Source organism: Algoriphagus chordae (assembly GCF_003254055.1).
Lineage (GTDB): Bacteria > Bacteroidota > Bacteroidia > Cytophagales > Cyclobacteriaceae > Algoriphagus > Algoriphagus chordae.
In genome coordinates, this window is sequence record NZ_QKZT01000005.1 from 173,015 (window position 1) to 270,828 (window position 97,814).

Genomic DNA, 97,814 nt, shown 5'->3' on the forward strand with positions numbered 1-97,814 from the left:
ATCCTCTACCTCTGCTACTTCTTTCAACTGGATTGGGGATTCATCCTTACGGTAGGCAATCACTAGATTTTCTATATCCTGAATAGACTGAAACTTTCCTGCAAGGCGAATTAAAACCTGCCCTTCATTATCCTTTAATCGGCCTGTTGGGAAATCTAAATTACTCGCATTAATAGTCTGGGCAACAGTGATTGGCGAGATACCGTAGCCATCCAACTTGTTTCTATCCAAGTTTACTTTGATCTCACGCTCTGTACCGCCGAGCATATTCACCTGAGCGACACCTTTGATCTGAGCCAACGAAGGCTGGATCTTATTTTTAATCAAATCATAAAATTCCGAGGGGTTCAGATCTGAATAAACGGCCAACTGCATAATAGGCAAATCGTCCAGATCAAACTTACCCAAACTTGGAGGGTCAGCATCTTCAGGAAGATCTCCCAAGATGGCATTGATTTTACGCTGTGCATCTTGCATGGAATAATCTACATCAGCTCCAGCTTCAAGCTCAATAGTTATAATTGATACACTCTCCTGAGAGATAGAATTCATGGATTTGATGCCTTCGAGAGAAGCTACAGCATCCTCAATCTTTTTCGTCACTGAAGTTTCCACTTCTGAAGGCGCGGCACCAGGATAGATCGTAGAGATGGTCACCACATTGGTTTCCATCTTTGGCAAAAGCTCGTACGAAAGCTGAGAGTAGGAAAATAAGCCCAGCAGTGTCAGTACGGTAAACAGTACGACCACCATGGTCGACCGTTGTATCGATATTTTAGTGATTTGCATAGTTTACTGTACTTTGACTTTGGTTCCTTCTTTCACATTGATCAGACCAGAAGCAATTACTTCGTCACCTGATTTTAGTCCATCTAGGACCTCTACTGTTCCATCGTCAAGTGGATTGATTTTGACTGGCTGATATGTTGCCAGGCCGTCTTTGATCAGGTAAACTCCCGGATCTTTTAAACTTCCAGAAATAGACTTTCTGTTGATTTTCAAAACTTGCTCTTCCTGAGAAAACATAAACTGAGCAGTACCAAACATACCTGGCTTGATCTGATCCTGATTTTTGCTGTTCATGATCAGCTCCACCTCGTATTTGAAAGAAGCATCGGCCTTATCTGAAATGAAATGTACTTTTCCAGTAAAATCCTGATTAGACATCGCGTTTACTCTTACTGCGATCTCATCGCCCTTCTTCACTTTGGAGATTTCGGATTCAGTGACATTCACAGATAATTTCAAAGGATTCTTATTGATGATATCTACCAAAGCCATCCCAGGGCTTACTAAAGTCCCTAATTCATAATAATCCTCATTGATGAAACCAGAAATCGGTGCTGTCACCTGCGTGTCATCCAGTCTTTTCTTCAATGCTCCCAATTGCGCATCAGCTATTTTGAAAGCCTTTTCGTTTTCTTCCAACTGCTTCTTGGTGATTGCGTCAGTTGCTGCAAGATTTTCAAAGCGCTTCAAGTCCTTTTCTGCTTGGTCTCTATTCAATTTTGCAATAGTGTATTCCGAACGGATCAGACGATCATCGATCTGTACGATCAGGTCTCCTCTTTTCACGTAGTCACCTTTTCTTTTTTGGATCTTCACGATCGCTCCAGAAGTCTCAGACATCAGTTTCAATTCCTGAGATGGTTCAAAAATCCCGTTTGATTGAAAATTCCTATTGACAGTCTTTTCTTCTACTTTCTCCACAGTTACGGAGATGTACTCACTAGACTTCATGGCAAGCGTTGCTGCCTCATTCATTTCTGTCTTATTATTATATAGCGTGAAGGCTACTGCACCCACTCCCACCAGAAGTAAGGCTACGATTATTAATTTCTTCATTGTTGGTATGAGTTTTCTATTAGAGTAAAAGGTTTGAGATTTTTCCAGTTGAATTCAGAATCTCCAATTGAGCGATCCGAACTTGGATGATTTGATTGTTATAATTTGCCTGAGCTTCGCGCTGGGTAGTTTCTGAATCCAAAAGGTCAGTCAGTGGACTTAGGCCTTCTTTATACAGTAGGTTCGTATCTTTCAGCACGTCATTTGCCAGTTCCAAATTGCCAGAAAGTGACTCTAGCGTACTCATGGAGCTGAAATACTTATTTACAGCATTTTGATATTCAAGATTTGCGGCATCTTCTGCTTGGATCTTATCTAAGTTCAATTGCTGTGATTTCACCTTAGATTGAGCCGCTTTTGATTTAGTCTGTAAACCATCGAAAATTGGAATCTCTAATTTTAAACCGATCAAAAACCCTTGATACCATACTTTACTCTGACTCATAAAGTCAAAAGTTTCGGAGTAAGCATTCTTGTTGAAATCTGCGAATCCAACCAACTGAGGCAAATGTTCTGCTTTGATGTTTTTATAATCATACTCGTAAAGCTTTTGCTGTATACCGAGTAACTGAATGTCCTTACGATCGAAGGGATTGAAATCTCCAACAGAAAAATTTTCAACTTTTTTGCTTAAATCAGCCACTGTTCTATCCAATATCATCGGAGTATCTACCGGTATTCCCATCAACAATTTCAGATAGCCTTCTCTTTGATAAATCGCGATTTTTAAGTTTTCCAACTCAGACTGAATGGAGGTCAGATTAACTTTCACTCGATTAAGGTCAACTTTACGCGCAAGGTCATTCTCATATTGAGATTCTAGGATTTTCTGCAGAGAAGTCAGCTGGTCGATATTAGCCTGCAAATTTTCCTTTTGCAGTTCTAACTGAATAGCTCCTAGATAATTCATCGAAATATCATGGATCACATCTTCTTCAGATTGCATCGCAAGAACTCGATAAAATTCTTCACCAGTTTTTGCAGCTTTCAAACCGATGAGGTATGAATTGCTAAAAATCAACTGATTAACTCTAGCTCCAGCTTGCAGACTTTGAGGAACACCTAGAGAGATCACTTCAATATCTCCTGGATCTCCTCCGAAAATACCTCCAGGTACTGCCTGAGGATATACATCTATAAAATTATTGTACCCTCCATAGGCTGAAATTTGAGGAAGGCCCGCCCCTCTTATTTCATTTCGCTGATACTTTGCCTTCTCTTCATCCAGAATAGCCTTTTTAAGTGTGCGGTTATTTTGCAAACCTATATTGATACTCTCCTTAAATGTGAGTGTATCTGGAAGACTAAAATCATCCACTTGTTCTTGTGCAATTCCTATCACTGGAGCTAAGAGAAAGAATGCATACGTTAAATACTTCTTTAACATGTTGTTGAATAATAGTTGGTTATAAAATATATAGTTGGTTCTGTATTTACTAAACTAAGTAGTTAAATTTTTTTAAGCTTGCTGTCTTTTAAAACGATCAAACAAGGCTGGAATTTCCTTTTTGAAGAAGCCTAAAAAATTAGAAAAGTCTTTCATATTGCAGTTGAATTCTGGATTCTTATCCGTTCTAATTTCTAATACTTCATCTATGAATTTCTGGATCTCAGAAATGTTTTCTAAATCTTTTTGGAAGTCCTCCCTCCAATCGCTCACCTTCAGAGCAAAATATCTTTTACGATCACCTGGACGTGTAGAATAAACACATCTTCCTTTAGCCTGAAGGAAAGTAAGCGCATTACTCACCGCACTTTTACTAACCCCAAGTTGCTCCACTATTTCATCGAAGGATACTTCACCTTCTTCGTGTACCAAAAGCAATCCGATGATTCTACCTACTAACGGCTGCATTCCTTTGTGCTCATGGAAAACGCCAATTCGCTCGATCAGTTCCTTATGTTTTTCAGTTAATACCATGTTTTTTTATTTGGGTTATGCTCTGATAACGGGACAAAGATAAACAAAGTTCAGTTAGTTCTGCAAATACAGAACAAAGTTTTATGTAATATTTTTTGCAACCTAATTGCCACCTCTTTTTAGAAAGTTCAACCTAAATGATCCTTATTTATTGGTTGCTTCAATAAATCGTCTCCGAAAATCCTTCTTCTATGATTTTCTCCCCACAGATGGAGCGCAGCGATTACATCTTTGAGCGTCTCACCGTATTTGGTCATCGTGTATTCAACAGTCACGGGAAAAGTATCATACACTGACCGCTTCACTAGCTGGTTCAATTCCAAATCCCGAAGTTCTTTCGAAAGCATACGATCAGTAATCCCTGGAACTTGTTTAGAAATTTCCGAAAACCGTTTGTACCCATGCAGTAGTGCGACGATGATTGGCAGCTTCCATTTCCCATTCAATACATCCAAGGCATCCTGAACTGGCCGAATAATTCCTGTGCATTGCGTGTGATTTGACTTATCTAACTTTTCCATAATATCAGTTTACATGTAATTAGGCTATACTATACCGAAGTATAGTGCTATACTTTGGTATAGTACTTACAAATGTATAGCTAATTACCATATGTTTGCAAAAAATATTTCAAGCTTATGACAAACAAAATAATTTATTGGACAGCCACCTCACTGGTTTCATTGATGATGCTTTTCAGCGCCTATGCCTATTTCACCGATCCTAATGTTTCAGCTGGCTTTACTGCTATGGGATTTAAAGATTTCTTCCGAATTGAATTAGGAATTGCCAAAATTCTAGGCGCACTTGTACTACTGATTCCAGTTTCCCCGAAACTCATTAAAGAATGGGCTTATGCCGGATTTGGTATCACTTTCATTTCAGCTTTCATAGCTCATTCAGCAAATGGAGATCCCGTTTCGGCTATGATCATGCCTTTGGTAGCACTTGCTTTATTGGCAGTTTCGAGAATATTCCAAGCAAAAATCAGTTAAAATAAAATATCTCACCATGAAAAGCATCTTAGGATAAATCCAGGATGCTTTTCGTTTTTTTGGCTCCTATCTCTGCAGGATCGTGAGAACTAATAGTGGATTTTAAACATTTATAGTTAAACACACACCACAAGATGCCTGAGCTTTATATCAAAAATATGGTCTGCCCTAGATGCATTGCTTCTGTCAAAGAAGTTATGTACCAGTTAAATCTCCCTTACTCCTCCATCGAACTGGGTAAAATAAAAGTAGATTTTCTCCCAACGAATTCGCAGAAGTCACTACTCGCAGAACAATTGCATTCGAGAGGGTTAAAACTATTGGAAGAAGGAAAAGCCACTCTAATTTCTCAGATCAAAACCATATTGATAGAGCAGATTCAGCATTCTGATGAAAATTTGACTGAAAACTATTCCAGTTATATCTCCGAAAAACTCATGCATGAATATACTTATCTGAGCAGACTGTTTTCTCAGGTGGAAGGTGTAACCATTGAAAAGTATATTACCAAATTGAAAATTGAACGAGTGAAGGAATTGATTTTTTACAATGAGAAAAGCCTGTCAGAAATAGCCGATCTTCTAGGCTATAGCAGTGTAGCATATCTCTCCTCACAATTCAAAAAAGAGACTGGAATGACACCCAGCTTTTTTAAAAAGCATAACGGAAAAAATAGAAAAAGCCTGGATCAAATTTAATCCATCTGATTGAGACTGGAATATCATTTATAGCTTAAGCTATTGGATTAAGCAGAGGATGAGCTTAGATAATTATGTATCAAATGAGTTTTTCTTGCAGAAAGAACTTGAGCGTTTATCTTTGAGCCCGAAAGAAAAATCCTAAAACAGATTACACGAATATATGCCTGAAGCATTATTTCGATTGCGTTCCAATTATTGATGTCCATGCATTGTATTTCGAGAATCTGCATTTTTTCTCTTAAACCTAATTCAATTAATTAACCCCTCAAATTCACATGATTTTGAAAAAACATGTTTGCTTGTTAACTGCTGCTCTGGCTATTCAGATCGGCTCTTTGCAAGCACAGCAAAATCCTGTCAAGCTAAACTTAGACTCCTTCCAAGGAAACAAAGGCAGCTGGTCAGAAGTAGGAAAAGTCTGGGCAGACCCAGCTGTTCTTAATGAACTTCAATCCGATGAAGGCACAGGCATCCTTGCTAATATTCCTACCAAGAAAAAGCATGGAGCAGATATCATTTCTACCGACAAATATGGAGATGTTGATCTTTCGCTAGAATATATGGTGGCTCCAGGTTCTAATTCAGGAGTATATCTTCAGGGTAATTATGAAATCCAAATCCTAGATAGCTGGACAGCGCAGACTACCAAACCTGGTGATAATGGTGGAGTCTATCAACGATGGGACGAGAGCAAGCCTGAGGGCCAAAAAGGTTATCAAGGATATGCTCCTCGTCAGAATGCAAGCAAAGCACCTGGTGTTTGGCAAAAGCTGGATGTTTCTTTTCAAGCTGCGAAATTCGATGCTGCTGGAAAGAAAATCGAGAATGCACGATTCCTTTCAGTTAAACTCAATGGCGTAACTATTCACGAAAACTTAGAAGTTTTCGGCCCTACTCGTGGGGCTTTGACTGGAGAGGACGTAGCAGAAGGTCCACTAAGAATCCAAGGTGATCATGGTGCTGTAGCTTTCAGAAATATTGAAATCACGCCATTCAATGCGAAGACTCCAAGCGTATCCAATGTAAGTTATGAAACCTATCAAGGTTCATTCAATAACTTAGAAGAGTTATCAGGCAAATCAGCTCTAGCTACAGGAACTGTTGCTTCTTTAGTAGAAGTTCCTACTTCTGTATCTGATGTCAATTTGACTAAATACACTGCAAACCTCAATGTAGCCGAAGCCGGTGAATACCAAATCACCCTTCAGGTTCCTGGTGGATTAGCTGGTTTCGCTCTTGGAAGTGAAAGCATATCTGATCTTTCCAATAGAGGAGTTAGAGTTAAAAAGCAATTTAAAGCTGGTGACAATCCTATCCAGATCATTGCTTCAAAAAACAGAAACTGGTCAGTAGATGGTTTCAACTTAGCCATTTCAGGCCCAGGGCTGCGAAATACAAATCTTTTGGTTTCGGAGGCTGGTGCTTCCCAAGATACCGATCCGATTTTAGTAGATGCTGATGAAACTCCAGTTTTGCGAAGCTTCCGTGATTATCCGGGATCGAAAAGATTGAGTCATGTAGTTTCAGTTGCTAGCAAAGAGCAGGTGAACTATGCTTATGATATGGAGACAGGCACTTTGATTCAATTGTGGAGAGGTGAATTCCTAGACGCTACCCCTATGTGGAATAGCCGTGGAAATGGTGTTTCTGTGCCACGCGGTGCTCTGATTAATTTGAGCAATCCAGTAGTAAATGCTGTAAGCAGCGATTACTCTAGTTCGGAAGATTTCAGAACCAAAGGTTACCAGTTAATGAACAGCTCAGAGGACATCATTTTCTCATACCTACTTGCTGGACAAACTGTGAAGGATGAGATCAAAGTATTGGAATCTGGAAAGGGAATCAACAGATCTGTTTCTGGTATAGCCAAAGGCTTTTACAAAGTAGCTGCGGGTGCTGAAATTCAAAAGATCAAAAAAGGCTATTATTTATTGCCTGAAACTGGTGTTTACCTGGAATACGATGAGTCTACTTATGGAGCTCCAGAGACACATTCTACAGATGGCAATGCCGGTATTTACTTGCCTGCAAAGGGAAACATCGTTTACAATCTTCTCTTTTAATCCAAGGACAGCGCAAAGATGAAAACACTATTTAAGAACAAAATCACAAAAATTGCCTTTGGACTAGCAGCTGTAATTCAGCTCATGCCTGGGCAAGTAGATGCACAGGAATCCCCAAAAGAAGAGGATTTCTTTAAAATCATGCGAGTTACTGCTCCAGAAGGCACTCTTTTGGAAGTAGGTGGTATGACCATGTTGCCAAATGGCGATCTAGGTGTAGCTACTCGTAGAGGAGATGTATTTATCGTAGAAAACCCAACTAGCTCTAAGCCTTTCTTCAGAAAGTTTGCTTCTGGTCTTCATGAGATTCTTGGACTTCACTACGAAGACGGTGCATTCTACATGGCTCAGAGAGGCGAGCTAACCAAGCTGGTAGATACAGATCAAGATGGAACGGCTGATTTATATGAGACAGTTTACGCGTGGCCGATTTCTGCTCATTACCACGAATATAGCTTTGGTCCTAAAGTCGGTCCTGATGGATCCTTCTTCGTTTCTGCAAACGTCGCGTTTGGTGACCAGGAATGGTGGAGAGGCGAAAGCCGAGTTCCCATGAGAGGTTGGATCATGAAGATCAACCGTGATGGAACTATGGAGCCTTATGCTACGGGAATGAGATCTCCAGCTGGCTTGGGTATGCTTGGCGATAAGCTAGTCTATACAGAAAACCAAGGTGATTACATGGGTTCTGGTGGACTTTGGTTTATCGACAAAGGTGATTTCACAGGACATCCTGCTGGTTTGGCTTGGACTGGACTTCCAAATTCTCCTTTGAAATTAACAGCTGAGGAATTCAACAAGGTCGTTGATCCTCAAAAGATACCTAATGGAACTGGTGGATTTAAAAAGCCTGAAAACGTAATTGATGTTCCATATATCACCATGGCGCAGGCAAAAGAACAACTTCCTGACTTGAAGCTTCCAGCAGTTTGGTTACCTCATGGTATTCAGGGCATTTCCAACTCTGAACCTATAGTAATACCTGAAGGTTATTTTGGTCCTTTTGAAGGCCAGGTGCTGGTAGGTGATCAGGGTCAAAGTAAGATCATGCGGGTCATCCTTGAAGAAGTAAATGGCGTAATGCAAGGTGCTTCTATCGATTTCAGATCTGGTTTCCAGTCTGGAATTTTGAGAATGGTATGGGCACCAGACAAGTCTTTGTTTATCGGTGAGACCAACCGTGGTTGGGGTTCTGCTGGTGAAGCCAATGAAGGTTTGCAACGTCTAGTTTGGAATCACAATATTCCTTTCGAAATGAGAACTGTCAAAGCACAGCCTGATGGATTTTTGATTGAATTCACCAAGCCAGTTGACAAGGCTTCTGCCGAAGATTTGACTTCATATACTGTGGAAAGTTTCACCTACAAATATTTCCCTGTTTACGGAAGTCCTCCAGTGGACAACAAAACCTTGAAAATACTTGGGGTGGAAGTTGCAGCAGATGGTATGTCAGCGAGAATAGCAGTAGAAGGTCTGCGAGAGGATTATGTTCACAAGCTTAGCGTCAACGGCGTTCGTGCGGTGGAAGGAAGCTTTTCTATTGTACACCCTGATGCTTATTACACCTTGCATAATATTCCTGCTGGTGCCAAAATGGTCATCAAAACTCCTCCAGCTCCAGAGCCTGCAAAGCAAGTAGCGGCGACCAAACTAGTTCCAGCAAAGGTTAAACCTGCAGTGGCGGCAGTTCCAACAGAAGTAGAGATCAAGGCAATCTTGGCCAAAAACACCTGTACTGCTTGTCATCAAACGGATAAAAAATTAATTGGACCAGCCTATACAGATGTGGCGAAAAGAAGATATTCAGATGAGAAAATTGTCGAATTGATCTATAATCCTCAGCCTCAAAACTGGCCTGACTACCCTACCGAAATGCCTCCAATGGCTCAGGTATCAAAAGAAGATGCTATGAAAATCGCGAAGTGGATTAATTCCTTGAGATAAAATAGTCAACAACCTATAGTCCATTGACGGCTGCAGTTAATTATTAAGGCTTAGCGATTCAATTCGCTAAGCCTTTTTTAATTTTTATGTGGCTAGAAAATCACGAACGCCTACCAGAGTGACTCTACATCGGGTTCAGTCTCCAGACCTGTCCGATGCCAGGCGGGCTTGGACTTTACATGCTGCAGTTTTCAAACTGCTACCACCTCCACTCTTCGGAATTTATAATCCCGAAGTCATTTTAGGGGAATTGCAATCCCCATTACCAACTCTCCAGATTCCATAATATTCGTTCCATAGGAACGTCTAATCTGTAGTTTTGATGGGTGTAATGAACCTTGGCGTTCCTTAGGAACGAATCGTGAAAAATCAAGCCATAAACACCCCTCTGGTTCAAATCTCATGAACCTAGGATAATACAGTCTTCAGACTGCTTCCTGCCTATCATAAATACTCTGGGCCAAAAGTTTTTCGCCCCTACCGTGTTTTGAGATAATCAATTTTCAACTGCTATTTTTAAGATTAAAGATTATTAATTGATTGTGTCCAATGCGGCAAAAAATTCGATCACAAAATCTCATAACTTTTCCCCAAAATTCCATAACAGATCCTCCCCACAGTCTTCCTAAGTTTGTACTGTCCAATTAAGACAAAAGAACTCATGGCAGAATCAACCCAACCATTACATAAAGAAACCTTCCCAGTTACCGGTATGACCTGCGCTTCCTGTGCTTCAAGTGTCGAGACCATACTTTCCTATACCGAAGGCGTGAAATCCGCTCAGGTGAATTTTGCTTCCAATACTGTCCTCGTCGAATACGAAGATCAGGTCACACCTGAGGATCTGAACAATGCACTTACAGCCATTGGTTACGGTTTGATCATAGAAACTAAAAATGCAGAAGAAGCCGCAGAAGAGGCGAAATCCCAACATTACGAGGAGGTCAAAAAACAGACAATGGGGGCCGCAATTCTGACCTTGCCCATATTTATTATCGGAATGTTTTTTATGCATTGGGAGCCTGGAAAGTGGATTTCTTTGGCGCTAAGTATTCCAGTGCTATTCGTTTTCGGTAGACATTTCTATGTCTCAGCATGGAAGCAAGCCCGTAACGGACATGTCAACATGGACACCCTAGTTGCTCTGAGTACCGGGATCGCCTTTATCTTCAGTTTGTTCAATACACTTTTTCCAGAATTCTGGATCTCCCGAGGCATAGAGCCTCACGTGTATTACGAGGCTGCCACAGTGATTATCACCTTTATTTCCTTCGGAAAAATGCTTGAGGAAAAAGCCAAGTCAAGTACTTCTTCAGCTCTGAAAAATCTGATGGGGCTACAGCCCAAAACACTAAAAGTGATAAAAGATGGACAGGAGAAAGAAATTCAAATCTCCGAAGTTCAGAAAGGCGATGAGATCATCGTGCGTCCTGGAGAGAAAATCCCCGTAGATGGCAAAGTGATTTCAGGAGAATCTTTCGTAGATGAAAGTATGATCAGTGGCGAACCAATTGCAATTGAAAAGTTGGAGAATGATGCCGTGTTTGCTGGAACTATCAATCAAAAAGGCAGCTTTCATTTCACAGCCGAAAAAGTAGGATCTGAAACTTTGCTATCGCAAATCATCAAGCGGGTTCAGGAAGCGCAGGGAAGCAAAGCGCCAGTTCAGAAATTGGTGGATAAAATCGCATCCATCTTCGTTCCTACAGTGATAGGAATATCAATTTTGACATTTGCAGTTTGGATGATTGCAGGGGGTGAAGATGCTTTCACACATGCCTTACTTACCTCAGTGGCAGTCTTGGTGATCGCCTGCCCTTGTGCGCTTGGTTTGGCTACTCCTACAGCGATTATGGTCGGAATCGGAAAAGGAGCTGAAAATAATATCTTAATTAAAGATGCAGAGAGCCTGGAACTTGCGCACAAAATCGATTCTATCATACTGGATAAAACCGGAACAATAACAGCTGGAAAGCCCTCTGTATCTGATTTGAACTGGGAACCTGAGCAATTCAGAAATCAATTCTCTCCTATTTTGCTAGCGATTGAATCCAAGTCAGAACATCCTTTGGCAGATGCTGTGAGCAGAAAACTGAAAGAAGAAAATGTCAAACCCGAAGCAATTTCTTCCTTCGAGAGTTTGACAGGAGCGGGTGTTCAAGCCCAAAATGAAGCCGATGAAAAATTCTATGTGGGAAATGCCAAGTTGATTGAAAGTAAAAATATACTGCTTTCAGAAGAGATTAAAACTTTGGCAGAAACCTGGAGAAACGAAGCTAAAACTGTGATCTTCTTCGCGAATGAAAAGCAAGTCCTAGCAACACTCGCAATTACCGATGAGATCAAAAGCAGTTCGAGGTCTGCAATTACTGACTTGAAGCAAAGAGGAATTGAAGTCTATATGTTGACAGGTGACAACCAGCAAACAGCTGCGGCAGTAGCGCAACAAGTTGGTGTAACAGATTTCAAGGCTGAAGTGATGCCTTCGGACAAATCGGACTTTGTCAAAGAACTCCAAGCTCATGGTAAAATCGTGGCAATGGTGGGTGATGGAATTAACGATTCTGAAGCTTTGGCGCAAGCCGATGTCAGCATTGCGATGGGGCATGGATCAGACATCGCGATGGACGTGGCGAAAATGACAATCATTTCTTCCGATTTGAGTGTGATTCCAAAAGCCCTAAATTTATCCTCTCAGACAGTTCGTGGGATCAAAGAGAACTTATTTTGGGCCTTTATTTACAACTTGATCGGCATCCCAATCGCGGCTGGAGTCCTCTATCCTATCAATGGATTCCTACTTGACCCTATGATCGCCGGAGCTGCAATGGCCTTTAGTTCGGTGTCTGTGGTATTGAATAGTCTTAGACTTAAAGGAAAGCATATCTAAACTTTAATATTCATCATTTAACATTCATCATTCGATATTAAAACGTTCGTATAAAGTCCAGTGTCCAAAGTATCAAGTAAGTAGTATCAAGAATAGAAGTTCGAAAACTTTACTAGCTTCCATCCTTTTAACTAATATTCCAATCCGCCACGGCGAACAAGTTCTTCAATTTTAAAATCTTCCAATTTCATCAAAATGAAAACTCAAAAATTCAAAACCAATATCGCTTGCGGCAATTGCCTAGCAAAGGTCAGTCCCCTTCTTAATGCTGAACCAAAGATCAATTCTTGGGAAGTAGATTTGCAAAGTGAGGATAGAATTCTGACTGTAGAGTCTGATGATATCACAGCAGACGAAGTTTTCAAAACTGTCTTGAAAGCTGGATTCATCGCAAAGCCAGAGTAGTTAGAAAACTCTTGAAACGGTTAGTAAATTTTGGTTTCACCTACGCATATATTTTTTCTAGTCTTAAGTCTATAATCTTACCTCTCAAGTCTTAAAAACCATGTACTATTTACGTCAAATTCATCTTCCCTCTGGCTCTAATCGCCAATTCCCTTTTTCACTAAAGGCGTTGCAGGACCTGGGGTCGATGGATTTCGACAAGCCTATTACAGTTTTCGTAGGTGAAAATGGTTCTGGAAAATCCACGCTACTTAAAGCCTTGGCGATCAAGCTAAATTTACCTGCTATCGGAAGTACTGATTTGGAAAGTGATGAAACGCTAGCTGGTGTCAAAAGCTATGGCGAGCAGATCATCACTCAATGGAAGGACAGAGCTTTTCGTGGATTCTTTTTCAGAGCCGAAGATTACTTTGGCTTTGTCAAACGACTGCAAAATATGGATTCTGAGATGCAAGGAGATATTGTGGACTTTGAGAAAAGATTGAGCGGAACAGGTCTCAAACTCGCAGTGGGTTCGATTCTAGGGCAAAAAGAAGCCCTGATTCGCAAGTATGGAAATCTTACTGAAGTCTCCCATGGTGAAGGATTCTTAAAGGTATTAGAAGGCAGATTGCAAAATGAAGGCATTTATCTAATTGATGAACCTGAAGCCGCGCTTTCGCCACAGCGGCAATTGGCGCTTTTTTCATTGATAAAGAATCTAGCCGAAAATCACGGTTGCCAGTTTATCATCGCTACGCACTCTCCTATTCTGATGACGCTTCCGAACTCAACGATATTCCAGTTTGGAGATAAAATTGAAGAAGTCAACTACGAGGACACAGAGCATTTTACAATCTTGAAAAACTTCCTTAATAATCCTGATGCATTCTTGAGGCACTTGTAGAAACAAATCTTTTTGAAGAAAGATTTATTACCACATAGAAAAGGGCAATCCTAAGTAGCGCTTATTCTCATTATTAACATTTTATGAGCTTTGTTTCTTTGCGTTAAAATATACTTTCCAAAAAGTATCAAAGGGAACAAAGAGGTACAGATTTTTAATGAAGAGATAGCAAATCGAAACTATAAAAACTATGTGTGGTTCATATTTAGAAACTTCATCCCTCTGAAAAATCATCTGCTATCTTCTTATGCACTTCACTCAATAATTTCATAATCGGAGGAGATGCAATTACTAATGAAAGTTGTCCCAACAGCAGCTTAAATTCTTGATTTAGCATTCTATCCTCTTTTCCATAATCCCAAATCGGATATATGGCACCGATAAATAGCTCATCAAAAGTCAGTTCTTTGCGATAAATTTTATAGGGCAAGTCATCTTTAGAAAGTGTAGTCGGAGGAAAATGTAAGGCTCGAAATCCCAGCAAATCCGCCAGTGCTCTTAAGCTAAGGATTGCAGTTCCAGGATCATTGATTCCTGGGCTTAGCGCCTTTAGCGCAATTTCTGAAAGCTGCCTAAAGCCATATTCATAATTACGGTTGACGAATTCCTGATTACTAAGATTAATTCCCTGCAGAGCATTAGTTATTTGTACTTCATCAAGATTTCGACTACACTTTAAAACTGGCTGACCGCGTAGAATAAAAGTCCCCATGGGATATATTGCGAGCATACTGCATTTATTTTTTGATAAGAAATCCAACATTTCTTTATCATCGAAACCTTCAAAAATTCCAGATCGTGAAGCTCTGATCATTGATAGCGCAGCAAAATCAGAAGCTTCCTTTACCTCCTCAGTTGACGTACAAAAATCTTTCATTCCATCAAAAGTTGAAGATTTGATTCGGTCTATGATCACATTATACTTGACTGACTGAGTGATGTAGTGCAGGAAATAGATGAAAATAAAGATATCTAAGACGGTGATGATCGTAAGTAAAAAAATACTGATAGAGGGAATCTGAAACGCGTCCTCTGTTTCTCGAATCGTGGTGAATAAGAAAAAAGTATACACGATAGTACCGATGTAAATACCCAGCACAGTTTGTTGAAATCGGTTGCCGATAAGTTTGTCCAGCACCCGATTACTCATTTGTGATGCCGCTTGACTCAATACAATCATTACCATCGAAAAGCTGAAAACAGTCAGTGAGATTATCCCTCCAGCTATTGCACCTAGGACACTTCTGGCTGTAGAAGGATCTTTGATTGTAAGCCAAGGGATGTCAGATTTCAGCTGCTGTCCAAAATCCGAAAAGTCAACTAAAAACACCAAAGCGGCCAAGATTAAAAATCCCAAACTGATAAATGCCGGTATAAATGCAATGCTTGATATAATGATCTGATACTTCGCAATCAGCCAAATTCTTATTTTATCCATGAATTTAAATTAGTCATTGTGTTTAATTCTATTTTCGATGTATAGCATTTTGAAGCCGGTCTACTACTTTTGATTGAGCATCATAACTTCGGGATGCTTTCCCTTGGTAGTATCTTCGAATTTACATTTCCAATTCATACCTTCACTAGTCGCCGAACAAATATCATCCTAAAACTACGAATGAAGACCTTTTTATTTTCCTTCTTATTCCTATTCACCACACTAGTCTTTGCTCAGCAAGCCCCACTTTTACCCATCGTGAAATCAAACATCAAAGGTGTCAATATCTATGGGAAAACCGTCGATAATCAAACTCGCTGCCAGCATTGGCATTCGGATTTGGATGTGATTGCGATCAAGTTTAAATGCTGCGAGAAGTATTACCCTTGCTTTTCCTGCCATGAAGAAGAAGCGGATCACCAACCCGAGGTTTGGCCAAAAGCTGAGTTTGATACCAAAGCGATCCTTTGTGGAGTCTGTGGGTCGGAATTAACAATCACAGAATATCAAGCCAGTGGTAACACCTGTCCAAAATGTACCGTAGCTTTCAATCCTGGATGTAGCAAGCATTACCATTTGTATTTTGAAACTGATTCAACTAAACAGTCAAAATTATAACCCTTTTCAATTTTATACCGTACCTTAAAACAGTTGAAAAAGCAAATCTCCATAGCGCTCGCACTTTTGCTGATGCTCTCAAGCATCGGAATGGCGAAAACTACCCATATCTGTATGGGTTCGGAAACTATGGCGGCATTTGGAGTGACTACCAAACATTTGAATTGCGGGATGGAAACCGAACCAAAAGAAAAATCTTCCGACTCGCATCAAAGTATAGATCCTATAGAATGCTGTCAAAACCAATTCGAATTGGTTCAAAATGAAAGCGATCAAAATCTCAAAGTAGTACAAATCGACGCTGCACAGCTTATTTTTATCGCAGCTTTTACACAAAGTTTTATCTTCGGAATAGCTCCAATCTCTTCCACAGAGCAACCTACCCCCCACATTACTCCCCCCTCGATTGAAAAGGACTTTAGCGTCCTGTTCCAATCATTTTTGATTTAATACTTCCTGGTAATAGGTCTTACGAACTCCTTTTTAGCTAATGGCAGCCAGCCATTTAGCCTAGTCCTTTTTTATCCCTCCTTTTACCAGGATTAAATCATTCTTAAAACCACATGAAGAATCTAAGAACACCAATTGCCCTTTCGTTACTAATCGCTCTTTCTCTTGCTTGCTCAAGTAAATCACCTGAAGATCAAACTCAAGTGGTTCAATCCGAAAGCCATAAAATACAGGAAGAAACGCCAGCAATGACAACCACCACAATTGCTTTTAAGGATGAATCAACTACCCAAATTTTCAATTCTTATTTGGCTTTGAAAGACGCTTTGGTAGCTACTGACGGTGAAAAAGCAAGTGCAGAAGCTAATAAACTTAACGCTCTTTTGGCGGATGAAAATTACAATTCAATCAAAGCTGATGTACAGAAAATTGCAGGAAGCACCGATCCTAAAACCCAGCGTGAATCCTTTGATAGTCTTTCTGACCAAATGATAGCCTTAGCAAAAAGCAGTGAGTTGACCTCTGGAAACCTATTCCTTCAGCATTGCCCAATGGCAAATGGAAACGCAGGAGCAAATTGGCTGAGCCTTTCGGAGGAAATCAGAAACCCATATTTTGGAGATAAGATGCTGAAATGTGGTTCAGTGACAGAGAAGATTTGATTTATATAAACATGGTGTCGGGGCGAAAGATTATTCACCCCGACATCACATTACCGCTAATTTCCTTTCATAGCTTTGAAATCCTAAGCTCACCCATCTAAAGGAATATTTTTCCCTTTGTTCTCTTTATGAATTTTGTGATAGAATATTTTTAAACCACAAAAGCAACAAAGAAATCAAAGTCTTTTAATGAGAATCTAACGTAATTAGATCAGTATCGTCGCTATGTTTTACCATGATGCTATTAGGTATAAATAAATTCAATTGTTAAATTTCATAGTGCAGCACAATCACCATAACAACTTAATTATCAATGATTAAGAATTTATAACCAAAGCAAAGTCTAGATTACATCCTCTGCGTCACCCTTAGCGACCACTGCGGTAAAAAGCCCTCACTCTGAAACTGTAAACCTCAGCCCTAAGAATCCTCTTATCCCCTGATTTGGAGCATAAACATAAGTAGGATCAAAGGTTAACGCATGTGGATTGTCTGGTGTGGGAATCACAGAACCATCTGGAGCGAAGGCAACATTTTTATCAAATGGATCAAATGCTCTTGCAATTGAATTGGCTGCAGGAGTGAAATTCAAGAGGTTTTTTACTCCTCCAAAAATTTCCCAGCGATCACCTATCCCTTTGGTCAACTGAATATTCTGCAGACTATACCAAGGCGAATAGCCTGGTCTATCATCCAATGGACCTAACAGTGGCAATCGCATGGGACTATAAACATTACCTGTGTAATCCACTGTCAAGCCAAGATTGAAGAACTCGTATCCTACGGACCAAACTCCAGAAAACTTCTCTGTAAGCAGTTGCCTGGTTTTGATTCCCTCCTCTTCGATACTTACATCCATCAAAGTAGCTCCAGCGGTAACTGTCAAACCTCCAGGCCAGGCTGCATCAAGATTGAGTGAAACTCCTTTGGATATAGCAGATCCATCCAAATTGGCATAGATGATCTGATTAGGATTTGTCTCGTAATCAGGAATTATGCGATTGGTAAAATAAGTGTAGAATGCTGAAGCATCCAGTCCAATAAAAACGCCTCTGTCGGTATAAATTTTCTTCACCAGATTAGCATTTACATTCCAACTCTGCTCAGGTTTTAATTCCTCTGTGAAAACCACTTCACGTGCGCCTGTTAGGGCTGCATGATCTTCAGTGAACACATTGGCCACCCGAAAACCATTTCCAGCAGAAAGTCTGAAAACAGCAGTTTTGTCAGCTGAAGAAAGTTTGTAATTGACACGAGGTGAAAAGATTGACCCGTGAATGGAATTATAATCATAGCGGAGACCAAGCAGTAAACTCTGATTAGCACTCAGCTTGATTTCATCTTGTATAAAAGCTCCTGGTAAATGAATTTGAGATGCTTCGTTTCGTGCTGATTCTATATCAGAAGTAGCAGCGGTATTATCATCATAATAAGTATATCTATAAGCCAATCCCAGTAATAAACCGTGGTTCTCTTGAGTCTTTGCCCAGGTAAGTTGTCCAAAGCCAATGTATTGATCAGCCTGAAATATTGTAGTTCCATAGACTGAATTTTGACTATGTCCATTGACTGAAAACTGGAAATTCATAGTCTCAGATGTTGGCAACTGCCAGGTACCGAAAGTCTCCCAACGACTGGTGTATATACTCTCTCCGTAGACCTCATCTCCTCCCCGATCTTTACTAGTCCAGTTCATCTCACCACCCCAGCGATCTTCATATACATATCGACCTGCCATCGTAAAAAGCCTATTGTCAGGACGAATTACATTGATTTTCTGGAAAAAAGAAATACGTTTAGAAAGCGTCACATCTGTGAAACCATCCGCATTGTTGTCGATAGGATTATCGTAGTAGAAAGCATTGATTCCTGTCAAGGATTGGATTTTCTCAGTCCAATTTGATCTCAAACCTAGATCCAAATTCATTTCCCCCCAGCCTGTCCCAAAGAAATCAGCCGATAGCAATGGCGCATTATCTGGTTTCTTAGTAATCACGTTTATCAGTCCACCCACAGCCTCGGAGCCATATAGGGTGGACGCTGGACCTTTTACTACTTCTATTCTATCGATCAATGCTTGTGGAATTCCTGTCAAGCCATAGACCGTCGCCAGGCCGCTCACAATCGGCATTCCATCTATAAGCACCATAGTATATGGTCCTTCCAAACCATTGATATGGATATCGCCTGTATTACAGACGTTACAATTTATCTGAGGTCGTACTCCATTTACATTCTGTAAAGATTCAAATATCGAAGGGGTAGGATTTGCTCTAAAGAAATTAGCTGAATACACTTCCACAGGCACTGGAGAATCCAATTTGGAAACCTCTTGCATTGTACCACTGACCACTACCTCATCCAATCCAGCGTCCATTTCCTCCAAATTGAAAACCAATTCATCACCGGATTGCGGAATAGACACTTTCAACTGTGAAGATTTGAACCCCACCATAGAAGCCTGAACGGTGTAGGTAGCACTTGTGGAGATCTCAATAGAAAAGCTCCCATTTATGTCAGTTACAGTACCTTTTGATAGGCTTTTCACATAGACATTGGCATATTCAACAGGCTCCCCCTCAAATAAAACCCTGCCTTTGAGCAAGTGATTTTGCGCATAAGTATCAAATGCGAACAGCGAAAAAAGTAAAATAAACAAGTAATTATATCTCATACAGTAGTGATAATTCAGAATTAGATACGACAAATATATTTTGTTAGATCAGTCTAACAAAATTGTTTTCAAAAATTATTTATCATATTTGAATACTAAATCAATAGCACATGGCATCACAAACGGAGGAGAATTATCTGAAATCACTTTTTAACTTGGCAAATGAAAAGAATGAGGTCAATATCTCAGAGCTAGCTACTCAGATGCAAGTAAGTCTTCCCACTGTAAATAGCATGGTGAAAACCTTGCAGAAAAATGGTTGGTTGATTTATGAAAAATATAAGCCTGTCATAATAACTCCAGAAGGAAAAAAAGTAGCGGCTCTCGTGATCCGAAAACACAGACTGACCGAGATGTTTTTGGTGAATAAAATGGGATTCGGCTGGGAAGAAGTACATGAGATTGCGGAGCAGGTAGAGCACATTCATGCTCCCAAATTCTTTGAGCGTATGGATGAGATGATGGGATTTCCTACTATTGATCCACACGGCTCTCCTATTCCTGATGCCCAAGGGAGAATTCAGGAAATAAAATATCTTAATCTATCAGATTGCAAAGCTGGACAGGTTGTCAAACTAGCGGCACTCACCAATTCATCCACCGAATTTCTTGAATTTCTGAATGGCCGAAATCTCCGTTTGGGAACTGAGCTAAGCATACTATCCAAAGAAGCCTACGACCAAAGTATACTTATTTCATATTTAAATCATTCAAGCGAAACACTATCAGAAAAAGTCTCTGAAAAATTACTAGTGAAGTTGTTGGACTAAGTTTGAGTCAGAAAAATTGATTAAATCTACAAATCGAACACCCTATATAAACCACTGATATTCAAATTACTAAAAAACTATTTATCTAATTATATCTTTTCTACTGCCTTCAAATCTCCCCATAGATACATGTCCTTGTTGGGTTACGCCCTTTCCCATAAGTACATTAAATAAGGTTTGAAATAGTATCCTTAGGTCCAGTAAAAAGTTCACATTATCCACATACCATACATCAAGATTAAACTTCTTATCCCAAGAAATAGCATTTCTACCATTTACCTGAGCCCAACCCGTTACACCTGGCCTAACTTCATGCCTTCTAGACTGCTCATCAGAATATAGTTCTAGGTAATCATCTAATAATGGCCTAGGGCCAACGAGACTCATATCTCCTTTCAGCACATTGATCAACTGGGGGATTTCATCCAATGAAGTCTTTCTAACTATACTACCAAAATTGGTAATTCGATCTGAATCCGACAAAAGATCCCCTTGCTCGTTGACCAAATCCGACATGGTTTTAAATTTCAGTATCTGAAACGGAATATTATCTTTTCCTGGACGAGATTGAGAGAAAAATGGAGATCCTTTATGATGGAAGCTTAATACAAGCAACAAAATTAAAAATACAGGTAATAGTATTACAAACATTAAAAAAGCAAGAAGAAAATCAATCCCTCTTTTAAACAAATTACGATAAATCACCTATTTGAATGTTTTACTGAGTTCTTCATGAATTACTTCCACTATCATTTCCTGATTTTGAAGAGTCAAATTTGCAGAACTAGGAAGGCAAAGTCCCTTTGCAAATAGTTTTTCTGACATATTACCACCATAATATGCAGTATTATTGAAAATGGGTTGGGTATGTAGTGGCTTCCATAGGTACCTACTTTCAATCCCCCTATTCGATAAGGCTTGTTTCAATTGTTTATTAGAAAATCCAGTTTTCTCTTGGTCTACCAAGATGGTTGTAAGCCAATAGTTCGATTTAGACTCTATTGATTCAGTTTGAAAGTTTATCCCAGGAAAATCTTTAAGCATTGTTCGATATCGCTGATTTACTGCTCTTCTGCTTTTCACGCAGTTATCTAATTGTTCTAGTTGTGCAAGTCCCACAGCAGCCGAAAGGTTATTCATTTTGTAATTATAGCCGATCTCCAAATGATGATAAAAAGGCAAATCTTCTCTTGCTTGGGTGGACAAATGTCTGGCGTGTTGAATAACAGAGGTATCGTTGGAAATCAAGGCTCCCCCTCCTCCAGCAGTAATAATTTTATTTCCATTGAAGGAATAAACACCAATTTGTCCAAATGTTCCACAATCCCTATCCTGATATTTACTTCCTATAGCTTCGGCCGCATCTTCCAAAACTGGGATATTATACTTCGTGGAGATATCTAAAATCTCTTTCATTTTGGCAGGCATACCAAAGAGGTGCACTAGCACAATTGCTTTTGGTTTTTTACCTTTTGCGATACGACTAAGAATGGTATCTTCAAGCAGATCTGGACAAATATTCCAAGTGTCCTTTTCACTATCTACGAAAATCGGTTTAGCGCCTAAGTATACGATTGGGTTGGCTGAAGCACAAAAAGTGAAAGACTGGCAAATCACTTCATCACCCGGTTCTATTCCAAAAAGGACCATTGCTAGATGCAAAGCAGAAGTGCCAGAATTTAAAGCAACAGATTCATGTGTTTTTAGTCTTTTAGAAAGCTTTACCTCAAAACGATTGATGAATTTACCTGAAGTCGCAATTTGACCTGAGGCTATCGCTTGCTGCGTGTACAGATTTTCGTTGCCATTGAAAACGGGCAACGATAAAGGAGTTTTTGAAACCATTAAAAACTTTAGCTAAGACTGTCGAAAGATACGATACAAACATCAAACCACCATATTGCAGCTATAAGCACTGCTATGGTAAAAGCTTAGAAATAACATAATTAAAGCCCTAATGCACGATGATTTTAACCTATGACCAAGGCACTTCCATATTTAGGAGCCATAATAGATGACAGCAATATACAAAAATGATCATCATAATTATAGTTTTAAAAAGCAATTTTAATAGTTTGAAAAATAATTGTAATTTTGATGAGCCAATCTTTTTAAAAATAAGTAGGGCTGGCACATCAGGTTTCTTTGGCGACTAAATTAGGGAAAACTTTAAGTGATTTGATGAACTAAGAATAATAATAATAATCTTTACCAAGAAATTAAGACCAAAAATCATACGTTTTGAAACTCAAAGCAGACCAATCACAGCATTTATCAAAGGGGAATCTTGTAATTAATACAGGAACTCTTCCAGCTCAAGTTCAGGAGGACATCTTGGTGTCGGAGCAGCTCAACTGGTTTAACCTTAGTATCAAGCGGTTTATTGATCTTTTCTGTTCCATAGGTCTCCTACTTGTCATTGGATGGTGGCTTTTTCCAATTGTTGCTATTTTAATAAAACTCGATTCGCCAGGACCAATATTCTATACCCAAAAGAGAGGTGGAATTTACAATTCAGTTTTCAACTGTTATAAATTCCGATCAATGTCAATCAATGAGGTAGATAATTTCAAGCAAGCAACCAGAAATGATCCTAGGGTCACTAAAATTGGTAGAATCCTTCGGAAAACCAGTATAGATGAATTACCCCAGGTATTCAATGTAATCTATGGAAATATGTCCTTGGTAGGCCCTAGACCCCTGGTATTATCACAAAACGCAGAGAATGCTAAGTTCATTGAGGGTTACAAGAACAGACATTTAGTAAAACCTGGCATTACTGGTTTGGCTCAGGCAAAAGGTTACAGAGGAGAGACCGAGTTGCCCAATTCTATTTATTTTAGATACAAATTGGATATGTATTACATCAGGAATTGGTCTGTAACATTTGATCTCAAGCTAATCTGGATGACTGCCAAAAATATTTTTGCAGGAGATGAAAATGCCTATTAAGTTTTAGCGGTTACATTCATTCTACCTCAATTCCCAAAAACATACTCCGAATTCAGAATCAACTGAATCAAGCATCTATAGGTAGATTATTATACGACTGTTCTATTGCCCCAAACAAAATTCAAAAGTATAAGTACTACAGCCTAAGACGATCAGCAAGAATAGTGTTTTGTAGCAGTCAAAATTCTTTGTTGATCAAAAACAGCAAAGCCAAAGTCTAATTCTACTTTGAGTTTTCATAGTTGACTAAGTACCAAAAAACCTTAACCTTCAATCTCCTCTATCAATTCCGCGTACCAAGCTTCTCCGTATTTGCGGGTAAGTGCATCTTTTAGGAATTTATAGATAGGAACTTTCAGGCTTGACCCCAACTGACAAGCTGGATCGCAAATATGCCAGCGATCGTAATTCAAGGCATCAAATTGGTCATATTTAGTAACACGGATCGGATACATGTGACAACTAATAGGTTTTTTCCATGTGATTTTCCCATCAAGGTATGCTTGCTCTATCCCGCACTTCAGGATACCTCTATCATCAGTTAAAGCATAGGCACACTCTCTGTTGTCCCCTATAGTGGGAGTTCCTTTATCACCATCTTTGTCTATCACCCAGGTTCCTTGCTTGGCAATGGCCTGACGACCTTCCTCTGTGATGTAATCTTTGACAAGAGGATAGATATCCTCGATGATCTTGGTCTCTTCATCTTCCAATGGAGCTCCAGCATCTCCTTCTACGCAGCAAGCACCTTTGCAAGCCTCCAAGTCGCAGACGAAAAAATTCTCCTTAATATCATCCGAAAGCACAGTATCCCCTACTATTATCATGGTCTTCTTTGTTAGCAAGCAAAGTTAAGCAATCGAAGGCTAGGCATTCGACTTCGCATGGTCTTTTCTTCGTACATAAATACCTTTCTGTAGCTTTGCAATGATATTCCCATACGCATCTTTTACTTCACAAGGAAATTCAAACACTCCTTTACCATCCCGATCCACAGCAGTTTTTATCTCAGCGATTTGACTTGGAGAGACCTTAAATTCAGCGTAAACAGTCCCTTTTCCTGGTTTAACAAATTCTATACTTGCCGTCTTATCCCAAACGATATACTCATCTCCCAGCTGAATCAAGACTATAAACATGAAAAACGGATCGCACATCGCATACAACGATCCTCCAAAAGCAGTGCCTATCAAATTCTGATTGTACCAGCGGAGCTTCAGTTGAGTTCGAAACATAGAAAAATCCTCAGCATAATCGATCACCTTAATCCCTGAAAACAGAAAAGGCGGGTACCAATTAATACCGCGTATCAATTTCTTGAACTTTCTTTGTTTGCTATTATCCATCTGAAAAAGATAAGTCAAAAGCCTCAGAAAAAGAACGACTTAGATAATCACATTTTTCATTCGCTAATTCCTACTTCACATTTTTAAAACTGATAGCAAGATTTTACCGTTCTTTGCAAGGTGCAAGTCGTCTTGTCGTCCCGATGTATATCGGGGAGGAAAGTCCGGGCAACATAGAGCGCCATACTTCCTAACGGGAAGGAGGCTGACTGGTGACGGTCAGTTTACAGCTAGTGCAACAGAGAATATACCGCCTTTCGGCTTCGGGGCCTGCCCTGATACCGATAGCTATCGGCACGAAGGGTAAGGGTGAAAAGGTGGAGTAAGAGCCCACCGCTCTGACAGTGATGTCAGGGGCATGGCAAACCTTATGGGTTGAAAGATCAAATAGGTTCCGCGTCGGATTAAGTTTCGAGAAAAGTTGCTCGCTTTTATGCGGAACGGGTAGATCGATGGACCCCGATTGTGAAGTCGGGGCTAGATAAATGACAAGAAACTGATTCTGGAAACAGATGAAGAAACAGGACCCGGCTTATAGACTTGCACTTTTTTATTTTATATTGAAACTATGTCGAAAATACTGATCATCGATGACGAGAAAGTCATCCGCGCTACATTACGCGAAATTTTGGAATACGAGAAATATACAGTTACCGAAGCAAAGGACGGCGAAGAGGGCTTGGCAAAATTGCAGGAAGATGATTACGATCTGGTTCTCTGTGATGTCAAAATGCCAAAAATGGATGGTATAGAAGTCCTAGAGAAAGCTAAGGCTCTGGAGAAATCACCACAATTCATCATGATCTCGGCTCATGGTAGCATAGAAACTGCCGTGGAAGCCACCAAAAAAGGAGCTTTCGACTTTATTCCAAAGCCTCCAGATTTGAATCGCCTTCTTCTTACCGTTCGAAATGCATTGGACAAAAAGAATCTAGTCACAGAGACCAAAGTTTTGAAAAAGAAACTTTCCAAGAAACTGGATATGGTCGGAGAATCCGCTGCTATTCATCAAGTAAAAGACACCATAGAAAAAGTGGCTCCTACCGATGCTCGAGTACTGATCACGGGTCCTAATGGAACTGGTAAGGAACTGGTTGCACACTGGGTTCATGCCAAAAGCAATAGATCCGCTCAGCCATTCGTAGCGGTAAACTGTGCTGCAATTCCATCTGAGCTAATTGAAAGTGAGCTTTTCGGACATGAAAAAGGTGCCTTCACTTCAGCGCATAAGCAGCGCCAGGGAAAGTTTGAGCAAGCTCAAGGAGGAACCTTATTTCTGGATGAAATCGGAGATATGTCACTTTCCGCTCAGTCCAAAGTACTTCGTGCATTGCAGGAAAACTTGATCAACCGTGTCGGCTCGGACAAAGACATCAAAGTAGATGTGCGCGTTTTGGCAGCGACGAATAAAGATCTGAAAAAGGAAATTGAGGAGAATAGATTCCGTGAGGATTTGTATCACAGATTGAGTGTAATCTTGATTCAGGTACCGGCACTGAAAGATAGAAAAGATGATATTCCTTTACTTGTCAATAAGTTTTTGGATGATATCTCTCAGGAAAATGGAGACGCGCCGAAAAGAATGAGCAAAGCTGCTTTGGCAAAATTGCAGGAATATCCTTGGACAGGAAATATCCGAGAACTGCGAAATGTGGTAGAAAGACTGGTGATTCTAGGCGAATCAGAGATTAGCCTAAATGATATAAAAAAATACGCTGACTATTAAGTCAGCGTATTTTTTTTAGCTATTGGCGTCCTGAACTGTAGGAGCCTTTGCGTAAGCTGGGCAAGGTTTACTGGAAGCACAAGCTCCCAAAGCTAAAATTCCAATCAATAATGCTACTGTGGCTAATTTTTTCATATAAATATAATTTGTCATTTAAAGGCTATATGGAATCTCGCAGTTATAATAATCATCCCAGTGGTTCACTTGGGATATGCTCGATTTCATCGTATACGTTTTATGCAGTTCAAATATGTTCAATTATTAATTAGATAGCAATTACTGCACCAAGAGATTACAACCACGGATTTCGCTGTTGTCAAATCTCCCCAACACCTCCAGCATCCCTGTATCATCATACCTTCCCAAATCTTGAGTCTCGATGAAAGCACAGGAATGAAAATTCGCTAGGTCGATCACATTAATTCCTCCCTGTGAGCGTTGGGAAAGTGAAAGTGGATCATTGATATCTCTAAGCATAACGCGCATAGACCTAGGTAGCGTATATTTCCCCTGACCTTTGGAGTAAGCCTGCGACATCAATTCCGTCATCCCATATTCGGAATGTATGGCCTCTACACCGAAAAATGGTTTGAGAATATCATGAACCTCCTCACGGATCATCTCCTTTCTCCTCCCCTTCATCCCCCCTGTTTCCATGACCAGAAGATTTGGAGCTGAATTAAATTTCTTTCCTGATTCAGCCAGATCTAGCAAGGCAAAAGTGACACCCAGCAATAGAACTTTCCGTTTGTCATTTGCCAGCAACTCTATTTTTTCCAGCAATTCATCTTGATTATAAAGATAAAAACCCGAATGTTCAGAATTACTTTCTTTAATAAAATGGTCGGCCATACTCACCAAACTGCTGCCCTTTCTCTCTAAATAGGCAGGCAAAAGTGCAAGCACATGGAATTCATTTAAATCTCCATACTCTGCTTCAAAAATCTGCTGCGCATGTGTTAAATACCAGTTTTCAGACCAGTAATAATGCTTGCTAGTAATCATCCCTGTAGTGCCAGAACTAGAGAAATACCCTTCCATTGTAGCGATTGAGACAGAAATCACGTCATGGTCTTTGAAAAAGCGAATCGGTAAAAAAGGGATTTGATCCAAGCTTTTCACTCTGTTCGTATCTATATTTCTAGCCTCCAGGTATTGCTTATAAATAGGATTAGCCTGCGACTGGAATTCAAAAATATCTAGTGCAAGATTTTCAAATTCTTCCGGTTTCAAATTACTTACTCTACTCGAAAAACTTTTAAATTCCTGCATCGTTTTATATTTTGCATCAATCCAACCAAAGTATTGGTTTAATTTGGTGGTAAATTTACTTTCACCCTATGCGTTTAAAAAGCTATTTAGGAATATTCTTTTTGTTGATCCTCGCCACAGCCTGTATCAATCCACCAGATAACTTCCCTTCAGTACCGAAAATTGACTTTGAATCAATAGAATACGCCCCAACTTCTGGCGCAGATTCCTTGATTATCGGCATTGATTTCCAAGATGCAGAAGGAGATCTTGGATTATCCGGGACAGATGATGATCCACCGTTTAATGATGTGGACTTCCAGCGGGATGCCAATGGGGAATTGATCACCTATAGCACAAGACCTCCAGAGGCACCATCTTACAACCCAATTGACTGGCTTGTAGATCCTATAATAAATAACCAAGAAGTAAAAGATACGGTCTGGGTAAAACAAAATCCTAATCAATACAATATTTTCGTCAAGTTCTTTATTAAGAGAAATGGACAGTTCACAGAGTTCAAGTGGCAAGACCCGCCGTATTACACGACATTCAATGGCCGATTCCCTAGAATTCTGACGACTGAGGAAGGACAGGCTGTCGAAGGCAATATCCGTTACGGAATGCTATCCTCAGGCTGGGAATCTATTTTCAGAACAGATACCATTAGAATAGATGTATCCATTCAGGACAGAGCTCTAAATCGCAGCAACGAGGTATCCAGTCCCGAAGTGACGCTCAAGCAAATCACTAGACCATAGTATAAAAAAAGCCCTTTTGAGGGCTTTTTTTATTAGTAATATGTCTTGTCTTGTTTATATCTCAGGAAAGGTTTTGGGATCTACTTCATTCATCATCGCATATACTTTTTCCACTACATCTTCTACGCTTGGCTTGGAAAAATAATCTCCATCAGATGAATAAGCTGGTCGGTGCGATTTTGCGGTGATCGTCTGTGGCTCAGCATCCAAGTACTTAAAGACATCCTGACCTTCAATCACCTGCTGTAGCATAAATGCAGATCCAGCTCCTGGCACATCTTCATCAGCAAAAATTACGCGATTGGTTTTCTTGACAGAATCACCAATAATCCCATGAACGTCAAATGGCAGTAATGTTTGCACATCTAGCACTTCAATTTCAATACCTAGTTCGGCAAGTTCACTAGCAGCTTCCATCACTACTCGGCACATAGAGCCATAGGTCACTATAGTCAAATCTGCACCTTCACGAAGGAACTCAGGCTTACCCAATGGCACTGTATATTCTCCTAGATTCTCAGGCATTTGCTCCTTCAATCTATAACCGTTTAAGCATTCTATAACGATAGCCGGCTCATCAGATTTCAATAAGGAATTGTACATTCCCGCGGCTTGAGTCATATCTCTAGGCACACAAACAACCATACCACGTAAAGTGGATAAAATCATCCCCATAGGCGAACCTGAGTGCCACACTCCTTCTAGTCTATGACCTCTAGTTCGCACAATTAGCGGAGCTTTTTGGCCTCCTTTGGTGCGGTACTGAAGACAAGCCACATCATCAGCCAGCATCTGCAAACCATAAAGCAAATAATCCAAATACTGAATCTCTGCCAGTGGTCGCAATCCTCGCAAGGAAGTCCCTATCCCCTGTCCTATAATCGTGCATTCTCTGATTCCTGTATCTGAAACTCTTAGCTCGCCATGCTTGGCTTGTAATCCAGCAAAGGCTTGATTCACATCTCCTATTTTACCTACATCTTCACCAAAAGTGAAGAAGCGAGGATCATTTTCTAGGGTGTAGTCAAAATAAGACTGGAGAATCTCTCTTCCGTCCACAAAAGGAGACTTATCATTGAACTTGGCAGGAATCTCCTCCACGTTCAACACATTCCATTCTGAATGGCTATACAAATGGCTATTGTATCTATTAAAATTCAAATCAGTCTGCTTCGCATACCAAGCCTTCAAGTCCGCCTTGGCAGCTGCTGAGTCTAACCTCAAGGTCAATAGTGCTTTTCGAACTGTCACGACCACATCCTTTCTTATTGGATTGATTGTCTTAGACAATTCCTCTGCCAGCTGATTGATGATTACTTTACGTGTACTATGCTGTGCCGCAGCTCTAAGCAGAACTACAGCTTCACTTAATTCTTTTTTGATTTCGCTAGAAAATTGTGACCAAGCGGCTTCCTTTTCTTGCTTTACTTGAGCTTTGGCCTCAGCTTCTATCTTATCTAGAGTATCTGCGTTGGCAATTTCATTGCTCAGAATATACTCTCTGAATTTGGAAATACAATCCCAGTCCTTCTCCCACTGAAGTCGTTTTTTATCTTTGTATCGCTCATGAGAACCTGAAGTAGAATGCCCTTGAGGCTGAGTCATTTCTAGCACATGAATCAAAACTGGTACATGAGATACACGAGCTAACTCACCTGCTTCCACATAAGCATTGAGCAAAGCTTCATAATCCCAGCCATTCACCCTGATGATTTCTATTCCTTTCTGCGAATCTGTCCGTTCAAATCCAGCTAAAGCCTCAGAAATACTCCCTTTTGTCGTATGAAATTCATTAGGAACAGATATGCCATAACCGTCATCCCATACAGAAATCACCATAGGAACCTGCATTACGCCAGCGGCATTGATAGTCTCAAAAAACATCCCTTCAGAAGTAGATGCATTTCCAATTGTCCCCCAAGCGACTTCATTTCCATTTACTGAAAACTTCGTCATTTCCTTCAATCCCTTATTATCTCTATAGAGCTTGGAAGCATAAGCCAGCCCAAGAAGCTTTGGCATTTGAGCTGCTGTAGGGGAAATATCTGCTGCAGAATTATATTTTTTTGTGAGGTCTTTCCAGCTTCCATCTTCATTAAGAGATCGTGTCGCGAAGTGACCATTCATAAGACGGCCAGCACTTGCCGGTTCCGCCTCCACATTAGTATATGCGTATAATTGAGAAAAATATTGCTTTACCGTCAGCTCACCTATTGCCAACATAAATGTCTGATCACGGTAGTAGCCTGAGCGAAAATCCCCCAGTTGAAAAGCTCGCGCCATGGCGATCTGCGCAATCTCCTTGCCATCTCCAAAAATCCCGAACTTCGCTTTCCCCATAAAAACCTCTTTTCTGCCTACCAGAGAAGCATGCCTACTGATCATAGCGACTCGAAAGTCTGCCAAGATTGCCTCTTTAGAAAGATTCGGAGAATTCAGGTTTTTCGGTACTGATTGAACTTCTGACATAAAGCTTAATTTACTAAAGTTATTTGGGTTTTCTCTTTTGATTTTTTGAATCACTCAAAAATAGCCAAATCCATTTTCTATGCAAATTTCGGCATTATAAATTTTCCGTCAAAAATTTTGAAAGACCTATAAATTACAAGACAAAACAAAATTAAATTTTGAGAACATGATAATATCCAATAATAGAAGTATCAAATCCGAAAACCCAGCACACTATAGACCAAGCATTTAGCCAAAATACTATTTCAAAATTATCAATGCTTAAAATTCAAAATTTAAAATTTTCATAATTATTTGATAAAATAAAAGAATAATATTTTGAATTATCTCTATTTTCAAAAGCATACCAAATACTATTCGCTTATGTACGAATAGATAGCAAACCGCATATTATCTTTGCGAACGAATATATCTAAATCCAAATAAATAAGACATGATCATAGGCGTTCCAAAGGAAATCAAAAACAACGAAAACCGTGTAGCCCTTACCCCTGCCGGTGCACAAGAATTGGTAAAAAGAGGTCATAACGTGTACATTCAGCATACTGCGGGTGAAGGTTCAGGCTTCCCTGATGAGATGTACGTAGAAGCTGGTGCTTCTATCCTACCCACGATCGAAGCGACCTACGAAATCGCTGAGATGATTATGAAGGTGAAAGAGCCTATCGAGGCAGAATACAAATTGATCAAAGAAAATCAATTGATGTTCACTTATTTCCACTTTGCTTCTTATGAGCCTTTGACTAAAGCAATGGTAGAAAGCAAGTCTGTATGTCTAGCATATGAGACTGTAGAAAAAGCTGATAAAAGTCTTCCTCTTTTGATCCCTATGTCTGAAGTAGCTGGTAGAATGGCTGTGCAAAAAGGCGCTAATTACTTGGAAAAACCACTTGGAGGAAGAGGTATTCTTCTTGGAGGCGTACCAGGTGTACTTCCTGCCAAAGTATTGATTCTAGGTGGCGGTATCGTTGGTACTCAGGCTGCATGGATGGCTGCAGGACTTGGAGCAGATGTAACGATCATGGATCTCAATCTTCCACGTTTGCGCTACTTGGCGGATGTAATGCCTGCCAATGTAAATACAATGATGTCTAATGAATTCAACATTAGAAAACTGATTCAGAATCACGATTTAATTATTGGTGCCGTGTTGATCCCTGGAGCAAAAGCTCCTAACCTGATCACTCGTGATATGCTAAAAGAAATGCTTCCGGGTACAGTACTAGTGGACGTAGCAGTAGATCAAGGTGGATGTATCGAAACATGTAAGCCAACTACTCACCAAGACCCTACTTTTGTAATTGATGATGTGGTTCACTATTGCGTAGCCAATATGCCAGGAGCGGTACCTTACACTTCTACCTTGGCTCTGACCAATGCTACCCTTCCTTATGCTATTCAATTGGCAAACAAAGGCTGGAAAAAAGCAGCTCAGGATAACCCTGAACTGGCACTAGGCTTAAATATAATCAACGGTGATATTGTATATCAGGCAGTAGCAGAAGCTTTTGACATGGATTATACTCCAGTTGTAAAATACCTTGCTGACTAATCTCAGTAAGTTCTAATACATACAAATCCCTCTGGTGAAACTGGAGGGATTTTTTTTGCGTCGTTTTTTAAGAGTTGGAATGCCTGTTCAAGTTAGGTTGCTTCTGCCAAAGCGGCAATTTTTCATTTGTAATCAGCGATGAATAAATTGGCAAGAATCATCCTTACTACTTACTGAAAGAATGGTAACGAACTAAAAATCTTAGCACTTAAAATAAGCTCTGCGTTTACCTAGGTCTATTGGATTTCCATTGAAATCAGTGCGACATTGCAAACCATACTAAGCGAAGTCCAAAACCTATCATGGCCAAGCCTACTGCCTTGTTTAGCCAAAACATAAACTTAGGAGTAACAAACTGAGCTAGTTTCTTTGCGATATAGGCTTTTGTCAAATCTATGCAGAATACTGTAATTAGAATTCCTGAGTAATAAAGCCATACATCCAGAGATCTAAATGATTCCTTGAGATGCACCAAGCTAGCTATTGAAATCCAAAAGAGTAACACAAATGGATTGATGCCATTGATAGAAAAACCCTTCAAAAAAGCACTTCGTTTCTTAGCTCTACGCTCTCCTTCTACATTAGCTTCAGGTTTAGCGGTTTGCCTTTTCACCAGATAGCTTATCCCAAATCCGATCAAAATAGCCCCACCTACATATCCCAAAACTGATTCAAAATAAGTAGCCTCGGCTAGGAATTTGATTCCGAAAAAAGTAAGCAGTACGTAGAGTGTATCAGAGGTCAAAATCCCCAAAGCAACCATCGCTGCATAGCGAAACCCGTTCTCCAGACTACTTTGGATTAAAGTAAAAAACACTGGGCCAATCATCGCCGAAAGCAATAGGCCCATACTTATACCTTCCAGTAAGGCTTGGCTCACAGCTCTATGCCATTTTTGACCAGAAATTCCTGCCAGCTTGCCGCCTTATCTCCCTTGAGCACTCTTGGGAATTTATTCTGTCCCCCTTCTTTACCTTGCTCTCGCATCCAATCATAAAATAAAGAAGATGGTAAAAGTGTCACTTTCACTTCCTTCAAGGCATGGTTTCGCTCTACAGCATAATCATCATTGGTCACCTTCAAATGTGCATCAATTGATTTTTTCAAAACAGATGGTGAGATGGTATCAGCCGAACCTATAAACCAGTGGTGAGCAAACAAAGTACCATGAGGAACACCTAGCACGGTGAATTCACGGATATTCAGATCATGCTCCTCAGCTGTCAGCTCGATGGCTTTGTTCATATTGTCCACCGAAAGGTGCTCTCCACAAAGACTCAAAAAATGCTTAGTTCTACCGGTAATTATAATTTCTGATTCTTCCTTGGACACAAAGCGAATGACATCCCCTATCAAATACCTCCAGGCTCCTGCGCAGGTACTGATCAGCAACGCATAATCCTTTCCCTCTTCTATCTCATCTATTTTCAGCGTATTTGCATCTGCCCGAATATTTCCTTCTTCATCAAAATTATCATCAGTGAAAGGCACAAACTCATGGAAAATACCATTGTTTAATACCAGACGCATGGATTTACGATTGGGCAAAGCTTGAAATGCCAGAAATCCCTCTGAAGCTAAATAAGTTTCCAAGTACAAAATCGGCTTGCCCAAGAGCTTCTCAAAGCCTTTCCTATAGGGCTCAAAGGAAACTCCTCCATGCACGAAAATCTGAAGGTTTGGCCAGATCTCATGGATATTAGACACCTGATATCTTTCAATGATTTTTTCTATCAAAATCTGAAGCCAAGCAGGAACTCCAACGATAATCCCAATATCCCAAGCCTGAGCATTCTCCACGATCTGATCTAGTTTATCTCCCCAGTTTTTACTTCGAGAAATCTTTTTGCCTGGCTTATAAAAGCGCTGAAACCAAATAGGTAAACGACCTGTAGTAATACCACTCAGATCTCCAGAGAAATAGGTGCCATTAAAATCCAAATCGGTACTACCGCCTAGCATCAAAATCCCTTTGGTCAAAAGCGAGGCAGGCAAGTCATATTTGGATAGCGAAAGAATCTGACGCACACCAGTTTTACGAATGGCTTTCACCATATCATTAGTAATAGGAATGAACTTGGAAGTAGCGCCTGAAGTCCCACTGCTCAGCGCAAAATATCTGACCGGACCCGGCCAGGTGACATTAGGTATTCCTTTTAGTAGTTTGAACCACCATTCTGCATGAATGCTGTCGTAATCGTATATCGGAACCTGATTTTTGTATCGATCATAAAACTCATCTTCTCCCCGCCGAAAACCTTTGAGAATAGCAGGGAAATCATACTTTTTACCAATCTCTGTTCCAGATGCTTGAATCAACAATTTCTTCAATTCCTGACGTTGGAGTTCCAATGGATGAGAGTACTCTTGTTCCAGACTCTCTCTCAGGCGAATGCCTTTTTTTAGCAAAGTACTAATGATCGCCATATCTTTGTTTTAGGCATTTTGGAAAAAGTAAAGCATAAAAATAGAAAATGGACATCAAAGCCAACCTTCAAGAAGTAAAAAAAACATTCTTAAATCAAGATTGCCAACTGGTAGCAGTAAGCAAAACCAAACCACTCGAGGATCTAAAAGTGGCTTACGCGGCAGGAATTCGTGATTTTGGAGAGAACAAAGTACAGGAACTTCAGGCTAAACAACCCGAAATGCCCAGTGATGTCAACTGGCACATGATCGGTCACTTACAAAGCAATAAGGTCAAATACATCGCTCCCTTCGTCTATCTGATCCATGGAGTGGATTCTTTCAAGCTTCTCAGAGAAATCAATAAACAAGGAAAAAAGCTTGATAGAAAGATTAATGTGCTGCTGCAAATGCACATAGCTGAAGAAGAAACCAAGTTCGGTTTTGACCAAAATGAATTGAATGAGATGCTGAACAATACTGACTTTAAGAGCCTAACACATGTAAAGATCAAAGGGCTAATGGGCATGGCTACTTTTACCGAAAATATAGATCAGGTAAGAAAAGAATTCAAAAGCCTCAAAACACTTTTCGATGAACTGAAAGCTCAAGCGCTTCCAGAATTCATCCAATTAACAGATATCTCTATGGGAATGAGTGGTGATTACCTGATCGCTCAGGAAGAAGGAAGTACGATGGTGAGGATTGGCTCGGCTATTTTTGGAGGGAGGAGTTGATAATGGGTGTTGGTTATTCGTTATTCGTTGTTGGTTGTTGGTTATTGGTTATTTAGGAATCTAAATATTTGGGTTTTAGGTATAGCTGTATAGCTAATGAGCTGAGTTGATTGAGCAATTATCACCCAAAAAAGGGCATAAAAAAATCCGGAACTAGGTCCGGATTAAGGTAAGTGCAACTTTTCTACAAATCGTACTGCTTCATTTTATTGAAGAGTGTTTTGCGATCTATGCCTAATTGTTTGGCAGCTTGAGTTCTATTGTATTTGACTTCTTCAAGGACTTTTTTCAATACCTCAGCTTCAGCTTCAGCAGCAGCATTTTTTAGATTCAAAGGCATTTTACTTGCTCTATTTTCTGACTTGTCAGAGTCTGAATCCGTGAAATTAAATTTCTGTGAATAAACGATTTCTGGTGGAAGTGCCGAAACTGACATCTTGCCTCCATCGGTCAGAAGTGTTGCTCTACGGATTACATTGAGCATCTCTCGCAAGTTACCTGGCCATGGATATTCTTTTAGTACATCCATCACCTGCTCCTCAAAGCCAAATACTTTCTTATTCAATTCGGCATTGGAAAGCTCCAAGAAATGGTAAGCAAATGCTTCAATATCCGCCTTTCTATTCCTTAAAGGCGGAACAGTGATACTAAATTCATTGAATCTAAAATACAGATCTTCTCTAAACTTCCCTTCAGAGACAGCCTTTCTCAAGTCTTCATTGGAAGCTACCAGAATTCTCACATCAATGGATTTATCCTTAGTTCCTCCGATTCTTCTTAGCTTTCGCTCCTGAACCAATCTGAGTAGTCCAACCTGAGTTTCGTAAGATAGATTAGAGATTTCATCTAAAAAGATTGTACCTCCATCAGCCAATTCAAATTGCCCAGGCTTCTCTGTCAGAGCTCCGGTAAAAGATCCTTTTTCATGCCCCCAAAGCTCACTTCCTGCTAGCTCTTTAGTCAATGCGCCACAATCCACCGCGATAAATGGTTTTCCTGCACGCTCACTTTGATCATGTATAGTTCGAGCTATATTTTCCTTACCTGCTCCACTTTCTCCGTAGATCACGACGCTTAGGCTAGTCGGTGCTACTAAGGCTACTTCCTTGTACAATTTTTTTGACTCTGCTCCTGTACCTTTTAGGTACTTGGAGTCAGCCTTTTGGCTTTCGGTATCAGTTTCTTTTTTGAGTTGAGTAGCCTTTGTGAAAGTTTGAGATTTGGATTTGCTGGCTTTGGATGCGGCTAATGCCCTTTCTATCAGGTTGATTATTTCATCTGGAATCAGTGGTTTGGTCACATAGTCAAATGCGCCATTTTTTATCACTTCCACTGCAATTTTCACATCGGCATAACCTGTAATTATCGCCACTTGCGTACCAGGAGACATCTCTCTTACCTTCATCAGCACATCTCTACCTTCCATATCCCGCAACTTGAAGTCACAGAAAATAAGGTCGAAAAATGTTTTTTTGACCATATCCAGGCCGTTTTTTCCTGAAATTGTAGTTTCTACATCGTAGCCCTTCTTAGTGAGAAATCGCTCCAGAAGTTGACAGATATCTATATTATCATCAATTACGAGAATCTTAGCCATGATTTACTTGGTGTTGTTTGAGTTTAATAATTGACTCTGGACTACCTGATCCAGTCGCGCAATATTGAATGGTTTACTAAGGAAGTCTAAAGCTCCATTTTGGATTGCTTCCATTTTCACTTCATTATGATCAAAGGCACTCATCATGATCACTTTGGACTTCAGCTTTCCTGAATTGATATACTTGAGTTCGTTCAAGCCATTACCATCAGGAAGGTTTACATCCAAAAAGACTAATTCAGGTTGGGATTCATTGAACATTTTTCTACCCTCTTTCAGTGTGCCTGCTGCCAATACTGAGAAACCAATTCTTCCTAGGAACCTAGATAAAAGTGCTCTGATTTCAGGTTCATCATCTATTACAAGGATTCGATTATTCTTCATCACATGGTTATCTACTCTGGTCAAGACAGGGATACATTTTTCATAAGTTGGGTTATTCAAATATCTGAGGTTATGTAAGAAAAGGTGCAGCTAAAGGCCACACCTTTTCAAAATTCTAAACCTATTTCTATTTCACTTTATCTACTTTTTCTTTGGCAGACTGGAGTGCTGTTTTAGTAGCTTCCAGGCCTTCTGATTTCACTTCCAATAGCTTGGTCTTCAAGTCGCCAATGATAGTTTGGAAATCTCCCAATAAGTTATTCAACTTTTCTTTTTGAGGTCCAAAATCATCCTTGTTCTTATAAAGATATGCTCCTACCATTGCGCCTGTTACTAGTCCGCTGAGCCAAAGGGTTTTGTTTATTGCTGATTTATTCATTGTGTTTGTAGTTGTAACTGTTAGAGTTGAGTTTCAGATTCCATTAATTTCCTCGAGGATCTCTTCTTTGGTCTTGCCCACTTTTTTCTGTAGGCGACCCCAAAGTTCATCTTCCTTACCTTCTGCAAAAGTCAAATCGTCTTCGGTTAGTTCACCGTACTGTTGTTTCAATTTACCTTTGAGAACGTTCCAATTTCCTTTTATTTCTGTAATATTCATGGCTTGGTTGGTTTAGAGTTTCAAAATTCAATGCTTAGATTTCCACTATGCGAAACTAGACGCCTCGCCCAGAAATCAATCTGAATAGCACAGCGATGACAGCTAATACTAATAATACATGAATCAATCCTCCTGCGCTATAGGCGAATACTCCGACTAGCCAGCCGATCAAAAGAATTACTGCGATGAAATACAATAAAGAACTCATAGTTTTGGTGTTTAGGTTGTTTGATTAATTTATATCTGTTAGTTCAACAGGCATGCCCTATTTTAACAAATCATCAAAAGCAGGGTTAATCAGGTCATATAAGCCTTTAAATCTATTTAAGCACCAAGTTGCTACTAGTAAACACAAACTTAACGAGTAATTAATTCCCCATGTGGGGGAAATATCCAAATGAAAAACGAACAAAACCCATCCATACGTCAAGTCAAAATCTACTCGATCGTAACGCTTGTCCTAATTATTATAGGATCTGCTGTTTCCTATTGGACTGCAGATCGTATAGAATATTATACCACTGGGGTGATGCATACTTCCGATGTTCTTCAGCGAACGGGAGAACTATATTCAAGTATTCTTGAAAGGGAAACCAATATCAGAGGATATGTACTGACTGGAAACCCAGAGTTTTTGAGCCATTACAATCAATCTAATGTGGATGCTGAACGTCTTTTGACTCAGCTACAAGCACTGACAATGAATAATGGTCAGCAGCAAAACAACATTGAAGAGCTTAGAGGGCTTATAAATTCTAGAGTAAGGACATTTGATGCTTCCATAGCCTATATGGAGACAAATGGTAATCTAGAAGGCTTTATAGATCCTAACAAAGTAAATAACGCTTTGATTGGCTATAAAATGATCAAGGAAGTCGTTTTACGGATCAATGATGTAGAGAACAAACTTTTCCAAAAAACCAATCAGAGCTTGTTCAATAACATAAACGCCTTACCCTTTATAGTTGGACTTATTTCGGTTTTCTCTATTACTATCGGACTTGTGACCTTTTTCTCGATTTACCAATACAACAAGGCGCAGCTTGCGGCACATGAAAAAATCACCTTGTTTCAGCAAAAACTCAGAGATCAAATCAAACTCCTTGATGACTCAAATAAGGAATTGGAGCAATTTGCCTATGTCGCTTCTCATGATTTGCAGGAACCTCTACGCAAAATCACAGCTTTCTCAGATCTGCTCAATGAGCAATACAAAGATAAACTAGAAGGTGATGGAGATTTATATTTAAATAGAATCACGGCTTCAGCAGTTCGAATGAGGCGATTAATAACTGATTTATTGGAATACAGTAGAGCAGGTAAAATTGACAATGAAAATATAAAAACTGTTAAACTATCGAAAACCATTTCTGAGATTATAGAGGACTATGAAATAGCCATCCAGGAAAAATCAGCGGCGATATCTCTAGGTAAATTGCCTAAGGTAAAAGGCTCAGAAACAGAATTTCGCCAGGTGTTTCAAAATTTAATTTCAAATTCTCTGAAATTTTCTAAACCAAATCTTAATCCAGTTGTTACCATCAATTCTGAGAAAGCAAATCAAGAACTCATCCATAAATTCCCAACACTTGATACCTCTAAAAGCTACCATTTAATTAAAGTATCAGACAACGGGATAGGCTTTAATAAGGAACATGCAGATAGAATCTTCTCCATCTTCCAAAGGTTACATGGCAAGAAAGAATATGAGGGAACTGGAATTGGCCTTTCTATCGCCCGAAAAATAATAGAGAAAAATGGCGGAGTAATATTCGCCGAAAGTCAAAAAGATCAGGGATCAATATTCAATATCATATTGCCAGTGATCCAAAAATAACGGCCTATGGATCAGAAAATAAAAGAGTATATTTAATTAATAAAATCGTGCTTATCTTTTCAGCACAATTCAACCCTTGTTCGTCACAGACTATATGCTCATGTCCTTCGAGAAACCCATCCAGATCCTAGTCGCAGAAGATGACGAAGACGATAAATTATTAATCCTAAAGGCATTCGAAAGGACTTTGCCTAAGGAAAAAGTCACCTGCGTGGAAGATGGTGAGGCTCTGCTCAAATATTTGAAGCGAGATCCTCCTTACAACGATCTGGAGAAATACCCTAAACCGGACATTATCCTGCTAGATCTCAATATGCCACGCAAAGATGGCAGAGAAGCACTTGCTGAAATAAAAAGTATTGACGATCTGAAATCCATACCTGTGATAATTTTCACTACTTCAAATAGTGCTGATGACATTCAGATCACTTATAAAATGGGGTCCAGCAGCTTTATCACTAAGCCAGGATCTTTTGAGGAGCTAGTAAAAGTAACTGAAGAAATAGAAAATTACTGGTCAAAAACAGTCTTGTTGCCAGAGTAAAAAAGTATGATTAGTACAAATACAATAAGAATATTATACGTAGATGATGACCCCGATGATTTCTATCTGGTTTCCAGTCTACTGAAAAAAATCGCCGATACTACCTATGAGTTAGAAGGGGCCACCAGCCTCGAAGAAGCTATCCCAAAGCTGGATCAGAACTTCGATGTCTTCCTAGTAGATTACAGACTGGGCAAGGATACTGGGCTGGAGCTAATTCAAGAAATAAAATCACTCAACAAACATGTTCCAGTAATCATGCTCACAGGCATGAGCACTGGATCTATTGACCGAGAAGCGCTAACTTATGGTGCATCTGATTACTTGGTAAAAGGTGAATTTGATGCGCACACGCTGGATAGAACACTAAGATACGCCATCCGCGATGCCCAGTTGATGGAGTCACTTGCAAGTGCTGCGGTCAAATTCCGATCAATTTTCGAACTGGCATCGGATCCATTTCTCTTGATGAATGATGAAGGAAAGATCCTGGAAGCTAACCCTGCTTTTCTTAAAAAGTTTGGCCATAAGGCGTACGATCCCAGCTCCGACAAAAGCTTCTTCTTCAAAGACCTATTGCCTGAAGTAAGCTCAGCTCAAGAGCTGGAAAATTTGTTTTTCAAAGGTCAGGAGCTTTATGATATGGAAGCTCTGATGACGGTAAACCATGGACATACCATCAACAGCCTAATAAATATTGTAAAGCAGGATGTAAATATTTATCAGGTTTTGATCAAGGACCTAAGCGCCATCAAGGCCAAAGAAGAGGAAGAGCTCAACTTGAAGAAATTTTCATCTACGGGGAGAATAGCAAGGCTTCTGGCTCATGAGGTCAAAAACCCATTGACAACCATTTTACTTTCCGCAGATCAATTAAACTTGGAACTTCCCGCAGATGTGCGCGCTGAAAGTGGGGATTTGATAGATGTAATTCGTAGGAATTGTGATCGCATCAACCACCTCGTCACTCAGTTGCTGGACAGCACAAGATTCACTGAACTGGATGCCAAATCTCATAGCATCAACAGCTTACTGGATGAATCTTTGGAGCAGGTTCAAGATAGAATTGAGTTCAAAGGGATAACAATCGTCAAGCAGTACCAAACAGATATTTGTGATATTCATGTAGATGGTGAAAAAATAAAAATTGCCTTGATCAATCTGATCGTGAATGCGATAGAAGCAATGCCAGAAAAGACAGGGAAGCTAATCCTGAAAACAAGTATAAGGAATAACCATTGTAGAATTGAGATCAAGGATAACGGAGAGGGCATTCCAAAAGAAAATATAGAACGCCTATTTGAGCCATTCTTTACAAGCAAATCTACTGGATCAGGTCTTGGGCTTACCAATACCCAAAACATAATCCTGAGCCACGGAGGTTCTATTCGAGTAAAAAGTGAGGTTGGAAAAGGCACTTCATTTCTGATTTCCTTCAATCTTCAGAATTAATACTGTGCTACTCATCTAATTTCAGATCCCTTCAAATTTAGCTTTTGAAGGGATTTTTTTTACCTTAAATATCTTCAAGCCCATTAGTAAGAACCTTAATAACTAATCCCTTTTTCTACTTGAAGCATCTGATGCAATTTGCTACACAGGTACTCATACACCTCTGGTTAATTTGACTGCCAAAATGAATATACTTTCTGAGCCCGGAGTGATTGATTACTTCCTAAGCTATGACAATGAGAGTAGGCAGTCCTATTTGATTGAGCCAGGAAGATGTGAAACCGAACTAATAATCAGGCCAACAAAAGACTAGTAATGATCGAATTCCAAGGAAAATTAGCTGCATTCGAGTTTAACCACTGGCAATACCATATTCCTATTTCAAAGGAAATATCATCTCAAATGATGGATGATAAGAATCGTAGAGTCTTGATTTGGATCAAAGATGAAGGGCCCTTCCATATGGCACTGATGAAAGCCAAAGACTATTGGTACGTCTTGGTCAATCAGGAACTCAGGTCTCGATTCAAGTTGGATGAGAAACATACTTTCCCAATAAAAATAGATCGTGATCATAGTGAGTATGGCCACGAGATGCCAGAGGAACTCCAAGTCCTGATGGATCAAGATGAAGAAGGTGCCATGCATTTCAAAAAACTTCCTCCTGGACAACAGCGCATGATGGTCTATACCGTCAACAAAGTCAAAAATCCAGAAAGTAGAATGAAGAAAGCACTTGCCATTATTCATCATCTCAAACTAGGTAAAGGCAAACTAGACTACAAGCAACTGAACGAACTGATTAAGTATTACAATAAGTTGTAGTAAAAGCTCGATGACTTAGATGACATTTTGTATTTTAGAATTTAGTCCATTTTTCCCCTTACAATGAAGCAACTGCCAGAAATAAACTGTGATTTAGGTGAAGGAATCCCAAATGAACATCAACTCTTTCCTTTGATCGATAGAGCAAGTATAGCTTGTGGTGGGCATTTCGGTGATGAAAACACAATGAACGAAAGCATAGCATTGGCTAAGGAGTTCAGGAAAAAAATCGGTGCTCATCCCTCCTATCCTGATCAGAAAAACTTCGGTCGCAAAACGATGAAAATCTCTGGCAAAGAGCTAAAGAAGTCCATTTTGATTCAAATCCTGAAGTTTGAGCAATTGGCAGAAAAAGCTGAAATGTCGATGGATCATATCAAATTCCATGGAGCTTTATATAATGATGTCGCCGCAAATCCAGATCTCGCAGACAGCCTCAGTGATTTTATCGCCACCTATTTTCACAATACGCCGATCTTTGCACCTCCACATTCCCAGTTGGAAAAGTTTCTGACTGAGAAAGAATTATCCATTAAGATGGAGGTTTTCGGAGACCGAAGATATTTGGACAATTATCAGCTGATGCCCAGATCAGTCTTTGGTTCTCATATGACTACTGAACCAGAGATTTCAGCCCATCTCCAAACTTTGCTGGAGCAAGGGTATTTTATCTCAGATTCCGGGAAAAGATTACAATTGAATGCTAATACTATTTGCTTCCATGGTGACAATCCTGGCATTGGAGATTTTTTGCCTGCTATTAGAAAAAGATTCTGGAAATGAAGCCTATTTTAAAACGAATCTCCCAAGAGATCTGCGAGTTTGAATGGGAAGCGGCAATCTCGGATGTATTGCTTCAGCATCAATTAAGCTTTAAGGCTAAGCTTCAGGAAGACTTTTCTACAGAGATCTCTGAGCTTAGGATGGGCTTCAAAACCCTTGCAATACTCCTTTCCAAGCGAGTTGAAACTTCCGAGATTGAAGCTTGGTTAAAAGCCATTAGTTCAGAGCTATCCCTAAAGGCACTTCCAGCTAGAATTTGGCAAATCCCAGTTTGCTACTCTGACGAAACTGGGCGAGATCTAGAAACATTAGCAAAGCATAAAAACATCAGGCCAGAAGAACTTATCACCATACATTCACAAACGCTTTATCGACTTCATTTTTTCGGATTTTTACCTGGATTCATGTATTTGAATGGACTGCCAGAAGCATTATACGCATCAAGAAAAAGCATTCCTGATCGCTCTGTTCCAGTCGGCTCAATTGCCATCGGCGGCTCACAAACTGGGATTTATCCATCTTCCAGTCCAGGTGGCTGGCATTTGATCGGGCAGACTCCCCTTGCACTTTTTGATCCTAGCCAAGACAATCCAGTTTTCGCAAGTCCTGGAGAGCGAATAGAATTTCTTCCGATCAGCAAGCTAGAATTTGACCGGTTGACTAGGCATCCACATAAGCCAAAATTCAGATGATTCAAGCAACTGGTTATTTGAAAATAGTGAAAACTGGCCCAGGCACTTCCATCCAAGATGAAGGACGAACTGGTTTTGCTCAGTATGGAGTTCCACATTCGGGAGCCTTAGATTCTCAATCCTATCGCTGGGTCAATCATCTCTTGCGCAATCATATTGATGCTGCTGTATTAGAGATCTGCCAACCTGGATTGAAAATCAAATTTGACTCGGCTACAGAGATTTGCTTCGCTGGAGCAAAAACAGCTGTTAAGTTAAATGGCCAAGTTATTTCCAGTGCAGGAATTCAAGAAATCCGAGCAAATGATCACTTAGAAATTGGTGCATTTCAGGAAGGATCTATACTTTATTTGGGAATCAAAAAAGGCTTTCAATCTGAAAAAATCATGAATTCCAGGAGTTGGTACATGGGGGTCACTAGTTCTGATTATGCAAAAAAGGGAGATCTAATCCCCTATTTCACCAATCACTCACCATCATGCTATACTGCTTCTAAGGTAAAATGGGATTTCGTTTGGGCTCAGGAACGACGCATAAAAGTATATCCTGGTCCTGAATGGGATTTGCTAAATATGGAAAATAGAGAGCTCATCGAATCTATGGAATTCACTTTCTCTGAGCTCAAAAATAGAATGGCTATCCAATTAGCAGAATTACTTCCCAATTCTCTTCCGGAAATGGAAACTGCTCCAGTCTTCCCTGGCACTGTTCAGCTCACCTCTGGGGGTAAATTACTAGTACTTATGAAGGACGCACAAGTCACAGGTGGCTATCCTCGCATCCTTCAGCTATCCGAAGAAGCAATTGCTATTTTGGCACAAAAAAATCCTCATCAAAAATTCAAATTCCAGTTTTGAGCTAGGCCATGCTGTAGTGCGAGTCACAGGAATGAATAGGCCGTTTATGATAATTTCATCCTGCTGAGCGATCTTTCAAAAAAAATCCCAGTTCCAGCTTGAGGAAAGCCGCAAAGCCTATTATCTTACACTTTTACATTGACAATAAACCACATGGACACTCGCTTAAAAGACCAAATTTTGGAGCAGGGAATGAACCCTGAAACCGTAGCTCAGCAAATTGAACATTTCGAAAACGGCTTTCCTTTTCTAAACATCACCGCTCCCGCTACTCCAGGGGATGGAATCAAAGTATTGGATGATAAGGACTTGAAACATTTCCTGACTACCTATCCAGCCAAGGCTTCTGAGGTGGAAGTTTTGAAATTTGTCCCTGCCAGCGGTGCCGCATCTCGAATGTTCAAGGATCTTTTCGCTTTTCTAGAAGGTGATGGAGATATCAGCAAATCAGCTTTTGTTCAGAAATTCATGAACAATATTGAGAAGTTCGCTTTCTATGAGGATCTGAATAAGGCACTAGGAAGTCAAGAAAGCAGTATCTACCATGCGCTGGACACCAAAGATTATAAGAGCATTTTGGCCGCTTTGCTTTTGGATGAAGGCCTTGGTTACGGCAACTTGCCCAAGGGGTTGTTGAAATTCCATCGCTATACGGACAATAGAAGAACCCCTGCCTATGAGCACCTTATCGAAGGGGTTCAATATGCTATTGGAAAAGGGTCTATAGTGAAAATTCACTTTACTGTTTCGCCTGAGCACAGCGACAAATTCAAAGAGGAAATAGAAAAGATTCTTCCAGGAATCGAAAAACAATTTGGTGTCAATTTCGATATCAGCTATTCACAGCAGAAGAAATCTACCGATACTATCGCAGTTAATACCAACAACACGCCATTTACCGAAGAAGATGGTAGCATCTTATTCCGTCCTGCAGGTCACGGGGCATTGCTGGAAAACTTAAACGATGTCTCAGCGGACCTGATCTTTATCAAAAACGTGGATAATGTGGTTCCTGATAGATTGAAAGAGGAAACCAAAAAATATAAAATGGCCATTGGCGGATTGCTTTTGGAGGCTCAGGAAAAAGTATTTGCTGCTTTGAAGGGATTAGATAAATCCATTGACAAGCATTCTGTAAGCCGGGCAGAAAATGTATTTACGCAGGATATAGGCGGAAAATTACCTGAGGATTTTGATTCCAAATCTATCGAAGAACAGGGCGCTTTCCTTAAGGCCAAACTCAATAGACCTATGCGTGTATGCGGAATGGTGAAAAACACAGGGGAACCAGGCGGTGGACCTTTCTGGGTGAAAGAAGCTGACGGTTCCCAATCGCTACAGATTTTGGAAACTGCCCAGATAGATTTGAACCATCCTGCATCACAAGAACATTTCAATGCGGCTACACACTTCAACCCTGTTGATTTGGTCTGTGCAACTAGAAATTATAATGGAGAATCCTTTGACCTACTTGAGTTTCGGGATATGATGACAGGTTTTATCACAGAGAAGTCCAAAAGTGGTAAAGATCTTAAGGCGCTGGAATTACCAGGTCTTTGGAATGGTGCTATGGCAGGATGGAATACCATCTTCGTGGAAGTGCCACTAATCACCTTCAATCCTGTAAAAACTGTGAATGATCTCTTGAGAGAGGAACACCAGTAGAAGTTTAAAAGCTGAAGTCAAAAGTTAGAAATTTTCAGACTTCTGACTTCAGCTTTATGAATTTACTCTTCTTTTTTTCCTTCGTACAAATCGTACTTCAGCAAGCGGCAATCAATTGTACCGTTCCAGAATTCTATCCTCCGATTCGCTTTTAATCCAATCTTTTTGGCTAACTCAAGATTCCCGGTAAAAATGTAGCCCCTATATCCAGCACATTTCTGTTTGAGGAAGTCTCCCATTCGCTTGTAGGTGATTTCCAATTCATCGTTCTCCCCTAGCCTTTCTCCATATTCTGGATTGAACATGATCACTCCTCGTGGTTTTTCTGGGATTTCTGTTTCGGCGAAATCACAAACATGAAATTCGATCATATGATCCACTCCTGCCGTGATCGCATTCTCCTGCGCAAAAGAAATTGCCTGAAGAGAAATATCAGAAGCTATAATCTTCAGATCCGGCAATTCCATGATTTTGCTTTCCAGCTTCTTTTTCTTGGCCAAAAATGCTTGCTCATCATAACCCAAAATGTGCTGGAAAGAATAATGATCTCTATATAGTCCCGGGTATCGCTTAGTTGCCATAAGGGCAGCTTCGATGGCCAGAGTCCCCGAACCACACATAGGATTGATAAAAGGCACTCGAGTGTTCCATTCTGTAGCATAAATAGTCGCTGCAGCCAGCGCTTCCATCATTGGAGCTTTTCCTGGGATCTTGCGGTAACCATGTTTAGCGAGTGTATCACCAGAAGTATTGATATAAACAATGCACTGGGTTTCTTTCCAGTACACCTGAAAAACCAAGCCATTGAAATCCGAGCCAGAATCAGGTCTTCTTCCTTTCAACTCGCGAAAACGATCGACAATAGCATCTTTGACTTTCACATTGACAATCAGCGGAGTAGTGATACTTTCATTTTCTGCTACGGAATTGACAGAGAAATAACCATCCACATCTAAGTAATCTTCCCAAGGGATAGCTTTGAATCTGCGGTAGATATCGTCTGCATTTCTGAGGTAGAAAGATTTGATTTCATACAAAACCTGTGAGGCAGTGCGTAGGTAGAGATTAAGATCCATGCATTCTTCCATGGTTGCTCTTAATTCTATCCCAGTCCTCGTGACTGCTTCCGGCACATATCCGAGTTCTCGAACTTCCTTTTCCAAGTAAGAAACCGAGCGATCCTTACAGGTTATAAAAACTTTTCCTTTGAGGTTGAAATCAAGCATGCGCAAAAGTAATAAATCGAGCACTACATAAAGTCATTCGAAGAAATGAATATTCTTAGCACGTTTCGGACAGCTTAAATCATCTCTATTTCTGCACGAAACTCGCAAACGATTGCGTAACTTAACCTGATTGAGTTTGCTGCACTGCTACTAAATCTTGAATTTTATATGGAACAATAATACCTCATCACTATGAAATACACCCGTAATCTAATCGCGGTAATAATCACCTCTCTCGTCTTCGCTGGCTGCACTAGTGCTCAAAAAGCTGAGGATGGATGGACTAATCTATTCAATGGTAAGGATCTCAGCGGATGGAAGCCCGTAGCTGGCACAGCCACATTTGAAGTGGTGGACGGAGTGATCCAAGGAACATCTGTCGCCGGATCGCCCAACACTTTCCTAATTACCGAAGAAACTTATGGTGATTTCATCTTAGAACTTGATTTGAAGATAGAACACCTTTCAAGCAATTCTGGTGTAATGGCAAGAGGTCAGTTTGATCCTGCTGCTAGAGATGGCAAGGGCTTAGTCTTTGGCTACCAAATCGAAGCTGACCCATCCGACAGAGCATGGTCTGGAGGAGTTTATGATGAAGCAAGAAGAGGATGGTTATATCCACTTGATCTTAACCCAGCTGCCAAAACGGCTTTCAAAATGGGCGAATTCAACCACTACAGAATCGAAGCAATAGGTAATGAAATCAAAACCTGGGTGAATGGTCAGGAAGTAGCTTATGTAGTTGACGATATGGACAAAACTGGCTTTATCGGACTTCAAGTTCATGGGATACGAGATGCAAAGGATGCTGGAAGAAAGACTTCATTTAAAAATGTGAAAATCCAGACTGAAAACCTTGAACCAAAAGCATTTAACACAGATATTTTTGTAGTAAACAATAGCCTAAATTCACTCACCGCTTATGAGAAAAACAATGGATGGAAGCTGCTTTTCAACGGTCAAAATTCAGATGGATGGAAAGGTGCATACAAGGAAAATTTCCCTGAATCAGGTTGGTCTATCAATGATGGAATTTTGACAATAGCTGCTACAGACGGAAGTGAGTCGACCAATGCTGGTGATATCGTTACCACAGAACAATTTTCAGCATTTGACTTGGCATTCGAATTTAGATTGACAGAAGGAGCAAATTCTGGCGTGAAGTATTTTGTGACATTGTCTGAGGGAAATAAAGGCTCTGCAATTGGTCTAGAATTCCAAGTGCTAGATGACGCCAATCATCCTGATGCCAAAATGGGCAGAGATGGCAACCGTACCATGGCTTCTCTTTACGACCTAATCAAAGCAAACAAGCAAGGCAGATTCATCAAACCTGTGGGAGAATGGAACAAAGGACGTGTAGTAGTAACTCCAGACAATAATGTAGCGCATTACCTTAATGGAGTGAAAGTAGTAGAATACGAAAGAGGCTCAAAGGAATTCCGAGACTTGGTCGCAATCAGTAAGTATGCGAAATGGGACAACTTTGGCGAAGCTAAGGAAGGACATATTCTCCTTCAAGACCACGGCGATGAGGTGAGTTTCAAAAATATCAAAATCAAGTCGTTAAAATAAATACCCAAAATCAATCATAAACAGATGAACAACAACAGAAGAGACTTTATCAAAAAATCTACTGCTGCGACTCTCGGCTTGACAGCTTTGGGTTCTGCCGCTTTCTCGGCAAAATCCTATGGTAGAATTATAGGTGCTAATGAACGCTTGAATGTTGCCATTGCAGGACTAGGAAGACGTTTAGGAGCCTATTATGAGCCGATCGGCTTGAAATCCAGCAATGTAAACCTGATGTATCTCTGCGATGCAATGGAATCTCAGATGCCAAAAGCTGCTAAGAATTTTGCGAAGCATATAGACTATGCTCCCAAACTAGAGCAGAATGTCATGAAAGTGATGGATGACAAGGAAGTGGACTGCATGATCATCGCTACACCTGACCACTGGCATGCTCCAGGAACCTGGTTGGCTTTGGAAAGAGGCAAACACGTCTATGTAGAGAAACCATGCTCCCACAATCCTCATGAAGGCGAATTGTTGATTGCTTTGCAAAAAAAGTATGACAAAGTCGTACAAATGGGAAATCAGCAGCGCTCCGCTCCTGAAAGTCGTGAAATCATAGCTGCTATTCATAATGGTGAGATCGGCAAAGCTTATATGGCAAAAGCCTTTTATAATAATAACCGTGGTGCAGTTCCTAATCCCGTAGCAGCTCCTGCCCCTGCAGGACTGGACTGGGACATGTTCCAAGGGCCAGCGCCAAGAAAAGCCTATACCCATGATACTTGGGATTACAACTGGCACTGGTATGGTTGGGAATATGGAACAGCCGAAACTGGCAATAATGCAACTCACGAACTAGATGTCGCTCGTTGGGCACTTCAAGTAGACTATCCGTCTGAGGTGCTAGTTACTGCAGATAAGAGACACTTTGCCGATGATGGCTGGGAAATGTATGATACTATGGACGCCACATTCAAGTTTGGTAATGGCTCCGTGATTCAATGGGACGGAAAAAGTAGAAATAACTACAAAACCTATGGTTCTGATCGCGGAACGATCATCTATGGCACAGAAGGTTCTGTCTATGTAGATCGTGGTGGGTATAAGCAATTTGACATAAGAGGAAAGGAAGTCAAAAACAGTAAATCTTCAAGTAATGAAGCTGGCACTGCCCTTGGTGGTGGTGGTGATATGAGTACTACACACATCGTCAATTTCTTCAATGCTATTCGAGGCTTGGAAAAGCAAAACTCAAATATCGAGGAAGGTGCAGTGAGTACGCTACTTTGTCACCTTGCCAACATCAGCTATAGAACTGGTGAAAACCTGACCTGCGATCCTAGCAATGGGCATATCAAGAACTCCAAGAAGGCTTCTGCACTTTGGACAAGATCTTATGAAAAAGGTTGGGAGCCTCCTAAGGTCTAAGGGCTTCATTAAATAATTTATAAATCTATATAAGCATTCGTCTTAAATTTTATATAACTGTTATAAATAGTAAAATAACAGAATAGACCGGCATATGCTGGTCTATTCTATTTTAGGTCATATACCCTATATTTTCGAGCTTACATATACGGTTCCCAATAGTTTTTTAAGATTTTCTAAAAATAAATTGTGGACTACCGATTACTTTTTACTTGATAATTCAAGAAACTTTTCAGGAATTTTAGTAGGAATGAAAGCAAATTTGAGCAAATAAAAACCCACTAAAACACCGCTTAAATACCAATCAAGGCATATTATCACCAAATAACTTATAATCTAACCGCTCAACTGCGCAATCGATTTCGTAAATTAGATTTCAATATGCTTTCGAAATATTATCTATTGTTATACCTTAATGCACGGTAATATATTCTGAATTGCGCTTATACATTTGCGCAAGGTTTTGAATATCATTCCCAAAACAAATTTTATTAACAAAACCCAAAATTATGAAGCCAAAATTTTACACCTATCTAAGTGTACTATTCTTGCTGCTGATATCCATTTCGAATGGCTATGCCCAAGATGTACAAGTGAAAGGTACTATTTACGATGAGACTGGGCAGCCCTTACCAGGTGCAACCGTACTCGTAAAAGGAACTACAACTGGAACCACTTCTGACTTAGATGGCAAGTACGCCATTACAAGTCCAGCGGGTGGTACTCTTACTTTCTCTTTTATTGGTTACAATCCATTAGAGAAGGTAGTCGGTAACCAAAGCGTAATTGATGTCAATTTAACTCCAGACATTGATGATCTTGAAGAAGTCGTCGTAGTCGGATACGGTACAGCCAAAAAGAGTCAGTTGACCGGTGCAATTTCTTCGGTAGGATCAAAGGAAATTCAAGAATTACCGATCAAAGATGCAAGACAAGCACTTCAAGGACGAGCTGCTGGTGTCGATGTAACACAAGCAGGATCTAAACCAGGAGCCTCTCCTCAGGTAAGAATCAGGGGTAGAAGATCATTTAACGCATCGAACGAACCTCTTTATGTAGTGGATGGTATTCCACTTGCTGGAGGAATCGATGATATCAACCCTCAGGATATCACTTCCATGGAAGTATTGAAAGATGCTTCCGCAACAGCTATTTATGGTTCTAGAGGATCTAATGGAGTAGTATTGATCACTACCAAAAGAGGAACTGTAGGCAAAACTGTAGTCTCCCTTGATGCTTATTATGGTATCAATAAATCTCTAGGTAGAATTGACGTGCTCAATGGTCCTGAGTTTGCAGAATACAAAAGGGAGTCCCGACGTACTTCAGGAGAATACCCTGCAGGACCTGCAACACCAGAAGCTGATGAGGCGCTTTTTGAGCCAATCGAGCTAGATGGTATTGCACAAGGTAGAACATCGGATTATGTTGATGGACTTACTCGAAATGGATCTATTCAGAGTTACCAGCTTGGTGTAAGTGGAGGTAGCGACAAGACCACCTTCTTCGTATCCGGTAACTACTTCAAAGATGAGGGGGTTATAATCAATCAGGATTATACTCGCTATACATTTAGAGCAAATATTGACCATCAGATTAGCAAAAACATCAAATTTGGTGTTTCCACATTAGTATCCTATAGTGAGAGAAATGGAGAGAACTTCAATCCTCTTGGTGGGGCTTTAGCAGAAAACCCACTTGGTAAGCCTTATGACGATGAAGGAAACTTGATCTTCCTCCCTACTTCTGATGGTTTGAGAACTAATCCATATGCAGAAATAGTAGATGGCGCACAAGAGGATTTGACGAAGAACTACAGAATTTTTAACAGTATTTTTGCACAGTGGGACATCCTTCCTAGTCTTAGCTATAGAATGGTATTTGGACCCGATATCACCATTAGTAGAGCTGGTAGATTTACAGGATCACAGACTAATTCAAGACGTGGTGGTGCACCAACTGGTAGCGTAGATGATAGGTTCACATTCAACTACACCTTAGAGAATATCTTGACTTTCAACAAGACCTTCAATGAGGATCACAATCTGAACGTCACAGCTCTTCAATCTATCCAAAAGGATAAATTTGAACAAAGCACCATTTCTGTACTTGGGATTCCTGCTGAAAGTCAGTTATATCATAGACTTGGTGATGCTTCGCAAATCACGGGAGCGAATACAAACTTGGTAGAATGGTCTCTGATGTCATTCATGGGGAGAATCAACTATGACTTCAAAAACAAATACCTGATTACCGGTACATTAAGAGCAGATGGTAGTTCTCGATTTGGAGAAAACAACCGTTTTGCTTATTTCCCTTCTGTTGCAGTGGGTTGGAATATTCACTCAGAAGGATTTATGCAAAACTCTTCTATAGATCAACTGAAGTTAAGAGCATCCTACGGTTCCATAGGTAATCAAGCAATTAGTCCTTACCAGACACAGGCCTTATTGGGTAGAACTAGTTATGCTTATGATAATACTGCTGCTTTTGGTTATGGACCAGGTACAATTGGTAACCCGGATTTAAGATGGGAAACATCAACTACCCTTAACTTAGGTTTGGATTTTGCCATATGGAAAAGTAGAATTTTTGGTTCTTTAGAGTACTACATCACTAATACTAGTGATCTATTGGCCCCTCAGCCACTTCCAAACTCAATTGGATTTGGTGGATTCACCACTAATATCGGTGAAACTCAAAACAGAGGTATAGAACTTACTCTTTCTACATTGAACATTGAGAAAGGAAGCTTCATATGGTCTTCTGATATTGTTTTCACCAAAAACACAGAGGAAATCATCTCTCTACCAAATGGTGATGATATCTCTGCCGGTAGATTCATTGGGCAGCCTTTGACTATTTTCTATGATTATAAGAAAATAGGGATCTGGCAACTGGATGAGTTAGATGAAGCGACTTCTTACGGAGGTGTTCCTGGAGAAATCAAAGTTGAAGACTACAATGGAGATGGTGTAATAAACTCAGATGATAGACAATTCTTAGGTTCTGCAGTACCTGATTTTGCTTTAGGATTCACAAATAGATTTAACTACAAAGGCTTCGATTTGTCATTCTTCATTTATGGTAGGTTCGGATACATGATTGAATCTCAGTTTCACACAGGTAACAACTCTCTAGCAGGTAGATACAATAACTTGGATATTGATTATTGGACTCCTGACAATCCTACTAATGCCTATCCAAGACCAAACGTAAATCAGGAGAGCGCGAAATATGCAAGTTCTATGGAGTACTTTGATGGTACCTTTATTAAGATAAGAAACATCAATTTCGGATACAATTTTACACCTGAGGCTGCAAAGAAAATTGGCATGACTCATTTGAGAATTTACACAAGTATCCAGCAGCCATTTATTTTTGCCAATTACCGATCTGAGCACAAGGGGATTGACCCTGAGGTGTATTTAGATGGTGAGCAAGGTGTAGGTGGTGGTGCAGTTAATGCAAATGTATCCCCTGCTGTTACTTCTTTCACTTTTGGTATTAACGCTAAATTCTAATCAACAATGAAAAAATTAGCTATAAATATAAAATACTGGGCTAAATCAACAGCCCTAATACTTGGACTTTCGGCAGCAGTTTCCTGTGACGGTTTTCTCGAAGAAGATGTCACTGCGCGAATTGGTAATGATTACCTGAACACTCCTAAAGGCATGAACGATGGAATTAATGCGGCATATAGTTCTATGCGCTTATGGTATGGGACTGAGCGAGGTAATAACTTCACAATCTTTGGAACCGACCTCTTCACCAATGGTGCTGATGGTTCCTGGAAGTTTATGAATACCTATACCAATCAGTTTGATTCCCAGAATGGTCATGCTCGTGAAGTATGGGATGGTTTTTATGCTGGAATAAACACCTGTAATGCAGTGATCGATAGATCTGTGAACCTCACTGGTATATCTCAGGAATTGATTGATCAGCGAGTTTCTGAAGCTAAATTCATCAGAGCGCATCATTATTTTATTTTGGTGCAGTTATTTGGAGGTGTCGATCTTCAGCTTTCAGAAACGTCCGTGCCTACTAAAGAAGTAACTCGATCATCTGTAGAAGCAGTTTATTCCGCTATCATTTCTGATTTAGAATCAGCTATTCCAAATTTGGAAGCTAGTGCACAATCAGCTGACTACGGAAGAGCTACCCGGGCTGCTGCAGAGCATTTACTCGGAAGAGTCTATATTACCAAAGCTACTTCGGAAGCTGGTGAAGCAGCAGATTATTCTAAAGCTGAGCCTTTACTTCAAAGTGTCATAGACAATTACGGATTAGCGCTGCTTCCTGATTTTGGCAACGTGTATGCTTTTGGAAACGAAATCAACACTGAAGTCATCTGGTCAACTCAATACACTTATGATCCTTTGACCAATGGTGGAGGTAACAACTCACATGTTTTCTTCCTAATGGAATATGATGTACAACCGGGAATGCAGAGAGATACGGAGAATGGTAGACCGTTTAAGCGATATAAATCAACGGATTACACATTGAACACTATCTTTGCTGATAGGGAAAATGACTCAAGGTATAAAAAAACCTATGTGGATCATTTCTTATCCAATCGACCTGGTACTTATAATACTACTTTCGATAACTCCAAAGCTACTGTCACCTTTGAGCAAGGAGATACTACTATGTGGCTGCCAGGATACAATATGTCAGCTGCCGAAAGAGCTAAATACCCATATCAGGTAATGACTCCTGAACTTTACACTGAACGTCTATTTCCTTCTGTGAAAAAGCAATTGGATCCGGGACGTGCAGATCGTACGCAGTTTGAAGGTGGACGTGATTATATCGCCATGCGCTTAGCAGATACTTATTTGCTTCTTGCTGAGGCTCAATTTAGACAAGGAAAAATGGATCTGGCTACGGAGAACATCAATACTGTAAGAAGAAGAGCTGCCTTCCCAGGTAAGGAATCTGAAATGGAAATCTCTGCTTCTGAGCTAACTTTTGAGTTTATCACAGAAGAAAGAGCTAGAGAACTTATCGGTGAGCAAACTAGATGGTTAGATCTAAAAAGATGGGGAATCTTGGTAGAGCGAGTGAAGGCATATAATCCTTCTCAAGCCGCTACAAATATTCAAGATTTTCACACATTGAGACCAATTCCGCAAAATCAAATTGACAGAGCGGAAGGAAATGCAAGTGCTTTCCCTCAAAACCCAGGATATTAAGTTTATCCCTGAAATACAAAATTAAATATTTAAAGAGCTGCTTCAGATTTGAAGCAGCTCTTTTTTATTTTGTACGCATGCCTACTATATAATATTTTCATAGCATCAATTATATGTTTATTTCAGCATTAAACACAGTTTTTGCTGACATAAACACATAAAATCTCATTTCAAACAAAAAAGTCCGAAAATCAATAAACTACCTGTAGAGATCACGAAAACGATTGCGCCGATAAATGGAGGGGGCATTAGGGCGTACGAACTATTTTATTTTAATTGGACTGTTAATTATTCTTAATTCAGGTTAATTAACAGCTAAGCAAACTTATTCATTAACAATTAACCCCCTACTTATGCGGTACAAATTTTACCAAAACCTCTGGTTGATTGTATTTTCCTTGTGTATAAGCGTCACCATGGCGCAGGCACAAGAAGTACAAATCACTGGAACTGTTTTAGATGAAACAGACATGGCTCTGCCTGGAGTCACGGTTCTATTAAAAGGCACAACAACAGGTACAACTACTGATCTCGATGGAAAATACAGCATTAATGCTACACGTGATGGCGTGTTAGTATTTTCATTTATTGGGTATGATCCAATCGAAATGGCTATTGGAAATCAGTCAGTAATAGATTTGAGAATGAACCCTAACACTTCCGATTTGGAAGAGGTGGTGGTGATTGGCTATGGTTCTGCCAAGAAACGAGATGTGACTGGTGCAGTATCATCTGTCAACCCAAGCAAGCTCGAAAATGAAAACCCAAATTCGGTACAGGATATCCTAAGAGGAAATGCAGCTGGACTGAATGTAGGTCTAAGTACTTCTGCCAAAGGTGGTGGATCACTTCAAATTAGAGGGCAGACTTCCTTAAATGCGGGAAATTCTCCTCTATTGGTTTTGGACGGGGCTATCTACTATGGTGAATTAGCTGATATCAATCCTAATGATATTGAAAACTTAGAAGTCCTTAAGGATGCAAGTGCTGCGGCAGTTTTTGGAGCAAAGGCTGCTAATGGTGTAATCTTGATCACTACCAAAAAAGGTACAATTGGAAAGCCAACTATCAAATTCAATGCAAATGCTGGCCTTGCCACCACTGCTACTTTCCCTGATGTATATGGACCTGACGAGTTTATAAGCTGGAGAGAAGACGTTTTCAAAAGTATCAATGCTGGTGGATACCAGCCTTATGAATTCTCTGACCCAAGCACTCTACCAAGTGATATTTCATTGGAAGATTGGATGGCATACGATGGATCTTCCGGTGACCCTACTACAGTTTGGCTACAAAGGTTAAACATGCAGCCTGTAGAAATTGAAAATTACAAAGCTGGAAATTCTGTTGACTGGAGAGATAAAATTTTCCAGACTGGTTTCCGACAAGATTATACTGTAAGTCTTTCTGGTAGAACTGAAAACATCAATTATTACTGGTCTGTCGGATATATGAATAATGAAGGCATCATAATCGGTGATGAATATGAAACAATTCGTACCAGAGTCAATCTTGAAGGCAAAGTTAATAAGTGGCTGTCAGTAGGAATGAACGTTCAATTTGCAACACAAGATGAGAGTAACGTGCCAGTTAGCTGGGGACTTTACAGAACTCTATCTCCATGGGGATCAGAATACAATGAGGATGGCACTTACAGGTGGAGACCAAATGATGAGCAAAGTGGAGGAACACATCCATTTTATGACAGAACCTATATCGATAGAGTTGACAGAGATGTCAATATCAACTCTACCTTCTTTGCAGCAGTTAAGCTTCCATTTGGTTTCAATTTCAGAACCAACTTCACGCCTAGATTTGAGTATTACGAATACTTCAACCATCAATCTGCAGAGCACGAAGTATGGGGAGCATCTGGAGGAATTGCTTCTAGAAGACAGCGGAAAGAATACTACTGGCAAATTGATAATATCCTGACTTGGCAGAAGACTTTTGCTGAGAAGCATGACTTCAATGCTACTTTCTTGGTAAATGCTGAGAAATTCCAGTCATGGGATAATACGATGACCAACAATGGTTTTGAACCTCATGATCGTCTTGGCTATCATAACATTGGTGGTGGTATCAACCCACTTATTTCCAGTAACGACGAATATAGTACAGGTGATGCTCTGATGGGGCGTTTAATCTACTCTTATGATGGAAAATACTCTACTACCCTATCAGTTAGACGGGATGGTTATTCTGCCTTTGGTCAGAGTAATCCTAGAGCACTTTTCTATTCAGCTGCAGTTGGATGGGTTTTCTCAGATGAAAATTTCATCAATATTGATTGGCTAGACTTCGGTAAAATGAGATTTTCATGGGGAAGTAACGGTAACAGAGATATCGGTAGGTATGTAGCACTTTCTGATTTGAATACAGGTAAGTATTTCTACGAAAGACCAAGTGGGGAACTTTACCTTGTAAATCAGCTCTATGTAAATAGAATGCAAAATGATAATCTGCAATGGGAAAGAACAGAATCCTTCAACTTAGGTATTGACTTCTCTATACTCAAAACAAGATTGACTGGTACACTTGAGATGTACAAAATGTCCACTAGAGATTTGCTTGTACAGAGAAGCTTACCGGATTTCCTAGGTTTCAACTATGTTTGGGATAACCTAGGACAGGTAGATAACAAGGGTTTCGAACTAACCTTGAATTCAACAAATTTTGAAAGAAGTAACTTCGTTTGGAGAACGACTGCCAATTTCCAATTGAACAGAAATGAAATTGTAAGCCTGTATGGTGATTTGGACGAAAATGGTGTGGAACTAGATGACCCAAGCAACGGCTGGTTCATTGGTCATGCTATCGACCAGATTTGGAATTATAAAACCTTAGGAATTTATCAATCTGATGAAGCTGATTTAGCCGATAGTTATGGCGTGAAACCAGGTGATTTCAAAGTTGAAGATGTTGATGGAGATGGTAAATACACCAATGCTGACAGACAATTCCAAGGATATACAGAACCTAGATTCCGTTGGAGCTTGAGAAATGAGTTTACGATGTTCAAAAACATAGACTTCTCTTTCATGCTTTATTCCTACTGGGGACATGATGGCTCTTTCAACCAAATGAAAAACAGAGATGGATTCTTGGATAGAACTAGCTCTTATGTGACTCCATATTGGACCGAAGATAATCCAAACAATGAATGGGCGAGACTAAACTCAAGTGAAGGTAGTGCCGGTGGTTATAGCATTTACCGCAAAAAGTCCTTTATCCGTCTAGAAAATATTTCTATGGGTTATAATTTCCCTAAGCAATTGATAGAAAAGGCTAAGATCACAAATCTTCGTGTGTACGGAAGTATTAGAAATGTAGGATACTATGCGCCACAGTGGGACTTCTGGGATCCAGAAAACTCAGGACCTATCCCAAGATATTTCTCGCTTGGAATTGATGTTACATTGTAAGCCTAAAAAAACATTAAAATGAATATAAGAAGTAAAACAAACTCAATAAAAATCCTTTTGACAGGATTGATTATAGCAGTTACTTCAGGTTGTAATGAAGATTGGTTGGAGCCAAAGCCCCTATCTTTCTACTCTCCTGAGAACACCTATAATGAAGCAAGTGGTTTATGGGCAGCCCTGGTTGCCTGTGAAAGAAACATGCGCCATGAATATACTGGTGATGGCTCCCCTATCCTTACGGAACATATTTTCTCTGAAGTAGCAATTGAAGGTACTACGGATAAATCTGGACCTGCACAGGATATGAATCTGCTCATTACTCCAGATGCCAACCTTAACTCTGTAAATACTAACCGAATCGGATGGTACTGGTATGAGGGTTATAAGGGTGTGAAGTATGCCAATACGGTAGTATCTAGAATAGATGAACCACAGAATTATGAATCTGAAGCAGAAAGAAACCATCTATTAGCTACAGCATATTTCCACAGATCGCTACGTTACTATAGATTAACTCAGCAATTTGGAGATATCCCTTTGATTTTAGAGGAAATTACCGAACCTAAGCTTGACTTCTACTCTACTGAGCGAACAGTAATCCTCAAAAAGATGAAGGAAGATCTTGAGTGGGGAGAGGAATGGATTCCAGAAGTAATGGATAGAGGGAGAGTTCCTAAGGGTGCTCTTCAACACCTGTTGATCAAAATCAACCTAGCACTAGGAGAATTTCAAGATGCAATTGATGTAGCAAATAGACTAATCGATGGTGGTCAGTACGCTTTAATGACTGGGAGATTTGGAGTAGATGCAGCGGATGAGACGAAGAACGTAGTATGGGATCTGCATAGACCCGAGAACAAATCTACCGTAACCAATACTGAATCTATTCTTCTTGTAATGGATAGAATCGATACTGACGGAAGTTCTGGAGGTATTATCACGATGAGAAATGCTGTTCCTTTCTGGGGATCTAACATCAACACTCCTGCCGGAAATAAGGGAACTTCAGATGTAGCAAATCGACCTATACCTCAAGTAGAGCAAATCGGGAGAGGTATTGGTAGATTAAGAGGAACCTGGTATCATCAAAGTATGATTTGGGATGACGAAAACGACTTAAGACATGCGCCGGGTAACTGGATGAATATGACAGATCTTGTATACAACAATCCTGGCATTGAAGGAGAAGATGAATACTACGGTAAAAATCTTGAATTCAGAAATGAGGATGATGTGGTATTAGTAGTGGATACTATCAGAAGCTGGTTCTCTTGGCCTCATTACAAGTTGTTTGTTCCAGATCCTAAAAGAACACAACCTCAAGGTGGAAATACAGACTGGTATATTTTCAGATTAGCGGAATCTTACCTATTAAGAGCTGAAGCAAAAGTCTGGATGGGTGATCTAGCTGGGGCTGCCGCAGATATTAATGCGGTAAGAACTAGAGCAGGAGCTGCTCCTTATGATGCTGGCGATATCAATATCGGTACGGTATTGGACGAAAGAGCTAGAGAACTATACTATGAAGAGCCTAGAAAAACTGAGTTGACAAGAATGGCAAGAATATTTGCGATGACTGGCAAAACGGCTTACAATGGCAAGTCCTATAGTGAGGCAGACTTCTCTCAAAACAATTTCTTTTATGATAGAATTATGGAAGTAACAGATTACTACAACAAGGGTGTATTTACCAGACACGGTGATACCTATACCTTGAGTCCTTACCACGTGCTGTGGCCAATTCCACAAAACGCAATTAATTCAAACACCAAAGGTCACCTTAATCAAAATGAAGGTTACTACGGTTCTGAAAACAACATCCCACCTCTTACTGATATCGAACAAGAAGAAGGATAATTATGTTTTCAATTCCTTTATCTAGCTAGTGCGTTATATTCACTACTCTACCTAAAGGAAATACAAGTATTGGAGGCCAGTTTAATCAACTGGCCTCCTTTTTTTTTAGATGACTTTAAGAATTATCAGATTTCATTAACGCTCTGAAGGTAAAGTCTCTCGGGTAAAAAAAATGCTACTACGAGATCGCAGTAGCATTATGCAAGGGTTTTAGTTAGTATTATTCTACCAAAGTTGATTCTCGGATGGTAAGCTTTGAAGGGATGGTAATCACCTGGTCAATTAGCTCATATTGTTTTGGTTTAGTCAATTTCTTGATCAGTAAATTGGCACATTCATTCCCTATAGACATGGCTGGCTGAGTGATCGTAGTAAGCGATGGATTCAGTATTCCTGCTATTGAGGTATTGGAAAAACTTATCAACTTAAGATCTGAGGGTATCCTCAATTTAGTCCTCTTAACAGCAAGATAGGTGGCAAATGCCAATTTCTCCACAGAAGCTAAAATACCATCTGGTCTGTTGGAAGAAAGCAGCAATTCCTCTATTAATTCAACATTACGCTCTTCTTCGTGACTACAATATAGAGTCATAGACGGATCCAATTCCCACCCCTCACTTTTGATAGCATCATTATATCCGCGTTGTCTTTCTTTGCTTATCGACAAATCTTTACCCAGCGTAAGCAGTGTAATGTTTTTACAGCCTTGTTGGATTAGATGTTTTGTTGCCTCAAAAGCAGATTCATAGTCATTAGTAATAAATTTAGTGGTAGGGATTTCAGACCTGATTCTATCAAAAAATATCACAGGAAGACCACGATCATGCAATTTCTGCAAATGTGAAACATCACTAGTTTGACTAGTAACCGACATTGCAATGGCATCTGCCCTACCATTGAGAAGCAAATTCACAATTTTTTGCTCACGCTCTAAATCCTCATGCGTGTTGTAAATCAGAAGATGGTAACCTTGTTCTTGTGCGATCTCTTCTATTCCATCTACGACTTGAGCAAAAAAGCTATTTATCCGCTCAGGAATAATTACGGCAATGGTTTTACTTTTATTCTCTCTCAAACTCCTCGCAAAAGGGTTTGCGTGATAGTTTAGCTTTTCAGCCATACTTATCACTTTTTTCTTAGTTGCTTCACTTATTTCATAGCTGTCATTCAATGCTCTAGAAACAGTGGATGGCGCAAGTTTTAATTCTGCGGCCAATTCTTTTAGACTAATACCTCCGGCCATGGTGATTGGGTTATTGTTAAGATGTTGAAAGTACAAATATTGCTTGAATAAGGGCTATACCAAATGCAATATTTCGAAATCGATTCCGCATTTTCTTACCTAATTACAGTAGTTTCGGGGTATTTTTAAGTCTACATATGAGATTTACCATTTTAGCCCATTTAACCCATGCCCTATTCAACTAATAAAGCATCCTTTTTATCGGATGATTTTTTATTGCAAAATGATTTTGCCAAAACGCTTTATCATCAGTATGCTAAGGATTTGCCAATCATAGATTATCATAATCACTTGCCGCCTGCTGAAATCAATGCAGACAAAAAGTTTGACAACATCTCCAAAAGTTGGCTTGCTGGTGATCATTACAAATGGAGAGCGATGCGAACCTTCGGCATCAATGAAAAGTTCATAACAGGTGATGCTTCAGATGAAGCGAAATTCCATTCCTGGGCGAAGACTTTGCCAAATACACTTAGAAATCCTCTTTATCACTGGTCTCATCTGGAGCTGAAACGATATTTTGGAGTGGATGAATTACTGTCTGAAAGCAACGCTTCAGAGATTTATCAACATTGCAACTCACTCCTCCAGCAAGACACACACTCTACTCAAGGTCTGCTCAAGCAGATGAAAGTCGAAGTTGTATGCTCTACTGATGATCCTATAGATTCACTAGACCAGCATGTATCCTTTCACAAAAAGGATAGTTCCCTTGGTATGTATCCTGCTTTTCGTCCTGATAAATCATTTGCAGTAGAAAACCCTACCTCTTATAATGCCTATATCACGAACTTAGCAGCATCTACGGGATTTGAAATCACCTCCTATGATAAATTGTTGGAGGCCATGAGCAAAAGAATCGATTACTTCCACCTACGTGGTGGTAGGCTCGCTGATCATGGACTTGAGCAATTGTATTTCTTCAAAAAAGAAGCATACTCTATAGACCAGCTATTTAAGCAAGTAACCTCTGGCCATGAGCTATCCAAAGAAGAGATTGATTTCTTCAAATACACGACGCTCCTTGCACTATGCAAAATGTACCATGCCAAAGGATGGGTACAGCAATTCCATTTGGGAGCTTTGAGAAACACAAATGAGCGTTCGCTAAGAATACTAGGCCCTGATACCGGCTATGATTCAATTGGTGATTTTGATCAGTCGACAGCTATGGCAGGCTTTTTCAATGAATTAAATTCAGATGATCAGCTCTGCAAAACCATTATATACAACCTCAATCCACGTGACAATGAGGTTTTTGCTACCATGATCGGAAACTATAACGATGGCTCCATCAAGGGAAAAATACAATTCGGCTCTGGCTGGTGGTATCTGGATCAGAAAGATGGAATGGAAAAGCAAATCAACACACTTTCCAATATGGGCCTAATCAGCTGCTTCATAGGCATGCTTACCGATTCCCGCAGCTTTCTCTCTTTTCCTCGACACGAGTATTTCAGGAGAATTCTTTGCAATCTTTTTGCAAAGGATGTAGCTAACGGAGAATTGCCTTGGGATGAAAAATGGTTAGGAGGTATTATTTCTGATATCTGCTACAATAACGCAAAACAATATTTTGACTTTAGTCCAAAAAACATTCAGGTATAATTATGAGTAGTTCACTATTCTCTCTCGAAGGGAAAAAAATAGCCTTTTCCGGTGCCACCGGAGTATTGGGGCAATCCATGAGTTTGTACCTCGCCAAAGAAGGTGCAGAAGTTTTGATTCTAGGTCGAAATCCAGCGAAAGTTGCTGATCTTGTAAAGGAAATTAAAGACACAGGAGGAAAAGCATTTGGCTATATCTGTGATGTCACTGATGAAGCTAGCATCCAAGGAGCCTATGCAGAAATAGAAAATGAGCATGGTTATATTGATATTCTGATCAATGCTGCTGGTGGAAATATGCCCGGTGCAGTTATCACACCAGACAAAACACTGAAAGATCTAGAATTAGATTCCTTACGCAAAGTAATGGATCTCAATTATCTCGGTACAGCCATCCCCTCACAGGTTCTTTTCCCACTCATGCTAAAGAATGGTAAGGGAAACATTATTAATATCAGTTCAATGGCAGCATCAAGACCGATGACTCGAGTTCTAGGCTACGCTTCTGCCAAAGCAGCAATAGACAATCTCACCAAGTTTTTGTCGGTAGAACTATGCACAAAACATGGTGCTGGCTACAGAGTAAATGCCCTTGCTCCGGGATTTTTCTTAACGGAACAGAACAGAGCATTACTCACCGAGGCAGACGGAAGCTTAACTGGCAGAGGAAACCAGATTATCAAACATACTCCTATGGATAGATTTGGCAAGCCGGAGGATTTACTTGGCACCTTGCATTGGTTATGTGCAGATGCCTCTGCGTTCGTTACAGGCACTATCGTCGCTGTAGATGGTGGTTTTGGCGCATATTCAGGTGTTTAAGAATCTCAAATTTCAAAATCTCAAATTCGTAGTACTATGACTTATAAAATGGAACAAACCATGCGCTGGTATGGACCAAATGATCCAGTTAGCTTACGAGATATTCTCCAGTCTGGAGCAAGCGGAATCGTAACAGCACTTCATCATATTCCAAACGGTGAAACATGGTCTAGAGAAGAAATAAAAAAACGTAAAAACATCATCGAAGCGGCGGGCTTGACCTGGTCCGTAGTAGAATCCGTTCCCGTTCATGAAGTGATCAAAACACGGTCTGGAGATTACGTCCAGGTAATCGAAAATTATAAAGAAACCATACGTAACCTTGCTGCAGAAGGCATTTTTACGGTTTGCTACAACTTTATGCCGATTCTAGATTGGACTAGAACCGACCTTGAGTATGAGTTGCCAAATGGCGTAAAAGCTCTTTTGTATGAGAAAAAAGCTGTTCAAGCATTTGACCTTTTTATCCTAGAACGAGAAGAAGCAAAAGCTGAATACTCAGCTGAAGAATATGCGGAAGTAAAGACTTACTACAAGGCTCTCAGTCCAGCCAAACGTCAAATGATTTTTGACAATATGCTGAAAGGACTTCCAGGTTCGGAGATCGGCTATACCTTGGAAGAATTCAAATCCATGCTAGCAACTTATGACGGAATTGATGCCGCCAAGCTTGCCGATCATCTCAGATTATTTTTGGATGCCATTGTACCTGTAGCTGAAGAAAATGGAGTTTGCGTAGCAATCCACCCAGATGACCCTCCTTTTTCACTTTTTGGCCTACCTAGAATCATGAGTACTGCAGAAGATGCAAGAAGAATTCTAAGAGACCAACCTAGCCCTTCCAACGGCTTAACATTCTGTACTGGTTCTTTTGGGGTGAGAGCAGACAATGATCTTCCAGCTATGGTTAGAGAATTTGGAGATAATATCCACTTTATCCATTTGCGCAGCACCAAAAGAGATGAGGCAGGAAATTTCTTTGAAGACAACCACTTGGAAGGAAATGTCCCGATGGTAGCTGTGATCGATGAACTCATTCAGGTACAGCAGAAGCGAGGCAAAAGTCTGCCAATGCGTCCAGATCATGGTCATTTGATGTTGGATGATTTGAACAAAAAAACTAACCCTGGCTACTCTGCTATCGGAAGGTTAAAAGGTCTTGCGGAAATAAGAGGTGTGGAAGCAGCTTTACTATATAGTCAGAATAAATGACAGAAAAGGAGAAAATGCTAGCAGGCGAGCTTTACCAAGCCGGGGATCCGGATTTGGTGGAAGAGCGTTTGAAAGTTCGAAAATTAGTAAAAGTTTTTAATGATTCAGATCCTGAAGACACTGAGCTGAGGGTCTCATTAATGAGGCAAATTTTCGGAAAAGCTGGCAAAAACTTCTGGGTAGAGCCTCCTTTTCACTGTGACTACGGATCAAACATTGAAGTTGGAGATGATGTATTCTTCAACTTCAATTGTGTAGTCCTGGATATTTGCAAGGTGACTTTGGGAAATCGGGTAATGGTCGCACCGAATGTCCAATTTTATGCAGCGACACATCCACTTGATCACAAAACCAGAGGGGAAATGTGGGAATATGGTAAGCCTATCAGTATAGGAGATGATGTATGGATCGGCGGATCGGCTGTAATATGTCCTGGTGTAACTATAGGAGACAGAACTGTAGTAGCTGCAGGTGCTGTAGTGACTAAAAGTTTTCCTTCAGACCTGGTCATTGGAGGAAATCCTGCTAAAGTGATCAAGCAACTGGAATAAGCATGTATCCATTTTCTTTTTTTTGAAAAACTATTTACTATTTTTGACTACAATTGTTTTTAAACTTTTTCTATATATCTAATGAAACGAATTTTAGTAAGCGGTGGCGGCGGATTTCTAGGCAGCCATCTTTGTGACCGCCTTCTCAAAGAAGGTAATGAAGTGCTCTGTGTTGATAATTTTTTTACGGGAAACCGGAAAAACATACATCATCTTCTAGATAATAAGAACTTCGAGTTACTCCGACATGATATTACTCATCCACTTTTTGTGGAAGTAGATGAAATTTACAATCTGGCTTGTCCTGCCTCCCCTGTTCACTACCAGTTTGACCCGGTTCAGACTACCAAAACCTCTGTGATCGGAGCTATGAATATGTTGGGCTTGGCAAAACGATTGAAAATCAAAGTTCTTCAAGCCAGTACTTCGGAGATTTACGGAGATCCTGAAGTGCATCCACAGCCAGAATCATACAAAGGAAGTGTAAATACGCTCGGACCGAGAGCTTGCTACGATGAAGGAAAGAGATGTGCAGAAACACTCTTCTTCGATTACCATCGTCAGCATAAGGTAGCGATCAAGGTAATGCGAATATTCAACACCTATGGTCCTAGAATGCATCCAAATGATGGCCGAGTAGTCAGTAATTTTATTGTGCAGGCACTCAAAGGCCAAGATATCACCATGTATGGAGATGGAATGCAAACTCGATCTTTCTGCTATGTGGATGACAATATCGAAGGCATGTACAGACTTATGAATAGCCGTGATGGATTTACCGGCCCAGTAAACATCGGAAATCCTGGCGAATTCACCATGCTGGACTTAGCTCAGCAAATCATAGAATTGACAAACAGTAAAAGTAAAATGATTTTTATGCCTTTGCCTCAGGATGACCCGATGCAAAGAAAACCTGTGATCGATCTTGCAAAAAAAGAATTGGATTGGGAGCCTACAGTAAACCTGAGGGAAGGTTTGGTGAAAACCATCTCATACTTCGAATCGGTAATCTAAACATCCCATCAACGAAAAAAGCCATCGAAATTAGATGGCTTTTTTTTGCTCCTGAGCCCCTTATACTTATCACTTTTTACATTCTCCCTTTTAGTCACAACTCACTTACTTTCTCCTTAGCTTCCTTTTCAAATGCAGCATCATAAGCAGGGTTTTTAATGGTAGGGATAGGTGCTCCAAAATCTGTTCTCCATTTTTCCAGTTTCTCAAGAAGCTCCTGAGTCTTTTTAGGATTGCTTAAAGCTAGATTATTAGTTTCCGAAGGATCAGTTTGAAGATCATATAATTCCAGCCCCCCATCTTCAAAATACTGATGAAGTTTCCATTGCCCCGAAAGGATAACTGATCCCGGACGGGTACGAAAAAGCGGATCACGAGATCCATCTTCTTTGGGATTATACGCTTCTAGGTATATCGGGAAATGCCAGAACAAGTCCCTTTGCTTTAGCTTATCGTCAACTAACAAGGCTAAGATACTATCCCCATCCAAATCCAATTCAGCCTTTGGCGAAATCAATGCTTTAAATGTCGGAAAGAAATCCAGCTGAGATACCGGCGTGTCCTCAATCCCTGGACTTATCTGATTTCCCCATTTGATAAGTAAGGGGACTCTAATTCCTCCTTCATAGTAGCTTCCTTTCCCTGCTCTAAGCGGATCCTGGTAACTCGTAGCACGAATACCGCCATTGTCAGAAGTGAATACTATTAGTGTATTATCAGAAAGTTGGAGTTTATCTAAGGTGGTTAGCAATCTTCCTACATTCTGATCCATACTTTCGATCATCGCTGCATAGACAGGATTGTGCTGCCCTTCACTACCTTTCTTATTCTTATATTTTTCTACTAGCTCAGGCTTTCCTTGCAAAGGTGAATGAACTGTGTAAAAGGGTAGATAGAGGAAAAACCGCTGGTCTTTGTTATCCTTCACAAAGCTTATCGCCTCATTTGTCAGGCGATCAGTAAGGTATTCCCCTGCAGTTTCAGCTTCCACATTGACATTGTATGGACTGAAATAACCATCCTTTCCTGGATTTCCTCTGTGATTTCCTCCAACATTTACATCAAAACCATAATCAAGTGGATCATCGGAAACATGCCATTTACCAAATACTCCAGTTCTATAGCCATTGTCTTGAAAAAACTGTCCGAGGGTATAAATATTTGCTGGAATAGACTTAGCATTTGGTGACGCCATCAACTGTCTCGTTTTTGGATTGCCACGATCAGCTGGATCTACCGTATAAATCCCATGGCTCATAGGATAGCGGCCAGTGAGCATAGTAGCGCGACTAGGAGCACAATTGGAAGCTGCAGCATAGGCATGCATGAAAACCTTACTTTCGGTACTGAGCTGGTCCAAATTGGGCGTCTCATAAAAAGTTGAACCCATAAACCCCAAATCCGCCCATCCCAAGTCATCTACGTTTATCAGAACCACATTCGGCTGTGTAGGTAATGGACTATTGATTTGGCCAAATGAGCCCCTTATTCCTGCTATTAGCAGAACCCCCATTATAATGTACTTCTTCACAGTTTCAGATTTACCCTAGTTATACTTTACATAGCCAGCACTTTAACTTTCACGTCTGTGCTAACCCATTTTCCCAATTACTAAATTACATCTCTTACAACCTATCAATCCTTAGTAAGCTTGGAACCCCACCAGTCTGCATTAGGCTGCCAATCTGGAGTAAGCATCTGTTTGCGGGAATCTTCCACCGCCTGTCTTCTCACTGTTTTGAATTTCTCCAATACTTCTTGATGAAGAGCTTCACTGTACTCAGGGTCTGCGGTAGGTCTATTGGCATTAGTTTCTGCTAGCCAGTTTACAAGTTTATCGCTCAGCCTGGTGGCCTCCTTAGGATTTTCCTGTGCTAGATTTCTTTGCTCGCTTGGATCTTTCTTAAGATTATAAAGTTCGACATGCTTTTCCTCCCAGTAGTAAATCAATTTCCAGTCACCATCACGAACAATAGAACTAGGATCTCCACCTTGATTGCCATAGTGCGGATAATGCCAATAAAGGGAACGTTTTGCTAACTTCTTTTTCTGCATAGCTGGAGCCAAACTTAGACCTTCAATATTTACACCTTCAGGCATAGCAACTCCTGCCAATTCCAAAAGTGTAGGATAAAAATCTATACCACTTGCAGGCACTTCCATGGTAATTAATTCCTTTTGACCTGGAACCTTGATAAAATAAGGAACTCTAAGTCCTCCCTCCCACTGATATCCTTTACCACCCCTGAGCGGCAAATTAGATGTAGAATAAGCATCTCCAGAAGCTACTCCTCCATGATCTGAAGTGAATACCACAATTGTATTTTCTTCCAAACCCTGCTTTTTCAAGGTCTCCAATACTTTACCTACCGCATCATCCATCGCTTCCACTAGACCAGCATATACTGGATTGTCCTGAATCTGCCTAATAGGAAGTCTGCGTTCCATTTCAAAGCCATGATCAGCAATTCCCATCTTCTCAGCTTTCTCTCTGTATCTCGCCCATTTCTCCTCAGTCGTCTGAATAGGTCCATGTACTGCGTAAAAAGACAGCATCGCAAAGAATGGCTTTTGATGATTTCCTTCAATGAATGCTGCCGTTTCATTGGCTAATCGCATACTTAGATTTTCACCATCTGGGCCTTGATTTAATTTTGGATTATCGTATGGAGCAAAATATCCCCCCATCGGACTACCAGCTGAATACCCTCCTTTATTGATATTAAAACCATGATCTTCGGGGAAAGATCCCTCTCCGCCAAGATGCCACTTTCCTGCGAAAAAGGTATCATAACCGGCGTCTCTCAAAGCTTCCGGAAGAGTCACATAAGAAGCTTTCAGGGCATGCTCGTAATTTGGAGGCAATAGCTTATTGTGTCGACCTGCTTTTCTCCAGTTCTCTCCATATGCCGCTCCTATCCAGTCCGTCACCCCATGAACAGCCGGTGTTAAGCCAGTCATCAGACTAGCTCTTGCTGGACTACAGACTGGGGAAGCAGAATAGCCCTGAGAAAATTGGTAGGATTGATTAGCCAGTTGATCTATATGAGGAGTCTCATAATAGGCACTACCTGTCACACTCAAATCATGATAACCCAAATCGTCTACCAGGATAAAAACGATATTCGGTTGTTCGGGAGCTTGGGCAAAAGCATAAAATGAACTCAGTAAAAATGTAGTGATGGGAATTATTTTCTTCAGCATGGGAGGTTTATTGATGAATATAAAAACTAAGATGGTCAAGATCCTTGAAAATCAAAAAGCGAATGTGATAGCCTAGGATATATTTTACATAAGAAAAGCTAGCTTAATGCGACACAGTTAATTTTTAGAGCTAAATACAAAATCAAACCTAAGGTAGCTATCGTTAGGTCTTCCGACCAGATGCAAAGAATCTAAGACGAGTGGCATCATTGCGAGTAATCACATTATTTTTTTAAGTATAGATCGATGAGGCTAATAATCAAGCTAGGCTTTCATAAGGTTAAAAACTCATTTCCATTTAAATGCAAAATAGGTCGTCGGCTGATCGCTTGCATTTCTTATCCCATGAATCGATTCTGATTCCATGAAATAAAAATCTCCTGCCTTAGCGGTATACTCTATACCATCTATCAGCTGAACTGTTTCGCCAGAAATCATCAGAATAATCTCAGTTTCGATATGGGAATGAGGTTCGTGACTCGCCACTTTTCTATCCAAGGTAGTCACATGCATTTCGAGTCGTTCACACATCGCTGTGGGTCTATCGAAATAAGAGCGAACTCCTCCCACAGTTGTTGGTTTGTAGTTTAGTGAATCAGCATTTATGACCAAAGAACCTCCAGAACCAATGCCTCTATCTATATTCATTGGCGTCTTGGATTGATATCGAATCACATAATAGGTTAGTGGAGTATCACCTACATTTTCTAAAGAATGCATCTGTTGAGGCATCAAAGAAAAAACGCCATTGGCACCCAGTATAGCGCTCTTCCCTTCTATAGTGACTTTCATTTCTCCCTCCTTGACTATCACAAGCTCTTCCATATCTTCATTTGCATGCGCTTTACTAGGTTTTGCTCCAACATCCTGAGTCGTTGCATGGATAGAAAAATAAGCTAAATGAGTAGACGCACCCTTCAAAATCGCCCTAGACTGCCGATCTCCATTTGTTTTCACTTCAATATCATCCCATTTGAATACTCCTGATTTTATGGGTTGCAGTTGTGCAAAGGCAGTAAGTGACATAAGAATAAAGATTGAAGTAAAAATGTATTTCATGTTAAAATCAAGGATGGCATCTTGATAAAGATAAGGAATTAGTCGATAATGACTTTAAAATGAAGGAATTGAAAATGTGAAATGCGAGTATTTTTTGGGGGTTGGTTGTTGGTTATTGGTTTTATTTTAATGGTAGGCTCTGAGGATAGCCATGCGTGAAGCTTTCGAAACCCATACCAGATAAATATAAAGGCAATTTCCCTCGGCCAAGATATTATTAAAAAGCTCATGTGTTGTGCCGAGGAGTACCAGACAGTATATACAAAATTTCCGGCTTTTGGTGAGCCTTAGCTCGAGCCAGCGGCTCGTCTGGTTTGTAACCGGGTATGGAATCATGAGGTACGAATGATGGAATGCCTGGTAAAATCGAATTTCCGGCTATTGTCTCCTGCCAAGAAAGTCTTTGGAAAATGAGAGTACGTGCAGGAGGATACCGAGATGCCGGTTGGTAGGAAAAGGAAATATTATAAGTGCACAAATCAGTACAATTTTAATATCGAATTTCGAATGTTGAATCTTGAATTTGGAAATGAGAAGGCAGTCAGGAGAATGCATTTTCCAAAGCACAAGTCAAGAGACTTGCGCTAACCAGAGTTTGTACTTGAAAACTATGTGTCCGGCTATCTGGCAAAGGCATGCCGAAGGTATGCAATAATACTAGCCATGGGTGAAGCTTGCGAAACCTATGGCAGATAAATATAAAGGTAATTTCTCTCGGCCAAGATATTATTAGAAAGCTCATTCGTTATGCCGAGGAGTACCTGACAGTATATATTAAATTTCCTGCTTTTGGAAGGTCTTAGCTCGAGCCAGCGGCTCGTCTCGTTTGTAGCCGGGTATGGCATCATGAGGTACGAATGATGGAATGCCTGGTAAAATCGAATTTCCGGCTATTGTCTCCTGCCAAGAAAGTCTTTGGAAAATGAGAGTACGTGCAGGAGGATGTCTAGATGCCGGTTGGTAGGAAAAGGAAATATTATAAGTGCACAAATCAGTACAATTTTAATATCGAATTTCGAATGCCGAATGTTGAATCTTGAATTGGGGAATGGGAAGGCAGTCAAGAGACTGAATTTTCCAAAGCACAAGTCAAGAGACTTGCGCTAACCAGAGTTTGTACTTGAAAACTATGTGTCCGGCTATCTGGCAAAGGCATGCCGAAGGTATGCAATAATACTAGCCATGGGTGAAGCTTGCGAAACCCATGGCAGATAAATATAAAGGCAATTTCTCTCGGCCAAGATATTATTAGAAAGCTTATTCGTTATGCCGAGGAGTACCTGACAGTATTAAGGGGAAAGGCAATAATATGAGTGCACAAATCAGTTCAATTTTAATATCGAATTTCGAATGTTAAATATTTAATAATGAAGGTGAAAACAATGTTAAAATACAAACTATCTATGCGGTAGATTGAAAACTATGTATTTAGCTATTTGGTAATAACCTGCCGTTGGTAGACGATCCTTTCGGGAAACAGGCTTGCTTGCCGTAGGTAGAACATGGCTCGAGCCAGCGGCTCGTCTGGTTTGTAGCCGGGTATGGATTCATGAGGTACGAATGATGGAATGCCTGGTAAAATCGAATTTCCGGCTATTGTCTCCTGCCAAGAAAGTTTTTGCAAAATGAGAGTACGTGCAGGAGGATGTCTAGATGCCGGTTGGTAGGAAAAGGCAATAATATAAGTGCACAAATCAGTACAATTTTAATATCGAATTTCGAATACTGAATCTTGAATCTTGAATTTGGAAATGAGAAGGCAGTCAGGAGAATGCATTTTCCAAAGCACAAGTCAGGAGACTTGCGCTAACCAAAGCTATCCAGAACATCGCGCTTTGCTTGTGATGACGAAAAAAAAAGATCTCCTATTTCTAGAAGATCCTTAGATCACAATGCTTAGCAAGCTATATATCGTAATTAATTCAAATTCACTTTGGAATCTTTGAACTCTATTTTGTCCAACTTGATTTTTGATTTTTGTTTAACTCGTACCGGTCTTACCTCAAGAACCTTAGGCTGAAGTGCAACTTTTTTCTTCAAGTAATGGACAGTTACCTGATCAAGCCTATAGCCCAAAACCATGGAAATGGCCACAATAATTGGAAGGACAATGTTATCAGAAAAATCCTTCATGAAAAACACCAATATAATAATCCCTAACTGAAGGGAGCCCAAGAGTAATGCTACATGGTTATGCTTCAAACCCATTCTCATTAGAAAATGATGCACATGGGATTTATCTGGAGTCATAGGACCTTTCCCTTGGGATATCCTTCTCACAAATACTCTTGCCATATCGTAAAGAGGAAACATCATTAATGCCACTCCAGCTGAAAATGCAGGTTCAAATTTCCAGTTATTTCCTGAAGGTAAAGCAACATTATACTCCATAAAGGCTATTATCAAAGTTCCCATGGTAAACCCCAGAGTTAGTGAACCTGTGTCACCCATAAAAATTTTTGCGGGATGCCAATTAAAAACTAAAAAAGCCAAAATACTTCCTAAGAATGCGATACTTAGAATTGCATAGCTGTTAAGACCTTGAAAATAAAACCAGATGCCTAATAAAGCAAATACCATCGCAGCAATAGTCCCAGCCAAACCATCTAGCCCATCTATCAAGTTAAACGCATTAGTGAGTGCCAACAGCGTAAAAGAGCTAAATAGGTAACTAACCAAGAGATTGAACTCCCCTATTCCTAAAAACCCATGGAACCCTTTGATACGAATATCAGCAACTACGACTACCAAGACAACGGCAATTAGCTGTCCTAAAATCTTTTTTGTGGCACTTAATTCAACAATATCATCTCTCAGGCCAACAAAAAACATAATAGAAATCGCTCCTAATATGTAGGGAGTTTCAACTCTTGGGAATTCCCAACCCCAAATTGCCAAAGAAACGGATGTTGCAATAAAAAAACCAATACCGCCCATTGAGGGTATTTTTTCTTGATGGATTTTTCTTCCTCCTGGAACATCAGAAATTTGGTATCTACGGAAAACACTGATTAATACTGGAAAGAAAAGTATCCCAATGACTAAAGAAGACAAAAAAGCAAAAACAAATGACATGGAGTTAGTTGGTGTAGTTCAAAATCTTAACGAAGATAAAGCAAATATCGCTACAACTAAAATGCCATTATCTGTGATAGTAGTAATATCTCTTTTAAAAAACCTTTTCAGATTAATAAAAACTAATTAGCAACCTTTCACTATTTTAGTAACAGGCAAATTTAAAACCAATAATTACAAAATTCATCAAAACAGGTCTTAACTTTGAAACGATTAAATGAAGAAAATCACAAAATGAACAGGAGACTTTTATTATTTCTAACATTTTTATGTACCACAGGTACAGGCTTTGCACAGAATATTCCACTCGGATTTCCTATACTTAATGACTACCTCAGACGAGAGCAAGTGATGGATAATTTGAATTCAAATTTCTCTTTCAATTATAAACCAATCCTAGTAGAAAAGGCATTTCCCGCATTCACCAATTCATTTCTTCTTGATACAGTAAATGGTTTCGAAGAGAAAACACCAAGATTGTACTCTAAAAATAAGGCCTTTAAGATGGCATTATTACCATTACAGCTCAATACTGTTTACAATTCTAGTAACCCCTATGGCTGGGGGAATGGGGCTATAATTCCTGCAAGAGGATTACAGACACTTCTTTCTGCAGGTGTATCCATGAATTGGGGGAACTTAAGTGTGCAACTTTACCCTCAATTTCACTGGGCTCAAAATTTAGAATTTGAAGAATATCCTAAAAATGCTCCGATTCAATATTTTCAAATCATGAAAAGAGATGAAGGAGGAACTGAGAAACCAGTGAGATTCGTTGGAAAAAACAGAACAGAAGTTCTTCCAGGTAATTCACATATTCAATACAATTTCGGTTCGTTTGCTACTGGAATTTCAACAGAAAACATTTCTTGGGGACCTGGACAATTCAATTCCTTACTATTGAGTGATAATGCTGAAGGCTTTTTACACTTCACACTAAAGACTACAAAACCCGCAAAAACCTTTATAGGGAGTTTTGAAGGTCAATATTTCATGGGAAAACTTGATGCTTATGGTGGCCCATATTATAGTGACAGCGCATATGTAGACATTCTAAAGATAAAGAGGGAGATTTCTTGGAGGTATTTTACAGGCATTTCGATAAGCTATAATCCGAAATGGACAGAAGGATTAAGTATAGGTTTCAGTAGAACATTCCAAGTTTATCGAAAAGACATGGAAGACAACTTTAAGGCTTGGTTCCCAATATTTGCTCCCTTACCAAAGGAAGGAACTGGAGTAATCGAAAACATCAAATTAAGACAAGATCAGCATGTGGCAGTCTTTGCACGATGGGTAGTAAAAAAAGCAAATGCAGAGTTCTATTTTGAGTTTTTAAGGAATGATCATCCACTCAACTGGCGTGATTTATTCCTCAATTCCGAACATTCAAGTGCCTATATTTTGGGCTTTAATAAGGGCTTTAAAATTGAGCACAATAAATACATTTTTGTGAGAAGTGAGTATACTCATACACAAGCGCCACTAAATAATATTGTTAGAGAGGGAGGGCAAGGAGTGGGAGTATATTATAACGGTCAGGTAAAGCAAGGATTAACGCAAAAAGGACAAATACTTGGAGCTGGACCTGGACAAAGTGGAAATCACCTAATTCTTGAAATCAGAAAAGCCAATAGTTTTAACAGTACGGGAATTACGTTAGAAAGGCTAGCGAGAGATCAGAATTTCTATACAAATGCAAAATATGCAAACTTTAATTTATTGCCTTGGGTGGATTTATCAGCTGGTGTATTCGCTGAAGTAGTGAAAGGGAACCTATTGGTAAGTGGGAATTTAAAAACCATCTTATCTAAAAACAAAAATTGGCTTCCAGTAGATAATGGATTGGATGGACTTGGGACAAAAGGAGAAAACTCCTTTAGTATTTATTCTAATATAAAAATTGCCTATATTTTATAGTTATTTGCTTCTAGCCCCTTTAACCAAAATATTTGAAAAAATCTTAAAGAAATAGTTTACATCAGTTGAAAAAGGAGCTTTCTCATATAATTCAAGATATTTTTTTTCTGACAAAATTATATCATCAAGTGTCTTGGGCATATCGGCATAAAAAGGTGGTACCAAACCCGGCTTCACCCTCGTTCTCATTTCTTGCACTTCTGGAGTATACAAACTGAAATAATGCTTACTTAAAGGGCGGACACCTATAAGTTTCATATCTCCTTTTATCAAATTCCAAAACATTGGAAGTTCATCAATCCAAAATTTACGCAAAAATTTTCCTAAAGGAGACACACGGAAATCATCTTTAAACTTTCCTCCCTCATCTAACTCATTGTTTTTATAAACATAATCTTGTAAATATTCAGCATAGGGATACATGGTTCGAAGTTTATAAACCTTAAAAATCTCACCATTTTTACCTATCCTTTTCAATTTAATCAATGGGCCATAGGTCGGATGCAAATCAAACGAGGGCTCAGAAATCTTTTTAGCGACAAAATACAATTTGTTGTTTGCTTCAACTTGTTTTAAAATCTCAAACCCACAAGAGTACAACCTGCCAAACATTTCGGCTCTAGAAAGCATCCTCCCCTTCCCTTTGGTTAAGTAAAAATATAATCGTTGAGTCAATTTCAGCTTAGGTAAAATCCTATGAAAAAAGGTATCTACATAATAAACACAATAATTTAATGGGAACACATATTTAGAAATCAACCTCTTCCTCCTATTGGCATAAGTCTGTACACAGCCAATAAAAACACCTTCGAAAACAAGCCTTCTATTTAGAACTTCTAAAAATTTATTGACTCTTCTAGAATCATTCAATCTAGAAAGATTTAAAATACCCTGATAGTCCGAATGAGGCAAAACTTCCAAATTAAAATAATTGCCCGTGGAAAGGACAGTTACTTTAGGATCATCCAAATCAAAGTATTCCGAGCAAAGGTCTAATACTGCTTTACCAGCTTTGTCAAAAACCAATGTATCTCGTTCGGTCATATTACTATTGATGGAATCTATCATAGAATTTAAGAAATATTATATTGGTAATCAGGATCAGCTTTCAAAATATCAAAAGATTTAGGGTAATTAGCTACAAACCAAATCAAAAAATCAGTAGGATTCACAAAATCTGAAACCATATGTTTCAATTTATTAGTACAAGATAACTTAAACATAGGAAAGTCAGAAATTCCAGTTAAAAATTCAAGTACATTATCGCCATCAGTAAAATGATAAAGCAAATCATTTTCTTTTTCTAACTTAAGGTAACACATCAAAGGTAAAGAATTTACATAAATAGCAGGTGTCCCCAATAGCGAAGATTCTGAAGCCATAGTTCCAGACTCACCTACGAAAAGGGAAGCGAAAGAAAGAGCATCATGCATTTTATCTGGAGGTATTGATATTTGAAATTCTGAAAATTCTTCGTCAAGCGTACCTTCGGAACTTATGAAAACGCGCATCTTTGAAGATAAATATCTAACAATTTCTCTTTTTTGGACAAGTGTAAATCCACCCTGCCCAACATCATGAAAAGCGTTCCAAGACACAAATCTTACAATCGCAAAATGTTGAGTTGATTCAATACCCAAAAATGTATAGATATCTTGATTAGGACTAAATTTAGTAGGATGCAGATATAAAGACTCTACTACATTATTGAATCGAATATGCTTAGCCCCCAAATTATTCTGGTAAGACTGTGGCGTTATTATAGCCTTAGAAAATGGATAAGTAAATCTTGAGTGAACCTTATCAGTATGTTCTGTATCATTTAAGGCAATATGAGGGACATTAAATAAAAAAGAAGTTTGAGCGGCATATGGAGAACTAAAACTAATAGAAATATCAGGCTTAAAATTTAAAAATTTCTTAATCAAAAAAACATCAGCTTGAAGCATATATAATAGTTTCCCAAACTTGGAGTCCTTTCCTCGACCTCTATTCAGATAAGGTATCCCATAAGTTTCAAGCAATTCACAAATAATTGGCTTATCTCTAGCTGTAATTAGAAAATCATGGCCATTATTTATCATGATAAAATAAAAATTCTTAAAATAATGAACATGACCAGGATGGCCTATATCTATGAAAATTTTCATGCTAAAACTTAAATATTCTTTTTAAATGGAATTTATTAATAAAGGAAGCAAGTTGATCGTCAACGTATTTAGGAGATGATTTAGAGTATTCTGAAAAATATCCTTTAAAAAAAGTGTACCCCAATAACAAATTATTAGATCGCACTGATTTGATAAAAGACCGAACAAAAGCCAAAAACAAATTACCGCCATTAAGATAATTGGAGCGTCCTACATTATATGCTAAATCAAGAGAATTGTAATCAGAAGCTGCAGGCCTAAAATGTTTTACATCAAGTTCAACTATTTTTGTGCCCCAACCTAAGTACATTGCTTTCATTTCATCCAAACCATCCCAACCCAAAACAGGCATTAATCCGCCAATATCTTGAAAACATGAGACTCTATAAGATTTTAAAGCACCTCGAATGTGATAATTAGCTTGGTTAGTACTTACCCATTGTTCACCATGAAATTCAATGATACGACCTCCTACAATTCCTATAGTACTATCAGAACTAAAACAATCCAAAACCATTTCAAAGTAATTACAAGGAAGTTCTAGATCAGCATCAATTTTTGATATTATAGAATACTTAGACAAATCTACAAAAGACAAACCATAGTTAAATGCATGAATAACCTTCTTCCCTTGAACCTTACCGACTCCAGAAGCATTATAAACGTACTTGATAAATGTATATTTTGTTTCAAATCCCTTGATTATAGCTGCAGAATTGTCAGTGGAATTATCATCAACGAGTATTACAGATAGTGGTAAAATGGTTTGCGAAACAATAGAATTTAAGAAACAAGTCAAAAATTTTTCCTCGTTATAAACAGGAACAATAACAAGCGTACCTTTAATCATAATATACTAAACTTTATAAGAACCACTAATCTCAATTTACCTATTTATTATGAAGCTCATAAACAACAACTTGATTTTTTGCAATAAGATAACCCAATACACTAAAAGGAAAGGCTCTAGCCCAGTATATATAAAGACCATCAATGGAATGGCTAATCAATAAAACCAAAAAATAAGTGAATGAGAGTACAAGTAAAGATTTATTCAACCTTAGTTTGGAAAATCTTGTATTAAGATAAATTAAGTTATTAAATATTTGAACAAAAATAAAAATAAACAATATAAATCCAAAGATTCCAATACCATATAAATAAACAACAAAATCACTATGCAATGACCTGTCATTAACATTCAAACCGTAAATGTTGTCATGACCAAAATCACCTGTATTTGCAAACGGATTCTGTCCAATAAATGATCTATAGGAAATTGAATTTACACGGTCATCAAAATAAATCAAATACTCCAAGTATCGTCCCTCACTCTCTAAAGATTCACTAGTTAGCTCTCTATCTCGCAAATTTTGAGTTTCTAGAATTCCATCAAACGAATAAAAACCTACTCCAATTAAGATAGCGATCAATAAAAACCCCAAATACTTTTTCTTCTCAAAGAAAATAAGAACAAGGATAAAAGCGAAGAGGAATACACCTACAAAAAGCAAATAGGTCCTTTTCAAACTTAAAAAAAGCAGGGCAATTTCAGATAAAACTAAAACAAGAAGGACAATACTAAACCTCTTTGACAAAGCATGAATAAAAATTGGAATAGAAAAAACAAATAAATACAAGCCAAAGAAAAACAAACCTCCAAACCGTAAAACTTCATTTCCATAAACAACAAATCCTATTTGAAAATAAGAAGTATAAATAATATAAATCACAGAAAATATATTCGTATATAAGATTACTTTCTCAAACCTAGACCGGGCTATTCCATCTTGAAAAATTATAATTGAAGCAGGCAGAACAAGAAAGTTGGAAGCTACAATCAGCAATCTTGTCCACGAGGCAAAGACATCCTTGGAAAACAAAGTCAATACAAATACATATGAAAGAAAAATCAGTATAAAATAAAAAATTTTACTCCTGTCAAATTTAATAATAATTTGAAATGACACTATCACGAGAAGTAATTTTACAGACAAAGTCAACAGTACCGTGTAAAAATTAGACTCAGGTTGTATAGAAGAATAAACATCTGTGATGGCAGGATAAATAACCGCCAAAAAAAACATTAGAAATGGATAAAAAATAATAAAACCTCTACCAAATTTTAAATATAGGCCGATAGCAAGAGCAAAGAATACTAAAGTTGGAATCACGCTATACCTTTTAACGAATAAAAACTAAGCCAATCTTGTGCGAGAGTCTCAGACTCAAACATATCTTCGATAATCTTTTTATTCACTTTAGCTTTCTTAGATATATCGACAATATCATTTAAAACATAAATTAAAGTTTTAGATAATTCTTGAATTGAGTCTAGTTCAATAAAAAAAACACCAGAGTTTTTTAAGGACTTATAAGGTAACCATGACCCAGTGATAATTATGCTACCAGCATAGAGAGCTTCTACCATAGACGCTGAATATTGATCGGTAATTTGAAGATTAATAAATATGTCAGTGGCAACACGAATAGTGCTAACGTCAGTTTGAGAGAGAAAATGCTTATAAAAAATCATATCAGCCTGAATATCTCTAGCCTTTTTTACGATCATCTCTTGATTAGCCTTTTCAGAACCATAAGTCAAAGGAAAAACAAACTCAAATTCATCAAGTATAGGTTTTTCCAAGCCAGCCAATTCTGAAATAATCAAAGGATGCTGCTGTCCTTGATTAAAATTATAACCAATAACAACTTGAATTTTTCTTTTATTCCAATTAAGATTAGCCTTTGCATCAACTTTATTTAGATTAAGTGCATCCATCATATCTAAATTATCTAAAAAAAATGGTATTGCCTCAATCTTTGATATTGGGACAAAAAATTTCTCAGAAACAATTTCTTTTAATGCAGAATTGGAGCAATGAATCAAATCTGCCCTTCTAAACATATAGCCTAAAACATACATTTTCCACTTATTTGCCCTTAACACTTCAGAGCCCCACACAGAGATCACAACTTTATTACCTTTAAATCTTAATAATGGCCAAATAAACAAATATTGTATTTTCGCTAGGTGAATATGAATAACATCGAAACTAATAGGTAATTTCAAAAATCGACAAATTATATCAAAAGGGTAAATCAATTTCCTTAGAACTCTATTATCATATGCTTTACCGAAAGACCTTGCTATTTGGATATTTTCAAAAATATTTTTGTTATCATCTTTTATCTTTTTGATACTGAAAGCTGAAAATTCATCACTGTTAAACCTTGAATAAGATCTGATAAAGGAAGTAAGTAGTTGATGATTACAATCACCGATAAATAGGATTTTCATTAATCAGAGCAATTATTTGTAAACTATTATTTTAGACAAAAAAGGGGAATATAGTAAAGTGGAAGAGAGGAATTTATTAGTTCTATCTATAATTTCATTCCTATATATTCTATTATTTCCATAAGTTAAAGGAACGATTAATTCAATGCAGTTAATGTATCTTTACTTAAACAACACAGTTGATCAATTATAAAAATATGCCGCAGACCTTCATTAAAATTATAACCAACAACATTCTGAATCCTAGCTAAATCCCAATTTAATTCCTCCTTAATATAATTGTTATATTTTTGTTCTTTGTCAATGATTTTAAGATTTTCTAAGAAAAAAAGAATCGCAATAACTTTAAATGAAGGTAAATTAAAATCTCTAATTAATTCTTTCCTCAATTCACTATTTGTACAATGATTGAAATTAGCTCTTTTATACATCAAACCTAAAATAAACTTCCTACTCTTACTAGCAGGAAAATATTCAGAACAGCAAACAGAAATAACAAGCTTTTCACCCTTAATTCTAATAAACGGTCAAATTAAAGGACATTGAATTTTGATAAGGTTAATATGAACATAATCATAACCAGCTTTTAAGTTATAGAACTTAGAATAACTAGTAAAATTTCAAAAAACTTTATAATTGTATATATCCAAAAGACTTAGCATAATAAATGTTATCATATAAATCTTCATATTCAGACTTGATAAATAAAATACTAAACGCATCAAAATTTATATATAAAATTTTTTTAAACATTATTTAAATAAAAAAAAAATTGGTGTCCACAATCACCAATAAGTAACATTATCATAATTAAATTAAAAACATATACTATAATACATTATTTCTTTTCTTAATTAACTTAGCAGGATTTCCACCAATTATACAGTATGAATCCACATCTTTTGTGACAACAGAGCCAGCCGCAATAATTGAACCTTTTGCAATTCTATTAACAGTTGAATTAACAATAACCCTTTCGCCAATCCATACATCATCTTCGATAACCAAGATCTGTGCTTTATTATATCCTTGATTGACCATAGGTATAGACGTACTTTCATATTTATGATTTTGACCAAAAAATATAACATCTGGACCAATCATCACATAGTTTCCTAACGACAAGTCTCTACCAATATTAAGATTATATCCTAATCCAGAAGATTCACCAATAGAAATTTTCCTTCTATAACCGATATTAATTTTAGACTCAACTGTAAACTTTGATCCACTAGAATAAAATAGAAACTTGCAGGAAGAAAATCTAATATAATTTATATATGATCCGAAGAATTTTGACGAAGAACGTGGTAAATGCCTTAAAACAAATCTATATAGAATATAAATTAATAATCTCATAGTTTTGCTTCTTCTTTAGCCACTATACGATTAAAAACTGAAAAACTTAAAACATATGTAACTAAACCTCCCAATATCATAGCAAACGGAACTCCATGAATACCAAAGCATTGTATAAATAGGACAATCAAAAGGGCATGAAATAATAAAGAAACGAGATTTATCATAAAGTTGACTCTTATTTTCCCTAAACCAAACAACGCACTACCTCGAAATGCACTAGAATCTCTAATTAACCATGCAAACGCTAATACAATAAAATAGTATATAGAATTATAGTACTTTCCATTAAGGATATAAGTCATAAAAATTGTAACAAAAATTAGTGACAAACAAAAAATGGAAATTAAAGTATAATTCATTAGTCTATTATATTTATTGAAAGAAGATATCCATTTCACGAAATTGTTTGATTTTTCTGAAAAATGAGGATGTGTAATTTGAAGAACAGTCCTTGTGATAATACCAAGCATTCCAATAAAAATAGTAGCAAAACTATAATAACCCAATTCAAGTCTATCAACAGAAAAGAAATTTAAAATAAAAATATCTATAGAAATCAATATCATTCCAATTACATTAGTCAACATTGAATAAAATGAATAATTCATATGGAGCTTAAAAGGATTAGGCACCGAATTAAGTTTACTAAATATCAGAGCCTTATTTCTAATAAGAACAACTACCAAAGTCAAAACATAGCTGATTACAATTGCAGTTGCATACCCGTATAAAGAAAAATAATATGTTAATAAAATCAGCAAAATCACTCCAATAGGCTTAGTTATTATTTGAACAGTTGAATATTCCTTTATCATTTTTAAAGACTGCAAATAACTTAGTATACTACTATCTAAAGCAAGTGGAAATATACCCAAAGAATATATTATAAAAACACTATTAATTAAACTATCAGATGAGAGCATATTATTATAAATACAGAATAGAATAATCAAAAAAGTAAGTAATTGAGGAAGTATAGAATAACACACCCCTTTTCTGAAGAGATAGTTTTTTTCTTCAATACTGCGATCTTCAGAGCATAGTTTCAAGATTGATATATTAAATCCAAACCCAGCTAAAACAACAAACACACTCATAAATGATTGCATCACTTTTATTCTTCCTATATCTTCTGGAGTAATTATCCAAGCAACGAGGATCTGAGAAGAAAAACCTAAAAATCGAATCAAAAAGTTAGCAGAAACCAGATGATAAAACCCCTTATCTCTAATTGATTTTAGCAAGCTTCTATTATTATGGATAAGTTGCTTAATCAAAATTCATACATTTTTAATATACTCACTCCACTCTCCAATATCTATCCAAGAGCCTTCACTAACAGGGAAAACTCCAACAGCTCCTTTTCTATCTAAAATTTTATTTATCAAATGTGTAATATGAAAAAATTCATTTTCAGGAATTTCATCGAGTAGATGTGGTTCCAATATATACATCCCGCTGTTAATCTTAAATGTAAGTTCAGGCTTTTCAGTTAATTTGACCAATTTCCCTTTTCCTGTTGTCTCTATAGTGCCATAGGGTATAGGGTAGTGTTTTAGTGCAGCAACTATAGTGATCTCATTTTTATGTGATTTATGATAATCAAGCATTTCAGAATAATCCTGATCAATAATTATGTCACAATTACTCACAAAAAAAGTCTCATGAATAGAACCTTTTAACATAGACATACTGCCAGCAGTCCCCATAGGCTTTCCCTCTTTAAAATAGTTTATTTCGTAAGGTAGGTTTTGATTATTGAGATAATATTCAATTAATTCAGCCTTATAATTCACAGAAAGATAAAATCTACTACTTCCATGTTTATAAAACCTTTTAAAGATTTGTTCTAATATTGTGGTATCACCTACTGGAATAAGTGGCTTAGGTAATACATTGGTTAAAGGTTTTAATCTGGTACCAAACCCACCAGCCATTATGATAACAGGAAGATCGAAGGTAGCTTGAGGTTCTGGCTTAGTTTCCTCAAAAATATCTTCCCAAAAGTAAATATCTAGGATGTTCTTTCCCTCATCCAATACAGGACAAAGCTCCATCCTGTACTTTAACATAAGATCCTTTATTACCTGAAAAGAATCCTCAGGCGAAGCAACTCTAATATTGTCACGTGCTATTTTAGTAACACAAGTATCTAAAGATCTGTCGTTAATAATTGCTCTCTGAATATCTCCTGCACTTAAAAGTCCTAGGAATGCATGCTCTTCCACTATGATCAGAAGCTTATGATCAATCTGATCCATCAACTTTATAGCGTCTAGAATACTCGCATTCTTATTTATACTTCTTCCTTTAAAATCAATATTTTTGTTCATTAGATTTTTTTTCCTGGATTTCCCACCACTAATTCATTGTCTTCTATATCTCTAATTACAACAGTTCCTGCTCCAACTACAACATTTTTCCCAATTTTGACACCTTGTTTTATCACAGCATTTGCCCCAACGAAAGTGAAATCACCTACGCTTACATTACCTGCTAACACTGCCCCAGGCGCAATATGTACTCCATTACCTAATGTACACTCATGCTCGACAATCGACCCTGTATTTATAATACATAAATCACCAATTGTCACTAAAGGATTAATAGAAACGTTTTTAGAAATAAAATTACCAAAACCCATTTTGCACGTTTTAGAAATAGAACTTAAAGGATGAATAACATTTAGAAGTTCACCATTTTTTGAGATAATATAGTTAGCTACCTTTTGTCGAATATTATTATCACCAATTCCCAAAATATACTGCTTATCAGATGTCCATTCCTTAAAATTAGGATCCATTTCGTAACCTAGATAATTCAAATTGAACGGATTCCGAAATGTTTGTTTGGTCTCTGTATAACCCAATAAAAATAAGCCTGATTCAACGGCTGCGTCAGCGACGACATATCCATGACCAGAATACCCTACTAATACGACTTCCCTATCTGACACTACTTGGAATATTTACTATCCTATCTTCCAAATACTCTGCATTTATTTGCTCATCGCGAAAGCAGCTTTCATACATTGGAAGCTTATACATCAATTGCCATATTGGCCTGGTCATGACTTTGGCCATATTGGTTTCCTTCAAGAATAAATCTCTTTCTTCCCGATTTTTCAATTCCACAGACATCAACCAATAATTGGCTTTAGTTTCTGGCATTTCGGTCCGAAATCTAATATCGGATCCTTTGAAAAAATTATCATATAAATTGGCTAGTGCCCTTTTATCCTCTAGAAACTTATCTAGACTTTCTAGCTGTGCACATGCAAGGGCTGCATTCAAATTTGGCATTCTAAAGTTGAAACCTAATTCATCATGATAATACTCGTATGGATGCGGTTTCTTTGCAGTGGTAGTGAGATATTTTGCTCTATCTCCTAAGGCTATGGAATTACTTACTATTGCCCCGCCACCACCGCAGGTTACAATTTTATTTCCATTAAATGAAAAAACTCCTACTTCTCCAAAGCTCCCCGTCGGTTGCCCTTTAAACTCACTACCCAAGGATTCTGCGGCATCCTCTACTACCGGTATTTGCCAGCTATTACAAATATTTACCAATTCATCAATTCGAACTGGAAAGCCAAAAGTATGCATTGGCAAACAAGCTGAAATTTTCCTCCCAGTTTTTATATTGTAGCAGCCATCTTTACGTATTTCTCCATTTTCTGCTAGAAAATTGCTAAGTGCAACTGGAGAAAGTCCCATGGTATCTAAATCAACATCCAAGAAAACTGGATGCGCCCCATTATACGCTATAGCATTTGCTGTTGCTACAAATGTCAGGGCTTGTGTGATCACTTCATCTCCTGCATTGACTCCCACTAAGCGAAGCGCAACCTGTATTCCAGCCGTACCGTTTACCACTGCTACCGCCTTATTAGTGGATGTGATGTCTTGCATCATCACTTCAAATTTGTCCACATATGCTCCTACTGAAGAAACAAAGGTAGATTCAATAGTATCATTTAAATATTTCTTCTCGTTTCCACAAAATCTAGGTTCATGCAAAGGAATAAAATCATTGGAGTTAAAGCTCTCTCGAATAAAAGAAATGGTTTCTTGAAATCCGTCCATTACATCTTTGAATCTAAATACTTTCCTGTTTCCTTATGTCCAAAATCAGGAATCATTTTATGAAACAAATCCACAATCTCAGATTTATTCCATTCTTTTGCATCCCTCAAAGAAGATATGGTGTTCTCGAAAAACTCCAACTTATCCTCCTCAATATTAAGTTCATTTTTGATCACTCCTAGATTATGAAAACGATCAAGATCCAGAGTTTCCTTATTAGTATAAAACTCTTCAAAATCCTTTTCTCCAGTAGTGTCGCTCTCCGTGAAAAAGCACGGCCACTTTTTATCTTGAGGTAGTGTATTGACAAGTTCTCTAGCCTCATCTTCAGAATCGCATAAAAAGGGTTCATATCCCAATTGCTTTAAATATTTTACTGCTATATCAGCAAATGAGATCAAATGAAGACTTTCACTCAACTTTGGAAAAAACACATCTCGGTTCTCTCCAAATATACAAGACATCAAACAAAGCTCACCAGACTCTTGTGGAGTGACAAAATATCTTTTCACATCAGATGGAGCAACAATAGGCTGCCTTTTTTGAATTCGTTGATTGAAACCATGTAAAAGTGATCCATCCGAAAAAGCAACGTTAGCAAATCGAGCTGTAGAGATAGAAATATCTTTACTTCTTCTCATCAAGAACATTTCCATTATCCGTTTAGATGCACCCATCATATTCACCGGATTAGCCGCCTTATCAGTGGACACACAAAAATATTTCCTTGTTCCGTTTTTGATTGATTGTAAAATAGTCTTGTCTGTATTAAAAACATTTACATCGATCATTCTCATCAATGTAAAGGGATCTTTTTCACTGCGTACATGTTTCAAAGCAGATAGATTTAGCACATAATCATATACTCCGTCAGATTTTATAAATGTGTCATATTCCAACGAACCTATATCTAAAGCAAAAGTCTGGAAATCTCCGTCAATATAGCCGAAAGAACTCCTTATGTCTCTCACCAATTCTACCATGTTGTTTTCACTAATATCTACAACATGCAGCTTTTTAGGATTTCTTTTAAAGATCTCTTTCGTAACTGCCTGACCAATTGATCCGGCACCACCTACTACCAGAAATCTTGATTTTTTAACTATGGTAGATAATTCAGAATCTTTAGATAAAATATCCTTTTTAAACAACTCCTCACTTCTACCTATTAGCTTAAGTATATCCATGCCCTACTTTTTAGAAAAAGGATGATTTGTCAATTCTCCTGCTGCCAAAGGATGATAATCCCCTTTCAAACCTATAGGCTCTGCATGTCGAATATGCTGAACGATTTCTATACTAGGTCGTGCTTCTTCTAAGCCAAAGCCTTCTCCTCCCAAAATATGTTTGTAGCTATGCGTATGCAATTCCGTAAAGCCATCTGAGAACTCTATTTCTGTGCCTTCCATGGTCAATGAACGATAGGTTCTGCCTCCTCTTGCCTTCACAGCATCTGGTAAGGTATCTGCATTGATACTCAAGAACCAACGTACTCTGGCTTTCTCCAATTCAAAATAACCAGAAGCTCTATCATGGGTGTGAACATGGACTACGTTTTTCTTCACCGCTCCGAATACCCAAGTCAACATATCATAAAAGTGAACGCCAATATTGGTGGCAATTCCACCGGACTTACTCACATCACCCTTCCAGGAAGTGTAGTACCAATGTCCTCTTGAGGTGATATAGGCCAGATCAATGTCATAGATCTTGTCTTTTGGGCCTTCCTCAATCTGCTTCTTCAGTGCTATGATAGAAGGATGAAGTCTGAGCTGAAGAATATTGTACACGCGGGTTCCATGCTCCTTCTCCACCTCTGCCAAGGCATCTATATTCCATGGGTTCAGCACCAAAGGCTTCTCACAAATCACATCTGCCCCTACTCGCAATCCAAAGCGGATATGAGAATCGTGCAGGTAGTTAGGGGAGCAAATGCTTACATAATCAATAGGCTTCTGAGTACGCTTCAGTTTCTCTACATGCCTATCAAAGCGCTCGAATTCAGTGAAAAAATCAGCATCTGGAAAATGGCTATCCATTACTCCCACGCTGTCAAATTTGTCATAAGCGGCTAAGAGTACATTTCCAGTATCTTTCACAGCTTTCATATGTCTTGGGGCGATATAGCCCGCGGCACCTATCAAGGCAAAATTCTTCATACTCAAAGTTTTGTTACTTCTTTATTGCTAAGCAAATATCGATCTCCAGTTTCCTGGCATTCGGCTTCTCCTTGCTCATTGAAAACTAATTTAGAGCCAAATTCACTCATCCAGCCCATCTGTCTGGCAGGATTCCCCACCATCAAGGCATAAGCAGGAACATTCTTGGTAATCACCGCTCCTGCACCGATAAAGGCAAATGCGCCAATATCATGCCCACAGACTATAGTAGCATTGGCTCCTATGCTCGCTCCTTTTCCCACATGGGTTTTGGCGTACTCTGACTTTCTATTCACCGCACTCCTTGGATTGATCACATTGGTGAAAACCATGGAAGGTCCTAAGAACACATCATCATCGCAGCTCACTCCTGTATAAATAGAAACGTTGTTCTGAACCTTTACATTGTTCCCAAGGACAACTTGTGGAGAGACCACTACATTCTGGCCGATATTACATCTCTCTCCTATCTTACAATTAGGCATGATGTGTGAAAAATGCCAGATTTTGGTGCCAGCTCCGATTTCACAGCCTTCATCTATATAGGCACTTTCATGTGCGAAATAATCCTTCATTTAAAAAAACTTTTGATGGTTTCAATGATATAGTCTTGATCTTCGGATTTCATCTCCGTATGAATAGGCAGTGAGAGTACGTTCTCACACAGTGATTCTGCTACAGGAAAATCACCTTTTTTGAATCCCAAATCTAAATACGCTTCCTGCTGATGTAGCGGAAGTGGATAATAGACCATGGACGGAACTCCTTTTTCAGCCAGGTAGCTTTTCAATTTGTCTCTGCTAATGCCTGCCACTTGTATCGTGTACTGGTGAAAAGCATGCGTAGAATTAGCCGCTCTTACGGGAATCTTAAGATGTGCATGTCCTGCAAATGCTTGATCATATGTATCGGCCACTGCATTTCTAGAAGCTGAATAGCGATCCAAGTGCTGTAGCTTTACCTTCAAAATAGCAGCCTGAAGCGTATCCAAACGGGAATTCACCCCAACGATATGATGATGGTATTTTTTCTTTTGACCATGATTGGCAATCATATGAAGTTTCTCTGCGAGCTCAGCATCATTGGTAAACATCGCTCCACCATCTCCATAGCAGCCTAGGTTTTTGGAAGGGAAAAAGGAGGTAGTTCCCACATCTCCCATCGTTCCTGCCTGCTTTACTGTTCCGTCTGAGAAAGTATACTTAGCTCCAATTGCCTGAGCAGTATCTTCTATAACTTTAAGATTATGTTTTTGAGCTATTGCCAGAATAGCTTCCATATTGGAACACTGACCGTACAAATGAACAGGAACAATCCCGGCTGTCTTAGGGGTAATCTTAGATTCTAGTTGCGTTATATCAAGCTCGTAGGTGTCAGGAACTACATCGATGAAAACTGGTTTAAGCCCTAATAAGGCAATGACTTCAGCTGTAGCAACATAAGTGAAGGCTGGCACGATCACTTCTTGACCAGGCTGGAAATCCAAGCCCATCATGGCTATCTGAAGTGCATCTGTACCATTGCCGCAGGTAATCACATACTTCGCTCCAGTATAAGCTGCCAGCGCAATAGAAAATTCTTTTACCTGAGGGCCATTGATAAAGGCCGTCGTGTCGATCACCTCTTGAATCGCCTGATCTACCTCAGTCTTAATTAACTCATATTGGGACCGAAGGTCCACCATCTGCACTTTCATATAAAAATCTAAAGTCTAGCGTCCACTAATTCCTTACTCAAAACAGATTTCACATCAAAAACCACCTGAGAATCAGATTTTTTGATATCCCAGCTTTTAAATTCTTTGTGACCAACTGCGAGTATTATAGCAGAGTATTCTTCTAAGTTAGGCTTAGATACTCCAGAGCTAATATCTATACCGTATTCGTGCTTTACCTCTGCAGCATCTGCCCAAGGATCATACACACATACATCTATATCAAAGGACTTAAGCTCAGCATAGATATCTATCACACGGGTATTCCGCACGTCAGGGCAATCTTCTTTAAAAGTAAAGCCTAAAATCAGAATTTTTGAGTCAATCACTTTCAGGTCCTTCCGCATCATATGCTTGATCACCTCAGTAGCTACATGTTTGCCCATGGAGTCATTGAGTCTGCGCCCAGCCAGAATTATCTCTGGATGATAACCTACTTCCTGAGCCTTTTGTGCCAAGTAGAATGGATCCACAGAGATGCAATGTCCTCCAACTAGCCCCGGTTTGAATGGAAGAAAATTCCATTTGGTTCCTGCCGCTTCCAGTACATCCTGAGTATCAATATCCAAGAGATTGAAAATCTTAGAGAGTTCATTCACAAAGGCAATATTGATATCCCGTTGAGAGTTCTCAATTACTTTAGCAGCTTCAGCAACTTTAATGCAGGATGCCTTATGAGTACCTGCAGTAATCACTGATTTGTACAATTGATCAACATATTCAGCTACCTCAGGAGTAGAGCCTGAAGTTACTTTTAGTATCTTAGTGACAGTATGTTCTTTATCTCCTGGATTGATACGCTCCGGGGAGTATCCAGCAAAAAAGTCCTCATTGTATTTCAAACCAGATATTTTTTCCAATACTGGAATACATTCCTCTTCTGTCACTCCTGGGTAAACGGTGGATTCATAGATTACAACATCTCCTTTTTTCAAAATCTTTGCTATCATCTCCGATGCCTTAAGCATAGGAGTTAGCACTGGTCTATTGTGCTTATCTGTGGGTGTGGGTACAGTTACGATAAAAATGTTTGCAGATGTCACTGGAAGGATCGCATCTGTGATCAGCAATCCACTTTTATTCTGATCCAGCTCAACTTCAGTACTCACCAATACCTTTTGCAAATCTTGATCGGCAACCTCTAAGGTTCTATCATGTCCCTTCTGAAGCTCATCTACCCTAGCAGCATTGATATCATAACCTACTGTCTTGTATTTTTCTGCAAATGCTGCTGCAAGAGGAAGGCCTACATAGCCTAAGCCTATAATGGCAATTTTACTATTCTCTAAATTAATTAACATACTGATATATGTGATTATAAATTACAGGTAATACTTTCATGCATTAAACCCACAAATCAATTCTATTCTTCTTGTCTTAATACTTTATGCCCATGACTTACGAGATCCAAATCTCTATGGAAAAGTTTAATATCTGATGACATCATATCTTCTACCAAGCCAGCTAAATCATACTGTGGTGACCATCCCAGTTTTTCGTTTGATTTGGATGGATCTCCAATTAAGAGATCTACTTCAGTAGGACGGAAATAACGAGGATCCACCTTGACCAATACTTTATCAAGAAGTGTTGAAGGCAGAAAAGTGGAAGGATTTGAAGATTTTCCACAAGCCTCTCTATATTTATTCTCATCTATTGAGTCGCATATACCTAACTCCTCTATTCCAGTTCCTTCCCAGCGGAGCTTAAAGCCTATATGGTCAAATGCCATAATGATAAAATCACGAACCTTAGTGGTGACACCAGTCGCAATCACATAATCTTCCGCCTTCTCCTGCTGCAAAATGAGCCACATGGCCTTCACATAATCTTTGGCATGTCCCCAGTCTCGTTTAGCCTCTAAATTCCCCATGTAGAATTCCGTCTGAAGACCTAATCCTATTTTAGAGACTGCTCTAGTGATTTTGCGTGTCACAAAAGTCTCCCCTCTTAATGGAGATTCATGATTGAACAAAATACCATTACAAGCGAACATATTATATGCCTCCCTGTAATTTACTGTGATCCAATAACCATACAGTTTGGCTACTGCATAGGGTGATCTAGGATAAAATGGGGTAGTCTCAGATTGTGGAACTTCCTGAACAAGTCCATACAACTCGGAAGTTGAGGCTTGGTATATTTTCGTTTTCTTTTCAAAGCCAAGCAGTCTGACTGCCTCAAGGATTCTGAGAGGTCCTATACCATCAGCATTCGCTGTATATTCAGGCGTATCAAAAGAAACTTGGACATGTGACATGGCTGCCAAATTGTATATTTCATCCGGCTGACATTCTTGTATTATACGAGTCAGATTCATAGAATCTGTCATATCCCCATAATGCAATACAAGTTTAGGGTCATCCACTTGAGGATCTTCATATAAATGATCAATCCGATCAGTATTTAATAGGGACGACCTTCTTTTGATTCCATGAACTTTATAGCCTTTCTCTAATAAAAATTCAGCTAAATAAGCTCCATCTTGACCGGTAATACCTGTTATTAGCGCTGTTTTCATTTGATTATTTTTATCACATTCATAAAAAAATTGAAATTATAAAAGTTATATGCCTTGATGCAGTTGATATAAACCAATCTAAATTTTAACCTCTTTAAAGCTCTGTTGGTTAGCTAAAAACCAGTCATATGTTTTTCTAATCCCTTCTTCTAAGCCTATTTTAGCTTTCCATCCAGCATTTTCCATTTTTGAAACATCCATTAATTTTCTAGGTGTACCATCTGGTTTTATACTATTCCACTTAATTTCACCAGTATGACCTACTATTCTTTGAATCATAATAGCTAACTCTTTGATTGTTAAATCATTACCTGTACCCACATTATATAGATTATCTGAAAATTGATTCTCCAAGGCAAACACAACTGCATCAGCTAGATCATCAACATACAGAAATTCTCTCAATGGAGATCCAGACCCCCATAGCTCTACGGGCTCACTGCTAGTCGCTCCTGCCAATTTCGCTTTGTGAAACTTACGAATCATCGCAGGAAGCACATGTGAGGTTCTTAGATCAAAATTATCGTTTGGTCCATACAAATTTGTTGGCATTAAGGAAATGTAATCCTTACCATATTGTTTCCTTATTGCTTCACAAGCTTTTACACCAGCAATTTTTGCAATAGCATACCATTCGTTAGTAGGCTCTAATGCTCCTGTCAATAAATACTCCTCTTTTAATGGCTGTAAGGCTAATTTTGGATAGATACAAGATGATCCTAAAAAAATGAATTTTTGAACATCTGTTTTCAGAGAATAATCAATCAGATTATTTTGAATCTGCATATTCTCCATCAAAAACTGATACGGATAATCATTATTAGCTAAAATACCCCCGACTCTTGCGGCAGCATCTATTACAACATTTGGCCTCTCCTCTTTGAAAAATTTGGCAACATCCTCTTTCTTTCTTAGATCTAGCTCTTGCGAGGTCTTGCCTATTAAATTTCTGAACCCTTTAGATGCTAGAGCTCTCCATATCGCAGACCCCACCATTCCTCTATGGCCGGCAACGTATATTTTTGAGTCTATGTTCACTATATTTTATTCATGGGTAACAATTCTAAAATGTAAAACTATTTCAGGTTGAATTTCAAACTAAACCTGGCTTCTCTCTCTCCAGCTGCTCAAACACTTTCTTTACATCCTGAGCGTTTTCTTTATTCAGAACAAGAACAGCATCACCTGTCTGAATAAGAATGGTGTTACTTAAGCCTACAAATTCTGTATGGAGACTTGATCCAATAACCATATTGCCATTTGAATCAACAGCATATCCTTCCATTACAAAATGATCATATATAGACTCAAATGATCCCATATCAGACCATGCAAATTTGGAAGGAACAACTTTGATCCTCTTAGTTTTCTCCATTACAGCATAATCAACTGAAATTGAAGGAATTCGCATAGAGAGCTCAAAATCTAGCTTACCATCTTTTGCTTTGTCAATAGCAAATTTAGAAGCTTCATATACTTCTGGTTCAAAACGCCTTAACTCCTCCAGATAAATTCCTGCTCTAAAGCAAAACATTCCTGAATTCCAGTAGAAATCACCACTTTTCACATATGCTTCAGCTGATGCCAAGTTAGGCTTTTCTAAAAAACCTTTAACCTCTTCCCCATCTGATTCTATATAACCATAACCTGTTTCAGCCCTATTCGGCTTCAAACCGAAAGTGACTATATATCCTTCTTGCGCAAGCTGAGCAGCTCGATTTACAGCAATCTGATATTCATGGCCAGATTCTATCAAATGATCTGATGGAGTTACAAATAAAATATCATCAGACTTAAGGGAGAAAGCTGCAAAAGCTATAGCAGCGGCTGTGTTTCTAGGACAAGCTTCAATTATCTCAGTGTATTTGACGATACCTGAAGATGAAAGGTCATTTCTCGAGAGTTCATAATTTTCACAATTACCAACAACCATAACTTGATCACAAAACCCAGTGTTTCTCTTCACCGTATGCTGAAACAGAGTATTCCCGTTAAAAATTGGCAGGTATTGCTTAGGCCGCGATTTCCTTGAAAGAGGCCAAAGCCTAGACCCAACTCCGCCTGAAAGAATAACATTAACGATTGCCAAGCCTACTGATTTTGAATACTTTGATTAGTATTTGTGAAAAAATATGATTTAAAGTATTCTAATTTATGAATAATATGCTTCTTGTCCCAGTGCAGTACGTACAGCTTCGCCCTTTCAGTCCCATGGAAAGAAGATATTTGGAAACCTAAAAATTCCAATCATCCGCCATTTCGGGCTTAGCTTAGTCGTTCAATCCCCAAAAAGGTCAGTTAAACCTCATTTACAGATTTTAAAATAAAAGGCTTCAATAGATGCCAAAATTAAAATTTTGCCCACTTTTTAAAGCCTTTCGCGCTGCAAAGATAGGGAAGTGAGTAGTTTTTGTACTCATTTTAAATACTATTTTCTATCGGAAATTTTATATGTTGAAATCTGCATTTTGAATTGGCAGATTTAAACTTTGTTGAGATCTTGTATCAGGCTGATGACCAAGTTGTAATAATTCATTATGGTCAGAAACCGGATTTATGGAGTTTGAGTTGCCATGGATAGAAATTCTGGAGACCATGGTACTAAACACGAATACAATCCCATCCCTCTGCACTTGCCAATCGCAAGCTCGTCGCGAAAGCTTTCGGGATATCCTCCCACCGCACCTTAAATATAAACAATGCTACCAATTGATAACTATTTGTTAGGCTATATGGAATATGACCTGCTTAAGGTAGGATATAGCTCGAGCCAGCGGCTCGTCTAAATTGTAGCCAGATATGGATTCATGAAGTACGAATGATGAAATACCTGGTAAATTAGAAATTATGACCATTGACTCCTGGCAAGAAAGTCTGTGGAAAAAGAGACTGCTTGCAGGTGGATGCCGGTCTGCTTTGCCGGAAAAAACGGAAAACAGAGAAATCGTAAAACACCTAGTAGCTGTAAATTAATCTGAATGTCGAATGATTAATGATGTTGGGGCAATTGTTTAATAAACACACCTTTGATGAGCCCCTTTGAAGCCAATATCTACGTGATGCACAGGGTGACCATCCCTTCGGGAGGCAGGCCATCCTTTCGGGAGGTAGGTAACTTGTGGGTTGATGATACAATTAAAACCTTCGAGGTTCTGAAAAGGATCTCAAAAGATTGGTAATAAAAAAGAGTCCCAGAACATTCCGGGACTCTTTTGATATTTCTAATTAACTAATTTTCACTCTACTATCAAACGATGCATTTGCGTAGCTCCTGATTCAGTGGTGGTAGTCACCAAGTAGACTCCAGCAGCTAGGTCGTCCACTTTAAGAGTGTACCTGTTACCATTTGCCACGATGCTTGGCTCGTACTTCTGGATTAATCGGCCTCGGATATCGAAGATCGCGATCTCCGCTATCTCAACAGATTCATCCGTTGGCTGAAGGTTCACAATAGAGCT

84 protein-coding genes and 1 other RNA gene (1 of these 85 cut by a window edge) are annotated in these 97,814 nt (G+C 39.0%); 39 read left to right on the forward strand and 46 right to left on the reverse strand.

All coding sequences use genetic code 11. The features are described 5' to 3' along the window. From LV85_RS07260 to LV85_RS07280, 5 genes are all read right to left on the reverse strand, one after another. Positions 1-789, reverse strand: partial view of an efflux RND transporter permease subunit gene (locus tag LV85_RS07260; RefSeq protein ID WP_111317660.1) — the start only. The gene continues 2,370 nt to the left of window position 1, outside the view; only the first 789 of its 3,159 coding nucleotides appear in the window; the start codon lies at positions 787-789; the stop codon falls past the left edge of the window. Positions 790-792: 3 nt separating this feature from the next. Further along, on the reverse strand, positions 793-1,845 hold the full coding sequence (locus LV85_RS07265) for an efflux RND transporter periplasmic adaptor subunit (RefSeq protein WP_111317663.1): 1,053 nt from the start codon (positions 1,843-1,845) through the stop codon (positions 793-795). 19 nt (positions 1,846-1,864) lie between these two features. Then, positions 1,865-3,232, reverse strand: coding sequence for a TolC family protein (locus LV85_RS07270; protein ID WP_111317666.1), 1,368 nt, complete (start codon positions 3,230-3,232; stop codon positions 1,865-1,867). Between the two features lie 72 nt (positions 3,233-3,304). Beyond that, a complete protein-coding gene (locus LV85_RS07275; protein WP_111317669.1) occupies positions 3,305-3,766 on the reverse strand; it encodes a GbsR/MarR family transcriptional regulator in 462 nt (153 codons plus the stop codon). A gap of 128 nt (positions 3,767-3,894) precedes the next feature. Further along, complete coding sequence (locus tag LV85_RS07280; RefSeq protein ID WP_111317671.1) at positions 3,895-4,287, reverse strand: winged helix-turn-helix transcriptional regulator; 393 nt, start codon at positions 4,285-4,287, stop codon at positions 3,895-3,897. Positions 4,288-4,404: 117 nt separating this feature from the next. Between LV85_RS07280 and LV85_RS07285 the strand changes: the two genes are divergently transcribed. From LV85_RS07285 to LV85_RS07315, 7 genes are all read left to right on the forward strand, one after another. After that, positions 4,405-4,761: a DoxX family protein gene (locus LV85_RS07285; protein ID WP_111317674.1), complete on the forward strand. Its 357-nt coding sequence runs from the start codon at positions 4,405-4,407 to the stop codon at positions 4,759-4,761. Positions 4,762-4,895: 134 nt separating this feature from the next. Continuing rightward, positions 4,896-5,459 (forward strand): helix-turn-helix domain-containing protein, encoded by a 564-nt coding sequence (locus tag LV85_RS07290; RefSeq protein WP_111317677.1) that lies wholly within the window; start codon positions 4,896-4,898, stop codon positions 5,457-5,459. A 278-nt stretch (positions 5,460-5,737) separates the two neighbouring features. Next, positions 5,738-7,525 (forward strand): 3-keto-disaccharide hydrolase, encoded by a 1,788-nt coding sequence (locus LV85_RS07295; RefSeq protein WP_111317680.1) that lies wholly within the window; start codon positions 5,738-5,740, stop codon positions 7,523-7,525. Between the two features lie 18 nt (positions 7,526-7,543). Next, positions 7,544-9,469 (forward strand): c-type cytochrome, encoded by a 1,926-nt coding sequence (locus tag LV85_RS07300; RefSeq protein ID WP_111317682.1) that lies wholly within the window; start codon positions 7,544-7,546, stop codon positions 9,467-9,469. 661 nt (positions 9,470-10,130) lie between these two features. Then, a complete protein-coding gene (locus tag LV85_RS07305) occupies positions 10,131-12,359 on the forward strand; it encodes a heavy metal translocating P-type ATPase (protein WP_111317685.1) in 2,229 nt (742 codons plus the stop codon). Positions 12,360-12,554: 195 nt separating this feature from the next. Continuing rightward, positions 12,555-12,764 carry a heavy-metal-associated domain-containing protein gene (locus LV85_RS07310; protein ID WP_111317687.1) on the forward strand — a complete coding sequence of 70 codons (210 nt, stop codon included), beginning with the start codon at positions 12,555-12,557 and terminating at the stop codon, positions 12,762-12,764. Positions 12,765-12,864: 100 nt separating this feature from the next. Next, positions 12,865-13,650 carry an AAA family ATPase gene (locus LV85_RS07315; protein WP_111317690.1) on the forward strand — a complete coding sequence of 262 codons (786 nt, stop codon included), beginning with the start codon at positions 12,865-12,867 and terminating at the stop codon, positions 13,648-13,650. A gap of 214 nt (positions 13,651-13,864) precedes the next feature. Here the strand turns inward: LV85_RS07315 and LV85_RS07320 are convergent, their stop codons facing one another. Further along, complete coding sequence (locus LV85_RS07320; RefSeq protein ID WP_111317693.1) at positions 13,865-15,088, reverse strand: DUF2254 domain-containing protein; 1,224 nt, start codon at positions 15,086-15,088, stop codon at positions 13,865-13,867. A 180-nt stretch (positions 15,089-15,268) separates the two neighbouring features. On the opposite strand from LV85_RS07320, the gene LV85_RS07325 reads away from it, so the two are divergent. From LV85_RS07325 to LV85_RS07335, 3 genes are all read left to right on the forward strand, one after another. After that, positions 15,269-15,706 carry a CHY zinc finger protein gene (locus tag LV85_RS07325; RefSeq protein ID WP_111317906.1) on the forward strand — a complete coding sequence of 146 codons (438 nt, stop codon included), beginning with the start codon at positions 15,269-15,271 and terminating at the stop codon, positions 15,704-15,706. 33 nt (positions 15,707-15,739) lie between these two features. Next, positions 15,740-16,156 (forward strand): HYC_CC_PP family protein, encoded by a 417-nt coding sequence (locus tag LV85_RS07330; RefSeq protein WP_111317696.1) that lies wholly within the window; start codon positions 15,740-15,742, stop codon positions 16,154-16,156. 113 nt (positions 16,157-16,269) lie between these two features. Then, on the forward strand, positions 16,270-16,818 hold the full coding sequence (locus LV85_RS07335) for a DUF3347 domain-containing protein (RefSeq protein ID WP_111317698.1): 549 nt from the start codon (positions 16,270-16,272) through the stop codon (positions 16,816-16,818). Between the two features lie 394 nt (positions 16,819-17,212). Here LV85_RS07335 and LV85_RS07340 read toward each other — a convergent pair whose 3' ends face one another. Continuing rightward, on the reverse strand, positions 17,213-19,492 hold the full coding sequence (locus tag LV85_RS07340) for a TonB-dependent receptor (RefSeq protein ID WP_111317701.1): 2,280 nt from the start codon (positions 19,490-19,492) through the stop codon (positions 17,213-17,215). 110 nt (positions 19,493-19,602) lie between these two features. Here LV85_RS07340 and LV85_RS07345 point away from each other — a divergent pair, with 110 nt between their 5' ends. Further along, complete coding sequence (locus LV85_RS07345; protein WP_111317703.1) at positions 19,603-20,262, forward strand: metal-dependent transcriptional regulator; 660 nt, start codon at positions 19,603-19,605, stop codon at positions 20,260-20,262. An 81-nt stretch (positions 20,263-20,343) separates the two neighbouring features. Here LV85_RS07345 and LV85_RS07350 read toward each other — a convergent pair whose 3' ends face one another. Next, positions 20,344-20,967, reverse strand: a complete 624-nt coding sequence (locus tag LV85_RS07350; RefSeq protein ID WP_317046438.1) for a sugar transferase — start codon at positions 20,965-20,967, stop codon at positions 20,344-20,346. Then, positions 20,968-22,107 carry an aminotransferase class I/II-fold pyridoxal phosphate-dependent enzyme gene (locus tag LV85_RS07355; RefSeq protein ID WP_111317706.1) on the reverse strand — a complete coding sequence of 380 codons (1,140 nt, stop codon included), beginning with the start codon at positions 22,105-22,107 and terminating at the stop codon, positions 20,968-20,970. A gap of 396 nt (positions 22,108-22,503) precedes the next feature. Here LV85_RS07355 and LV85_RS07360 point away from each other — a divergent pair, with 396 nt between their 5' ends. Continuing rightward, entirely contained in the window at positions 22,504-23,214 is a 711-nt protein-coding gene (locus tag LV85_RS07360; protein ID WP_245942199.1) for a sugar transferase, read from the forward strand. Between the two features lie 263 nt (positions 23,215-23,477). On the opposite strand, the gene LV85_RS07365 is transcribed toward LV85_RS07360, so the two are convergent. Together LV85_RS07365 and LV85_RS07370 are read right to left on the reverse strand one after the other, a co-directional pair. Continuing rightward, complete coding sequence (locus LV85_RS07365; protein WP_111317708.1) at positions 23,478-24,041, reverse strand: DUF3109 family protein; 564 nt, start codon at positions 24,039-24,041, stop codon at positions 23,478-23,480. A gap of 39 nt (positions 24,042-24,080) precedes the next feature. Further along, positions 24,081-24,560, reverse strand: coding sequence for a DUF4442 domain-containing protein (locus LV85_RS07370; RefSeq protein ID WP_111317711.1), 480 nt, complete (start codon positions 24,558-24,560; stop codon positions 24,081-24,083). A gap of 119 nt (positions 24,561-24,679) precedes the next feature. Between LV85_RS07370 and rnpB the strand changes: the two genes are divergently transcribed. Next, positions 24,680-25,111, forward strand: an RNA gene (gene rnpB / locus LV85_RS07375) — RNase P RNA component class A. Positions 25,112-25,128: 17 nt separating this feature from the next. Beyond that, positions 25,129-26,286, forward strand: a complete 1,158-nt coding sequence (locus tag LV85_RS07380; protein ID WP_111317714.1) for a sigma-54-dependent transcriptional regulator — start codon at positions 25,129-25,131, stop codon at positions 26,284-26,286. Positions 26,287-26,562: 276 nt separating this feature from the next. On the opposite strand, the gene LV85_RS07385 is transcribed toward LV85_RS07380, so the two are convergent. Continuing rightward, the gene (locus LV85_RS07385; protein WP_111317717.1) at positions 26,563-27,558 is read right to left on the reverse strand and encodes a LuxE/PaaK family acyltransferase; all 996 of its coding nucleotides are present in this window, start codon (positions 27,556-27,558) and stop codon (positions 26,563-26,565) included. A gap of 68 nt (positions 27,559-27,626) precedes the next feature. On the opposite strand from LV85_RS07385, the gene LV85_RS07390 reads away from it, so the two are divergent. After that, complete coding sequence (locus LV85_RS07390; RefSeq protein WP_111317719.1) at positions 27,627-28,298, forward strand: hypothetical protein; 672 nt, start codon at positions 27,627-27,629, stop codon at positions 28,296-28,298. Between the two features lie 54 nt (positions 28,299-28,352). Here the strand turns inward: LV85_RS07390 and LV85_RS07395 are convergent, their stop codons facing one another. Next, entirely contained in the window at positions 28,353-30,767 is a 2,415-nt protein-coding gene (locus LV85_RS07395) for an alpha-ketoacid dehydrogenase subunit alpha/beta (RefSeq protein ID WP_111317914.1), read from the reverse strand. 433 nt (positions 30,768-31,200) lie between these two features. Here LV85_RS07395 and ald point away from each other — a divergent pair, with 433 nt between their 5' ends. Next, the gene (ald, locus tag LV85_RS07400) at positions 31,201-32,319 is read left to right on the forward strand and encodes an alanine dehydrogenase (RefSeq protein WP_111317722.1); all 1,119 of its coding nucleotides are present in this window, start codon (positions 31,201-31,203) and stop codon (positions 32,317-32,319) included. A gap of 256 nt (positions 32,320-32,575) precedes the next feature. Here ald and LV85_RS07405 read toward each other — a convergent pair whose 3' ends face one another. Together LV85_RS07405 and LV85_RS07410 are read right to left on the reverse strand one after the other, a co-directional pair. Further along, on the reverse strand, positions 32,576-33,199 hold the full coding sequence (locus tag LV85_RS07405) for a LysE family translocator (protein ID WP_111317724.1): 624 nt from the start codon (positions 33,197-33,199) through the stop codon (positions 32,576-32,578). Further along, a complete protein-coding gene (locus LV85_RS07410; RefSeq protein WP_111317727.1) occupies positions 33,196-34,746 on the reverse strand; it encodes a GH3 family domain-containing protein in 1,551 nt (516 codons plus the stop codon). Before LV85_RS07410 ends, LV85_RS07405 begins: the two co-directional genes overlap by 4 nt. A 47-nt stretch (positions 34,747-34,793) precedes the next feature. Here LV85_RS07410 and LV85_RS07415 point away from each other — a divergent pair, with 47 nt between their 5' ends. Next, positions 34,794-35,462 (forward strand): YggS family pyridoxal phosphate-dependent enzyme, encoded by a 669-nt coding sequence (locus LV85_RS07415; RefSeq protein ID WP_111317730.1) that lies wholly within the window; start codon positions 34,794-34,796, stop codon positions 35,460-35,462. Between the two features lie 184 nt (positions 35,463-35,646). Here LV85_RS07415 and LV85_RS07420 read toward each other — a convergent pair whose 3' ends face one another. The 5 genes from LV85_RS07420 to LV85_RS07440 all read right to left on the reverse strand — a co-directional run bounded on the left by LV85_RS07420 (position 35,647) and on the right by LV85_RS07440 (position 38,249). After that, positions 35,647-37,059 carry a sigma-54-dependent transcriptional regulator gene (locus tag LV85_RS07420; protein WP_111317733.1) on the reverse strand — a complete coding sequence of 471 codons (1,413 nt, stop codon included), beginning with the start codon at positions 37,057-37,059 and terminating at the stop codon, positions 35,647-35,649. 3 nt (positions 37,060-37,062) lie between these two features. After that, positions 37,063-37,503, reverse strand: coding sequence for a response regulator (locus LV85_RS07425; protein ID WP_111317737.1), 441 nt, complete (start codon positions 37,501-37,503; stop codon positions 37,063-37,065). Positions 37,504-37,570: 67 nt separating this feature from the next. Then, entirely contained in the window at positions 37,571-37,822 is a 252-nt protein-coding gene (locus tag LV85_RS07430; RefSeq protein WP_146260442.1) for a hypothetical protein, read from the reverse strand. Positions 37,823-37,855: 33 nt separating this feature from the next. Next, on the reverse strand, positions 37,856-38,041 hold the full coding sequence (locus LV85_RS07435; protein ID WP_111317742.1) for a CsbD family protein: 186 nt from the start codon (positions 38,039-38,041) through the stop codon (positions 37,856-37,858). A 55-nt stretch (positions 38,042-38,096) separates the two neighbouring features. Further along, positions 38,097-38,249, reverse strand: a complete 153-nt coding sequence (locus tag LV85_RS07440; protein ID WP_111317745.1) for a lmo0937 family membrane protein — start codon at positions 38,247-38,249, stop codon at positions 38,097-38,099. Between the two features lie 189 nt (positions 38,250-38,438). On the opposite strand from LV85_RS07440, the gene LV85_RS07445 reads away from it, so the two are divergent. From LV85_RS07445 to LV85_RS07480, 8 genes are all read left to right on the forward strand, one after another. Beyond that, positions 38,439-39,878: a sensor histidine kinase gene (locus tag LV85_RS07445; protein WP_111317747.1), complete on the forward strand. Its 1,440-nt coding sequence runs from the start codon at positions 38,439-38,441 to the stop codon at positions 39,876-39,878. 100 nt (positions 39,879-39,978) lie between these two features. Next, on the forward strand, positions 39,979-40,422 hold the full coding sequence (locus tag LV85_RS07450; protein ID WP_111317917.1) for a response regulator: 444 nt from the start codon (positions 39,979-39,981) through the stop codon (positions 40,420-40,422). Between the two features lie 6 nt (positions 40,423-40,428). Continuing rightward, on the forward strand, positions 40,429-41,874 hold the full coding sequence (locus tag LV85_RS07455) for a hybrid sensor histidine kinase/response regulator (RefSeq protein ID WP_245942201.1): 1,446 nt from the start codon (positions 40,429-40,431) through the stop codon (positions 41,872-41,874). Between the two features lie 315 nt (positions 41,875-42,189). Continuing rightward, positions 42,190-42,699 carry a YdeI/OmpD-associated family protein gene (locus tag LV85_RS07460; RefSeq protein WP_111317750.1) on the forward strand — a complete coding sequence of 170 codons (510 nt, stop codon included), beginning with the start codon at positions 42,190-42,192 and terminating at the stop codon, positions 42,697-42,699. Positions 42,700-42,762: 63 nt separating this feature from the next. Continuing rightward, complete coding sequence (locus tag LV85_RS07465; protein WP_111317753.1) at positions 42,763-43,482, forward strand: LamB/YcsF family protein; 720 nt, start codon at positions 42,763-42,765, stop codon at positions 43,480-43,482. Continuing rightward, the gene (gene pxpB, locus LV85_RS07470; protein WP_111317755.1) at positions 43,479-44,174 is read left to right on the forward strand and encodes a 5-oxoprolinase subunit PxpB; all 696 of its coding nucleotides are present in this window, start codon (positions 43,479-43,481) and stop codon (positions 44,172-44,174) included. The genes LV85_RS07465 and pxpB overlap by 4 nt, the downstream gene beginning before the upstream one ends. Beyond that, positions 44,171-45,031: a 5-oxoprolinase subunit C family protein gene (locus tag LV85_RS07475; RefSeq protein ID WP_111317758.1), complete on the forward strand. Its 861-nt coding sequence runs from the start codon at positions 44,171-44,173 to the stop codon at positions 45,029-45,031. Before pxpB ends, LV85_RS07475 begins: the two co-directional genes overlap by 4 nt. Positions 45,032-45,184: 153 nt before the next feature. Continuing rightward, entirely contained in the window at positions 45,185-46,696 is a 1,512-nt protein-coding gene (locus LV85_RS07480; RefSeq protein WP_111317761.1) for a DUF4301 family protein, read from the forward strand. A 62-nt stretch (positions 46,697-46,758) separates the two neighbouring features. On the opposite strand, the gene LV85_RS07485 is transcribed toward LV85_RS07480, so the two are convergent. Then, the gene (locus LV85_RS07485; RefSeq protein ID WP_111317764.1) at positions 46,759-47,922 is read right to left on the reverse strand and encodes a THUMP domain-containing class I SAM-dependent RNA methyltransferase; all 1,164 of its coding nucleotides are present in this window, start codon (positions 47,920-47,922) and stop codon (positions 46,759-46,761) included. Between the two features lie 192 nt (positions 47,923-48,114). On the opposite strand from LV85_RS07485, the gene LV85_RS07490 reads away from it, so the two are divergent. From LV85_RS07490 to LV85_RS07515, 6 genes are all read left to right on the forward strand, one after another. After that, positions 48,115-49,497, forward strand: a complete 1,383-nt coding sequence (locus LV85_RS07490) for a 3-keto-disaccharide hydrolase (RefSeq protein WP_111317767.1) — start codon at positions 48,115-48,117, stop codon at positions 49,495-49,497. 24 nt (positions 49,498-49,521) lie between these two features. Then, positions 49,522-50,868, forward strand: a complete 1,347-nt coding sequence (locus tag LV85_RS07495; protein ID WP_111317770.1) for a Gfo/Idh/MocA family protein — start codon at positions 49,522-49,524, stop codon at positions 50,866-50,868. 509 nt (positions 50,869-51,377) lie between these two features. After that, on the forward strand, positions 51,378-54,392 hold the full coding sequence (locus LV85_RS07500; protein ID WP_111317773.1) for a SusC/RagA family TonB-linked outer membrane protein: 3,015 nt from the start codon (positions 51,378-51,380) through the stop codon (positions 54,390-54,392). A gap of 6 nt (positions 54,393-54,398) precedes the next feature. Then, entirely contained in the window at positions 54,399-56,072 is a 1,674-nt protein-coding gene (locus tag LV85_RS07505; protein WP_111317776.1) for a RagB/SusD family nutrient uptake outer membrane protein, read from the forward strand. A 353-nt stretch (positions 56,073-56,425) separates the two neighbouring features. Beyond that, complete coding sequence (locus tag LV85_RS07510) at positions 56,426-59,497, forward strand: SusC/RagA family TonB-linked outer membrane protein (protein WP_111317779.1); 3,072 nt, start codon at positions 56,426-56,428, stop codon at positions 59,495-59,497. Positions 59,498-59,515: 18 nt separating this feature from the next. Next, complete coding sequence (locus LV85_RS07515) at positions 59,516-61,354, forward strand: RagB/SusD family nutrient uptake outer membrane protein (RefSeq protein ID WP_111317782.1); 1,839 nt, start codon at positions 59,516-59,518, stop codon at positions 61,352-61,354. A gap of 220 nt (positions 61,355-61,574) precedes the next feature. On the opposite strand, the gene LV85_RS07520 is transcribed toward LV85_RS07515, so the two are convergent. Further along, complete coding sequence (locus tag LV85_RS07520; RefSeq protein WP_111317785.1) at positions 61,575-62,597, reverse strand: LacI family DNA-binding transcriptional regulator; 1,023 nt, start codon at positions 62,595-62,597, stop codon at positions 61,575-61,577. A 168-nt stretch (positions 62,598-62,765) separates the two neighbouring features. Here LV85_RS07520 and uxaC point away from each other — a divergent pair, with 168 nt between their 5' ends. The 5 genes from uxaC to LV85_RS07545 all read left to right on the forward strand — a co-directional run bounded on the left by uxaC (position 62,766) and on the right by LV85_RS07545 (position 67,803). Further along, positions 62,766-64,205, forward strand: a complete 1,440-nt coding sequence (gene uxaC, locus LV85_RS07525; protein WP_111317788.1) for a glucuronate isomerase — start codon at positions 62,766-62,768, stop codon at positions 64,203-64,205. 2 nt (positions 64,206-64,207) lie between these two features. Then, positions 64,208-65,026, forward strand: coding sequence for an SDR family oxidoreductase (locus tag LV85_RS07530; RefSeq protein WP_111317791.1), 819 nt, complete (start codon positions 64,208-64,210; stop codon positions 65,024-65,026). Positions 65,027-65,062: 36 nt separating this feature from the next. Continuing rightward, a complete protein-coding gene (uxuA, locus tag LV85_RS07535; RefSeq protein WP_111317793.1) occupies positions 65,063-66,238 on the forward strand; it encodes a mannonate dehydratase in 1,176 nt (391 codons plus the stop codon). Then, the gene (locus tag LV85_RS07540; protein ID WP_111317796.1) at positions 66,235-66,789 is read left to right on the forward strand and encodes a sugar O-acetyltransferase; all 555 of its coding nucleotides are present in this window, start codon (positions 66,235-66,237) and stop codon (positions 66,787-66,789) included. The genes uxuA and LV85_RS07540 overlap by 4 nt, the downstream gene beginning before the upstream one ends. An 81-nt stretch (positions 66,790-66,870) precedes the next feature. Further along, positions 66,871-67,803 carry a UDP-glucuronic acid decarboxylase family protein gene (locus LV85_RS07545; protein WP_111317799.1) on the forward strand — a complete coding sequence of 311 codons (933 nt, stop codon included), beginning with the start codon at positions 66,871-66,873 and terminating at the stop codon, positions 67,801-67,803. Between the two features lie 94 nt (positions 67,804-67,897). Here LV85_RS07545 and LV85_RS07550 read toward each other — a convergent pair whose 3' ends face one another. From LV85_RS07550 to LV85_RS07565, 4 genes are all read right to left on the reverse strand, one after another. After that, positions 67,898-69,334, reverse strand: coding sequence for a sulfatase (locus LV85_RS07550; protein WP_245942202.1), 1,437 nt, complete (start codon positions 69,332-69,334; stop codon positions 67,898-67,900). 104 nt (positions 69,335-69,438) lie between these two features. Beyond that, positions 69,439-71,007 carry a sulfatase gene (locus LV85_RS07555; protein WP_111317804.1) on the reverse strand — a complete coding sequence of 523 codons (1,569 nt, stop codon included), beginning with the start codon at positions 71,005-71,007 and terminating at the stop codon, positions 69,439-69,441. A gap of 288 nt (positions 71,008-71,295) precedes the next feature. After that, positions 71,296-72,033 (reverse strand): cupin domain-containing protein, encoded by a 738-nt coding sequence (locus LV85_RS07560; RefSeq protein WP_158531155.1) that lies wholly within the window; start codon positions 72,031-72,033, stop codon positions 71,296-71,298. 1,950 nt (positions 72,034-73,983) lie between these two features. After that, the gene (locus LV85_RS07565) at positions 73,984-75,003 is read right to left on the reverse strand and encodes an MraY family glycosyltransferase (RefSeq protein WP_245942204.1); all 1,020 of its coding nucleotides are present in this window, start codon (positions 75,001-75,003) and stop codon (positions 73,984-73,986) included. A 100-nt stretch (positions 75,004-75,103) separates the two neighbouring features. Here LV85_RS07565 and LV85_RS22235 point away from each other — a divergent pair, with 100 nt between their 5' ends. Then, positions 75,104-75,271: a hypothetical protein gene (locus LV85_RS22235; protein ID WP_211318393.1), complete on the forward strand. Its 168-nt coding sequence runs from the start codon at positions 75,104-75,106 to the stop codon at positions 75,269-75,271. Between the two features lie 104 nt (positions 75,272-75,375). Beyond that, complete coding sequence (locus LV85_RS07570) at positions 75,376-77,061, forward strand: capsule assembly Wzi family protein (RefSeq protein WP_111317812.1); 1,686 nt, start codon at positions 75,376-75,378, stop codon at positions 77,059-77,061. Here the strand turns inward: LV85_RS07570 and LV85_RS07575 are convergent, their stop codons facing one another. From LV85_RS07575 to LV85_RS07660, 19 genes are all read right to left on the reverse strand, one after another. Continuing rightward, positions 77,062-78,129, reverse strand: coding sequence for a sugar transferase (locus LV85_RS07575; RefSeq protein ID WP_111317815.1), 1,068 nt, complete (start codon positions 78,127-78,129; stop codon positions 77,062-77,064). A 5-nt stretch (positions 78,130-78,134) separates the two neighbouring features. Then, positions 78,135-79,211 carry a DUF354 domain-containing protein gene (locus tag LV85_RS07580; protein ID WP_111317818.1) on the reverse strand — a complete coding sequence of 359 codons (1,077 nt, stop codon included), beginning with the start codon at positions 79,209-79,211 and terminating at the stop codon, positions 78,135-78,137. A 1-nt stretch (position 79,212) separates the two neighbouring features. Further along, on the reverse strand, positions 79,213-80,061 hold the full coding sequence (locus tag LV85_RS07585) for a glycosyltransferase family 2 protein (protein ID WP_111317821.1): 849 nt from the start codon (positions 80,059-80,061) through the stop codon (positions 79,213-79,215). Between the two features lie 40 nt (positions 80,062-80,101). Continuing rightward, a complete protein-coding gene (locus LV85_RS07590) occupies positions 80,102-81,385 on the reverse strand; it encodes an O-antigen ligase family protein (protein WP_111317825.1) in 1,284 nt (427 codons plus the stop codon). Beyond that, the gene (locus LV85_RS07595) at positions 81,382-82,512 is read right to left on the reverse strand and encodes a glycosyltransferase (RefSeq protein ID WP_111317828.1); all 1,131 of its coding nucleotides are present in this window, start codon (positions 82,510-82,512) and stop codon (positions 81,382-81,384) included. Before LV85_RS07595 ends, LV85_RS07590 begins: the two co-directional genes overlap by 4 nt. A 137-nt stretch (positions 82,513-82,649) precedes the next feature. Further along, positions 82,650-82,943 carry a hypothetical protein gene (locus LV85_RS07600; protein ID WP_111317831.1) on the reverse strand — a complete coding sequence of 98 codons (294 nt, stop codon included), beginning with the start codon at positions 82,941-82,943 and terminating at the stop codon, positions 82,650-82,652. 397 nt (positions 82,944-83,340) lie between these two features. Then, on the reverse strand, positions 83,341-83,871 hold the full coding sequence (locus LV85_RS21970) for an acyltransferase (RefSeq protein WP_146260443.1): 531 nt from the start codon (positions 83,869-83,871) through the stop codon (positions 83,341-83,343). Continuing rightward, positions 83,868-85,151, reverse strand: a complete 1,284-nt coding sequence (locus tag LV85_RS07605) for an oligosaccharide flippase family protein (RefSeq protein WP_158531156.1) — start codon at positions 85,149-85,151, stop codon at positions 83,868-83,870. Before LV85_RS07605 ends, LV85_RS21970 begins: the two co-directional genes overlap by 4 nt. A gap of 3 nt (positions 85,152-85,154) precedes the next feature. After that, positions 85,155-86,207 (reverse strand): nucleotidyltransferase family protein, encoded by a 1,053-nt coding sequence (locus LV85_RS07610; protein ID WP_111317837.1) that lies wholly within the window; start codon positions 86,205-86,207, stop codon positions 85,155-85,157. Next, complete coding sequence (locus LV85_RS07615) at positions 86,207-86,830, reverse strand: acetyltransferase (protein ID WP_111317840.1); 624 nt, start codon at positions 86,828-86,830, stop codon at positions 86,207-86,209. The genes LV85_RS07610 and LV85_RS07615 overlap by 1 nt, the downstream gene beginning before the upstream one ends. Next, positions 86,820-87,962 carry a LegC family aminotransferase gene (locus LV85_RS07620; RefSeq protein WP_111317843.1) on the reverse strand — a complete coding sequence of 381 codons (1,143 nt, stop codon included), beginning with the start codon at positions 87,960-87,962 and terminating at the stop codon, positions 86,820-86,822. The genes LV85_RS07615 and LV85_RS07620 overlap by 11 nt, the downstream gene beginning before the upstream one ends. Next, a complete protein-coding gene (locus tag LV85_RS07625; RefSeq protein ID WP_111317846.1) occupies positions 87,962-89,149 on the reverse strand; it encodes a UDP-N-acetylglucosamine 4,6-dehydratase in 1,188 nt (395 codons plus the stop codon). The genes LV85_RS07620 and LV85_RS07625 overlap by 1 nt, the downstream gene beginning before the upstream one ends. A 3-nt stretch (positions 89,150-89,152) precedes the next feature. Continuing rightward, on the reverse strand, positions 89,153-90,121 hold the full coding sequence (locus LV85_RS07630) for a Gfo/Idh/MocA family protein (protein ID WP_111317849.1): 969 nt from the start codon (positions 90,119-90,121) through the stop codon (positions 89,153-89,155). Between the two features lie 2 nt (positions 90,122-90,123). Next, on the reverse strand, positions 90,124-90,696 hold the full coding sequence (locus LV85_RS07635; RefSeq protein ID WP_111317853.1) for an acyltransferase: 573 nt from the start codon (positions 90,694-90,696) through the stop codon (positions 90,124-90,126). Further along, complete coding sequence (locus LV85_RS07640) at positions 90,693-91,817, reverse strand: DegT/DnrJ/EryC1/StrS family aminotransferase (RefSeq protein ID WP_111317856.1); 1,125 nt, start codon at positions 91,815-91,817, stop codon at positions 90,693-90,695. Before LV85_RS07640 ends, LV85_RS07635 begins: the two co-directional genes overlap by 4 nt. An 8-nt stretch (positions 91,818-91,825) precedes the next feature. Continuing rightward, positions 91,826-93,136: a nucleotide sugar dehydrogenase gene (locus tag LV85_RS07645; protein ID WP_111317859.1), complete on the reverse strand. Its 1,311-nt coding sequence runs from the start codon at positions 93,134-93,136 to the stop codon at positions 91,826-91,828. Between the two features lie 62 nt (positions 93,137-93,198). Further along, complete coding sequence (gmd, locus tag LV85_RS07650) at positions 93,199-94,356, reverse strand: GDP-mannose 4,6-dehydratase (protein WP_111317862.1); 1,158 nt, start codon at positions 94,354-94,356, stop codon at positions 93,199-93,201. Positions 94,357-94,434: 78 nt separating this feature from the next. Beyond that, the gene (locus LV85_RS07655; RefSeq protein ID WP_211318392.1) at positions 94,435-95,397 is read right to left on the reverse strand and encodes a GDP-L-fucose synthase family protein; all 963 of its coding nucleotides are present in this window, start codon (positions 95,395-95,397) and stop codon (positions 94,435-94,437) included. Between the two features lie 52 nt (positions 95,398-95,449). Further along, positions 95,450-96,445: a mannose-1-phosphate guanylyltransferase gene (locus tag LV85_RS07660; protein WP_111317867.1), complete on the reverse strand. Its 996-nt coding sequence runs from the start codon at positions 96,443-96,445 to the stop codon at positions 95,450-95,452. Positions 96,446-97,203: 758 nt separating this feature from the next. On the opposite strand from LV85_RS07660, the gene LV85_RS22375 reads away from it, so the two are divergent. Then, the gene (locus tag LV85_RS22375; protein WP_262510136.1) at positions 97,204-97,329 is read left to right on the forward strand and encodes a hypothetical protein; all 126 of its coding nucleotides are present in this window, start codon (positions 97,204-97,206) and stop codon (positions 97,327-97,329) included. A gap of 263 nt (positions 97,330-97,592) precedes the next feature. Here LV85_RS22375 and LV85_RS07665 read toward each other — a convergent pair. Then, a partial coding sequence (locus LV85_RS07665; RefSeq protein ID WP_146260444.1) for a T9SS type A sorting domain-containing protein occupies positions 97,593-97,814 on the reverse strand: 222 nt, incomplete at its 5' end.

What these genes read in the sequence shown, in the direction of transcription:
- LV85_RS07265 (WP_111317663.1), bottom strand. Translation starts at nt 1,845, where the DNA reads ATGAAGAAATTAATAATCGTAGCCTTACTTCTGGTGGGAGTGGGTGCA.
- LV85_RS07270 (WP_111317666.1), bottom strand. Translation starts at nt 3,232, where the DNA reads ATGTTAAAGAAGTATTTAACGTATGCATTCTTTCTCTTAGCTCCAGTG.
- LV85_RS07275 (WP_111317669.1), bottom strand. Translation starts at nt 3,766, where the DNA reads ATGGTATTAACTGAAAAACATAAGGAACTGATCGAGCGAATTGGCGTT.
- LV85_RS07280 (WP_111317671.1), bottom strand. Translation starts at nt 4,287, where the DNA reads ATGGAAAAGTTAGATAAGTCAAATCACACGCAATGCACAGGAATTATT.
- LV85_RS07285 (WP_111317674.1), top strand. Translation starts at nt 4,405, where the DNA reads ATGACAAACAAAATAATTTATTGGACAGCCACCTCACTGGTTTCATTG.
- LV85_RS07290 (WP_111317677.1), top strand. Translation starts at nt 4,896, where the DNA reads ATGCCTGAGCTTTATATCAAAAATATGGTCTGCCCTAGATGCATTGCT.
- LV85_RS07295 (WP_111317680.1), top strand. Translation starts at nt 5,738, where the DNA reads ATGATTTTGAAAAAACATGTTTGCTTGTTAACTGCTGCTCTGGCTATT.
- LV85_RS07300 (WP_111317682.1), top strand. Translation starts at nt 7,544, where the DNA reads ATGAAAACACTATTTAAGAACAAAATCACAAAAATTGCCTTTGGACTA.
- LV85_RS07305 (WP_111317685.1), top strand. Translation starts at nt 10,131, where the DNA reads ATGGCAGAATCAACCCAACCATTACATAAAGAAACCTTCCCAGTTACC.
- LV85_RS07310 (WP_111317687.1), top strand. Translation starts at nt 12,555, where the DNA reads ATGAAAACTCAAAAATTCAAAACCAATATCGCTTGCGGCAATTGCCTA.
- LV85_RS07315 (WP_111317690.1), top strand. Translation starts at nt 12,865, where the DNA reads ATGTACTATTTACGTCAAATTCATCTTCCCTCTGGCTCTAATCGCCAA.
- LV85_RS07320 (WP_111317693.1), bottom strand. Translation starts at nt 15,088, where the DNA reads ATGGATAAAATAAGAATTTGGCTGATTGCGAAGTATCAGATCATTATA.
- LV85_RS07325 (WP_111317906.1), top strand. Translation starts at nt 15,269, where the DNA reads ATGAAGACCTTTTTATTTTCCTTCTTATTCCTATTCACCACACTAGTC.
- LV85_RS07335 (WP_111317698.1), top strand. Translation starts at nt 16,270, where the DNA reads ATGAAGAATCTAAGAACACCAATTGCCCTTTCGTTACTAATCGCTCTT.
- LV85_RS07340 (WP_111317701.1), bottom strand. Translation starts at nt 19,492, where the DNA reads ATGAGATATAATTACTTGTTTATTTTACTTTTTTCGCTGTTCGCATTT.
- LV85_RS07345 (WP_111317703.1), top strand. Translation starts at nt 19,603, where the DNA reads ATGGCATCACAAACGGAGGAGAATTATCTGAAATCACTTTTTAACTTG.
- LV85_RS07355 (WP_111317706.1), bottom strand. Translation starts at nt 22,107, where the DNA reads ATGGTTTCAAAAACTCCTTTATCGTTGCCCGTTTTCAATGGCAACGAA.
- LV85_RS07365 (WP_111317708.1), bottom strand. Translation starts at nt 24,041, where the DNA reads ATGATAATAGTAGGGGATACTGTGCTTTCGGATGATATTAAGGAGAAT.
- LV85_RS07370 (WP_111317711.1), bottom strand. Translation starts at nt 24,560, where the DNA reads ATGGATAATAGCAAACAAAGAAAGTTCAAGAAATTGATACGCGGTATT.
- LV85_RS07380 (WP_111317714.1), top strand. Translation starts at nt 25,129, where the DNA reads ATGTCGAAAATACTGATCATCGATGACGAGAAAGTCATCCGCGCTACA.
- LV85_RS07385 (WP_111317717.1), bottom strand. Translation starts at nt 27,558, where the DNA reads ATGCAGGAATTTAAAAGTTTTTCGAGTAGAGTAAGTAATTTGAAACCG.
- LV85_RS07390 (WP_111317719.1), top strand. Translation starts at nt 27,627, where the DNA reads ATGCGTTTAAAAAGCTATTTAGGAATATTCTTTTTGTTGATCCTCGCC.
- LV85_RS07395 (WP_111317914.1), bottom strand. Translation starts at nt 30,767, where the DNA reads ATGTCAGAAGTTCAATCAGTACCGAAAAACCTGAATTCTCCGAATCTT.
- ald (WP_111317722.1), top strand. Translation starts at nt 31,201, where the DNA reads ATGATCATAGGCGTTCCAAAGGAAATCAAAAACAACGAAAACCGTGTA.
- LV85_RS07410 (WP_111317727.1), bottom strand. Translation starts at nt 34,746, where the DNA reads ATGGCGATCATTAGTACTTTGCTAAAAAAAGGCATTCGCCTGAGAGAG.
- LV85_RS07415 (WP_111317730.1), top strand. Translation starts at nt 34,794, where the DNA reads ATGGACATCAAAGCCAACCTTCAAGAAGTAAAAAAAACATTCTTAAAT.
- LV85_RS07420 (WP_111317733.1), bottom strand. Translation starts at nt 37,059, where the DNA reads ATGGCTAAGATTCTCGTAATTGATGATAATATAGATATCTGTCAACTT.
- LV85_RS07430 (WP_146260442.1), bottom strand. Translation starts at nt 37,822, where the DNA reads ATGAATAAATCAGCAATAAACAAAACCCTTTGGCTCAGCGGACTAGTA.
- LV85_RS07435 (WP_111317742.1), bottom strand. Translation starts at nt 38,041, where the DNA reads ATGAATATTACAGAAATAAAAGGAAATTGGAACGTTCTCAAAGGTAAA.
- LV85_RS07440 (WP_111317745.1), bottom strand. Translation starts at nt 38,249, where the DNA reads ATGAGTTCTTTATTGTATTTCATCGCAGTAATTCTTTTGATCGGCTGG.
- LV85_RS07445 (WP_111317747.1), top strand. Translation starts at nt 38,439, where the DNA reads ATGAAAAACGAACAAAACCCATCCATACGTCAAGTCAAAATCTACTCG.
- LV85_RS07450 (WP_111317917.1), top strand. Translation starts at nt 39,979, where the DNA reads ATGTCCTTCGAGAAACCCATCCAGATCCTAGTCGCAGAAGATGACGAA.
- LV85_RS07455 (WP_245942201.1), top strand. Translation starts at nt 40,429, where the DNA reads ATGATTAGTACAAATACAATAAGAATATTATACGTAGATGATGACCCC.
- LV85_RS07460 (WP_111317750.1), top strand. Translation starts at nt 42,190, where the DNA reads ATGATCGAATTCCAAGGAAAATTAGCTGCATTCGAGTTTAACCACTGG.
- LV85_RS07465 (WP_111317753.1), top strand. Translation starts at nt 42,763, where the DNA reads ATGAAGCAACTGCCAGAAATAAACTGTGATTTAGGTGAAGGAATCCCA.
- pxpB (WP_111317755.1), top strand. Translation starts at nt 43,479, where the DNA reads ATGAAGCCTATTTTAAAACGAATCTCCCAAGAGATCTGCGAGTTTGAA.
- LV85_RS07475 (WP_111317758.1), top strand. Translation starts at nt 44,171, where the DNA reads ATGATTCAAGCAACTGGTTATTTGAAAATAGTGAAAACTGGCCCAGGC.
- LV85_RS07480 (WP_111317761.1), top strand. Translation starts at nt 45,185, where the DNA reads ATGGACACTCGCTTAAAAGACCAAATTTTGGAGCAGGGAATGAACCCT.
- LV85_RS07485 (WP_111317764.1), bottom strand. Translation starts at nt 47,922, where the DNA reads ATGCTTGATTTCAACCTCAAAGGAAAAGTTTTTATAACCTGTAAGGAT.
- LV85_RS07490 (WP_111317767.1), top strand. Translation starts at nt 48,115, where the DNA reads ATGAAATACACCCGTAATCTAATCGCGGTAATAATCACCTCTCTCGTC.
- LV85_RS07495 (WP_111317770.1), top strand. Translation starts at nt 49,522, where the DNA reads ATGAACAACAACAGAAGAGACTTTATCAAAAAATCTACTGCTGCGACT.
- LV85_RS07500 (WP_111317773.1), top strand. Translation starts at nt 51,378, where the DNA reads ATGAAGCCAAAATTTTACACCTATCTAAGTGTACTATTCTTGCTGCTG.
- LV85_RS07505 (WP_111317776.1), top strand. Translation starts at nt 54,399, where the DNA reads ATGAAAAAATTAGCTATAAATATAAAATACTGGGCTAAATCAACAGCC.
- LV85_RS07510 (WP_111317779.1), top strand. Translation starts at nt 56,426, where the DNA reads ATGCGGTACAAATTTTACCAAAACCTCTGGTTGATTGTATTTTCCTTG.
- LV85_RS07515 (WP_111317782.1), top strand. Translation starts at nt 59,516, where the DNA reads ATGAATATAAGAAGTAAAACAAACTCAATAAAAATCCTTTTGACAGGA.
- LV85_RS07520 (WP_111317785.1), bottom strand. Translation starts at nt 62,597, where the DNA reads ATGGCCGGAGGTATTAGTCTAAAAGAATTGGCCGCAGAATTAAAACTT.
- uxaC (WP_111317788.1), top strand. Translation starts at nt 62,766, where the DNA reads ATGCCCTATTCAACTAATAAAGCATCCTTTTTATCGGATGATTTTTTA.
- LV85_RS07530 (WP_111317791.1), top strand. Translation starts at nt 64,208, where the DNA reads ATGAGTAGTTCACTATTCTCTCTCGAAGGGAAAAAAATAGCCTTTTCC.
- uxuA (WP_111317793.1), top strand. Translation starts at nt 65,063, where the DNA reads ATGACTTATAAAATGGAACAAACCATGCGCTGGTATGGACCAAATGAT.
- LV85_RS07540 (WP_111317796.1), top strand. Translation starts at nt 66,235, where the DNA reads ATGACAGAAAAGGAGAAAATGCTAGCAGGCGAGCTTTACCAAGCCGGG.
- LV85_RS07545 (WP_111317799.1), top strand. Translation starts at nt 66,871, where the DNA reads ATGAAACGAATTTTAGTAAGCGGTGGCGGCGGATTTCTAGGCAGCCAT.
- LV85_RS07555 (WP_111317804.1), bottom strand. Translation starts at nt 71,007, where the DNA reads ATGCTGAAGAAAATAATTCCCATCACTACATTTTTACTGAGTTCATTT.
- LV85_RS07560 (WP_158531155.1), bottom strand. Translation starts at nt 72,033, where the DNA reads ATGTCACTTACTGCCTTTGCACAACTGCAACCCATAAAATCAGGAGTA.
- LV85_RS07565 (WP_245942204.1), bottom strand. Translation starts at nt 75,003, where the DNA reads ATGGGCGGTATTGGTTTTTTTATTGCAACATCCGTTTCTTTGGCAATT.
- LV85_RS22235 (WP_211318393.1), top strand. Translation starts at nt 75,104, where the DNA reads ATGACTAAAGAAGACAAAAAAGCAAAAACAAATGACATGGAGTTAGTT.
- LV85_RS07570 (WP_111317812.1), top strand. Translation starts at nt 75,376, where the DNA reads ATGAACAGGAGACTTTTATTATTTCTAACATTTTTATGTACCACAGGT.
- LV85_RS07575 (WP_111317815.1), bottom strand. Translation starts at nt 78,129, where the DNA reads ATGATAGATTCCATCAATAGTAATATGACCGAACGAGATACATTGGTT.
- LV85_RS07580 (WP_111317818.1), bottom strand. Translation starts at nt 79,211, where the DNA reads ATGAAAATTTTCATAGATATAGGCCATCCTGGTCATGTTCATTATTTT.
- LV85_RS07585 (WP_111317821.1), bottom strand. Translation starts at nt 80,061, where the DNA reads ATGATTAAAGGTACGCTTGTTATTGTTCCTGTTTATAACGAGGAAAAA.
- LV85_RS07595 (WP_111317828.1), bottom strand. Translation starts at nt 82,512, where the DNA reads ATGAAAATCCTATTTATCGGTGATTGTAATCATCAACTACTTACTTCC.
- LV85_RS07600 (WP_111317831.1), bottom strand. Translation starts at nt 82,943, where the DNA reads ATGTATAAAAGAGCTAATTTCAATCATTGTACAAATAGTGAATTGAGG.
- LV85_RS21970 (WP_146260443.1), bottom strand. Translation starts at nt 83,871, where the DNA reads ATGAGATTATTAATTTATATTCTATATAGATTTGTTTTAAGGCATTTA.
- LV85_RS07610 (WP_111317837.1), bottom strand. Translation starts at nt 86,207, where the DNA reads ATGAACAAAAATATTGATTTTAAAGGAAGAAGTATAAATAAGAATGCG.
- LV85_RS07620 (WP_111317843.1), bottom strand. Translation starts at nt 87,962, where the DNA reads ATGGACGGATTTCAAGAAACCATTTCTTTTATTCGAGAGAGCTTTAAC.
- LV85_RS07625 (WP_111317846.1), bottom strand. Translation starts at nt 89,149, where the DNA reads ATGGATATACTTAAGCTAATAGGTAGAAGTGAGGAGTTGTTTAAAAAG.
- LV85_RS07630 (WP_111317849.1), bottom strand. Translation starts at nt 90,121, where the DNA reads ATGAAGAATTTTGCCTTGATAGGTGCCGCGGGCTATATCGCCCCAAGA.
- LV85_RS07635 (WP_111317853.1), bottom strand. Translation starts at nt 90,696, where the DNA reads ATGAAGGATTATTTCGCACATGAAAGTGCCTATATAGATGAAGGCTGT.
- LV85_RS07640 (WP_111317856.1), bottom strand. Translation starts at nt 91,817, where the DNA reads ATGAAAGTGCAGATGGTGGACCTTCGGTCCCAATATGAGTTAATTAAG.
- LV85_RS07645 (WP_111317859.1), bottom strand. Translation starts at nt 93,136, where the DNA reads ATGTTAATTAATTTAGAGAATAGTAAAATTGCCATTATAGGCTTAGGC.
- gmd (WP_111317862.1), bottom strand. Translation starts at nt 94,356, where the DNA reads ATGAAAACAGCGCTAATAACAGGTATTACCGGTCAAGATGGAGCTTAT.
- LV85_RS22375 (WP_262510136.1), top strand. Translation starts at nt 97,204, where the DNA reads ATGACCATTGACTCCTGGCAAGAAAGTCTGTGGAAAAAGAGACTGCTT.